Raw genomic sequence first — 115,343 nt, 5'->3', positions numbered from 1 at the left:
TGAGCCTCGTCTACAACCCCTTCAAGTCGTCCACGGCGGTCATCGACGAGCGCGGGCGGACGGAGATCCACGAGTTCAACGCGAGCGGCAACCCCACCGCGATCACGCACGCCGACGGGAGCGTGGATCGCTGGACGTGGGCGAGCAACCTCATGCAGTCGCACACCGACCCGCTCGGGGCGACGGAGACGTTCCAGTACAACGCGGACGGGAACCTGACGCGCGGGGTGGACCCGACGCTCCGGGAGACGACGTACGAGTACGCCCCCACCTACTCGAGCGTGACGAAGGTGACGCGGCCCGTCGGCCGCCAGATGGTCTTCGCCTACGATGCCCACGGCAACGTCCAGCAGGTCACCGACCCCGGGCTCAAGGTCCGGACGCAGATCAACAACGCTCAGGGGCTTCCCTCCTCCGTCACCGATCAGCGCCTCGTGACGACGTCGCTCACCTACAACCTCGACGGCCAGCTCGCAACGCGCTCGAGGCCCCTCTCGTGGAGCGAGACCTTCGCGTACAACCCGCGCGGGACGCTCCAGTCGGCGACCGACCCGAAGGGGGATCCGAGGTCGTTCACGTACGACCTCCTGGATCGCCTCCTCACGACGACCGACAGCGCGACCAGCGTCGAGCGCCGGCTCTACGACGCCGGCGGCCAGCTCGTGCAGCTCACCAACGTGCGGGGGGGCGTCACGACGTACGCCTACGATCTTCTCGGGCGCCTCACGCGCCAGACGAACCCCGACGGGTCGACGCGGCGCTTCGACTACGACGCGGTGGGGAACCTCGTCGCCGACACGGACGAGCTCGGCCGCACGACGCGCTACGTATACGACGCGCGCAACCGGTGCGTCCGCACGACCTTTGCGGACGGCGGCGTCGCCGCGCGGGACTACGACGCGGCGGGCCGCCTGATCGCGGTGACGGACCCGCTCGGGAACACGACCCGATCCGAGCACGACGCGGCGGGGCGCCTCACCCGCTCCGTCGACGCCCTCGGCCACGACATCCTCCGCGCGTACGACGCGGCGGGCAACCTCGACACGGTGACCGATCGGCGGGGGGGGGTGACCCGCTTCAAGTACGACTCGAATCTCAAGATCATCGAGACCGACGGCCCCGCGGGGCAGCTCGAGACCTTCGACTTCGACGCCGCCGGCCACGAGACCGAGCGGACGCGATACGACATCTCCGGCGTGGGGACCGTTCCGCCCGATCCGCGAACCCTCCCCGCCGCGATCAAGCGGCGGCTGATCCGGACGTACGACGCTCTCGGCAGGGTCGACACCGAGACCGATCCGGTCGGCGGCGTCACGCAGTTCACCTACGACGCCGCGGGGAACGCGCTCAGCGTCAAGGACCCCAGGCTCAACACGTCGTCGTACCACTACACGGCGGCGGGGAACCTGGTCGACCGCGTCACGCAGCCCGATCTCGGCCAGTCGCTGATCGCGTACGACGCCGCGGGGAACCGCACGCAGGTCACGACCCCGACGGGCGGCAAGTACAAGTGGACGTACGACAGCCGGAACCGCGTCTCGACGCAGACCGATCCCCTGGGCAGCGTCACGCAGTACAGGTACGACCTCGCGGGGAACGTGACGCAGGTCCTCAACCCCGACGGGGGCTGGGTCAAGCGGTCGTACGACCCCGTGAACCGCCTCCGCCGGACGGATCGATCCGACGGATCGTTCACCGAGCGCATCTACGACCGCGCCGGCAACCTCGTCCGCGCCTCCACGGACAAGACGACGCTCGATCTCACGTACGACGCCCTGAACCGGCTGACGTCGGAGACGCTCGGCCTCAAGGGAACGAGCTTCACGAAGACGGTCCAGTACCAGTACGACTTCGAGGGGAACCTCAAGAACGTCACCGACCCGACGGCGCGCGTCCTGACGTACGGCTACGACCTCGCGGGGCATCTCACGAGCGTCGCCTCCACGACCCTGGGCAGCGTGGCCACGATCACCCCCGACGGGTACGGCCAGCGCGGGACGGTGGCGTACGGGAACGGGAGGACGGGGACTTTCCTCTTCGACAAGAACGGGCGGCCGACGAGCATCGACTGGACCTCCCCGATCGCGCAGTTCGGCTACGTGCGGGACCCCGCCGGGAGCCCGACGAGCCTGACCGAGCGCCTCGGCGGCTCGCTCGAGACGCTGAACATCACGTACGACGCCCTCAACCGCCCGGTCGTCTCGACCGCGAGCGCGTCCCCGGGGACACGCTCGGAGTCGTTCGCCTACGACCTGAACGGAAACCCGACGAACCCCGGCGCGGGGGGGGCGACGACGTTCAACGCCGCCAACCAGGCCGTCGCCCATGCGGGGACCTCCTACGCCTACGACGCGCAGGGGAACCGGAAGTCGGCGATCCCGACCTCGGGGAACACCGTCGTGACGACGCACGATCCAGAGAACCGGATCGTCTCGATCGTCTCCGGGCCGAGCCGCACCGACATCACGTACGACGGGCTCGAGCGCCCCGTGCAGATCTTGCAGGACGGCGTCACCACGCGCCTCGTCTACGCGATCCAGAACCGCCTCGCGGCCTTCGACGGGTCGGGGAGCGCGATCGCGCGATACACGATGTCCCCCCGCGTCGACGACGTCTTCGCCGTCGAGTCGGGGGCGAACGCCTACTACGCCATGACCGACGCCGTCGGCAGCGTGCGCGCCGTCACGAACGGCGCGGGGGCGGTCGTCGGCACGCGCCTCCTGAGCCTCTTCGGCCGGCAGGTGGCGACGACCGGCACACCGGACGTCATTCCCCTGGGGTTCGGCGCCCGCCCCTTCTACCTGGGCGGCGCGCTCATCGATCAGCGGGCGCGCCTGTACGATCCAGCCCTGGCGACCTTCGTCTCGAACGATCCGCTGGGGGTGCTGTCGAAGTTCCCGAACCCGTACGCCTACGCCAACAATCGCCCGGACATGTTCGTCGATCCCCTGGGGCTCTCCCCCGAGGGCCCGTCGCTCTGGAACAGGGTCTTCGGCGGCCTCAAGGCCGTCGGCGGGCTCGCGGAGGACGCGCTCGGCATCCTCGGGCTCCTCGCCCCGGAGCCGACGATGCTGACGAAGGTCGGCGGCGTGCTTCTGATAGGCCACGGCACCGATCAGCTCCAGGCCGGGCTGAGGCAGCTCTGGACGGGGGAGGCGACGCGCACGCTCACGAGCCAGGGGCTGGGGGCCGGGGCCGAGCTTCTCGGCTTCAGCGAGAACCAGTCGTACTACATCGGCGAGTTCGGCGACGCGGGGATAGGGATCGTCCTCTCGCTGGGGACGACCGCAGGATTGCAAGCCGCGACGACCGCTCCGAGAATCGGCGCCACGGGAGTCGTCGGCGAGACGGCGCTCAAGGAGCTCGGCGGAGAGTCGCAGGTCTTCTTCCAGACGAGCCAGGGGGCCCGCTACGTCGACCAGCTCGTGAACGGCGTCGCCAACGAGTCGAAGGTCGGCTACACGTCCCTCACGCAGAGCGTCACCACGCAGATCGCGAAGGACGCCGAGCTGATTCAGTCGGGAAAGGTCGACGGCGCGGTCTGGCACTTCTTCACGAGCCCGGTGACGGGCCAGGTCGGCCCTTCGGGTCCGCTGCTCCAGGCCCTGCAGAACGCCGGCATCACCGTCGTGATCCACTAGGTGCCCTATGAGTCCGACGATGAGCTACTCGACGATCCAGCCGCCGTTCACCCTGAAGTTCCGGGAGATGTCCGCGAAGGAGCTGAAGGACTACAACGCATGGTTCCACGAGGTTTTGCCGGGCCGCCTCGTCGAGCTGCGGGACGAGGTGCGACGGACGCCGGCGCTCGCATCGTGGGAGGCCGACGGCACGGCGGCGTCGATCGACGCTCTCGGCCATTGGCTCGCCACGCAGGTGCAGACCCGGAGCCGGACTCAAGGGGAGAAGGACGCGATCACAGGGGCCGCGCCATGGCTCGACGTCCCCGAGACGGAGCTGACGAATCGCTCCTTTTCGCTCGCCTTCGACGCCGGCATGTGCTTCGGTGCGGCGATTCTCCGCGCGCGCCCGAACGCGCGCTGGGAGCAGGAGCTCGGCAAGAAGAGGGACGCCGAGTACGGGCAGCCGGTGATCGTCGGGCTCGGCGCGACGACGCTCAATCCGATCCGGATCGCGATCACTCTCGCGTACGGAATCGCGAGCGGGCGCCGGGGGGGCGGACGGCTGCGCGAGGTCTACGACTACTGGGTGAAGCAGGGGAGCTGATCCGATGAACGCCTCGAAGATCGTCACCCTCGGTCTCGCGCTCTCTCTCGCCGCGGCGTCCGCGGCGGGCGCCACGACGGCGCCGCGCCTCCCGCGCCGCCTCGTCGACGACCCGCGCGCTGCCTCGCGCGAGGAGAGCGCGATCTCGGGGGACGCGCAGGCCACCTCGTCGGCGACGGGTCAGGCCATTCCCAGAGCTCTCGCGCGCCTCGGCGCGATTCAGAACGCCGGCGGCTCCTGGGGGGCGACCTTTGAGTACCCCGACACGTCGACCGTCGTGGACGCCCTCGGCCGCGCGCAGCTCCCCGGGGATCCCTTCCGCCGCGGCTTCGGCTGGCTGACGGGGCACGCGCCGGCCGACAACGACGAGCTGTCGCGGCAGCTCGTCGCGCTCGAGCGCGTGACGTCGCTCGATCTCGGCGCGCCGCTCGACACCCTCCTCGCCGCGCGCAACGTCGCCTCGACGAACACCTCCGCGCCGAACTATCCCGAAGGAGGCTGGGGTCTCGCCGCAGGGTACGAGACCGACTCGCTCACGACGTCGCTCGCTCTTCTCGCGCTCGAGGGCGGAGGGAGGAAGGCCGGCATCGCCGCGGTGAACGAGGCGCTCGCCGGCGGCACGACGCGGACGCACACGTGGACGATCGCCTCGAGCGCGACGAAGGCCCGCATCCAGATCACCGTGAGCGGCTCGACGGTGCGCCTCCGCATGAAGCAGGGGACGCCTCCCACCGGCGCCGACCCGTACTTCTCGCTTCCCTCTCCCGGCACGTACCTCATCGTCTTCCCGGACTCCGGCCTTCCCTTCACCCCGGGAACGAACTACATCACGATCGAGAGCCCCAACCCCCCCGCCTCGGCGGCGACGTATTCGTTCACCGCCTCCTACCAGACGCCGACGTTCGACACCCGCGCCTTCGCGGAGGCGCTTGAGTACCTGAGGCAGTCGAAGAACGGCGACGGCGGGTGGGGGATCCAGAGGGGATCGCCGACCAGCCTCTACACGACGGCGCACGTCCTTCTCGCCCTCCTGAGGTACCGCGACTACGATCTCGACGCGGAGCTGGCCGCGGGGATCGCGTACCTTCAAGGGCAGCAGCTTCCCGGAGGCGCCTTCGGCACGGGCGGCGTGAGCTATCTGACCGCGATCGCCGCCCTCGATCTCCTCGAATACCAGCCGTGCCCCTTCAGCGCGGCGGCCGAGAGCGCGATCACGGCCCTGCAGTCGATGCAGAACCCCGACGGCTCGTGGGCGGAGGAGCCGTACGACACCGGCCTCGCCCTCCGGGCGCTGTGGGAGTACGACAGGGACGGCGACGGCGTCCTCGCCGACGGCGATTGCTCCGGAGTCGCAGGAGATCACCTCTGCACCGTCGGCATGACCACGGGGTGCGACGACGACTGCGTGGACTACTTCAACCCGACCCAGGGGGCGGTGGTCTTCGGCCAGACCGTCAGCGGCCAGGACAAGGACACCTTCACGTGGCCGAGCCCGGTGGACGTCACCTACGTCAAGGGCGATCTGGCCAGCGTGCGCACGTACGGCGTGATCGCCGGAGGCGCCGTCTCCTACGCCACCTCGCTGAGCACCTTCGGCGACGTGCCGGCGGTGAAGAAGGGGTACTACTACCTCTTCCGCCCGGCCGGGAACTGCGGGAAGACGAGCTGGCAGTCGACCCTGGGCGCCGAGCCCGGCAGGGACACGGCGAGCCTCGGGCAGATCACGATCGCCATCACGAGCCCGACGAATGGCGCGGTGCTCACCGCGTCGCCTGCGGCCGTCACCGGGACGGTGACGGGGGCCGAGCCGATCAACGTGACGGTGAACAGCGTCGCCGCCTCGGAGAGCGCGGGGGCCTTCACCGCGTCGGTGCCGCTGGTCCGAGGCGCCAACACGCTCACGGCCGTCGGCGTCGACGCCGCCGGGTTCATGGGGACGTCGGCCGCGATCGGCCTCACGCTCGTGGACTACTCGATCGCGAAGGGGGGGGTCGTCACCGGCACGCGGATCTTCACGGCCGCCTCCTCGACGCTCGATCAAGTCGCCTTCTACACCGAGAGCCAGATGGGTGTGCCGGCGGGGGTGACGTACTCGACGACGTCGGTGAGTCGCATCTCGGCGACGCAGATGCAGATCGGGTTCCAGATCAATGTCTCCGCGAGCGCGGTGACGGGGATCTACTTCTTCCAGGTGACGTACGGCCTGCTCGACGCGGCGCTCAATCCCCTCGGCCCGCTGACGGGAAACGTCTTCGACTTCGAGATCCGGGTCACGCCTTGAGTCGAGGCGGGCTCGCGACTCCGATCCATCTCCGGACATCCCCGTCGCTGGAGGAGGAGACAATGGGTACGGCCGCGTCCGGCGGAGCCCCCCAATCGACGTCGTCGCCGACGCGAACTCGCGCCTGGATGGGGGCGCTTCTCGTCGCCGCGCTCTCCTGGCCGGCGGCGATCGCCCAGCCGGCGGTTCTCTGGGGATTTTTCGGCTCGGACGTCGACGGGAAGCTCGGGCGGGCCGTGGCGGGTGCGGGGGATCTGAACGACGACGGCCACGACGACGTCATCGTCGGCATCCCCGGAGCTCTCGGATCCAGAGGGCTTGTGATCGTCTTCTCGGGGATCGACGGCCACGTCCTCCACGCCTTCGCCGGCGAGGCGGGGGGCCTCTTCCTTGGTGCGACCGTCGCGAATGCGGGCGACGTCAACGGCGACGGCGTCAACGACATCATCGCGGGAGCTCCGTCGTACTATCCGGGCGCCTCGGCCCCGCCGGGCTACGTCCGGGTCTACTCCGGAGCCGACGGCTCCACCCTCCACACGATCGTCGGTGCGAGCGCCACCAGCCGGTTCGGATCCGTCGTGGCCGGGGTCGGCGATGTTGACGGCGACGGCAGGTCGGATTTCCTCGTCGGCGCGCCCGGCCCGGGAGGCATCTCGGGAGGTTTCGCAAGGCTCTACTCGGGAGCCGACGGCACGGTGCTCTTCACGGGATCCGGGACGGGAACCGCCAACTACGGCCAGTCGCTCTCCGGTACCGGGGACATCGATGGCGACGGCGTGCCCGACTTCATCATCGGCTCGCCAGGGTACGACGCGGGATCCAGGAGCAACGTCGGACAGATCATCGCCTATTCCGGCGCCACCCTGACGCCCTTGAAGACGATCACGGGGAAGAGGCCCGCCGCAAGCTTCGGCTGGTCGGTCGCCGGGGCGGGGGACGTCAACGGGGACGGGAGGCGCGACATCGTCGTCGGAGCGATCGGCGCCACGTTCGGCAAGAGGACGGCAGCCGGACAGGTGACGATCTTCTCCGGAAGGGACTTCAAGAAGATCGGCTCGGTGAAAGGGGCCGTCTCGAACGCGTTCCTGGGATCCTCCGTCGCGGGCGCGGGGGACGTCGACGGAGACGGCAAGGACGAGATCATCATCGGGGCCTTGGGCAGCACTTCCTTTGGTGGGGAGATCTTCGTCGTCTCCGGAGGAGCCCACGGGAAGGTCCACTTCACCTTGACCGGGGCCGCCGGCGAGAACTACGGCGACAGCGTCGCCAACGCCGGAGACGTCGACAACGACGGTCTTCCGGATCTGATCGTCGGTGCTTGGGGCGCGAGCCCGAACGCGGTCCTGCACGCCGGCCAGGCGCTGGTCTTCAAATACTGATCGGCTCGATTCCCGGGAGCGCCCTCCATCAGAGTCCTCTGGATGAGGAGGGTGACCTTCACCGGAGGATTGAGTCGGCACTCGGCAGTCCCCGTCGCGCCGGTGTCGCAAGCGGTCTCTGTGACCCACCCGTCGCTGCCGGCCGGATTCTTGAACTTGTTCAGGACGCCGGAGCACCGGATCCTCTTTCCCTGGCCGTCCTGGAGGATGAATCGGACGCCGAGCGTTCCCGGGTCGATGCTTCCGGCGATCCGGATCGATGGGCCGGCGCTCCGAAACTCGATGAGCGACCCGGAAGGGGAGGTGGCGACCCTCACTTCCCCCAGTCCGAGAGCGTCGGAAGGGAAGGTCACCCCCGTTCGGTTCGCCCTGGAGTCAGCGCAGGCCTCCATCACCGAGGTCGGCGGCGCCACCGTGACGATCCAGGGCCCCGCCAACTCATCGCAGATTGCGCCGCAGGAGTGGGCGGGAGGCGCAACGCCGGGGGCCGGCGAAGAGCGGCGGGTCTGCGCGCTCATCAGCAGAGGAAGGGTGGCGATCAAGAGGATGAGACCGCGCATCGGCTCGAGTATATCCCGAGATTTCCGATCCGGGCCCTATTCGGCCGGAGATCGCATTACTTCCTTGACTGCAAGCTATTTTCAGGGTACTGAGTGGGGCGAAAGTTCGCCATTCTTGGACTTTCTTCACCGATATCGCCTTTGGATCCGTGGGAACGCGGCGTTGAGCCGCGCGGGCCGGGGGGCCCCTCTCACTCACTCGAGCCGAGGAGCACATCGATGCGCAGCCGGAAGCCGACGAATCTCCGAGTCCGCTCTCTCATGCTGACGCTGGGAATCGTGATCCTGACCGGCGGTTTCTACATGCTGGCGGAGGATCCTCTTCCGGAGAAGACGGCCGACGAGGACATCATGTCGGCGATGGGTCGCGTGGCCCAGACGCAGGCCGACGAGCGGGACGCCGCCGCCGCGGGAGGAATTCAGGCCACGGCGCTCGCCACCGGGCAGGACGACGACAACGACGGCCCGCTCGGCGGGCAGGCCGAGACCTCGCTCGCCGTGGACCCCACCGGCATGCACATCGTGATCGGCTTCAACGACACGCGGGGTTTCTCCCTCAATCCCGCGTCGGTGTCCGGGTTCCGGTACTCGGATGACGGCGGCGTGACCTTCGTCGACGGCGGCCAGCTCCCCGTCACGACGGGGACGAGCGCCATCGGCACCACGCTCTTCCCTCAGGTCTTCGGCGATCCCGAGGTCAAGTACGTCCCCGGCGGTGGGGGCTGCCAGTTCGTCTACTTCTCGATCGTCGTCAAGAAGTTCTCCACCACCGGCACGGCGCAGACGATGGGCGTGCACCGCTCGACCGACTGCGGCCACACGTGGACGGGCCCCTTCGAGGTGACGACCGCGACCAACCCCCACGGTCTTCTCTCGGGCGTGAACGCCCGCGATGCAGCCGACAAGGAATTCGCCGACGTCGACCCGGAGACCGGCCGCGCCCTCATGAGCTGGTCCAATTTCACCTCGACGGCCTTCGCCCCCGGCGGCGTGGAGATCTCGGCGACCTTCTCGGACAACATCTTCTCGGCGACGCCGCCGACCTGGTCGGCCCGCAAGATCGTCGCCGCCGCCTCCGGCGACGGCCAGGCCTCGATTCCCCGATTCGTCGGGGGCGGGTCGTCGAACGTCTACGTCGTGTGGCGGCGCACACCGGTTGCGAACGGAAACAACGTCGGCTACGCCCGCTCGACGGACAACGGCGCCAACTGGAGCCCGGCGGTGCAGCTGACCACGAACTTCTTCACCATGGATCAGGTCCCGGGGAACGACCGCGTCAACACCTCTCCCTCCCTCGCCGTGGACAACTCGGGCGGAACTTTCCAGGGAAACGTCTACGTCGTCTACTCCAACAACTCGAACCATGACGGCGCCGACGTCGCTTTCCAGCGCAGCATCGATGGCGGGCTGGGCTTCTCCGCACCGGTGATCCTCGACAGCCGCCCCGGCGCCGACCGGGCGCAGTGGTTCCCCTGGGTCACGGTCGACACGACGACGGGCCGCGTGTACGTTCACTACTACGACCAGGGGATCGCCGCGAGCGGTGATCTCACGGAGACGACCTTCCTGTACTCCGACGACGGCGGCGTCACGTGGAGCAAGCCGATGGCCATGAGCGACCGCCCGTACCACGCGGGGTGGGGGAACGACACGGGCCAGCCGAACCTCGGGGACTACAACCAGAGCGTGGCCCAGGGGGGCCAGGTTTTCGCGACGTGGGCCGGCACCGAGCTGAAGGGGTTCCTCGACCAGCAGCCGGTCGGGAACTTCAGCACCCCCGACGTCTTCTTCAAGCGCGCCCCCGCCACGAAGATCTCGCTGAGCCTCGGCGGCGTCACCTTCACCGAGACCGGCGGGAACGGCTTCATCGACGCGGGGGAGACGGTCAGCCTGAAGATGCCGCTCCTCAACTACGTCACCAACCCGATCAGCGCCGGCAGCCTCACCCGGATCAGCGGCACGCTGTCCACCTCCACCGCGGGGGTGTCGGTCACCCAGGCGAGCTCGGACTACCCCGACCTCGCCGCGGGAGCCAGCGCGCTCGACAACACCGACTACGTCCTCCAGCTCTCCCCCTCGTTCGTGAAGGGGACGCACATCGAGCTGGCGCTGAACGTCTCGAGCGACCAGGGGACGACGACCCTGCTCTTCACGCAGTCCACCGGCACGCCCGAGACGACGACCCTCTTGAATGAAAACTTCGACGCGGCGACCGCGCCGGCGCTGCCGGCGGGATGGAGCGTCGCCCACGGCGGTGGCCTGAACACGGTTCCCTGGGTCACGAACGGCACCTTCTTCGGCACGACCTCCAACGCGGCCTTCCACCAGAACGCCCAGGACGGCAGCACGCCGACCGCCGACCCGACGCGATGGGAGCGGCTGCTCAGCCCCGTCCTGACGGTTCCGGCGGCCGCCGAGTACATGACCGTCGACATGGACGTCGCCTACGACACGGAGGACGACCCCTCCTTCAACATCCAGGCCTTCGACGGCTTCTTCCTGCGTCTCACCGACCAGACCACTGGAAGGGTCATCATCTCCGCTCTGGCCGAGGCCTGGGAGGAGGAGTTCACCACCGACGGCTTCTTGCACTATCCCAAGCACCTCCCGCGCAACAGCAGCACCCGCTACTTCGAGGACATGTCGTGCTGGGCCGGCGATTCGCAGGGCTTCAAGCACGTCCACATGAAGTTCCCCGGCGCCGGCGGCCTGGCCGGAGCCAGGGTGCAGCTCCGGTTCGAGTTCACCCAGGACAGCTCCTTCAACTGCGCGAACGTCCGCCCCGGCCATCAGTGCGGCGTCATGGTGGACAACGTCGTGGTGAAGAGCGTCGTCTCGGGCCAGGCCGACCTGAGCCTGACGAAGACCGTCTCGTCCCCGACGGTGCTGACGGGCGATCCCGTCACCTACGCGATCTCCGTGTCGAACGGAGGGCCGAGCGCGTCGGCCGGCGTCGTCGTGAGCGACAGCCTCTCCTCCTCGCTGACCTTCACCTCATGCTCCTCGACGGGGTCGGGGGTCTGCGGCGGGAGCGGGAACAGCCGCACCGCCGGCTTCGCCTCCCTCGCGTCGAGCGGGACCGAGACCGTCACGCTGGGTGCGACGGTGAACTGCAACGTCCCGGACGGGACGATCGTCTCGAACACGGCCGCCGTGGGCGCGGCGACCCCGGACAACGACCCGGCCAACAACACGGGCGCCGCGTCGTTCACCGTCGTGAACCCGCCGCCGGTGATCGCGTGCCCGTCCGACATCAGCACCGTCAACGCCCCGGGCCTCTGCTCGGCGCCCGTCAGCTTCCCGGCCCCCACGGCCACTGACAACTGCGGCGCCGCGATGGTCACGACCGACATCGCCTCCGGCTCGAGCTTCCCGGTGGGGACCACCACCGTTCACGCCACCGCGACCGACGCGGCCGGAGCGACCGCGACGTGCAGCTTCAAGGTCACGGTCGTGGACACGACGCCCCCGTCGATCACCTGCCCCGCGGACATCAGCGCCGTCAACGATCCCGGTCTCTGCTCCGCCGTCGTCACCTACCCGGCGCCCACGGCCACCGACAACTGCGGCGCCGTGACGGTGGCGACCGACGTCGCCTCCGGCTCGGTCTTCCCGGTGGGCGGCACGACCGTGCACGCGACGGCCACCGATGCCGCCGGCCGCACGTCGTCCTGCTCCTTCAATGTGACGGTCGCGGACAACGAGCCCCCGGCGGTGGCCGTGAGCCTCAGCCCGGAGCGGCTGTGGCCCCCGAACCACCAGATGGTCACCGTCGACGCGACGGTGACATCGTTCGACAACTGCGGCGCGACGACCTGCACGCTGACGTCGGTGAGCAGCAGCGAGCCCGACAACGCGACCGGGAACGGCGACGGGAACACCACGAACGACATCCAGAACGCCGCACCCGGAACGCTCGATCTCTCGTTCGATTTCCGCGCCGAGCGCGCGGGGACGGGCCAGGGCCGCCTCTACACGGCCGGCTACACCTGCGTCGACATCCACGGCAACCCGGCGACCTCCGCGAGGTCGGCCTTCGTGCCGCACGACCAGTCAGGCGTCGAGGACCCGATGAGCATCGAGATGAACCTCGTCGGTGCCGACCCGGTGCTGTCGTGGAACGCCGTGGGAGGCGCCGAGTACTACAGCGTCATCCGCGGAAACGTCGCGCAGCTCTCCGAGCAGACGAACTTCCTGAACCTCGGCGCGGTGGACTGCCTCGAGCCGCGCACGCTCCAGACCAGCCGCCTGGACACCGACACGCCGGCGCCCGGGAAGGTCTTCTTCTACCTCGTGGCGTACCACCACGGGCTGGACAGCACGTACGGGACGCCTTCGGCCTCGAAGCCCCGGGTCCCCGGCAGAAGCTGCCCGTAGAGAGTCATCGGCCTCCGGCCGTTCGGGGGGGCGGGACGAGAGTCCCGCCCCTCTTCTACCCCGCCGATGGGGGGGGCGGATGCAGCGTCCGCTCGATCTCGCCCTCGGACCTGCCGTTGACCCACGGGTACGTGGAGAGGAGCACCGGCGTCCCCTTGAGGGCCACGAGCGTGACGCGATCCTCCGCCTTCCCCGGCTCGAAGGGAACGTGGCCCTCGCAGACCGACGTGAAGCCGGCGTCGTGAAGGGCCGAGAGAAGCGAGCGCCGCGTGAGCCTCAGGCTGAAGGTGTTGTCGATCGACCTGAGCGCGCGCCCCCTGCGCACGTCGTCCGGGTCGCCGTCCTCGTGCTCCCGGACGCGCCGTCCCTGGTACGTCCGATCGCGCCACGCGACCTCGCACTCCGCCGTGAGGCTGACGAGCGTGTCGACGACGAGCACCCCGTCGCACAGGTCGTGCACCTTCTCGAGAACCGCGAAGAGGTCGGGGGCGTCCAGATGGTAGAGGAGCCCGAGCAGGTAGACGACGTCGAAGGATCCGACGCCGTCGCGCGTCACGTTCCTCACGTCCCCCTGAACGAAGCGGACGTTCGCGAGGCCGTGGCGGGCGGCGCACGCCGCCCCCTGCTCCATGCGCCCGGTGCGGGCGTCGACGGCGAGGACCTCGGCGCCGCGCAGCGACGCCTCGATCGCGTAGACCCCCTCGCCGCACCCGAGATCGAGGATGCGCAGATCTTCGAACGGGCGCCGGGCGAAATCGCGCGTGAGCTGAAGGACGCGGCGGACCTTGACCCCGTTGGCCGGGCCCGCCTGGGGGACGTCGGGGCCCCCCTGGGTTCCCTTCCTCGCGAAGATGTCGAGGGCTTCGGGGTCGAGCGAATGGACGGTCTCCTCGGTCACGTCGTTCCTCCTCGAGTGTCCCCTGACGGGCCCCGCGTGTATTCTGCTCCCGTGGACGAGTTCATCTCACGACTCTTCGCCGACCCCGCGATGCTCCGGATGGGGCACGCGCAGCGCGCCGGCGACCTCAACCTCGGCCTGGGTTGGATCTACTACGCCCTCGCGCGCGTGATCCGCCCCCGGACCGCCGTCGTCATCGGCTCCTGGCGGGGGTTCGTCCCTGCCATTCTCGGGAAGGCGCTGGCGGACAACTCCGAGGGGGGCGAGGTGGTCTTCGTCGATCCGTCGTTCGTGGACGACTTCTGGTCCGACTCGGCGCGCGTGACGGGGCACTTCGCGTCGCTCGGCGCGCCGAACGTCCGGCATGTCCGGGCGACGACGCAGGAGTTCGTCGCGACCGAAGAGTACCGGCATCTCGCCGGCGTCGGGATGGCGATGGTGGACGGCTTCCACACGGCGGAGCAGGCGCGCTTCGACTACCTCGCGATGCTCCCCAAGCTCGCACCGGAGGCGGTCACCCTCTTCCACGACAGCGTGCGCCGGTGGGAGAGCCCGATCTACGGGAAGGACCGCCCCTACGAGCACACCGTCTGCCTCCTCATGCATAGGCTGCGCGAGACGCCCGGCCTCGAGGTCCTCTCGTTCCCGTTCGACGGCGGGCTGACCCTCGTGCGCGGGCTCCCTTCGTCTCTCGAGGCGATCGAGGCTCCCTTCGAGCCGGGCGCAGTCACCCGTCCTCCCTTCGGTTCCTGATGTAGGCGAGGAAGTAGCCGTTGAGCTCGGCCGCGCTCCGCGTCCACGACCAGGGCGCGCCGGGCTCGGCGGCGATGTCGCGGTCGATGTCGAGCCCGAAGGGGGCGAGGCCGTCGATGCGCGATCGGTACTGGCGATCCTCGAGGGTCCCATGAAAGAGGTGGGCGAGGGTCTCGTCGCCGCACGCGAGGTTGCCGCGGCACGCGTCCGCCGCTGGAGCCGCCCAGTTCCGATAGCTCGCCCCGCCGCCGTAGAAATCCCATCCGACCGACCGGTGGTTCGCGATCATCTCCTCCGCGCGCCCGACGAGGGCATAGGCCGACATGAGATCGCCGCCCCCCACGACGCAGCGCTCGTAGAAACCGATCCGGCGGAGCGTCTCCGTGCGCGCCGCCCAAGCGTGCCCGTAGGCCGGCCGGGCCATGATGTCGTACCGCCCCGCGCCGCCGGGGACAGGGTCGAACCTCCGCGAGAGATCCACGCGGGCGATGTCGTCGCCGATCCGCTCGAAGAGATCGAGGAAGGAGGGCCTCGAGGGATGGGCGCTGTTCGCGCAGGCCTCCGCGGCGGATTCCCGTCCGAGGGCGATGCGCCGCGTCGCCTCCGGCCTCAGGTACGCCACCCGCCGGAAGGGCTGGACGATCCGGTAATCCCGGAGGAGCCGCCGCGTGCGCTCGTGCCAGAGCGGGTCGGCGAAGATCACGTCGCAGTCGACCCAGGCGACGTACCGGACGTGATCGGGGAGGGCGGAGAGGGCGAGCCCGAGGAGCCTCTCCTTCTGCCACATCAGGTCCCCGCCGGGAATCTGCATGAGGAGGTCGGCGTCGTCGCCGCCGAGGGCGTACGCCCCCGCCGGGCTCCACTCGACCGTCGCCAGGGGAACCTCCAGGGCGCGGCGGAACGAGCGATAGTTCTCGAGACGCGAGGACCACCCCGCCAGGTTGAAGTAGGCTGTGATCACCCAGAGATCGGAGTCGGCGGGGGGGCGCCTCAACGCGCCGTCCGCGCCACGAGGCGTCCCGACACCTCGATCCAGTCGAGGCGGGAGCACTGGCCGCTTCCTTCGCCGCCCATCAAATCGGTGACCCCGACGGCGTCCACGCGCCCCATGTCGATCTCGCCGGCTCCCGCCTCGCCCCCCGGCGTCACGGTCTCGATGTCGAGCCGCCGCCAGGAGGTCGTCGCGATCTCGATCTCGAACTCACGCCAGCCGCCCGACGCGCCATCGCCAAGGTCGCTGACCAGCCACCTGCCGCGCTCGGGCTTGAGGATCAGGCGCAGGCGGCGCGTCCCCGACTGACGCGCGCGCCAGCGCACGGCCCCCGGGGCGGACAGATCGATCACGGCGTCGCGGTGACGCAGGCTGATCGCCCAGGCGCCGGCGCACGCTCCCGACCAGAGATACCAGGGGTCGCCGGGGATCTCGTCGTGGTGGCTCTTCTTGAGCTGCGCCGCGCCGGGGCCGTGCAGGCTCAGGGCGAGATCGGGGTGGGCCAGATGCTCCTGGGTGACGGGTCTTGCGGCGGGGATCTCCCTCCATCCCGCTCGAAAGGCGAGAGGCGGGCTCACGGCGCCGCCGCCGGCCAGGGCTCGTCGATCCTGGACCAGAACTCCTCGAACTTGCCGGTAGGCCCGCGAGGGATCTCGTCGACCCGGACGATTTCGACCCGGAAAGGGTACCCGAGGGCCGCGCGCGCCGCGTCCCCCGCGCGAGCCTCCTCCCCGGCGGTCAGCGTCCGATCCGCGACGACGTTCAGCCGGATCGTGTCGAGCGCGGATTGCACGTACTGCGCCTGTCGTATGGCGTGAACCGATCGGATCTTGCCGAGCTCCACGGGCCAGTATCGACGCCCGTCCGGCGTCCTCACCAGGTTTCGCACGCGCCCGCGCACCTGCCCGATCACCGGAAGCCCGCGCCGGCACTCGCAGCGATCGCCGGCCGTGGCGTAGTCGCCGAGGTCGTACCGGATGAGCGGCGTCGCGAGGTTGTGGAGCGACGTCACCACGACGCGGCCGGTGTCGCCCGGCGCGCAGGGGGCTCCCCGGTCATCGAGGATCTCGACGACGACCGATTCGGACTGGACGTGGAGGCGGCCCCGCTCGCAGGTGAAGGCGATGTGGCCAACCTCGTTCGCCGAGTACATGTCCGAGACGCGAACGCCCCAGCGCTTCCTGAGCGCGCGCTCCGACTCGGGGTCCAGGGGCTCCGAGAGGCACCGGAGCTCCTCGAGGGCGCGCGGCCGCGACGGCGCCTCGTCGAGGCGCTCGAGGAGCGGGCCGGCGAGGCTCGGGTAGACCAGGAGGTAGTGAGGGTCGAACCTCGTGACCCACGCCGCGAGAAGGTCGACGCTGTGCCCCACGTGGATGACCGAGGCGGGGCCGGTGGGCGAGAGGCTCGCGACGGGCGGCCCCCAGCTCGGAAGATCCCGGCCGGCGGGATCGCGGTCGTCCGCGGGGCGGTAGCGGATCGCCCCCAGACGCTTGCCGACGTCGCGCCGCTGCCAGAGGTGCTCGCGGACGGTGAGGGCGTGCCACATCATGCGCGTGGCGCTGGTCGTGCGCACCTCGACCGTGATCCCGGTCGAGCCCGAGGTGATCGTCGATTCGATCGGAGTCTGGTCCGCGGGGATCTGCCGGGCGTGGATGATCCCGGCGTCCTTGCGGAGGTGGGACTTGGGAAGGATCGGGACGCGGCGCCAGATCTCCCAGAAATCGTCGGGGCGCCGATCCGCTTCCGCGAGGAAATCGCCGATCCAGCCGGCGCGCCGGTAGTAGCGCGACTGGCGCTCGGCCCAGGGGAGGAGGTGCCTCAGCTGGAGGCGCTGTCCGAGGAGGACATCCTCGGCCGGGAGCCGCTCGGTCTCGGACATACCGTCGAGGAGGCCGGACCAGCCGGCGTCTCCCGAGACGAAGGGTGGCCACGCGAACCGGGTCGGGTCAACCCGCGCGCGCATGGCCCACGGCGTCCCTCGGGGACCGACGGCTCAGAAGCGGAAGAAGCCGTCGACGAGGTACAGCCTCGTGTCGCTCCCGTCGGCGTAGTACTTGGCCCACTCGAGGCGGCCGCCGAACCGCTTGCCGAACTCGCGCTCGAACCCGAACCCGTAGTGGCCGTTCGTGGAGCTGTTCGACGTCTCCTTCCTCACCCTGGAAGGCTGCAGGTTGGGAATCGAGACGTCCGACGTGCTCTTCGCCGTCCAGTGGAGCCCGCCGAATCTCGCGAAGACGGACCACTTGTCGTGGAGGGGGAGGAATCCGATCACGGCGACGCCGTAGCCGCTCTTCTTCACCTCGTGGCTGCCGGAAACTCCCTCCGGTCCGTCCACGAGCCCGCGCACGTGCGAGGCCCCCTTGCCGAGGTCGGCGTACTCGGCCTCGACGGCGAGCTGCGGGATGAACTTGTACCCGTAGTAGGCCCTCCACCCGAAACCCCGGGTGTCGAAGTTGGTGCCGGAGAGGTGCGAGCTCGGGTTGGTCAGCGTGAGACCGCGCTCCGTCAGCGCGTCGGCGACGTAGTCGTTCCCTGTCTGGCTGTCGCTCCGGAGGAGCGCCTCGCCGATGGCACCGCCGACGTAGGAGCCGGCGTGCGCGTCCACGACGGCGAGAGACCCCGCGCCGAGCGCGGTCATCATCGATGCCGATAGGAGCTTCCTCTGCGACCTCTTTTTCATTGGTTTCTCCGGGGAATGGTGGGCGCTGTGGCGAGCGCGCGGGCGAACAACGGGCGGATCCTTCCCCGCCCTCGTCCCGAAGTCAAGGCGCGAGGGGTGTGGCGCCGCGCTTCCCCAGAGCGAGCAGGTAGAACGGTTTCCTGACGAGATCGTCGGCCGCATCGAGCGGCCTGCACCCCGGGTCGGCCGCGTCGGTCTTCCACTCAGGCGACATCAGGAGAGTGAAGTCGCCGGGCGGGAAGAACTCGACGATTCCCTGGAGCGATCCGCCGAACGATTCGAGCTGGCCGCCGGTGTGCACCTCGATGACGCAGTCGGGCCGGCGTGCAAGGGTCTCGACGGCGCCCCTGAGCGCGAGGTATTCGAACCCCTCGATGTCCATGAAGAGAACGTCCGGAGCGCCGTGCCGCCGGCTCAACTCGTCCACCGTCACGGCCTCCACTTCGAGCCTCCCCCATCCGCGCCCTCCCGCTTCGACGGCGCCGTTGAAGCTGGGATTGAAGTGGAGGATCCCGGGGCGGTCTCCCACCGCCGCCTGCAGGATCGTGATCTGCGGGGCGTCGTTGAGATCGCGATTGACACGCGCCACCGACGCGTTGAACGGCATCGCCTCCACCGCGACGATGCGTCCCGAGCGCCCGGCCCCCCGCGCGAGGATGAGCGCCATCACTCCCTGGTGGGCGCCCAGGTTGAAGACGACGGCCCCCTCCCGCAGCCCGTGTTCGTGGAGGGCCTCGATGACGGGGGGGACGGGCCACTCCATGTCGTACCAGTCGCGGCCCATCTCGTCGGCGATGAGGATTCTCAGCGGGAAGCCGGCGTATCGGTGCTCGACGACGCGCCGCGGATACGTGGCGGCGAGCCATCTCAGTCGGATCCCCCTCAGCCATGTCCAGAGGAAGGAGGGGAGCGCAGCGCGGGCGACGCCTCTGACCGAGAAACCGCCTGCGCCCGGTTCGGTCATGCCTCAGGAGAGGACGTGGATCTCCACGCGCCGGTTCTGGGCGCGCCCCTCGCGGGTGCCGTTGTCGGCGACCGGCTTGGACTTGCCGAAGGAGATCACCGACATCTTGTGGAGCGGGATACCCTGGGTCGAGTTCAGGTACTGGCGCACCGCGTCGGCGCGGCGCTGCCCGAGGAGGAGGTTGTACTCGTCGCTCCCCGTGCCGTCGGTGTGCCCCTGGACCTCGAGGTAGACGTTGGCGTTGTCGGCCTTCAGCTTCGCGGCGAGATCGTCGAGCGTCTTCTTCGCCCCGTCGCTCAGCTCGTACTTGCTGGTCGCGAACTGGCCGGCCACCTCGGAGATGACGACCGTGTAGAGGAGCTTTCCCTTCGCGAGATCGTACGCCTGATCCGCGCGCGCCCCCGCCTTCTCGGCCTTCGAGTCGGCCGTCGCGCCGATACGCTTCGCGTCGCCGGCCTCCTCCTTCACTCCCTCCAGGCGCTGGCCGGTCTCCTCGATGCGCTTCTGGTTGGCCTCGACCTGGGACTCGATGCCGGAGATCTTGGTGTCCTGGGTCCCGAGCCCCTCGCGGAGGGACTTCTTGGTCGCGCAGCCGCCGAGCATCAGGACGGCCGCGGTCGTCACGAGCACGTACGCAAGCTTCTGACCGGACGTCGATCGGTTCATGAGTCTCCCTCGCTCGCCGCGATGCGGGGCCAAGGACGCGCGGGAGTGCTTGTTGGTCCTTTGGCAGGTTCAATTCCCAAGAGCGCCCGAAAGATAGCACGCTCAGGGACTGGTGGTGTACCCCTTCCGCGTCATGACGCGGTGGCGCTTGTCCCGGGTCGTGACGTCGATGCGGTGGAATCCGGGGACGTCCCCCGAAGGGCCCGGGGCGTAGCCGACGACGTATTGGCCCCTGAGCCGCCGGTCGAGGAGGTCCACCGCCGCCTGGATCTCCTTCGGGCTGAAGACCGTCACCATCTCCCCGCCCGTCCCGGAGGTGAACTCCGCCAGCGTCTCGAAGAGCGGTCGGTCCTTCCCTTCGCCGCGCGGATCGGGGCGGAGGTCGAGGGGCTGGTCGGCCAGACCGATGGCGAAGATCGGGACCGGCGCGCGCCGGGCCATCTCGATCGCCTCGGCGTTCGAGATGGTCGAGGCGTTGTCCACGCCGTCGGTCAGGATGATCAGCGCCTTCCTCCCGGCCTCGGTCGCCGACAGAAGAAATGGGGCCTCTGCGAGAGCGTCATGGAGCGCCGTGCGGCCGTAGGCGTCGATGCCGTCGAGCGTGCGCGAGAGGGCCTCGCGGTCGCTGGTGAAGCCGAGCTTCACGACCACCTGGCCGTCGGCGAAGATGAGAAGGGCGATCTCGTCGTGAGGGAGGAGGGAGGCGGCGAAGAGCCGGATCGCCTCCTTGGCCCGCGAGAGCTTCCCCAGGATCTCCATCGATCCGGAGACGTCGAGAAGGAAGGCGACCCTCACCGCCTGGTCGGCCGACGACCCGAAGACCGAGATCTTTCTGAACACGTCGTCCTCGCGGACGTGGAAATCGCGCGGCGAGAGCCCCTGGACCGGCTCCCCCTTCGAGTCGAGGACCGTGACGTGAAGGACGACGAGGCTGACGTCGACCGTCTCGACGTACCCGTTGGGCGGCGGATCCTCCGCGCGGACGCCGGCGACGGCGAAGAGGCTCAGGACAGCGGCGACGATCGGAAGGATCGGGAATCTCGGGCGCAACGGTACTCCGGGGCGGGGCCAACGCGCCCGTTCAATCTTGTCGATGAGGGCGCCGGATGCAAGCGCGGCGTGGCCGACCGGTGCGACCCCGCCGCGCGAGCTTCCGCCGTCCTGCCGTCACGCCGTCCCCCCCGGCGCGACGTTCTGGTTCATCCGGAAGAAGTTCTTCGGGTCGTAGTTCGCCTTGACCCGGGCGAGCCGGTCGTAGTTCGGGCCGTACGCTCCGCCGCGGACGCGGGCGGCCTCGTCCTCGGGCATGAAGTTCACGTAGACCCCGCCCGTCGCGAACGGCGCGGCCGCGTCGTAGAGCTTCCGGGCCCACGCGACGCACGCGGCGTCGTCGGCTGCGGCGCTCCAGCGCGTGTGCACGTTGACCACGAACTCGACATTCCGGTGCGGGTACGCGGTCGCGTCGACGGGAACCCGGTTGATGGCCCCGCCGAGGCTCGCGACGAAGATCTCGCACTCCGGGGAAGGAAGGGTTCGGACGGCCTGGAGCAGCGCCTCGATGAGGCCGTCCGAGAGATCGACGGCGTCGTGCGACTTCCAGTAGTTCCTCGCGCCGGGCGTGAGCATGGGATCGAACGCCGTCTGCCACGCCGCGTACGGGGCGGGGCCGACCACGTCCGCGATCGGTTTCCCGAGCGCCTTGAAGGGGGCCACCGCCTTCTCACCGGCCGCGCGGTCGCCGGCATGACAGAGGGCGAGGACGAGGACCTCGGTCCCGTGAACGCCCGGCGGGAGGAAAGGGAGGGGCGGCGCCTTCCGCATCACGGCCCAGCACGTCAGCTCGTCCGGCGCCTTCGCGACGAGGCGGCGGTACTCGCCGAGGACCGCCTTCGCGCTCGCGAACGGGTGGACGATCAGCCCCGCGATCACCTCCGGGCCCACGGGGTGGAGAGTGAACTCGAAGGACGTCACGACGCCGAAGTTGCCGCCGCCGCCGCGGATCGCCCAGAAGAGATCCGGGTGATCGGTCGCGCTCGCGCGCACGAGCTTCGCCTCGGCCGTCACGACGTCGGCGGAGAGCAGGTTGTCGACCGTCAGCCCGTGCTTCCGGCTGAGCCAGCCAAAGCCGCCGCCGAGGGTCAGCCCGGCGATCCCGGTCGTCGAGTTGATCCCGAGGGGCGTCGCAAGGCCGAAGGCCTGCGTCTCCCTGTCGAAATCGGAGAGCTTCGCGCCGGGCTCGACGCGCGCGGTGCGCGCCTGCGGGTCGACCCTGACCGAGATCATCCGCGAGAGATCGAGCATCACCCCTCCGTCGCACACGGCGTTCCCGGCGATGTTGTGCCCGCCCCCCCGAACCGACAGGAGCAGCCCGGCCCTCGCCGCGAGGCGGACGGTCGAGATGACGTCGGCCGCCCCGGCCGCCCGCACGACGAGCGCGGGGCGGCGGTCGATCATCGCGTTCCAGATCGCCCGCGCGTCGTCGTACCCCGCCTCGCCGGGAAGACACATGGGTCCCCGCAGCTCGCCGCGGAGCGCATCGAGCGTTTCGGATGAGAGAGATGCGCCCTTGCCGTCGATCGTCCTGACTGCGATGCCCGCCATGGTCAGCCTCCTGGTCCATGCGCCCGAGGGCGCCTCGTCGAAGACCGACACTATGGCAGACGGCGGTCATGGACGCATGGCCGGCGGTCCTCGTTCCCATCGGCCCGGCGACCCTACAATATCCCCACCCCCTCGTCCGTCTACACTCCTGGATGACGGACGCGGCGAGCCTGGAGCGGATGCCACTCGAACGGGACCAGCGGACCTCCGATGCGGTCGAGCGGGAGCAATCCCGGCTGCGTCGCTTCATCCGACGGCGCGTGGCCGACCCCCGCGACGTGGAGGACATCCTGCAGGACGTCTTCCACGAGCTGGTCGAGGCGAACCGCCTGCTGATGCCGATCGAGCACCTCACCGGCTGGCTCTTCCGCGTGGCGCGGAACCGCATCACCGACCTCTGGCGCAGGCCGATGCAGGAGAGCCTCGGCGACATCGAGGAGCTGCTTCCTTCTCCCGACGCCGGCCCCGACGCTCTCTACGCGCGCGGCGTGCTCCTCGCCGAGATCGAGGCGGCGCTCGACGAGCTGCCGGACGAGCAGCGCGAGGCGTTCGTCGCGCATGAGCTTCAAGGGCTCAGCTTCAAGGAGATGGCCGCCGAGACCGGCGTGAGCGTGAACACGCTCCTGTCCAGGAAGCGCTACGCGGTCCTGCACCTGCGCCGCCGGTTGCGGCGCATCTACGACGACGTGACGAAAGGGTGAGGGAACGAACATGAGCAAGGTGAAGAAGCTGCTTCTCATCGCGCCGCTCGCGATGGCGGGGATCGCGCTGTTCATCGCCATCGGGGGCGGGATCGTGCTGCTCCTGTGGAACTGGCTGCTGCCGCCGCTCTTCGGCTGGCGCGAGATCAACTTCTGGCAGGCTCTGGGGCTCCTGACGCTGTGCCGCATCCTCTTCGGCGGGCTCGGCAGCCACGGCTCCGGTCACTCCCGCATCCGCGCTCGCGTGCAAGGGCGCATGGCCGAGCATCTGGGCGAGCGCATGGCCGCGCGCTGGGATCGCATGTCCCCCGAGGAGCGGGAGCGATTCCGGCAGGGTCTGGGCGGACGTTGCGGCTTCGGCCCGCCCGACGGCGAGAACAAGCAGCCGTGAACACGATGAAGGCCATCGTCCAGGAAGGGTACGGCTCCGCCGACGTCTTCAAGCTTCGGGAGATCGAACGGCCCGTCGTCGCGGACGACGGCGTCCTCGTGAAGGTCGGCGCCGCCTCCGTCAACGCGCTCGACTGGCACCTCAGGCAGAGGCTGCCGCACCTCATCGGCAGGCTCCTTCGCAGCCCCCGGATCCCGGTCCGTGGGGTCGATCTCGCCGGACGCGTGGAGGCCGTCGGCAGGAACGTGACGCGATTCAAGCCCGGCGACGAGGTCTTCGGCGCGGGGAGGGGGAGCTTCGCGGAGTACGTGACGACCACGGAGGCCCGCCTGGCGCCGAAGCCCCGGAACCTGACGTTCGAGCAGGCTGCCGCCCTCCCCGTCGCGGGCCTCTCGGCCCTGCAGGGTCTGCGCGATGCGGCGCGCCTCCGGCCGGGACAGAGGGTGCTGATCCACGGGGCCGGGGGAGGCCTGGGGACGTTCGCCGTCCTCGTCGCGAAGGCGCTCGGCGCGCACGTCACCGCCGTGACCAGCACGAAGAACCTGGATCTCGTCCGCTCGATCGGCGCCGACGAGGCGATCGATTACACGAAGGAGGACTTCACCCGGAGCGGGAAGAGCTACGACGTCGTCTTCGACATCGGCGCGGACCGTTCCTTCGCCGAGTGCCGGCGCGTCATGACTTCGAACGGGACGCTCGTCCTCGCGGGCGCGTCGAAAGAGGTCTTCAGGGTCCTGTCGCGCCTGGTCGCGGCGCCGGTCCTCTCGCGCCTCGGGAGCCGGCGCTTCGCGGTGCTCATGGCCCGGGTGACGCATGAAGATCTGGTGGTGCTGAAGGATCTCGCCGAGGCCGGCAAGCTCACGCCGGTGATCGATCGGACGTATCCGCTCGGCGAGGCCGCCGACGCCATCCGGTACGTGGGGACGCGCCAGGCGCGGGGAAAGGTCGTGGTCACGGTCGCCGGCTAGTCCTCGAAGCGGAGAGCGCCGTCCCCGGCGACCGGAAAGTCGCCTCCATCCACCTCCGGATTCTGTTCGCGTCGCCCAGGCGCGTGTCGCGGCCCCAGGAGTCGAGGAGGACGATGACGACGTCCCGCGCGGCGATCTTCGCCTTCATCACGAGGCACCGCCCGGCCTCGTTGATGTAGCCGGTCTTCGAGAGATCGATCTCCCAGCTCCGGCTGCCCACCAGCCGGTTCGTGTTGTGGAACTCGAGGGGGCGCCGGCCGGAGGGCCTGACGAAGCGGGAGGATGACGTGGTGGCCTCGCGGATTCTCGGATATCCGTCGGCGGCCACCACCAGCCGCGCGAGGTCTTCGGGGCTCGAGACGTTGTCGTCGGACAGCCCGGTCGGATCCTTGAAGTGGGTCGAGAGCATCCCCAGCTCCATCGCCTTGCGGTTCATCGCTTCCACGCACGAAGGGACGCCGCCCGGGTAAGCCCGCGCCAGGGCCGCCGCCGCCCGATTTTCCGAGGCCATCAGCGCGACCTGGAGCAGGTCGGCGCGCTCGAGCCGGGCACCCACCGGGAGCCGGGAGCTCGAGTGCCTGAGCGTGTCCACGTCGGCGCGATCGATCGTGATCGCTTCGTCCGGAGGAGATCCCGCATCCAGCACGACCATGGCGGTCATGAGCTTGGTGATCGACGCGATCGGCGCCACCTGATCGGAGTGCTTCGCGAAAAGAGTCTCCCCCTGCTCCGCGTCGATCACGAGGGCAAGGTTCGACCTCAGGGCGGGGCCGCCAGGCTTGCCCGGAGCGGCGGAGGCCGCGATGACCGTCATGCCGATCGCGGCGGCGACGGCCGCCGTGCGCCCGATTCGATTCAGGGGATCCTCCTCCCGCCGCGCGGGGCCTCATCGCCCGCGTCGCGCGGAAAATAGCAGGAACTCCCGCCGGCGCGCTACTCCGCGAACCGGAGAGCGCTCCCGAGCTTCCGCGCCACGCGGTCCTTGATCCAGTGGCCGTCCCACCACTCCTGCGGGTTCACCGGCTGGCCGGCGATCAGGATCGAGAAGTGGAGGTGGTCGCCGCCGGCGAGCCCGGTGTCGCCAGTGCGGCCGAGCGTCTCCCCCCGCCTCACCGCCTGCCCCTCCTTCACGTCGATGGACGAAAGGTGCGCGTATAGGCTCTCGAGGCCGTATCCGTGGTCCACCACGACGGCGTTCCCGTAGATCCCGAAGAAGCGCGCCAGCGCGACCACGCCGTCGTTCGAGGCCTGGACCGGAACAGCCTTCGTCGCCGCGAGGTCGAAGCCGAGGTGGACCTGGTGATCGACGGTGCGTCCCTGGAAGACGTAGGTGCGGGCTTCCGCGAAGGGCGCCATCACCTTCGCGTTCGACATGGGCAGGAAGGGCCGGCTCCAGAGGAACTGCGGCTTCGACTTCGACGAGATCGACACGAGCTCCGCCGCGTTCGCCTTCCGGAGGCCCTGGTTGATCGACAGGAAGTTCTCGATCAGACCTCCGGCGTCCGCCAGCTCCGGGGTCTGCGACATGATCGCCGGGACGACCTTGTTCAGGAAGGCGTCCGACAGGTTGATCGTCGCCTCGATGGGCGCGTGCGGCGTGAACTTGTCGATGAACGTGACCTGGGACTCGTTGTCCGCGTCGTCGGCGGCGAGGAGCGTCACGCTCGCCGGGTCCGAGACGTCGTCGGGAACCGCGAAGAGCGCGAAGCGGTCCCCCCCGGCGCCGCCGGGGAAGGGGTAGCCCGGGAACCACCTGTCTCCGACCCTCACGCCGTCGCGCACGCTGGACTCGCCGACGCGGTAGACCACCGCCTCGGCGCCCCCCTGCTTCACGTAGTGGAACGTGGAGGTGACGCCGAGGCTCGGCGGCGTCAGGCGGACCTGGAAAGTCAGCTCCTTCACCGCCGGCGCGGGGCGGCTCAGCCACGCGGACGTCCCCCCGGCGGTCACCCGGATCGTCAGCGTTCCGGCCTTGAGCCCCTGGATCGCGTCGCGGCCGATTTCGAGCGCCAGCGACTCGCGATCGGTGCCGCGGCCCCAGAACTTCCAGGACGGGGGCGGGGGATAGGTCCTGTCCGCGAGCTTCTCGACCCGATCCCCCTGGACCAGCTCGGCCCGGACGGCCGTGAGGCCGCGAACTCCCTCCGTCACCGTGACGGTGACGGTCGTCTTCCGTCCGATCGAGCCGCCCTCGGGCGTCGCCGAGATCGCGGGCTGGGGTCCCGCGCGGAAGGCGGCGAGGGCGAGGAGGGCGAACAGGCCCGCGAGCACGAGAAGGATCAGAGCCACGGCCAGGACGCGGCCGGATTCGCTGCGACGCATCGAGATGTTCTCCCGGGGGTGCCGGCGGAGGCGGGGAATCCACGATCGGCCGCCGGCGAGTCGCGCGAGTGTAGCGTCTCCCGGACGATCCGGTTGCGCCGCCTCGGCGTGGAACCGGGCTTCGTGCCGATCCGGCGGGGGCGGCGGGGCGGGCTCATCGGGCTGAACAGTGGTGCCTGATGAAGAAACGTCTGATCGTCCCCTTCGTGGCCCTCGCGCTGCTGACGGCGCCGCCCTCCCCGGCGTCGGACAAGGCCGATCCGGCCCCGAAGCCCGAAGAGTTCCCCGCCATGGTCTACGGGAGCATCGCCGGCGTCCACGGGATGCGGCACGTCTACATCCGGAAGCTCGAAAAGGTCTACCTGGGGAGAATCCGAATCCTATGAACGCCCGCATGAACCGACTCTCGTGATCCCCTCCCGGGTGAGCATCTGTGCAAGACTATGGCGGTGGCACGGCCGAGCGGGGCTCGCCGAAGCCTCACGTGTCGGGAAGAGGGCTTCCGGGACGCGAGCTTTTCATCGTTGGAGGATATGGTGCTGCGGATCAAAGGACTCAGGAAGACCTACACGGGTGGCGTGGAAGCGCTGAAAGGGGTCGACCTGCAAGTTCCTGCGGGAATGTTCGGACTGCTCGGACCGAATGGTGCGGGCAAGACCACGCTCATGAAGATACTGGCCACCCTCCTCGAACCCGACTCGGGCGAAGTCGAGTTCGGTGGCGTGGATTTCATCGGCCAGAGAATGGCGGCACGAAGGATGCTCGGCTACCTGCCGCAGGAATTCGGACTGTACCCGACGCTGACAACCGAGCAGACGCTCGCGTATTTCGCCAGGCTGAAGGGCGTGGTGAACGCGCGCGAACGCTCTCGGTCGATCGACGCGCTCCTTGATATGGTCAATCTTCATGAAGTGCGCGGGCAGCCGGTTGGAAAACTCTCCGGCGGCATGCGGCAGCGCCTGGGGATCGCGCAGGCGCTTCTCGGACGGCCCAGAGTGCTCATCGTCGATGAGCCGACGGCCGGCCTGGACCCCGAAGAACGAAACCGATTTCACGACATGCTGACCGAGGTCGCGAGCAAGGAAACGGTCGTCGTGCTCTCGACCCACATCGTCTCCGATGTCTCCCGGCTCTGCAGCCTGATGGCAATCATGCGGCACGGCGAGATTGTCGCACTATCCACTCCGCAGGCGGCTCTGGCGCAGATCGCGAATGATGTGTGGGAAGCCGATGTGAGGTCAGAGAAGGTCGCGAATCTCAGGTCGCGACTCCAGGTCGTCTCCACGTCGTTTCTCGACGGTCAGGCGCGCATCAGGGTATTGTCGCCGAGTCGTCCACCGAGCAGAGAATTCAGGCCCGTCACCCCCACGCTCGAAGATTACTATTTTCGTCTTGTCGCCCCGCTGGATGACCTGAATTGACTCGCATTCTCCCAAACGCTTTCGTCGCGGTGTTTCGGACCGAGATACTATTCAATCTCAAGCGCGTCGCACCCTACGCCCTGATGGTCCTGTTCAGCGCGAATGCCGTCCTGTGGTGGGGCTGGGGACCCGCCGGGGCCAGAGGATGGGCGGTCAACAGCGATTTCTTCATTGTCTGGCTCCTGGGTGGTTTCTCTTTCCTGACCATGCCCCTCTTCGTGGCCATGATGATGGGAGATCCGGTCATCCGGGACTATCGCATCGGGGTCGATCCGCTCATTTTCTCGAGACCGGTCCGTCCCGTCGAGTATCTTCTCGGAAAATTCGCCGGCAACTTCGTCGTCCTGGTGTGTGCTCAGGCCTTTTTCGTCCTTGCACCGTTGCTGCTTCAGTCATTGAGTCTGAAGGGCATGATCGTCCTGCCGCCCCGTGTGCTGCCGTACTTCCAGCACTTCTTCTTTTTCGTCGTCGTTTCCAGCCTCGCGATGGCCACCGTATTCTTCACCGTCGGGACGCTCACGCGCAACGTCAAGATCGTCTATGCCCTGGCCACGTCTTTCTACCCCCTGTACGCCGCGTCGCAGATCGCCATGAAGAATCAGCCGGGGCGGTGGCGTGTCTTCCTGGACCCCGTGCTGTTCAATGTCGGCGGCAACATGTGGCAAGGGCGCAGCAGCGACTGGCTGAATCATCTCACTGTTGGCTACGACGAATACATGGTCGTCAATCGAGTTCTGATGCTCGGCATTTCCGTTTCCTGCTTGGCGATACTCATCTCGCGGTTTTCGGCATGTGAGCGCGGCACAGAGAACGGCGCGTACAATGCGCACTCGATCCTCGGGCTTGGTGCCTGGCCAATCCCGCGTCACGAGGAACGGCGAAGCCCCGGCGCCCGGGACTGCAGGCAGGCGGAGGAGCTCGAGGTTGGGAGACCGCCCGCACTCGCGAGGGTCATGTGCGTCACTCCGGGTTGGCGCGCAACCGCCGGGCAATTCATGGCGTCCCTGGGAGTGGAGTGTCGGCTCCTTCGCTCTGAGCGCACTCTCGTCGTGATCGCCCCACTCATCGTGTTGTCGTGTGTCCTGGATTTGTTGGCCTTCGGAGTCGTGCCGGAGATCTCGTACGCGGCGTCCTATGCGGCCAGGACAGCGGACTCGGCGCTGTTGGTTCTATTCGGCGTCGCGGTGTTCTTCACCGGCGAGTCGATGCACCGCGATCGTGAGCTGGGGGTCGAACCGGTGCTGTGGAGCGTGCCGGCGCCCAACAGCGTGTTGTTGCTTTCGAAGCTGGCAGCCACGCTGCTGCTTTCCGCCGGTCTGATCGTGCTGGTCGCCCTCGCTGCTTTGTGTGTGCAGGTTTGCAAAGGCAACGCGCCGCTCGAACCGCTCGTTCATGTGAAGACTTACGCGGTGATTCTGCTGCCGAGCGCGGTCTTCATGTGCGGGGCGTCTCTCGCATTGAATGTTCTGTTGCGCGACAAGTACTTGACCTACGCGGTCAGCCTTGCAGCCGGTGGAGCAGTCTATTACCTGAGCAGTCAGGGACATGACACCTGGTTGTATAACCCCACCCTCTACGGTTTGTGGACCCCTTCCGACCTCTCAGGGAGCCATCTGTCACGAATCTTCGTCCACAGGATCTATTGTTTGGCGCTCTCGGTCTTCCTCCTGGCATTGGCATTCATCCGTTTCGAGCGCAAGCCTACGAGAGAGGTGGGAGCACTGGGCCTGCTGAATGCCAGGGGTTGGTCCCTCGTGATCGCAGCGCTTGCCGGGGTGATCGCCATCATCACCGGGCTCACGATAGCCGGCAGCGGCTGATCCGGCGGCGTGGCGGCGAAGCGCATGACCTGTTCGATCGAAAGTCTCGACACCGGTCCGGTCGACGACCTTGAGGAGTGTGATCGTCGTGAAGGGAACGCCACGACGTTGCGCGGCAGTGAGACCTGTCCCTTCGCTGAGACGCTCCGCCGCGTGGCTGAAGTCCACGATCCCACCCCTCTTCCCGGTCGCGCCAGGGGCGTCGTCTTCATGGGCTCGTACCAGGTGAAGCACGTCTCGAAGAGGGGGCTCCTTTCGGGGAAAGGCAGCTTCGACATCGAGCGCGTCGGCGCACCGGCCGAGGCGGAGATCATGGCGCGGATCGCCCCCGAACTGAAGGGGACGAAGTGGGCCGGTGCGGCCGACGACCGGCTGCACACACGTCGCGAAGGCGTGGGTGGAGTAGGGACGGCGGCCGGACTCCGGGTGAGGCCGCATCCCACGGACGCCCGGACGACACGAGCGTTCTGAGCCCCACGGGGCGAAACCTGTGCGAGACTGTGGCCGCACGATGGAGGGATCTTCATGGGGAAGGCAGTGCGCAGCATCCCCGCGGTCATCGCGGGCTTCGTCGCCGCAAGCCTGGTGATGGTGGTCTTCGAGTCGGTGAACGGACGCGTCCTCTATCCCGAGATGGGGAAGGCGGCGGAGGGAATGACGGACAGGGAGGCGATCCGAGCGTTGATGGCGAGCGCGCCCGTCGGCGCGTTCCTGGTGGTTCTCCTCGGCTGGGGGGTGGGGAGTCTCGTGGGCGGATTCGTTGCGGCATCGATCGGCCGGAGCGCTCCGGTGCCCCACGCTCTGGTCGTCGGCGGGCTGCTCACGCTGGCCGGGATCGCCAATAATCTCATGCTTCCGCCGCCCGCGTGGTTCTGGATCGTCAGCCTCGTGGTTCTGCTTCCGGCTGCCTGCGCCGGCGCAAGGCTCGCGCCCGGAAAGAGCCCGGCGAAGAGCTGAGCGCCGCGTGCCCTTTTCCGTCTCCGAGGATTAATGGAAGGACTCACCGCCGTCTTCTCGACGACGAACGCGGGCGTGCTTCCACGCCCAGGTGGCTCAGGAACGCGCATGTGAGCTCGCGTTTGAGAGCCTGATCGTCCCTGGGCAGCAGTCCCTTCCAGGGTCGCAGGTCCTGCGGCAGCACGACCAGCTCGTGCAACGTGCTGACGACCATCATCAACCCCAGTGCGACCGCCCTCTTCGGATCGGGGTGCCTGATCTCGCTCCGGTGCGCGAGGAAGAGGTTCACCACGCGCTCGAATGAGCTGGCTTCGAGCTTGTTTGCCTTCGTCCAGAACGGGGTGTCGGTCCGGCCGTGGACGAACTGCCTCATCGCGCGCAGCAGCGGCGCATTCATCCGGTAGGCCGTGACCATGCCGCCGATGGCTTGTTCCGCGAGGACGGCCAGCGGGATCCGGGCCGCTGTCGCGGGCGTCGTGCCCGTCCTGACCTTCTCCTTCTGGCGCTCGAGAAGCCCGAGGATCGCCGTTTCCAGCAGCGCGTCCTTGTCGCGGAAGCGGCGATAGACCGCTCCCGGCGACAGCCCCGCATGATCGGCGATCCTTGGGATCGTCGTTCCATCGAGGCCGTGCTGTCCGAGCACCTCGGCGGCCGCCTTGAGCAGCTTGCGCAGGGACTCGCGGCTTCGCTCCTGCCGGGGCTCCAGCGTCTTTCGTAGGGTGCGCACGGCTCTTCATACTAGCAGAGCGCCGCCGGAGGGGACTTCCTCGATGGAGGGTCGAGGCCCTTGACAAGGCCGAAGACAGGTGTAAAAGTAAATGAGAATTCACATTTACTTTAAGGAGGAGCTCATGTCGATCGCAGCGCGTTCGGTAGAGTTTGAAAGCGCGGCCGCGGGGCCTGAAGCCGTGGCGTCCGCGCCGGCCCATCCCCTGCGCGAATCTCGATTTCTCCTCTGGTGGGGCGGGGCGACCATCTCTCTGCTGGGGGACCAGTTCTACCTGGTGGCTCTCCCCTGGGTCGTCCTCCAGCTCACGGGCTCCGGGGTCGCCATGGGGACCGTGGCCATGGCCGCCGGGATCCCGCGTGCCGTGCTGATGCTGCTGGGCGGGGCCGTCACGGATCGGACTTCGCCGCGGCGGCTGCTCATGGCGACGGCTTGTGCGAGGACGATTTTCGTCGCGGCCATCGGCGCGCTGCTCTGGACGCAGCAGCTCCAGCTCTGGCATCTGTACGTGCTGGCGATCGCGTTCGGCGTGGCGGATGCTTTCGCTCTTCCTTCCGCGGGCGCCATGCTGCGGTCGCTCGTCCAGCCCGAGCAATTGCCTGCCGCGACTTCGATCTGGCAGAGCAGCGCGCTGCTGACCGGCGTCGTCGGTCCCGCCCCGGCCGGATGGATCGTGAAGGCGCTCGGAGCGGCCTGGGCGTTTTTCCTGGATGCCATCAGCTTCCTGTTCATCATCGGCGCGCTGTGGAAGCTGCCGGATCCTCCCGCGCCCCGAGCTGCCGGACGCAAGCCGGGAGTGTGGATTTCCATCACCGAAGGTCTCGCCCATGTCGGGCGGGACGTCGCGCTGCGATCTCTCATGCTCCTGGCCGCCGTCCTGAACTTCTGCCTGAGCGGCCCGCTCAGCATTGGTCTGGCGTTCCTGGCCCGGCACCGATTCTCCTCGCCGACCGCCTTCGGCATCTGGATCTCGAGCGTTGCGGCGGGAACGCTGGTGGGAATGCTGCTCGCCGGCGTTTTCAAGTCCGGGCGACGCGGCCTGCTGCTCCTCGGAACGAGCGCGATTCTCGGCGTCGCGACCGCGTGCCTCGGTCTGCTCCCCGGTCTCTGGCCGGTCGCCGCCCTCTTGCTGGTCATGGGGGTCTTGAGCGGGTTCATCAACGTCCAGATTCAGGCCTGGTTTCAGCAGCGCGTGGACCGCGCCTTCCTGGGCCGCGTGATCAGCGTCTCGATGCTCTCGGCGTTCGGGCTGATGCCGCTCTCCATGGCTGCCGCGGGCGCAGCCGTCGAGTGGAGCGTGGCGGGAGTCTTCATGATTTCCGGCGCCGCCGTCGTCCTCGTCTCGGCGTTTGGACTGCTGCAGAAGCCGGTCCGCGAGATCCGGTAGCCTTGGGATCGCTCCAGAAGTTCAGGCCAGATCCCGCACGGCCTCAGGAGTACCGCGGTTCGCAACCTGCCCGCTGAAGGAGCCTCGGGGTCGAAGTTGATTGCAGTGAGCGAACGCGACAGGGGTCCCGACAAGTCCAGTACAAGCCGTACGATCCACGAACACAGGCCAACGTGCATTCCCGTCATGCGGGAAGCGAGCCGGAAGAAAGAGGTCACTTGGTGCCGGGGGAGGGGGTCGAACCCTCATGCCTCGTGAGAGGCCGGGGATTTTAAGTCCCCTGCGTCTGCCAGTTCCGCCACCCCGGCACTCCGCAAGGATAACGCCTCGAGGAGGTGATAGGAGAGTCTCAACAGGACGTCTCTGGTGGTATTATCGCGCCAGGAGAATCAACCATGCCGAGGCGTCCGGTTGCTACGGCCCTCCTGCTGGCTGCGATGATTGTGAGTGCTCCACGTGCCGGCGCGGGCGTCCAGCATCGGCTGACGTTTCAGGATCGCCTCCAGGCCCAACTCGCCATCGAGCGCGTCTACTACTCTCACATCATCGGCGCCACCAAACCCTTCGAGCAGGCCGTTCCTCCTCAGGTGATCGAGAGGAAGGTCCGCACCTACCTGAAAGAGTCCCTCGCGCTGGAGCGGTTCTGGGCCGCGCCCGTGACGGACCAGGCGCTTCAAGCCGAGATGTCGAGGATCGCCCTTCACACCCGTTTCCCTGACAGGCTAAGAGAGATCTACGCCGCACTCGACGACGATCCCGTCCTCGTGGCGGAGTGCCTGGCGCGACCCGTGCTGGTGGATCGCCTCGCGCGAGGCTACTTCGAGCGGGACGAGCGCATCCACGGTCGGGCGAAACACTCGCCGGATGAGGCCCGGACTTCCTCGGATGAGGACCCGACGTGGGATGGCTGGTGGGACGGGGTGGCGGGCGATCTTGGTGAGAGCGAGGTGGAGACGGTCGCCTCGGGCGAAACGCTTCTCTCCGATCCGGCGTCCACCGGCGAGGCTCTGACGACCAGCGCCACGTCGACGTGCGTCCCCGACGACACATGGGGCGTGGCGGGCAACCCGGGGAGCGTCGCCAGCGCGCGAAGGGATCACGCCGTCGTCTGGACGGGGAACGAGATGATCGCGTTTGGAGGGTGGGGCTTCGAGGTCGTCGCCGGATCGGGATCTCGCTACAACCCTCTCACCGACAGCTGGACCCCGACCTCGCTCCAGAACGCTCCCCTCAATGCAGGGGCGATCGCCTGGACGGGAAGCGAGATGCTCGAGTGGGACAGCGCGGCCGTGGCGGGAGCCCGGTACGACCCGGCCGGCGACATCTGGCGGCCGATGGCTTCGGCCAACGCCCCCTCTTCTCGCTTCGGTAGCTCCGCGGTCTGGGCGGGAACCGAATGGATCATCTGGGGCGGCGCGCCGTCTGCGGGGGGAGTGACGAACACCGGCGCACGCTACGACCCGGTGGCCGACATGTGGACTTCGCTGCCCCCGGGACCGACCGCAACCTACTACCACACCGCCGTCTGGACCGGAACACAGATGATCGTCTGGGGCGGAGAGGACGCTCAGGGCGGGTTGCCGAGCGGCGGGGCCCGTTACACCCGGGCGACCGATAAGTGGTCCAAGATCGCCTCTTCGGGGGCTCCCGAGGGCCGCCTCTCCCATACGGCCGTATGGACGGGCACGAGAATGATCGTCTGGGGAGGTAGCGGCGCCAGCGCCGTGCTCGCCAGCGGCGGGCGGTACGATCCGGCGACGAACAGGTGGGACCCCACGTCGACGTCCGGCGCAGCGGACTCTCGCGCTCTGCATACGGCGGTCTGGACGGGGAGCGAGATGGTCATCTGGGGTGGCGACGGCGGTTCCTCCGCTGGGGTTCTCTCGTCCGGAGGCCGGTACAACCCCGGTACGGATGCTTGGATGCCGACACCGTCGGTTAACGCGCCGCCGGCGAGACAGCGCCACAGCGCAGTATGGACGGGATCGCTCATGATCGTTTGGGGAGGCGAAGATGGTTCTTCCACCTTCCCCTTCTGGGACGGCGGAAGGCTCGATCCCATCTCCAACTCCTGGACACCCATCAACGCCACGCTTCCCGCGAGGCGGAGCTTCCATTCTGCGGTCTGGACCGGAGCCGAGATGCTGGTGTGGGGAGGAGAGGGCCAGAGCGTTGCGGTCTGCTGTCAGGGTCTCGTCAACGTCGGCGAACGCTACGATCCTCTGGTCGATTCCTGGACGCCGATGTCCACGACCGGCGCCCCCGGCGCGCGATACCTGAACACGGCCGTCTGGACGGGAAGCGAGATGATCGTCTGGGGAGGAAGCACCGGTTCCCTGGATCTGGCCACAGGCGGACGATACAACCCCGTGAGCGATTCGTGGGCCCTCACCTCCACGCTCAACGCGCCATCCGCGAGATCCTTTGCAACGGGAGTGTGGACCGGCAGCCGCATGATCGTCTGGGGAGGCCAGAGCGGATCCACGTACCTCGACACCGGCGGTCGATACGACCCCGTCGCAGACACCTGGCTGCCCACGTCCACGTACTTCACCCTCAGCCCTCGCTCGGGGCACAAGGCGATCTGGACAGGGTCGGTCATGGTCGTCGTCGGCGGCTCGAACGGCGTCCTGTTCCCCAACTACACCCTGGGCGCCCTTTACGATCCCGGCACGGACACATGGTCCAGGATGACCGGAGTCCCCCTGACGAGGGGCTTGACCGGCCACACGGCGGTCTGGAGCGGGCAGTACGTGTACATCTGGGGAGGCGGATACGACGGCGGCGCCACCAACGGCGGCAGTCGCTACGATCCAATCTCGGACTCCCTGACATCCATCTCCTCGGCGAACGCGCCCAGCGCTCGCAGAGATCCCCTCGGCGTTTGGACCGGCCGGGAGATGCTGGTCTGGGGAGGGCTCGTCAGCGGTCAGCCCGTCAACAGCGGCGGACGGTACGATCCTTCGACGAGCTCGTGGACGGCGACCTCGCTGGTTGGAGCTCCGGCCGTCAGGTCCGTTGCCTCCATGGTGTGGGCGGGAGGCTCGGCGATCGTGTGGGGCGGTGAGTTGGACAGCCAGCAAGTCCACGCGGTCGGAGGAACGTACGCTCTCGGCCAGGGGACCGACGATGACGGCGACGGCTTCAGCGAGTGCGCGGGGGACTGCAACGACGCCGACCCCACCGTCCATCCGGGCGCGGTCGAGCTCTGCAACGGACGGGACGACAACTGCGACGGGCTCGCGGACAACGGGGATGCCGACGGCGACGGCGCCGCCAACTGCATGGACTGCGCGCCCCAGGACGCCTCCGCCATCCGGACCCCGGGCCCGGTCACCGGAGTCTCCGCCGGCGCGATTCCGAACGGCCTCCGCCTGACCTGGGCCGATCAATCAGGGACGGCGGGATCGGGAACGCGCTACGACATCTTCTCGGGATCCCTTGCCGCCGTGAGGGCGGTTCCCTGGAGCTTCTCCTCCGGAACGTGCGCGATGGACGATCACGCCGGCGCAACCGCCGACGTGATCGTGCCGGACCCACCGCCGGGCCAGGCGATCTATGTCCTGATCCGCGCCCAGAACGGCTGCGCCGCCGGAACGGGCACCTACGGCGACGCCAACCGCGACGCGACCGCTTCGGCGAGCGCGGGGGCGTGCCACTGACCGATCCGTCGGCGCAGGGTCCTCAGCCCCTGAGGACCCGCGGGCCCACGTGCACCAGACCGAGGCGTAACACCCCGTTCCTCACACCCACCTCCTCACCCTCGACCTGTACGCGAGGTACGTTTCCCCGAACTTCCCCTCGAGGTAGTGCTCCTCGCGGAGCACGACGCCGCGATGGAGGATGATCGCGATCGGGACGACGAGCAGGAGGGGCACGAGCCCGTCGATGAAGAGCGCCACCGCCAGGTACACCCCGAGGCCTGCGAGATAGAGAGGGTTCCGCGTGAAGCGGAACGGCCCGTCGGTCGCGATGGCGAGGGTCGGACGATCGGGACGGATGTTCGTCCCCGCGCGCCGCATCGCCGCGTGCGCCCACAAACCGAGGGCGAGACAGAGCGCGAAGAGCGCCAATCCGAGCAGGCGGGCCGCGAGCGGCGCGAGGAGGGGGAAGGGGAAAGCCCGGTCGAGGATCGCCGCGAGGATCATCCCTCCGCCGAGGAGCACGGGAGGGAAGACGACGATGTCGGCCGAGTCAGAGGGGCCGCGGCTCACGTGCCGGGAGCCGGGGTCGCCCGCCCATGGTCGGGAACCCCCTTTCGCATCGCCACTCCCCTCCGGGCCGCCAGGTCGAGGAGCTCCGGGTACCAACCGGATCGCCTGAAGTGCTCGGGCTCCCGGGTGATCCAGTCGAGGTACAGGTCGAGATGTTCTCCGGGGAGGGCGAAGGACCACAGGACGCAGATTCGATCCCTCTCCTCGGGCATCGTCAGCAATCGCGGCAGGGCGCTCTCGACCCTGGGGTGCAGGCACAGGTCGGGCGAGGCCTTCAACCTGACGTTGTGCCCCGAGTGCGCGGATCGAAGGTCGAATACGACCAGGTCCCCCTCCGTGGTCGGGACGTTCAGCATCTCGCCCACGTGCCGGGACATCGTCCTGTGGGACTTGAGGCGGATCTTCAGCCCTCCGCTGTGCGCGCTGTGATCCTGGAGATACAGGGCGAAGCGGACCATCACCACGCGCGGTCCGGTCTCGAGCTGGAAATCCTTGTGGAAACCGCGACCGCCGAAGCCGATCCGGATCTGGCTGTCCCCGAAGTAGACGATCTCGTCGCCCAGAATCCGCTTCGCGTAGCCGACGATGCGGGGATCGAACAGCACGAAGTCGAGATCCCGGAGCTCTTCCATCGACGGAAGGTCGCCCAGGATGGTCCGACCCGGGTGCTTCGGGTGCGTTGCGGCATGAGCGCCGTCGCGGAGCGCGCGGCGGACGACTTGCTCGAATCGCGCCCGAAGGTGCGAGATCGTGTCGCGGGAGAAGACGCCCCTGAGCAGCACGATTCCCTGCTCGTGGATCGTTCGCATGTCGGGACGAGCCGGATCTGCCTCGATCACGGATGCCGCGGGGTTTTCTCTGGCCGGCCAGAGCATGGGCTTGGTGTCCGTCCGGAATGTCGAGTTGCGCGACGAGCCCCTGCGGGGGCGTTCCCCCCTCCAGGTCTACGTCGAACCCTCGGGCTGGAGCGGAGAGCGTAATCGACATCCCGGCTCATTTCCAGGAACGGAGCCGCCATCCGCCGGCGTCCGGGCGTCGCGGTCCATCAGGTCGCCGTCCCGGCCGCCCAGTGCCAGGGCTCGTAGGCCATGCCGAAGACGTTCCCCCGGGGGTAGGTCATCGTGACGTCGAATCGACGCGCGTTCCTGGAGAGCCACGCGAAGGCCGCGGTTGACTCGAACTCCTCGGCGAGCGGCTCGCAGTCGGGGGCCGTGAGGTCGATCGCCCGGCCCGTGTGGTGCTCGCTGTACCCCGGTGGCGCGTTCACCGCGAGGATGCTCTCGAGAGTCTGCCCCGAAGCGAGCTTGCGCTCGAAGATCCCCTGCTGGTGCTCGAGGCTCCTGAAGGCGGAGACGAGAAGGAGCGTGATGCCGTCGAGCGCCGCCGCGTCCCTGAGCGCCGCCCACCTCTCGGCGGCGTACGGCGTGAGCTGCCGCACCCGGCCGTGGATGTCAGGGCCGACTTCGACGAGTTCGGTCGCTTCCACTCGGAGCGGCAGCCCGGTGGTCGTGCCGTTCGCGGCGGGGATCCCCAGATGCGCCAGGATCTTCGCGACGCGCGTCTCGTAGGGGTCCGTGAGCCGCTACCTCTCCATCTCCGGCTTCTTTGCCTCGGGCCTGTGCTGCACGAGCTGTTTCTGGGTCTCGGCGTCGAGGGCCATGAAGTTGGCTTCGATGCGCACGACGTCGATGCGGTCCTTTCGGTTCGAATCGGCGAACCGGCGGGCGTCCTTGAGCTGGGCCTTGCACGGCTCGCACCATTCGGCCTCGTACGTCACGACGAAGAAGTCGGCATCGCCGAGCCCCGACGCCCGAACGCGCTCTCCCGCGTCCGTTCGGACGCGGGCCATCTCCTCGACGAGCGTCCGCCCACCTTCAACCGGCGCGGGCGACCCGGTCGCCGTCCTCAGGGCCTTCACGAGATCCTTCGCGTAACCGATTCGATCGAAGACCTGGACGCCGGTCCGGTCGAAGACCTTCGCGAGGGTGAAGCTGTGCTCGCACCGGTGGGATCTCGGCTGCGCCTCACCGCAGTCGTGGACCTGGGGTCCGTCCGCGAGGGGAGGAGGTGCCGAGAAGGCGACGACGAGCACCCCGATGGCAACGCCCGGCCATCTCATCCCGAGCCCTGCTCCCGGCGACTCTCCGCGCTACATCAGCTCCTTCGAGTTGATGTCGAGCGTGATCATGAAGCCGTTGGTGTTGTTGTACTCGAACTTCTTGTCCCCGCGCCGGTAGGCCTCGACCTTGTTCGGCATCAGGATGAACCCCTCGTTGTGGGGGGCGTGGAAGTACTTGAGGTTCGTGATCACCGTCGGCTCGCCGCTTTCGGCGGTGGGGTTGTGCGCGAGCTGGATCTCGCCGGCCTTCCCTCCGTCGAGCTTCGCGATCGCGTGCGTCTTGTCGCCGCTCCACTCGATCGGGGCGTCCGCTCCGACGGTGAACGACTTCCACTTCCATGGGTAGACGGGGCCGACGAGGATCGCGGCGATGCCGTCGCGCTGCGCCTTCGTGACGCTCGGATCGAAGGTCACCTCGGCCCACTCGGTCTCGTTGTCGCCGAAATCGTCGCCGAGATCGCCGGCGATCCAGACCTTCGCGCCGGCGAGGTCCGTCGTGCCGTACATCCCCTTGTTGATCCTGTAGGCGATGTTGAAGCGGCAGTAGTGCTCGCCGCCGGCGCCGTGGCCTGCGTGATCGGGGGCGGGCTTGGTCGTGAAGTAGCAAGGGCAGAACATCGAGCAGCTGCACGCCTCGATGAGGGTGGCGTTCAGCGTCCAGTCGGGCTTCGGTGCCGGCGTCTGGGCTTTCACGGCGCCGCTGACGGCGAAGATCACCGCGAGGATGGCGATGGATATCGCCGCAAGGGCGCGAGTCCTGGGCTGGCTCATCGGACTCCTCCTTTCGGAAACGAGTGTCGTGACGAGGCGGGACCAACGGCCATGCTAACAGAATTCCCGCCGCCGCGAGCCGTGCTCCCTTCAACGCCTCCGTTCCCCCGGTGGCAGATCCTCGGGGAGCGGCGTCTCCTGGGGCGTCCTTCCCTCCTTCGCCTCCCACGACACGTACGCGGTCGCGTCGCGCCCCACGTGCTCGCCGGCGCCTCCGAGGGCGAGGATCGCGGCGCGTCCTGGCCCGCGGTTGACGAGCTGGCGCCGGACCTCCGGCGCGACGCGCGCGATCTCGCCGGGGCCGAGATCCCGCTCGACCCCTTCGACGCCGAGGGAAAGCGTCCCCTCGAGCACGACGTAGACCTCCTCCTGCTTCGCGTGGACGTGAATCCGGCCGCGGTTCCCCGGCTTCAGAAGGATCAGGTTCATCCCGAAGCTCGCGATGCCGAGCTTCTCCCTGAGGGAGAAGAAGCGATCGCTTCCGCCGGTGTCGATCTTCGCGTACGAGACGCCTTTTTCCATGAGCCCCTCCTTCATCGGAGTTTGCACGAACTCCCGACTCTCGTCACCTTCCGCCCTTTCCGTAGGGCGTCGAGTGTGCCATTCTTCGCGATCACGAAGGGTCCACCATCGCATTCCAGGGGATGGGTGTTCTCATGGACAGCAAGGACGAAGCCGCCATCCTGAGCGCCTCGCGGCTCGCGGCTCTCGAGCGAACCTCGTTGCTGGATTCGCCTCCCGAGGAAGCCTTCGATCGCCTGACGCGCCTCGCGACCACGATCCTGCACGTCCCCGTCGCGATCGTGTCGCTGGTGGACGGGACGCGCTCGTTCCTCAAGAGCGCCGCCGGGGTGGGCGAGCCGCTCGCGACGCTGCGGCAGACCCCCCTGACGCACTCGTTCTGCAAGCACGCCGTCGCGTCGGGGGAGCCCCTCCTCGTCTCGGACGCCCGGCTGGACCCGCTCGTCCGGGACAACCCGTCGGTCACAGAGTTCGGCGTGATCGCCTACGCCGGGATCCCGCTGACCACGACCGAAGGATTCACGCTCGGCACCTTCTGCGTCGTGGACTCCATCCCCCACGCGTGGACCGCGGAGGAGGTCGAGATCCTCCGCGCCCTCGCGGCGTCCGTGATGACCGAGATCGGGTCGCGGAGCCTGGCGGCGGACCTCCGGGCCCTGAGCACGGATCTCCAGCGCCTCGTGGAGGCTCGCACCTCCCAGCTGGGCCGCGCCGAGGAGCGGTGGCGCGTGCTGCTTCAGGTGAACAACGGGGTCGTGACCTGTCTCGATCGCGAGACGCTCTTCGACGCGATCGCGGGCTCGCTTCGCGAGGTGATGCCCTTCGATCGCGCGGCGCTCGTCCTGGACGACCCCGAGGCGGACGTCTTCAGGGTCCAGGGGCTCGCCGGCCCCGTTCCGACGCCTTCGGCCATCCCCCTCGCCACGGAGTGGCCGCGGCGCGGAAGCCGCTGCGGCTGGGTCACCGACAACGCGCGCCCTCTCCTGACGGAGGATCTCCGGGAGGGGCCGCAGTTCCTCGAGCACGTCTGGCTGCTTCAGGACGGGATCCTCTCCGCCCTCTCCGTCCCCCTGCGAGCGAAGGGAAAGGTCATCGGCACCCTGAACGTGGGGAGCCGGGAGGTGGGGCGGTACCGGGAGCGGGACGCCGAGCTCCTGCTGGCGATCGCCGACCAGCTGGTCCTCGCCATCCAGAACATGCTCGCGTACGAGGAGATCGCGTCGCTCAAGCGCCAGCTCGAGCAGGAGAACCAGTACCTCCAGGAGGAGTGGCGGGCCGAGACGTCGTTCGAGGACGTGGTCGGCGAGTCTCCGGCGATCCGGAAGGTCCTTGGAAGTGTCCGGATGGTCGCGGGGACGGACTCCACGGTGCTCGTGACGGGGGAGACGGGGACGGGGAAGGAGCTCGTCGTCCGCGCGATCCACCGCCTGAGCGGGCGGAAGGACAAGATCCTCGTCAAGGTGAACTGCGCGGCCCTCCCGAGCGGGGTGATCGAGAGCGAGCTGTTCGGCCACGAGAAGGGGGCCTTCACCGGCGCCATGACCCGCAGGGCCGGCCGCTTCGAGATGGCGAGCGGCGGCACGCTCTTCCTCGACGAGATCGGAGACCTTCCGCTGGAGCTCCAGGCGAAGCTTCTCCGGGTCCTCCAGGACGGCGAGTTCGAGCGGATCGGGGGAAGTCAAACCCTCAAGGTGAACGTCCGCATGGTCGCCGCGACCAACCGCGATCTGAAGAGCGCCGTCGAGGAGGGACGGTTCCGCGCCGACCTCTTCTACCGTCTCAACGTCTTTCCGATCGCGATCCCTCCGCTGCGCGAGCGCCTCGAGGACGTCCCCCGCCTGACCCGGCACTTCGCCATGATCTACGCGTCGAAGATGGGCAAGCCCATCGGCTCCATCAGCGAGCAGGTGCTCGGCGAGCTGATGAAGTACGCCTGGCCCGGAAACGTGAGGGAGCTGCAGAACGTCATCGAGCGGGCGGTCATCCTCTCGCGGAACAACCGGCTCGAGCTGGACGACTCGCTGGCAGCCCCCGTTGCCCGATCGCGGAAGACGACGGGGGACTCCCTCGAGGAGATCGAGCGCGAGCACATCCTGTCGGTCCTCGAGAGCGTGGGCTGGCGCGTGAGCGGCGAGAAGGGGGCCGCGAAGATTCTCGGCCTCAAGCGGACCACCCTCGAAGCCCGGATGAGCAAGCTCGGCATCTCCCGTCCCACCTGATCCCCCCGCATTGGCATTCCGCCAACCTGGTGGCTCGCGGCCCGCGAGCCGATCGCTGCGCTTCCCGAACCCCGCGCCCGCCAACTCTCCGTCCCTGAACCGATTGCGGTCGAATCGCCGCGCCGGAACGGCGCTGGCACGGGCATTGATATGTCCAGGGTCCCGGCGTCACGACGAAGGGAGAGCGAGCGTGCTTCGCATCCTGCGCAACCGAACGGAATCTCGATTGGAGGTCCTGATTCTCCAGGGCCGGATCGAGGGAGAGTGGGCTGAGCTGCTCGAGCGAGAGGGCCTGGAGTCGATCCGGCGCGGCCGGCGCGTCGTGCTCGACTTCTCGGGCGTGGTCTTCATCGGTCGCTCCGGCATCCAGGCGCTCGTCTGCCTCGTCTGGGCCGGAGCCGGCATCGTCGGCTGCACGCCGCTCATCGCCGACGTGCTCGCGCAGGAGGGGATCGAAGTGACCCGAGCCCTCGGAGAGTCGGACGACCGGAAGGCTTCGAAGTCGAACTGAAACGCATTCACGAAAGGAGAGAGTCGCATGAATTCCAGGATTTCACTCGCGGTGGCCGTCGCCGCCGCTCTGACACTCGCCGGGGCCGGGAGCTACGGCCTCGCGGACGGCAAGTCTCAGCACCGTGACGACAAGGACAGGGAGGGGGAGCGCCCGATCTTCCAGACGGACACGATCCCGCCGCCATGCCATCCGAACCCGCGCGCGCAGGCCGACATGGCGAACCTCGCCGAGCGCGGCGACGTCCGCTTCACGCCGCGCCCCCTCAAGGAGAGGCTGCTCCGGATGGCGGGGCGCCCGCACACGTTTCTCCCGATGCAGACGTTCGCCGAGGCGGACGGCCCCAGCCAGCTCTTCCAGTACTACCTTCTCGACACCCGTGGGTTCGAGCCGAACGTCTTCAGCGCGCTCTTCCCCGGCATCAACGACGCCGTCATGCTCACCGTGACCGGCGCCGACTGCGGCATCCCCACGATCGGATCGGTCCGCCTCGCCCTCGAGCCGAAGCCCGGCCTGCCGACGGATCCGAACGACGTCCGCGCCTTCATCGACATCTTCACCGACATCGACCCGATGTTCGTCATCAACAACGAGAGCGGCTGGTACGAGGGGTGGATGATCCACGACCTCAAGGTCGCGCCCGTCGGCTCGCCGCGCGGCGACGGCCACGCGCAGTTCGGAGTGCTCCTCCAGGCGGACGCCGACGCGCTCAAGGCGATGGGGACGGGAAACAACGTCGCGGGGGAGCTCTTCACCTCGGACGGCAAGCCCGTGCGATTCCCGAGCGAGTCGGACCACTTCCCCGACATCCAGGGGAACACGGTCCCGATCCAGCTCAGCATGGGGGCCTACAACGCCATGCAGCAGAGCGACGTGCACAGCTACTGGGAGTTCAACTACACGACCGACTGGGTCTTCCCGCTCTACGAGCTCCCCTTCACCGGCGGAATCCCCGGGACATTCGAGGCGGGGCTGATCGGCACCCTGTCGAGCTTGGTGCCCGGGTCGGGACCATCGGGCGTCACGAACGACCCGACGAAGTACGGTGACAGTCCCTTCCTTCCCCGCGATCCCGACAAGTTCGACGGCGACGAGGACTCGCAGCGCGAGTTCCGGAACCGGTTCGTTCCGAGCGGCCTCGCCCGCGAAATCTACCTCGACGTCTACGAGAGGATCGCCTCGTTCGAGCGGGGAGTCGGCTTCCCGCAGCGCCTCTTCGACGCCTACGCTTTCGAGGTGGCCCGAGTCGACCAGGACCGGGACGGCGTGATCTCTGCCGTCGAGGGGGACGTCGACAGCGCGTCCGACGGCTTCGCCGACAACGCCCGCCTTTTCCTGCCGGCGACCGCCTTCAACCGCTTCGCCGTGACGCGCGAGATCAACGACGGCTACCTCGCCCCGCGCTTCGCACCCAGCCAGAAGGCCTGGATCCTCACGGGATCCGCGACCATAGTCAACCCCGCCGTGCCGGCCTCCGCCGGCCGCGACGGCGACGACCGTTAGCACCCGACACCGTCCACCGTCCACAAGAACACCTTGAACCATCAACGCCATAAGGAGAATTGCACATGAAACCGACTCGCATGGGAACCGCGCTGCTCGTCGCGGCAGCGACGCTTACGCTCACCGGCTCGACCCCCTTCGCCTCCGGGAAAGAGGCCTCGCTCACGTTCGACCTGGTCGCCCCCGCGACGGTCGCGACGTGCATGCCGAACGCCCGGGGCGAGGTGAGGCTCACGCCGCACGGCGTGAGCCAGCAGATGGACGTGAGGGTGTCGGGGCTGGCCCCCAACGACATCTTCACCGTCTTCGTCCTCCAGATTCCCCACGGCCCCTTCGGCATGGCCTGGTACCAGGGGGACGTGAGGACCGATGACCAGGGGAACGGCCACGCGCGGTTCATCGGGATCTTCAGCGACGAGACCTTCATCGTGGCGCCGGCCGTGAACCCGGCTCCGGTCGTCCACCCGGCCGACGCGACCTCGAACCCGGTGACGGCGCCGGTCCACATGTTCCACGTCGGGATGTGGTTCGACTCGACGGCCGAGGCGACGGCCCAGGGTTGCCCCGGCGGGCAGACCCCGTTCAACGGCGACCACACCGCCGGGATCCAGGTGCTCAACACCACGAACTTCGCGGACGGCGACGGGCCGCTCGGGCAGTTCGGCAACTAGGCGGCTGAACGAGTCGACGTCCCATGGTCCCGCCCGGAGAGAGGCTGCTCCGGGCGGGATTCAAGGGCGACGGCATGGTTTCGGAGGAGGTTCGCATGGGACGTGTCGGAAGTTCTTCCCGGTCTCGATCGCGGTCGAGGCCACCGGCTTCGGAAACGGAGCACCGACGTGCGAGATCACCTCGGTGACGGCGAACGAGCCGATCGCGGCTTCCGATTTCGCTCTCCTCGATCCCGGCCCCCTGGCGAGCCCGGCGAGGCTGGTCGCCCTTCTCCGCGCCGGCGGTGCGGGCGCGGTGATGGAACGGGTCTACGCGGTCGGCGTTTCGTGCGCCGACGCGGCGGGGAATGCAAGCTGGGGCGTCGCGACGGTGACGGTCCCCCGCGACGCCGGCAGGGGAGGCCGTGGCGTGGAGCCCGGCCTTGGAGACTGGCGTGGGTTTCCATCGATCACCACGTCGCCCCATTCTCAACGCGCTCTCGCAACAGCGTGCGCGATAGGTTCGGATCGAGCGCCTCATGCAGCAGCGTCGCCTCCAGGTGGACCGCGAGCACGCGCGCGAGCGCGACCGGGGCAAGAACCAGCTTCAGTACGTCCGCTGCGATCTCGGCGAACACCGCCCCCCACCGCCCCTGTGGAACCATCCGTCCGGTCGAGCGGAGTTTCTCTCTGACCGCTCGCATCAGCTTGCGGCTCACGAGCAGCGTCAGCACCGTGGCGTACAGCAGAGCTTCGACGATGTGCCGCTTGCTCGTGTGCACCTCGTCGAGCCGGTACTCGGACTTCATCTCCTTGAAGAGCAGCTCGATCTCCCAGCGGCACGCGTACACCGTCGCCACCTGCCGCGCCGACAGTTTCTCCGCGGGGATGTTCGTGAAGTAGAGGTGCCACGCCCCCGTCGCCTTGTCGCGCGTGCCGACGAGTCTCAGCGTGCACTTTGCCCCCGAACGTCGTCCGAGGTAAGCGCGCCGCCGGAACGGCACTTCCACGATCAGGTCCAGCTCCTCTCTTCGGACTCTCTTCAACACGTCGAGAAGCCGGCGCCCGACGAGACCACCTCGGCCGCCCTCTTGCGGGTCTTCCACGACGACCGGGTTCGCGCTCTGCTTCAAGCGCGAGACGAAGTAACCGCCAAACCTGTCGATCTGGTCGAACAGCGCGTAGCGGAAGTACCCGAGGTCGAAGAGCATCAGGTGATCCTTCACCCACCGGCCAACCTGCAGGACCGGCCCGTCGTGCTGCCGCCCCGACGTCATCTTCATCGAGTGCGCCCCGCCTCCCTTCACGCTCATCACGACGTGCAGCTTCACCGCCGCCTTCGTGTGGTTCGTCCGGCTCGCCGGGAAGCTCTTTTCCAGGAGATCGTGCACTCTCACGAGCGTCGAGTCCGTCAGCAACACGTCCTTGAACCCCGCGAGAACTCCTCCGAGCTTCCCGTCCGTCTCGCCGAGCCGCTCCATCATCACCGCGGCCACGGTGCGGAAGAACTCCGCCATCGCCTGACTGAACCGGTCGTAGAAGGCCGACGGCACCAGCGTTGCGCCGGTGCATCGCTCGTACGCGCGCCTCAAAGCCGTGAGGGAGCGTTCCTTGCCGGCGGCGAAGCCCAGAACGATCGTCCAAAACAGCGCCATCGGCTCGATCTTGCGACGGCGCTTCACGAGTCCCGTCCACTCCAACTCACGACGGATTCCGATAGACTTGTGTCGGGCCACGGTTTTTCCTCCATCTCCTGGAGCTTCGACAACCCCATGAGAACAGAGGACGTGGCCCTTCGTCTACCCTCTTCCTTCCAAACCGCTAACCGAACACGGATGCACCCACCTGACACCCATCACCAAGATGATGGCTCACCTGCCCCTGGCGTTCCTTCAGAGGCGCCCAGAGAAGGGGCTGGTGCTCTGCTTCGGGATGGGCACGTCCTTCCGCTCGATGCTCTCCTGGGGAATTTCCAGCACGGCGGTGGAACTCGTGCCGAGCGTTCCCTCGCTCTTCGGGTACTACCACCAGGACGCCGAAAAACTCATTCACTTGCCGACCGCGCGAATCGTCGTCGACGATGCCCGCCGCTTCCTCGAGCGCTCGCGCGAGAGCTTCGATGTCATCACCGTGGACCCGCCGCCTCCCGTGGAAGCGGCTGGATCGAGCCTGCTCTACTCGAAACAATTCTAGGAGGCGGCGAAGAAGAGACTGCGCCCGGGCGGGATCCTGGCCCAGTGGCTGCCCCCATGTGATCCCACTGTGGTGGTCGCCGTGGCGAGGGCGTTGAACGAGAGCTTCCCTCACCTGCGGACCTTTACTTCCATGGAGGGGTGGGGTGGTCATTTCCTGGCGAGTACCGAACCCATCGCGCAGGGGAGCGCATCCGATCTGGCCGCGCGTGTGCCGGCGGAGGCGGCCCGGGACCTCCTGGAGTGGGGTCCGGCGACGACGGTAGAGGATCAGTTCGAGCGCGTGCTGAAGCGGGAGTTCTCGCCCCGCATCCTCGTCGACGCCCCGGTACCGGCCGAGGCACTCTCGGACGACCGCCCCGTCAACGAGTACTACTTCCTCCGCAGCATTTTCACCCGGCCCGGCGACGCCGCTTCGAGGTGAGGCCGTGGAGATCCAGCCCTGCCCCGGCTTGGGTGAACGCCTCATGGGAATGGACGTGGAAAACAGATGGACGGGCGGCGCCGGTCCTGCCATGATCCCTGGCCCGATCGAAGTCTTGTAGGCACCCCCGCCCGCTCGCGATCACCGCGCGGACGGAGGTCCGTGGCAGCTTGCGGAGGATCTCATCCGAGCGCACCCGCCCAGGAATGCCGACGTGATCTTCGCTGTCCTGCTCGCAGGCCTCGCGCTCACGAGTGCGTGGAAGGCCGCCTCGCGCGACTCGGGCATGGACGCCTACCAGTTCTGGGCGGTCGGACGCGAGCTGAAGACGCCCGGTCCGGCAAGCGTTTACTCGGAGGGCGATCGCGTCCGCATCGGCGCCAGGTTTCTCGATCAGGCGAATCGCTCGGGCCAAGCGTCGATGATCGCCGCGGCCGAGAAGCGCAAGGTGTTGGAAACGTACTCGTCGCCCTTCCTTTACACGTTCTTCCGGTTCTTTTCGACGGACGACTACGGTAGAAGCCTCAGGAACTACCAGCTGCTCCTTCTCGCGTGCATGGCCGCGGGTGTGATCGCGTTTGGCCGGCTCGCGCAGCTCGCGTGGCCCGTGACGCTCGGCGCCGTCGCAGTCTTCACGGCCTGGTTCATGCCGTTCGCATCCGACCTGCGCGTCGGTAACGTGAACGCGATACAGCTCGCGGCACTCGCCGCATACCTCGGCACGGTGACGCGCCTGCCCTGGCGCGGTCGCGACTTCCTCGGTGGACTGATCCTCGCCCTGGCCGTCGCGTTCAAACCGAATCTTCTCTTCGTTCCGGGAGCTCTCACGCTCCACTGGATCATGAGCAGGCGCCTGCGCAAGATGGCGGAGCACGCCGCCGGCGCCGCAGTCGGCGTCGCTCTTGCGGTCGCCGTCTCGGCCGCCGCGTTCGGATCGCTCCGGTGCTGGACGGATTGGCTCTCTGCGCTCGGGTCGCTGCCGGGCGACATCATCTCGGTGGAGATCGGGAACTTCGCGCCGTCGCGTCTGGCCGCCGAGAACCTCGGCCTCGATGCCCCGCTCACCTTCACGATCGTGGCGATCTCCGCACTCGCCGCCGCGATCTGGATGCGGAGTCGGACCGCCTCCCGGCGCGGCGGGGGGTCGGCGGCCGCCGATCTCGGCGACGAGCTTGTCGTGGCCCTGGGCTGCCTCCTCGTGGTCCTCGCCCCGCGCCTCGCATGGCTCCATTACTTCGTTCTGACGATCCCGATCCTCATCTTTCTCGCGCGGCCCCGCGAGGGAGCGACGCCGCGCGCCTCGATGCTGCGACGCGTTTTCCTGGCCCTGGCGGTGCTCGGTCTCGCGATCGAACCGGCCATGAACGTCGGCATCCCCGTCTCGGCTCGGGTAGCGGGGACGCTCGTCGTCGCCACGAGCGTGGCGCTCTTCGCGGTGGGCCTGAGGGAGCTCGCGTTCCCGGCGCGCCTCCCGGAGTAGCGGCTCGGCGCGGTCGAAGATCGCGGAGCTCGCGATTCCGCCTTATCAGCGTGAGCCCGCCCCTTCTATTTCGTGACGAGCTTCTCGATCCGCTCCATGCGACTGAGCGCTTCCGAGTGGAGGCGATCCACCTTCTCGTGAAGTTCCGCGACCTCGAGCTCGGCCTTGAGGTTCACGTCGTACTCGATGTCGCCTCGGATCTTGTCCTTGGCCACCTGGCGGCTTTGACTCAGCAGAACGAAGACCGACAGGACGATGGCCTCGAGGGAGACCGCCATCGTGAGAAGGCCGTAGGGGAACGGATCGAATCCGGTCAGAGGCCGGATCCACGGGGCCTCGAAGCTCTGAGCCCAATGCGTGTTGAGCAGTATCCAGAAGAAGAAGAACAGCAGGTGAAGGACCAGAAAGGTCAGACTCCCCGAGAACTCCGCGATCCAGTCGGCCACGCGCTGGACCGCGGTACGAGTGTCCGCGACCTCCTGGTTCACGTTGCGAGACGCGGTGTGCCGCAGGAGTCCGACGGTCTGTCGTAACCTGCGGCCCGTGGCCGCGAGCAGATCCATGGCGGCGTCCGGGTGGCGTCGAATCAGGGCATCGAGGTCGTGCCGGTCAACCCGGATGGCCTCCATGTCCTCCTTGATCACGACCGAGGCGTTCCGAGGCCCCGCATCGAGCAGCGAAAGCTCGCCGAAGAACTCACCCGCCCCCAGCGTCTCGAGAACGATGCGACGGCCGGTGTTGTCCTTGAAATAGATCTCGACGACGCCTCCGGTCAGGACGTAGAGAGAGTCCCCCGGGTCGCCGACCGCGAACAGCTCGTGGCCCTGCGGGTAACGGACGGTCTCGACGTGGGCGGCCAGCGTCCGTCTTTCTTCCTCGTCGAGGTTCTCGAAGAAGGGGACATCGAGCAGCAGCCTCTCGTTATCGGGCGACATTCAACCCAGTCTCTCAGACCGGACACTCCGCGGCAAGGGGCACGCGCGCGATCCTGGTCCGCACTCAGGCGATCGCGCGGCGGACGACCCGGCCCGTGAGCGTGTCGGCGCCGATCGAGACGAACAGCTCGCGGCCTGCGATGGACAGCGCGAAGGCCATCCGCCGATCGAGTCGTGACGTGAGCGCGCTGATGAGGGCGGGATCGATCGAGTAGAGCTCGAGAGCCTCGGCGCGATGGATGCGCTCGCCCGACAGGCGTCCGGCCAGGCGCTGGGCGTCCTTGTGGGTGTAGACCACGACGCGCGGCGAGGCCTTCGAGGCCCTGTGCAGGCGGGCGGCATCCGGGCTGCCGACCTCGATCCACACACGGAGGGCGCCGGAGAGATCGCGAACGGTCATCGCCGGTTCGTCCGGGTCGGCGAGGCCGCCGGTGGAGAACGCGATCCCCTCCGCGTGCTCCATGGCGTAGGCGAGCACCCGCGTCACCAGGTACTCCTCGGATTCCGACGGGTGACGAGCCAGGCGAAGCGCGAGCGACTCGTAGACGCTCCGGTCGGCGTCCGCCAGATCGATGTCGAAATTGTAGATGGTCGCGCCGGTGGCCACGCGTCAGGAGACCATGATCTCAGGCTGCCGGGCCGCCGAGGTGGCGTGACACCTTCAGCTCCAGCTCGGCGAAGAGGGCCTTGCGCAGCTCGATCTCCAGGAGCTCCAGCTCCTGCCGCGTGTGGGGCTGACGGGGGATGACCCCTTCCACGCGCTGGCCCGTCGGCGGGTGCTCGAGCCAGATGACGTACTCGCGCACGTCTGCGCCGGGAGGAAGGTGCGCCACGCGCCTCGTGGGCTGCGACGTCGATTCGTACCCCGAGGTGACCTCCCGCGGGTCCAGGCGCCATCTGTCCTTGTCGATCCGATCCTCCTCGACCCTGGTCTTCTCGTGCGGCTCGCTGAGTTCCGCGATTGGGTGGCGGAAGCGTGTGGGAATCGAACCCACCGCGGCACGCTCTCGCGTACCGCCAACGGATTTGAAGTCCGTGCGAGACACCAGCCCCGATTCGCTTCCCCGGAACTCAGGTGACGAGAGGGCGCATCGTACCAGCGCCCCGCGGGAGCGTCAAAGCGCGGGGGTCAGATCCCGACGCGCGCCGACACCATCACCCCGCCCGGGATGGGCACCGGCGGCGAGAGCGTGAAGCGGCGCGACGTGATCGGATCCCACGACAAACGGTGATCCAGCCCATCGGCGTGGTTGAAGGAGTAGAAGGAGCGGCCGACGAGCGTCCCCGCGACGGATCCTATCGCCACGTCGCTCAGGTAGTGCGCATCCTGGAGGACGCGCGACCAGGCGATGTACGCCCCGAGGGTGTAGAGCCCGACGTGAGCCCACCGCCGCGCGATCGGTTGAAGCTCCAGGCGGCGCGAGAGGACGAAGTCGGCGTAGCTCAGCGTCGTGAACGCCGACGACGCGTGGTGGGAGTAGAAGGACCGGTGGTTGTCGTCCTCGCCCCGGAGGCGCCGGATCTGCCGCGGGCTCGCCCCGTCCGCCGCCGCGAACTCCAGCTCCGGCCTCTGGCGGCCGAGAACGTTCTTCACGATCCCGGTCATGGCGATGTTGAACCGGCGCGCCTCCCAGAGCCCCAGGAAATCGGTGACGTCGTCGCGCCACCTCGGGCCGGCCGAGGCGAGGATCGCCCCAGCCGCGATCGTCCCCGTCACCTCCGACGCGTGGCTCTCGATGAATCCGTGCGGCCGCGTGTCGCTCGCACCGCGGCGGAAGTGGTCGCGGACCTCCTCGTCGAAGATCGGCGGGTTGCCGAAGAGGAGGGGATGCTGCCGCGGTCCGATCCGCTGGTCGATCCCCTCGTCGGCCGCCCACGTGAGGACGACGAGCGTGACGTGCCGCCAGTGGTCCTCGACGAGGGGCTTCCAGAAGGGGCGCGCGGCCTGATCGTCGGTGGCGCGGCACGGCACGGCGCAGGCGAGGAGCAGAAGGACCGTGCACGGAACGAGACGCATCAAGGGGGATCTGACGACAGGCGGATGCCAATCGTCAAGGCGGCTCCTCCCTGGAGGATCTGCGGGGTGAGCAGCCTGACGCGCGGCGCCTGCGATCGGGGCGAATGCTCCGATCGATAGGCCCAGCGGCTGAGGCCGATCCCGAGAGCCGACCCCGCCACGACGTCGGTCAGGTAGTGCTCCCCCTCGCGGATCCGCGTGTACCCGATGTAGGCGGCGGCGCCGTAGAGGCCGGCGAAGGCGATCTTGCGGGAGAGGCTCCGGGGCCCGTACTTGCGCGCGACGACGCGATCGAGGTACGAGGCCCAGGTGAAGGATCCGCTCGAGTGCCCGGACGGGAACGAGCGGCGCTCGTCGGGTGCCGCCTGAAGCGCGGCGAAGGCGGCGGGGCCGAGCGCCTTGCGATCGGCGAACTCGAGCGTCGGGCGGCGCCTTCCGATCACCGCTTTCGTGAGCCCCGTGAGGCCGCGGTTCAGGAAGAAGGCGTCGGCCGCTCCGAAGAGATCGCCGCTCAGCTCGTGCCAGCTCCCGAAGTCGAGACCCAGGAGGACGAGCGGGGTGCCGTACCGGAACGTCTCGAGGCCATGGACGGCAAAGTAGTCGTGCCCTTCGGCCCCCGTGGTGAAGGTGTCGTGGACGGCGCGATCGATCCCCGGCACGCCGCGGAAGAGAAGGGGCTCCCTCGACTCGCCGATCTGGTGCCCGTACACATCCGCGGCCTTGTCGACGCCGGCGCAGAAGAGGAGCCGCCAGCCGTGGTCGCGCATGAAGCGCGAGACCGCCCCCTGGCTGTCTCCGTTCGGGTCCGCCGTCTGCGGCGGGGGGAGGACGAGGGCCGCGACCATCAGGATCGGGAGCATCGTCCCCAGACTAGACGCCGGTGGACGAAATGTCGCGCCCGATGACCGGTGGACCGGCGCGGGCGGCTGCGGGTAGTCTGCATGCCTTGCATGCGGCGCCCGGCCGGTTCCGGGCACTTCGGGAGATCCGTCGTGATCGAGAGATTCGTCAGGGGAAGCACGGCGCTCGGCTCGGTGTGCTTCATCGCGGCCGCGCTCTGGCAGAGCGCCGCGGGCGCCACGACGAAGGTGGCGGTCAGCGAGGAGCACGTCCGAGAGGTCCACCGGCGTGCGATCGTCGTCGACACGCACGCCGACACGCTCTGGCGCGTGCTCGACAAGGGGGACGACATCGTCTCGAGCGACGGGAAGGGGCAGGTCGATCTCCCGCGCCTCCTCGCGGGAGGGGTCGACGGGCAGTTCTTCTCGATCTGGCCGCAGCCCCTGTACGGCCCCTCGGGGTGGGTGAAGCGCAGCCTGAGGCTCATCGACGCGCTGCACGGCGTCGTCGCGAGGAGCGGCGGGAGGATGTTCCTCGCGACGAGCGCCGCGGACATCCGGCGCGCCGACCGGGAGGGGAGGGTCGCGGCGCTGGTCGGCATCGAGGGGGGGCAGGCGATCGAGGACGACCTCGGCGTGCTCCGCATGTTCTATCGCGCGGGGGTCCGCTACATGACGCTCACGTGGTCCATCAACACCTCGTGGGCCGACTCCTCGGGGGACAAGCGGGTCAGCCATGGCCTGACCGGCTTCGGCGAGCAGGTCGTGAGGGAGATGAACCGGCTCGGCATGCTCGTCGACGTCTCGCACGTCTCCGACGAGACGTTCGCCGACGTGCTGCGCGTGACGAGCGCCCCGGTGATCGCGTCGCACTCGTCGTGCCGCGCGATCTGCGACGCGAAGCGCAACATGACCGACGACATGCTGCGCGCCCTCGCGAAGAACGGGGGCGTCGTGATGATCAACTACTTCTCGGCCTTCATCGATCAGGACTTCGCGAAGGCCGCGGACAAGGCCGAGGACGGCGCGAAGGAGACGATCTCGAGGATCGCCACCGAGACGCTCGGCGATCCGGTCGCGCGCGAGAACCGGATGTGGGAGATGTACACGCAGCTCGACGGCGCGATCCCTCCGCCGTCGATCGAGCGCGTGCTCGATCACATCGAGCACGTGATGCGGGTGGCCGGCCCCGATCACGTCGGCCTCGGCTCCGACTTCGACGGCATCACGAGCGCGCCGAAGGGGCTCGAGGACGTCTCGAAGCTGCCGGCGATCACGCGAGGGCTCCTCGAGCGCGGCCACTCCGACGAGGAGGTGATCCAGGTTCTCGGCGGAAATTTCCTGCGCGTGTTCGAGAGCGCCGAAAAGATCGCCGCGACCGCGCCGGCACGTTGACAGTTTTTCGAGGGCTGCACTATATTGCGCGCCGTGGTCATTGAGTGTCTCATCGGACCCCGCGTGGCGACGGACGAACGGCCACGGGGGGTCTTTTGTTGTTCACGGTCTCATAGGTCGGCGGGGTGCGGCCGCGCCCCGTCATCGTTGGTCGGGCCGGATCGTGGAACAGGAGACGGACGGCCCGTCGTTTCCATGGAGGTGAACCCAGCGTGCCGATGAAGAAGAAGACCACCAAGAAGAAGGCCGCGAAGAAGACCGCGAAGAAGCGCCGCTAGCAGAGCGCAGGCAAGTGTAAGGAGTCCTTCTCCGGAGAAGGTTCCAGCAGCAAACTTGAAGACAACCTTCCTGCCGTGGGGCTGTAGCGCAGCTGGGAGCGCGCATGACTGGCAGTCATGAGGTCGCGGGTTCGATCCCCGCCAGCTCCACCAGGAGTTGTCTTCTTTTATTTTCGGCCGGAGCTCCTGCGCTTCGCCGACATCCTGCCGGCCGCCCGGTTCAGCGGGTGCGCTCGCTCCAGGAACGGGATCGCCGGCCTCTTGCGAATCCCCATGTCCCTCAGCGCGGCGCGCAGCCCGCCATGATCGGCATCGACGCTGAGCCCCTTCATCAGGGTGTCCCAGGCCTCCCGGCGCTGTCCCGCGAGGAGGTGCACCTTCGCCAGGTTCAGGAGGATCTCGGGAGAGAAGAACTCGCTCGATGCCGCCTTCCTGCATATCGTCAGTCCCTCGCGGGTGCGGCCGAGGGCGGCGGCGAGGCAATAGCCGTAGTAAGAGGTGATGCGGGCCCGCCGCGCGACGTTGGGAGCCGACTCGTCCAGCTTGAGGCTCGACTCGAAGAAGGCGAGGGCCTCGAGTGCGTTGCCGGCCTCGAGCGCATGGAGCCCGCGGGCGAACGAACGATCGGATGGTGTGAGCTTGGTGGACAAGGCCGCCTCCGGTCCGGGGAATGTGCGGAGCGGCGAAAATATGGTGCCTCTCCGGATCACGGGCAACCCGGGGCGGGGGGCGCGAGCCCTCGAACGCGTCAGCCCTGCGTGCGCTTGCGGAGCAGTCCCTCGTTGACGTCGATCGTCGACGTTTTCTCGAGTCGGGCCAGGAGCGCCTGGTAGAGCGACGCGCGATCCTCGTCGAGCATCCGCCGCTTGAGCGTGGCGCGATCCGCGGCGGCCTGGTCCGGCGTCGCCGGCGTCTTCGCCTTGACCGCGAGGATTAGCAGGCCGTCGTCCGAGTCGTACGGACCGAGGACCGAGCCCACGGTCGCCGCGAAGGCGGCCGCCTTCGCCGCCTCGGTGATGGGCGGGGCGGGCTGGGATCGGTTGATCTGCGGGAGGCTCTTCACCTCGAGCTTCTTCTTCTCGACGCGCGCCGAGAGGGTTCCCGAAGCGCCCACGATCTCGGCGGCGGTGGTCCTCGCCTTCGCGCGGGATCGCGATTTCCTGAGATCGGCCTCCACGCGCCCCTTCACCGTCTCGAAGGGCGAGGGCTGCGGAGCGCGGACATCGGCGAGACTGAGGACGGCGAGACCCTGCGGCACGGTCACGGGGGCCGAGAACCCTCCCGGCTTGAGGGCGAAGAGGGCATCGTCCACCCGAGCGGTCCGGCGGGCTCGCCCTTCGCGAAGAATCCCGTGTCGCCCACCTTGTATCCCATCGCGGCCGCGCTCTTGTCGAACGACGCCTCCTGCGCCGCCAGCTTGCCCTGGAACGCCTGGGCTTCCACGCGGAGGGCCTCCTGCGATTTCGCCACGGCCAGCCCGCGGCGGATCTCGTCCTTCACCTCGCTGAGCGGATCGACCCCGGCCGTCCGGGCCTCCGTGACCTTCATGATGTGGTAGCCGAACGGAGTCTTCACGAGATCGCTGACGGCGCCGACGCTGAGCGAAAAAGCCGCGTCCTCGAACTCCTTCACCATCCGGTTGCGCCCGAAGAACCCGAGGTCGCCGCCCGACGCCGCGGAGCCCGAATCCTCCGAGCTCTGGCGCGCGAGCGCCGCGAAATCCTCGCCGCCGCGCGCGCGGGCGAGGACGGCGGCCGCCTTCGCGCGGATCTCGGCGTCCTGCGCGGGGGTCGCGTTCTGCGGGACCTTGAAGAGGATGTGCGAGGCGCGGCGCTGATCGGGGTGCGTGTAGGTCGTCGCCTTCCCCTTCTCGTAGGCGTCGTTGATCTCGGCGTCGCTCACCTGCGCCGACGCGGCCTTCGCCTCGCGGTCGAAGAGCACGTAGCCGGCCCGGCGGGCCTCCGCCGTCATGTAGTCCGCGCGGTGGGACTCGTAGTAGCTCTTCGTGTCGGCGGCGGCCGGCTCCTTCGCGTCGGTGAAGGACGCATCGGCGAGGAGCACGTAGTCGAGGTCGACCCTCTCGACCTCGGAGCGGAAGCGCCGATCCACCTCGGCGTCGTCGATTCTCGCGAGGCTGAAGACGGCGGCGCGCAGCTTCTCGGCGGCGATCTCCTTCTCTCGCTCACCCTCGAACTCGGCGATGTTGATGCGGGCCGACTCGAGGATCTTCCGGTACTGATCGGCCCCGATGAACCTGCCGTCGCGCTGCCACTGGGGCATGCTGACGATGTCGTCCTTGAGCTCGGCGGGGGTGACCCGCAGGCCGGCGCGCGTCGCCTCCCGCTCGGTCAGGTACTGCCCGAGCACCGTCCCGAGCGCCTGCTGGTCGACGAACGCGCTGAGCGCGTCGTCGCTGGCCTGGCCCGCGAACCGCTGGCGCAGATCGTTCTCGACGATTCCCCTCGTCTTGATGAAGGCCTTCGTGGGAATCGGCTCGCCGTCGACGTTGGCGATCCAGTCGGGCGCGCCCTGCTCCTTGCCCGCGAGACCGCCGCCCCACAGCCCGTACATCGCGAGCGCGAGGCTGCCCACCGTCGCGATGACGACCAGTCCGAGAATGATCTTCGTGACTCCCTTGCTCTTGCGCGCCCATCCCAGCATTCGCGATGTCCCCCGAGGAAGGGGTGCATTCTACGGTTCCGCGCGCGGTCGAGCAAGACCGCATTCTGTGGCCCTTTTCGGATGAGTGTGTTAGATTGAGGCGCCCCGCTGCCGATCTATCTCAACTAATTGAAAATAAGCTACTTATCAGCCAAGAACGGCCGGGGCTTCGAGCGGCCGGCACTCCGACTCTCAACGTTTCGGGATCCTCCCGGAATCGTGGGGCGGATCCGGGTGGCGGGACCATCATGGCGGTGAGAAGGGGAGGGGATCGGCCCGCGGTCCTCCTCGACTGGTTCACGGTCAGCTACCGGTCCATCGTGGGCGGATCCATCGCCCTCATCCTGCTGCTGTCGGCGGTCGGCGGCGCCCTCTACTACCAGTTCGTCTACCGCAACAGCCCGCGCGCGCGGGCGTCGACGTCGATCACGCAGGCGGAGGGGCTCCTCGAGAAGGCGTCGGCCGGCGAGGCCACGAAGGAGAGCGAGCCGCTCAAGCAGAACGCGGAGCGGCTTCTCGGCGAGGCCAGGCGCCAGTTCGACGCGACCAACTTCGAGGACGCCGCGAAGTCGGCCGAGCAGTCGCAGATGAGCAGCCAGCGCGTGATCGCGCTCGCCCACGGGGAGACGTCGCGCGCGGCGCAGTTCTACAAGATCGAAGGGGACGTCAAGGTGAAGCGCTCGCGCGAGCTGATCTGGGCTCCCGCCGCCAAGGGGATGACCCTCTCCGTCGGCGACCAGATCAAGACGGACTCGCGTTCCGCGGCCCAAATCATCTACTTCAACGGGACGATCACCACCGTCACGCCCGGCTCGCTCCTCGAGATCAAGGAGCTCTACGAGAACCCGACGACCCGCGTGCAGCAGGTGAGGGAGCGGCTCCACGAGGGGCGCGTCTCGTCGTCGACGCAGGATCCCCCGACCAAGGGATCGTTCCACGAGATCGCCACCCAGAACACGGTCGCCACCACCGAGGAACGCACCGAGATGGACGTTGCGTTCGACGACCGGCAGGCGACGACGCGCCTCGAAGTCCACACCGGGAAGGCCAGCGTCTCCACCCCCGAGGAGGGGGCCCGGAAGATCGCCGTCGAGGCGCAGGAGCGCGTCGAGGTCGATCAGAAGGAGCGGCTCTCGACGAAGGTCAAGCTGCCGGCCGCGCCGCTCCTGAACTCCCCCGTGGATCAGAGGATCCTCCCGCTCGAAGGAGGCGAGGGGGGGTCGGTCCAGCTCGAGTGGCAGGAGGTCGCGGAGGCGAAGAGCTACCATCTCCAGATCTCGGCGCACCCGCTCTTCTCGGACTCGCTCGTGGACAGGACGCTCGACACCACGTCCGCCACGCTGCCGCGCGCCGGCGAGGGGAACTACTACTGGCGGGTCGCGGCCATCTTCGACGACGGGACCGAGGGGCCAATGAGCGAGGCGAGAAAGTTCAAGATAGTCCCCGGGACGCTGGCGCCGTCGGGAGACGTGCAGCCTCCGCCCCTCGAAATCGACGACTTCCTCACCTTTGCGACGCAGGTCATCGTGAGGGGGAAGACCGAGCCGGGCGCCCAGCTCTCCGTGGACGGGGCGAAGATCGACGTCTACGACGACGGCACCTTCACCTCGGTCATCCCCCTGCGCAAGGCGGGACACCACACGCTGGTCTTCGTCGCGCAGGACGTCGCGGGGAACGCCACCCGCCTCGAGCGGGTCGTCGACGTCGACACCTATTGATGGTCCGGATCCGGATGCCCGCTCCCACTCTCATCCTCGTCGACGCGACCGTCCCCCCGCGGGGCGCGCGCGCCGGCTCGTCGAAGGGGCGCCTTCCACTCGAACGCGCGGAGCGCCGCCTCGAGGATCTCTCCCGCGGCGCGCTGGCCGTCTGGCTCGGCGAAAGCCGCGCGTCGGACCGGCGCGTCCGGGCGCTCGTGCGGGCGGCGGCGGGCCCCTGCCTCTCGGTCGGGCCGGAGCGGGGCCGCGGCACGGCCCGACGCTCCGCGTCGCTCGGCTTCGCGGTGCACCTCGACAGGTCGTCCGCCGCCGACGCGCGCGCGACGCTGCGCCGCCTGGCGCGCCTGAAGCCCGCGGGGCGGATCCCGTCCCGGGACGTCGCGGGTACGAGGAGCGCGCGGCGGTTCAAGATTCTCTCGGACATCACCCGGACCGCGAACTCGGTGCTCGAGCCGCGGCGCGTGATGGAAATCGTCATGGGAAAGGCCCAGTCCCTCATCCGGTCCGAGGCCTGGTCGCTCCTCCTCGTCGACGAGAACGAGCAGAGCCTGACGTTCGAGATGTCGCGCGGGGAGCGGTCGGCCGACATCAAGGAGCAGAAGGTCCGCATCGGGCAGGGCATTGCCGGCTGGGTCGTGCAGTACCGCAGGCCCGTCATCATCAACAACGTCTACCGCGACAGGCGATTCGACCCCCGTTTCGACATGATGACCGGGTTCAAGACGCGCTCCATCCTCTGCGCGCCCCTCATCAGCCGGGGCCGGATCATCGGCGTGGTGGAGCTCATCAACAAGCGCCGGGGGGGGTTCTCGCGGGAGGATCTCGAGACGCTGAAGGTCCTCGTCGAGCCCGGCGCCATCGCCATCGAAAACGCCATCCTGTACAAGCGTTCCACGGAGCTTTCCTTTACGGACGATTTGACGCATCTTTTCAACGGCCGCTACCTCGACCTCGCCCTCCGGAGGGAGGTCAAGCGCGGCAGGCGCTACCAGACCCCGGTGTCGGTGATCTTCCTGGACCTCGACGGCTTCAAGAAGATCAACGACTCCCACGGGCATCTCGCGGGATCGCGGGCGCTCGTGGAGGTCGGCGACGTTCTCCAGGCTTCGGTCCGGGAGATCGACATCGTCTGCAGGTACGGGGGAGACGAGTTCACCATCGTGCTCCCGCAGACCAATGCGGCGGGAGCCGCCGTCATCGCCGAGAGGATCCGGCAGAACATCGAGGCCCAGACGTTCCTCTCCGAGATGGGGCACGAGGTCAGGTTGACCGCCTCCTTCGGGGTGTCGTCGTACCCGGAGCACGGGCAGTCGAGGGAAGAGCTGATTCAGAAGGCCGATCGAGCGATGTACGAGATCAAAGAGAAGGAGAAGAACGGCGTCGCCCTCGCCACGTGAAGGGCCGCGCCGTCTTCCTTGACGGGAAAGGACGAGAGGTCACCGGATGGGCTTGAGGTCGCTCCTCAGTTTGTTCTCCAACGATCTGGCCATCGATCTCGGCACCGCGAACACCCTCGTCTTCGCGAAGGGCAAGGGGATCGTCGTCTGCGAGCCGTCGATCGTCGCGGTGAACCAGAAGACGGGAAAGGTCGAGGCGGTCGGCAAGGAGGCCAAGGAGATGCTGGGGCGCACCCCCGGCAACATCGTGGCCATCAAGCCGATGAAGGACGGGGTCATCGCCGACTTCGAGCACACCGAGAAGATGCTGGACTACTTCATCAAGAAGGCGCACAACCGCTCGCTCGGCGTGCACCCGCGCATCGTGATCGGCGTCCCGTCCGAGATCACCCAGGTCGAGAAGCGCGCGGTGAAGGACTCCGCCTTCCGCGCGAAGGCGACCGAGGTGTACCTCGTCGAGGAGGCCATGGCCGCGGCGATCGGCGCGGGGCTCCCCATCACGGAGCCCACCGGCAACATGATCATCGACATCGGCGGCGGGACGACGGACGTCGCGGTCATCTCGATGGCGGGCATCGTCTACTCGCGGACGGTGCGCGTCGCGGGGAACGAGATGGACGACGCGATCATCCAGTACATCAAGCGCAAGCACAACCTGCTGATCGGCGAGCGCACCGCCGAGGAGATCAAGATCAAGATCGGGTCCGCGTATCCGCTCGACGAGGAGCTGAGCCTCGAGATCAAGGGGCGCGATCTCGTCGACGGGATCCCGAAGACGATTCTCATCACCGACTCGGAGATCCGCGAATCGCTCGCCGAGACGGTGAACGCGATCGTCGACGCCGCGCGCGTGGCCCTCGAGCAGACGCCGCCGGAGCTGTCGGCCGACATCGTGGACCGCGGCATCGTCCTCACCGGGGGCGGCGCGCTGCTGAAGAACCTCGACAAGAAGCTCCGGGAGGAGACGGGCCTGCCGGTGTCGATGGCGGACGACCCGCTCTCGTCGGTCGTGCTCGGCACGGGGCGCATGCTCACGGACTTCACGCTGCTGAGAAAGGTCTCGATCGACTAGATGAGTCGCCGGCCCGCCGTCGTCCTCGTCATCGTCCTGGTCGCTCTCTTCGGGCTCATGGCCGGACAGGTGCGGGGAGGACCTCTCTCGAGGGTCGAAGGGCTGCTCCTGCGCACGGCCTCGCCCTTCCTCAGGGGGGCGCACCTGGCCGTCGCGGGGACCGCCGAGGCGGTCAGCGCCGTGACGGGCGCCGAGAGCCCGAGCCGCGTGCGCGATCTCGAGGAGCGGATCGCCGCGCTCGAGCTGCAGCGGCAGCGCTTCGAGGAGGAGGGGCTCGAGAACGCGAGGCTTCGGGCCCTCCTCGATCTGAAGCAGAGCCTGCCGGTCCCCACGGTCGCGGCCACCGTCGTCGCCAACTCCTTCCGCTCGGTCACGAAGACGTGCCTCATCGACCGCGGCACCGGCTCGGGCGTCGTCGCCGACATGCCGGTCATCAACTCGCAGGGGGTGGTCGGCCGCGTGTGGTCCGCCGGGTCGAGCCTGTCGAAGGTGCAGCTGCTGACCGACGCTTCGGCGGGCATCGCCGTGCTCGTGCAGCGCACCCGCGTGCAGGGGGTGCTGATGGGCAGGGGGGATCCCCTCCTCGAGCTCCGCTACGTCTCCACGATCGACGACGTGCGCACGGGCGATCTCCTCCTCACGTCGGGACTCGACCGGATCTACCCCCGCGGTCTCCCGGTCGGCGTCGTCGGCGAGGTCCGGGCGGGGGGAGGGCTCATGCGGATCGTGACGGTCGTCCCCAGGGTCGATTTCGACAGGCTCGAGGAACTCCTCGTGCTCACGCGCGTCAACCCCGACCAGGGCCAGGGAGAAATCCAGCCGTGACGTGGGTTTGGGGAGGTCTGGCGCTGCTGGGGACGCTCTTCGGGCAACTCTTCGTCTCGTCGCTCTGGCCCTCGAGCGCCATCTTCTTTGATCTTCCACTGCTCGTGGTCCTATACTATGGCCTCGACCGCGGGCCCGTCGCGGCGCTGCTGATTGGCGCCGGAGTGGGAATCGTGCAGGACAGCCTGACGGGGAGCCTCCTCGGAGCCGCTTCGGTGGCGAGAGGGCTCACGGGCTACGTGGTCGGAGCCGCCGGAAATCGATTCGTCCTCACCAGACCGCTCTCCCAGCTCCTGGTGATCGCCGGCGGGACACTCGCCGTGAGGCTTCTGGACCTTCTGACCCTCGTCGTGATGGGAAGGCAACTCGTCCTTCCGCCCCTCCCTGAACTGTTCGCCGGCATCCTTGGCAACACGGCCGTCGGCTGGACCGCATTCCAACTTCTTCGCAGAGAGAAAGCCGTTTGACCCAGAACTTCCGCCACACGAAAGGCTTCCAGGAGCACGTCGAGGAGCAGACCCTCTCGGCCCGGATCGCCGTCCTGTGGTGGGTCTTCGCGGCCGTCCTCGTCGGCTTCCTCTTCGCGTTCTGGTACCTCCAGGTCGTCGAGAGCGACAAGTACCGGACGATGGCCGAGGAGAACCGGGTCCGGCATCTCGACGTGCCCGCGCCGCGGGGGGCGCTCCTCGACAGGAACGGGCAGGTCATCGTCAGGAACCGCCTCTCGTTCAGCGTCGTGCTCGATCGCGAGAAGGGGCGCGATCTCACCCGGGCCTTCTCGATCCTCTCGCCGGTGATGCGCCGGACCCCCCAGGAGATCGCGGGCATCTACTACCGCGCGGCCGCGCGCCGGTTCAAGTACGAGCCGATCGTCCTCGCCGAGGACGTCGATCTGGGCACCGTGTCCTACGTCGAAGCCCGGCGCTCGGAGCTCTCCGGTGTCTCGATCGGCATCGACGATCGGCGCTACTACGAGGGTGGCGCGAGCGGCGCGCACCTCGTGGGCTACGTGAGCGAGGTGTCCGCGAGCGATCTGTCGACGGGCAGGGTCCCCGACGCGCGGCGCGGCGACTTCGTGGGCAAGGCGGGGCTCGAGCGGTACTTCGACTCGAGCCTCAGGGGCCGGCGCGGGTACCGCGACGTCATCGTGAACAGCGTGGGCCGCGAGGTGGGGGAGCTTCCCTCGGGGAACCTCCCGCAGCCCGGTGAGAACATTCGGACCTCCATCGATCTCGACATGCAGCGCCGCCTCGACCTTTCGTTCGGCGACAGGGCCGGCGCGGCCGTCTTCCTCAACACGCGCACCGGCGAGATCCTCGCCCTCACGTCGCGCCCCGGGTACGACTCCAACCTCTTCGTCACGGGGCTGAACCGGACGGTGTGGCGGGCCCTCATCGGGGATCCGGGGCACCCGCTGCAGAACCGCGCGTCGCAGTCGTCGTACTCACCCGGCTCGACGTTCAAGATGATCGTCGCCGCGGCGGCGCTCGAGGCGGGGGTCATCGACCCCTCGACGACCTTCTTCTGCCCCGGGCAGGCGGAGTTCTACGGGCGCATCTTCCACTGCCACGAGAAGAAGGGGCACGGCGCGGTCGACCTGAACGAGGCGATCATCAAGTCGTGCGACGTCTTCTTCTACAACGTCGGCAAGCGGCTCGGCATCGAGAAGATCTCCGCGATGGCCCGCCGGTTCGGGCTCGGCAGCCCGACGGGACTGGGCCTCGGGACCGAGGAGCCCGGCCTCGTCCCGGACGAGACCTGGAAGCAGCGCGTCTACCACGATCGCTGGTACCCGTCCGAGACGATCTCCGTCTCGATCGGCCAGGGGCCGATCCTCGTGACTCCGATCCAGCAGGCGATCGCCGAGGCGGCGCTGGCCACCGACGGCCGGCTCGTGTCGCCGACCTTCCGGCTCGGCGGCGAGATGGGGACGGGCTCCCTTCCCGAGCCGCACGGGGAGGCGCTCTCGGAGTCGACCCTGGCCGTCATCCGGCGCGCGATGTGGGGCGTCGTCCACGAGGCGGGCACCGGGACGAGGGCTCTCATCAAGGGCTTCGACATCTGCGGCAAGACGGGGACCGTGCAGGTGGTCGCGGCCTCCGTCGGCGTGAAGAACGAGCTGGAGCTCCCGCCCGAGCAGCGCGATCACGCGTGGTTCGTCGGCTTCGCGCCCTACTCATCACCCGAGGTCGCCTTCGCGATCCTCGTGGAGCACGGCGGCCACGGCGGGGACGCCGCGGCGCCGATCGCGAAGGACGTGCTCCAGATCTACTACGACAAGACGCGGAAGGCCCCCGGCCATCCCGCGACGACGGAGGTTGCGGTTGGTCCTGCAGGCACCGCCACGCGGGCGCTTTGACTGGGCGCTCCTGGGCGCGATGGCGGCCCTCATCACCCTCGGTCTGCTCATGGTCTACACCGCCACCGTCTACGAGGACCACGAGCCCTTCCGCAAGCAGGCGTACTCATGCGCGGCGGCGCTCGCGGTGCTGGCCCTCGTCGTCGCGGTCCCTTACCAGATCTGGTCGAACCTCTCGCTGCCGCTCTGGCTCGGCAGCCTCGTTCTCCTCGCCATCGTGCTCGTCGCGGGGACCGAGGTGAGGGGATCGAACTCGTGGCTCGCCTTCGGGCCGGTGCGTTTCCAGCCGGCCGAGGCGGCGAAGTTCACGACGGCCCTGTTGCTCTCGACCTACGCCGCGTCCCGGCAGGGTTTCGGCCTGACGCCGAGAATCCTCGCCGGGATGGGGCTGATCGTCGCGGCCCCGGTCGGGCTCATCCTGATGCAGCCCGATCTGGGAAGCACGCTGCCGTTCTTCCCTCTCCTGGGGGTGGCGGTCTTCCTGTCGGGGGTGCGCTGGAAGACGATCATCGCGGTGATGCTCCTGGGCGTTCTCTGCGTCCCCGCGTTCTGGCTTCTCCTCAAGCCCTATCAGAAGGAGCGTGTGATGATTTTCCTGGAGCCCGGGCTCGATCCGAAAGGGGTCGGCTGGCAGGTGCTCCAATCGCGGATCGCTGTGGGATCGGGCGGTCTGCTCGGGAAGGGACTGGGCGAGGGCAGCCAGGCCCAGCTCAACTTCCTTCCCGACAGGCACACAGATTTCATCTTCTCGGTCCTTGCCGAGGAGATAGGCTTCGCGGGCACGGCCTCCGCGCTGCTGCTCTACGGTATTCTGCTCTACGGCTGCGTGGCGAGCGCCAGGGCCGCCCGGGACAGACTCGGGCTCTTCCTGTGCATGACCGTCGCCGCGCTGCTGGGGTCGCAGATAATTATCAATATCGGGGTGATACTCGGGTTGATGCCGACGGCCGGCATCCCGCTGCCCCTCATGTCCTATGGAGGATCGTCCCTCGTCACGTCTGTCGGGGCGCTCGGGCTGGTCCTGAATGTGAGAATGCGATGTCTGGTGAATTGAAGAGAAGAAGAAGACGCGGCCGCCGCGGTGGGCGCGGTCGTGGTGGAAAGAGCCCGGCGGGAACCTCGCAGAAGGCTCCCGGCAACGGGGAGAACGGAACCGAAGAGCAGCCCATTCCGATCGAGGCGCTCGAGCCCGACGATTCGACGCCGGTGCTGGAGCTGCTCCCCGAGCCGGCCGAGGGGGACGAGGGGATCGAGCCCCGGCCCGTGGTCGAGGTGGAGGCCGAGCTCGACGAGCCCGAGCCGAGCCGCTCGCAGAAGCGCCGGCTGAAGAGCGCCGGGCCGGAGCGCACGATCGTCGTCAACGACACGTCGCGCGAGACCCGGATCGCCATCCTCGAGAAGGGGGCGCTCGCCGAGATCTTCATCGAGCGCGAGAACGCGCCCGGGGTCGTCGGCAACGTCTACAAGGGGAAGGTCTCCAAGGTCCTCCCCGGCATGCAGTCGGCGTTCGTCGACATCGGCCTGGAGCGCGACGCGTTCCTGTACGTGAGCGACATCTCGCCGGGGTTCGACGACTACGAGGGGCCGCTGAACCTCGACGACGTCGAGGGAGGGGACGAGATCCGCAAGGACGTCCCGAAGCCCGACCGCCGCGCGCCGATCCAGGCGCTCCTCAAGGAAGGGCAGGAGCTCCTCGTGCAGGTCACGAAGGAGGGGATCGGCACGAAGGGCGCGCGCATCACGAGCTACGTGACGATCGCGGGCCGCTTTCTCGTTCTGATGCCGCAGGTCGATCACGTCGGCGTGAGCCGCAAGATCGGCGACGCCCGCGAGAGGGCGCGCCTCCGGAAGGCGGTCGAGAAGGCGCGCAAGCACGGCCTGGGCTTCGTCATCCGCACCGTCGCCGACAGCGCCGGCAAGGAGGAGCTCGAGGGGGACGTCAAGTTCCTCACGGGCATCTGGGAGGAGATCCGCAAGAACGCGGAGAAGGTCGTCGCTCCGGCGCTCGTGCGCGCCGAGATGGACCCGCTCCTCAGGATCCTGAGAGACCACTTCAACGCCGGGGTCAACAAGGTCGTCGTGGACAGCCCGAAGGCCCGCAAGCAGGCCGTCGACTTCCTGAGCCTCTTCGATCCGGCCGACGTGAAGAAGGTCCACTACTACGACGAGGAGCTGCCGGTCTTCGACAAGTACGGCGTCCAGGCCGAGCTCGACAAGGCGCTCAAGAGCAAGGTGTGGCTGAAGTCCGGCGGCTACATCGTCATCAACCAGACCGAGGCGCTCGTCGCGGTCGACGTCAACACCGGGAAGTTCGTCGGCCGGCGCAACCTCGAGGAGACGGTCCTCAAGACCAACCTCGAGGCGGTCGGCGAGATCGTGCGGCAGCTGAGGCTCCGCGATCTCGGCGGCATCATCGTCGTCGACTTCATCGACATGGAGGACCGGAAGAACCGGCGCAAGCTCAACGAGGCCTTCGAGAAGGAGCTGATGAAGGACCGCGCCCGCACGAAGGTCCTCCAGATCAGCGACTTCGGCCTCGTGGAGATCACGCGGCAGCGCACGAAGAAGTCTCTCGAGAGGCTCCTCACGCGCTCGTGCCCGTACTGCACGGGCACCGGGAAGGTGAAGTCGAACCCGACCGTGCTCTTCGAGGTCCAGCGGGAGATCCGCCGCCTCGCGCCGAGCATGGACGGCAAGAAGCTCGTCATCCGGGCGAACCCCGAGGTGGCGGCCGAGATGGAGCTCGAGAGGGGGGTGCTCCTCGAGGGGCTCGGCTCGCGGAACGGCACGGAGCTGGTCATCAAGCCCGATCCGTCGCTGCACCACGAACACTACGACATCGTGAGCGTCTAGCTCCCGAACCGTCGCCCGCCCGGTCGAAGCTCGATCGGGCGGGCGGCCTCCCTCGTGCCCGCCAGGCTTGCTGCTACGGCAGCAGGTCGGTGGCAATTATTCCCCTTGACGCGTATCGTGGCTCACGGTAAGTGTCGCACGCTAGGCGCTCGCTCCGGAGCTTTCCGCATCCGTTCGATTTCTCGAGTCACAATTCGGCCGGTTCGCCCGCCGCTCTCCCGACCGGCGAGGCGAGTGGGGGTGAGGCCATGAGACGAACGCTCGCGATCCTGGCGATGGCACTGATCGGGTTCGCCGCCCCGGCAGCGGCGCAGAGTTCGAAGAGGGTGATTTTCCACTCGCGCCTCGCCCCGCACGCCGAGTACGCGGGAATCTGGGGATACGCGGCCGCGGGACGCGAGTACGCCCTGCTCGGCGAATACACGGGGACGATGGTCGTTGACGTGACCGACCCGGACAATCCCGTGGAGCGCGCGTACGTTTCGGGGACCGCGGTCGGCCTCGATCTCCGGGACGTGAGGACCGCGGGCCATTACGCCTACAGCTCAGGGAGGGTGTACAGCGACCCTGGCGGGCTCCAGATCATCGATCTCGCGGGGCTCCCCGGGACGGTGAGCCTCGTCGGCACGTACACGCAGTCCTTCAACTCCGGGGACACCCTGTTCGTCGACTCGCAGGATCGGATCTTCGTGAGCGGGCTCGGGGCCGGCGGCACGGGAGGGGTCAAGGAGATCTCCCTCGCCGACCCGATCCATCCCGTGGACCTCGGCCTGTTTGCCGGGATCCCGCTCCCGATCCCGACCTACGCGAGCCACGTGCGCGGCAACCTCCTATTCTCGTCGAACGTCTACGACGGGAACGTGCAGATCCTGGACATCACGAACCGCTCGCGGCCCACCGTGCTCAGCACCCTTCCGGAGCCCCTTCGATATTCCTGGAACGTGACCGTGACCGACGACGGCCGCCATCTCCTCGCGGCCGACTTTCGCAAGGACGGCGGCGGATACCTCTCGATCTACGACGTGTCGAACCCCAACGCGCCGTCGAGGGTGTCGAGCTTCGTCGGCCCCAACTCCGATCATCGCTTCCACACGTCGATCCGCGACGTCCGCGTGAAGGGGGATCTCGCCTACTGCGCGTGGACCGAGGACGGGCTGCGCATCGTGGACATCGCAGACCCGACGATGCCCGTCGAGGTCGGCTTCTACGACCAGATGCCGCCGGAGGAGGTCGGCGACGACCAGAACGTCCCCCCCGGCACCCGCGGCGTGTACCCGTACCTCCCCTCGGGGAACATCCTGATGAGCGACTACGAGGATGGCCTCTTCGTCCTTTCGTTCACGGGGCAGTACGGCATCCTCACCGGAACGGTGCGGGATGCCGTCAGCGGGCTGCCGATCCCGGGGGCCTCGGTGCGCCGGATCGGCGAGAACCGGCCCGTGTCGACGAATGAAGGGGGCCGTTACGCCCTCGACGCCGATCCGGGGCCGGTCACGCTCGGCGCCATCGCGCAGGGTTACAGGGGGCGGTTCGTCTCGACGACGGCCGCGGTCGGGCCGCGGAAGACGGTCGATATCGAGCTGACGCCGCTTCCGGCGGGCTCGATCTCGGGGGTCGTGACGACGGCGTCGGGAGACGCGCTCGAAGGGGCGCAAGTCACCGTCGCCGGCACCGCTCTTTCGGCGACCTCCGACGCCGCCGGGATCTTCTCCCTGCCGCGGGTGCCGCGAGGGGTCTACACCCTGCGCGCCGCGAAGCTCGGGTTCACCCCCGTCTCGGAGGAAGTCGAAGCAACGCCGCAGCGGCCGGCCAGCGTGAGCCTGAGCCTGGCTCCCGCGTACCTTGCCTTCGACATGGAGAGCGATCCCGGGTGGCTCGTCAACCCTCTCAACGACGATTCGGCGATGCACGGCGCCTGGGAGCGCGTGGATCCCATCGGCACGCACCTGTACTGGGGCGACCCCTCGCAGCCGGAGGACGATCACACTCCGGGGAGCGGCAGCACGGCATTCGTCACCGGCCAGGGCGAGCCCGGCGGGGGCGCGGTGAGCGCCGACGTGAAGCACGGGAGGACGACGCTCCGCACCCAGCTCTACGACATCTCGAACCTCGACCATCCCGTGATCTCGTACTTCTCGTGGTACTCAGCCTACCCGTCCAGGCAGCGCTGGCACGTGGACGCTTCGACGGACTACTTCGCGACCTGGTTTCCGCTCGAGGACGGGATCCCCGAGCAGGATTACATGCTTCCCCCGCCGACACCCCGGTGGCGCGAGGTCAATCGATCGGTGCAGACCGTCCTCGCGCGCCCATCCTCGGTCGGCGTCCGGTTCCTGGCGAGCGATTCCGACAACAACACGGGGAACGAGGACAACGTGACCGAGGCCGGCGTCGACGACTTCCAGGTCCTCGATTCCTGCGACGCCCGCGCCCTCCCGGGGCTCGCCGACGCCGACGGGGACGGCATCAGCGACGCGTGCGATTTCTGCCCGGCCGACGCGATGAACGACGCCGACCAGGACGGCTGGTGCTCCCCCGATGACAACGCCCCGGCGGCGTTCAACCCGCTCCAGGCCGACGCGGATGGGGACGGCATCGGGGATGCCGGCGATGACTGCCCGGCGACGCCCAACGTCGACCAGGCCGACAACGATCGGGACGGGCTCGGAGACGTCTGCGATCCGGACGACGACAACGACGGCATCGCCGACGTTTCCGATCCGGACCTTGATGGGGACGGTGTCCCCAACGCCCTCGACAACTGCCCCACCGCCGCGAACCCCAACCAGCACGACCGGGACGCGGACGGCGCAGGGGACGCCTGCGACGGGGACGACGGCCTCATTGCCGGCGTCGAGGTGTACGACGGGAGCGCGCAGGGGACACCGGGGATCGATCTTCGATGGAAGGCCGAGGCGGGGCAGGGTGCCTATCACGTCTATCGCGCCACGCTGGACGGCTCGACGTCGCTCGCCGACGCGGACTGCTTCGAGCGGGTGGCTACGCCGCACGCGGTGGACACCGCGACGCCGCTTCCCGGAACGGCGTTCGTGTACGTCATGACGAAAGTTTCCACGCTGACCGTGAACCCCGCGGTCACCCCCGAAGAGGGGAACGAGGGCAGTCCCGGGTACGCCTCCTCCGGGGCCGAGCGCGTCGTGATCCGTCGCTGCCCCGCGCCGTTCCCCTTCTTTTCGGGGCAGACCCAGAACTGATGGGCGGCCCCTCGCAACGCGGCTGGTCTTTGCCGGCCGCGTTGCGATAGGATCGCCGCCTCCGGGACGGCCCCTCGGGGCGAGTCCTCCGGATCACCACATCGCCAAAGGGGGCTTCCGTGTCATCAGGCGGCGCGCGCGCGCTCATCGACTCGTTCAAGGACATCGTCTCCGTCTCGGCGGCGTGGGACGTCTCGCTCACCGATCCGAAGGCCCTCACCGGCGAGGTGATCGATCGCCTCGTCGAGAAGGCGGTCTTCGGCTCGGACGACGAGCAGGAGACCGCGCGCTGGCTCATCCACGAGCTCGCGAGGCTACGGGGTCTCGTCCCCGCGTCGATCCAGCCTCTCTACGACGCGATGGGGCGGGGCGAGGCCTCGGGCTTCACGACCCCGGCGTTGAACCTCCGCGGCCTCGCCTACGACAGCGCGCGCGCCGTCGTCCGCACGATGAAGAAGCTCTCGGCCGGGCCGGTCGTCTTCGAGCTGGCGCGCTCGGAGATGGGGTACACCTTCCAGAAGCCCGCCGAGTACGCGACGGTCGTCATCGCGGCGGCGCTTCGGGAGGGGCTCACCGGCCCCCTCTTCATCCAGGGGGATCACTTCCAGGTTTCGCCCAAGAAGTACCAGGCCGGCGGGGCGTCGCGGGAAGGGGAGCTCACGGCCCTTCGCGCGCTGGTGGTCGATGCGGTAGCGGCCGGCTTCTACAACATCGACATTGATTCGTCGACGCTCGTCATCCTCGATCGCCCGTCCCTCGTCGAGCAGCAGCGGGAAAACTTCACGGAGGCGGCGGGCCTGGGGGCTCTCGTGAGGAAGAGGCAGCCGGCGGGGGTCGTCATCTCCATCGGCGCCGAGATCGGAGAGGTCGGCGGAAAGAACTCGACGCCGGAGGAGTTCCGTACCTTCATGTCCGGGTTTTCGGCCGAGTTCGCGCGGCTCGGGGGCGTTCGGGGGCCCAGCAAGATCTCGGTTCAAACGGGGACATCACACGGCGGGGTGCCTCTGGCGGACGGCACCGTCGCGAAGGTCGCTCTGGATTTTGGCGTGCTTCGCTCGATCACCGACATCGCGCGCCGAGAGTACGGGATGGCGGGGTCGGTGCAGCACGGGGCTTCGACTCTGCCTGCCGAGGCGTTCGGGAAGTTTCCGGAGGCCGGGGCCGCGGAGGTCCATCTCGCGACGGAGTTCCAGAACATCCTCTTCGATCATCCGGCGTTGCCTAAGGAGCTTCGGGCGGAGATGTACGCGTGGTGCGGGGTGCACTGCGCCGACGAGCGGAAGGCCGGGATGACCGACGAGCAGTTCAACTACAAGGCGCGGAAGAGGACCTGGGGTCCGTTCAAGGCTCAGCTCTGGGGGCTGCCTTCGTCCATCCGGGAGGCGATGCGGGCGACGCTCGAGGCGAAGTTCGAGTTCCTCTTCAAGCAGCTCCGCGTGGACGGCGGGGCGGCCACTGTCGCGAAGTGGGTGAAGCCGATCGAGGTGAGGATGCCGCCGCCGGGGTCGGGGAGGGCGGGGGCGAAGTCGGCCGCGCCGATCGAAACCGGGCCTTCAGGGGCGATCTCGGAGGATTGATCGCCGGATTCAGCCGAGCCACTCCGGCGCCAGTTCTACGAGTGTGCGCAGGAACCGGATCGCATGATGCGATTCCCCATCGTCGGTCGAAGCCAGGTCCAACTTGAATCGGCCCCCCTCCTCCGTGAAGTACCGGTAGTACGTCGACTGAAACTCGTGCCTCAGCCGCCTCGCGCCGCTCGGCGAGCTGAGCGCCTGCCGGATCGACTGCTTCATCTCCTCTGGCGGCAACGCGAGCAGCCCGTCCAGAATCGGCGTGAGCCGCCGTGCGGCGGCGTCCGCCGAGGCGAATCCGAATGACAGCCGGAAAATCGAAGCCTCCCCAGAAGCGCCCACGATCAGCACCGAGGCCTCCGCGAAGTTCGACCCCCACACCGCCGCGTCGAGAAGAGGAATGTGCGCGTTGTCTGTGATCGCCGACGCCACGAAGAGACCGTCTGCGGAATCGATCCCCGGCACGAGATCCTCGATCCGGTAGACCACCGACTCGTCGAAACCCGCGGCGCGAATCGTCTCGACATCCGAAGACGAGAACGCGTACCGATCCTCCCACCGCGAGATCGACGAGGCCGCGAACCGGACCGACGATCGGACACCGAGGTAATGCGCCGCCGCCGACGAGGCGATCACCTCCGCCGCGCCGCCGATGTTCCCGACGACGCCATCGAGACACCGCCCGTCGTCCGGGAAGACGCCCCAGCGAAGTCCCGTGGCGACCACGGGAAAGGCGTCGCCGTCCGCATCGGTCCGCACGTTCGCCCCGAGCGACGCCATCAGCGCGTGCGGATGCCGCGGCCGATCGAGCGAGAAGACGTCGATCCCCCCGCGAGACCGACAGATCGCCGCCAGGATCTCCCCCAGATCCGAATCGACGTGCACTCCCGGGACCTCGAACAGGTGACACCGGTTGAAGTAGAGGTCGGGCACCCTCCGGATCGCCGCCGGCGTGATGTAGAAAAGGCACCCGGACGAGCCCTCCGCCACCGTGCTCTTGGATGTTCCCTCGACCGCATCGACGGCCACCGAGTACGTGACCGAACCAGATGAGCCAAACCTCTGTCCCGCGTAGAGCGTCGGGTTCGACCCGCGCTCGTCGGGCTTCTTTCGCACCCCCTCGCCGATCGCGATCTCGCAGACGGAATCCGATGCCGAGGCGAGCGAGAAGAGCCCCTCCGCCAGCGCGCAAGCCGCCGCGCGATCGTTCCGCTCCTTGATCGACTCCTTCGCCGCGGCGCGTTGATCAGAAGGTAGATCGAGCAGCGCCCCTCGGCCCCGCACCGTCACCGCCAGCGCCGCCACCGCGGCCGCCACCGCGAGCCGGGGACGATGCACGGTCTCCAACTCCCCGCGCACCGGACGCACCGCCTCCCGCAGCGGGATCACTCGACACTCGAGAAGAGTCAGCCCGTACAGCTCGAGGAGATCCCCCGCTCCAGCGGACCACGCATGGATTTCGTCCGGCCCAAGGAGCCGGGCCTCCCGCGAGAAGGAATTCCCCGGCGACAACCGCGAAGGAGGTATTTCGGTCCGAGACCCGGTGATGCTCACGCGCCGCGGCGGGCGAGGCGCAGGGCTCGTCGCTTGTCGGCGGCCGCCGCCTCGGCGCGCTCGGCGTCGGACTCGAGGACGAGAGGCGGCACGGGCTGGGGCTTCCCGTCAGGGCCGAGGCTCACCATCGTGGCGAAGGCGGAGGTCGCCAACAGCCGCCGCCCCGAGCGCGGATCCTCGCAGTGGACGTCCACGCGCACTTCCAAAGACGTCCGGAAAGCCTGCGTGATGCGCGCGTGGAAGCTCATGATGTCGGCGAGCTTGATCGGCGCGATGAAGTCGATGCTGTCGACCGACGCCGTGACCACGATCGAGCGGCAGTGGCGGATGCCGACCATCGCCGCCGCCTTGTCGATGAGGGCCATCACGCGGCCGCCGAAGACGTTTCCGAGGACGTTCGCGTCGCCGGGCATCACCAGCTCGGTCATGTCCACGCGCGAGTCGTCAACTCGGCGAGGAGCTGGAACGGGCGGCTGAGCTTCGCTCACCTCCGGCCGGTGACCTCTTTGAAGTACGCGACGATCTTCGGCGGGAAGTAGCGGGGGTCGAGCGAGAAGCTGCGATCCACCGACACCGCCGAGCGGAAGGCCTCCTCGGCCTGCTGCTTCGAGAGGGTGTCGGCGCCGTTCGAGAGGAGGTACTTCTTGTAATAGGTGGACCCGAGCATCCCCTTGAGCGTCGCGTCCTTCGGGAGGCCGCCGCTCGCCTGGAGAAGAGCGGGGAGCGCGTCGTCGTAGTGGCCGTTGAAGTAGGCCTCGACGGCGCGCCCGTACTGGGCCTGGGCCTCTCGCGCCGTGGCGGCGCGCCGATCGTCGAGGGAGCGGCGCGCGGCGCTGACCGCCCCCTTCAGCTCGGCGGCGCTCTTCGTGACGGCGTCGGGGGTCGCGCCGCGGCGCGCCCCTTCCAGGAGCCCCTGGATCTTCTGGGCGTCGGCGGGGGCGAGGTTCGTGCGGTTGTCGGCGAGAAATCCTTCGGCCTCGGTGAAGACGGGGTTGGCCTTCGCCACGGCGTCGGCGAGGGCCTTGTTCTGCGCCGCGCGCGCCTGGAGGGCCTCCTGATCTTTCCTCTGCTGCGCGAGGCGATCGTCCTCGGCCTTCTTCCGCTCGGCGCTCTTGCCGCGGAGTTCGGCGATCGCGCGGTCGAGCTCCTGGCGTTTCGCGCCGACGGCGGCCGGCGTTTGCCCGCCGCGGATGTCGGTGGCGAGGGTGTCGAGATGGCGCTTCTCGCCGTCGTCGAGGTACTTCGCGTTGTCGACGGCGAACTTCTGCGCCGCCGCGATGTCGGCCGCCGCGGCGTTGAGGGCGGAGGTCAGGGCGGGGTCGGGGCCCATCGGGACGGGTTGAATGGGGGCGGGCTTCGGCGCCTCCTTCACGGGAGGGGGCGTCTCTTTCGGCGTCTCCTTCACCGTCTCGGGGGGAGTCTCCTTCGGCGGTGTCGCCGCCGGGGGGGGAGGGGTGTTCTGCGCGACCTGGGGGGGCGCCCCGCCCGCCGCGGCGGCGGCCTCGGCGGCGGTGCGCGTCTGCCTCAGCTGGGCGAAGAGGTCCTTCGACTTCTGGATGACCTTCGCCTCCTCGCTGGCGTTGAGCTCGTCGATGGCGCCCTTGAAGTCCTTCTTCTGGAAGAGCGCCATGCCGAGGTAGTAGTGCGGGAGGTAGGACTCGAAGAACATGCCGCTGGACTTGAGGGCGTTGGCCTTCTCGTCCCCCTTGGCGTCGATCGCCTCCTTCAGGAGCTTGATCGCCTTCGCGTACTCGCCCGCGTCGTACGCCGCCTTGCCGTCCTTGTAGCTCGACTCCCATCCCGCGAACGCGGGCGAGGGGAGGGCGAGCGCGAGCAGGAAAAGCACGGCGGCGGCGACGCGAACGGCCTTCATTTCTTCTTCTGCGCCTCGTTGAACAGCACGACCATCTCCTCCGAGAAGACCCCAGAGGCGAGCGTGTACGCGGAGTCGAGCGCGTGCACGCGCTGGAACTCGAGGATGGCGAGGTTCCGCCAGATCTCCTTCTGCCCCGGCTGCTCCGACGCCTTGCCGGCGTAGGCCATGCCGAGGTAGAGGTGGAGCGTCAGATCGTCGGTGGTCGTGCGCTTCATCTCTTCCTGGAAGAGGGAGATCGACCTGTCGTAGTTACCCTGGAAGAAGGCCTGCAGGCCGCCCACGAGGGCGTCGGCCTTCGTCGAGGCGGCGGTGGCCGGCTTCGAGGCGGCGGGTGGAGCCGCCGTCGAGGTCGCGGCGGCGGACGGCGGGGCCTTGGGCCCCGCCTCGATCGCGTCCGAGATCTTCCGGAGCTTCAGGTACGCGACAGGGTCGTGCTGCACGACGCCGGCCGCCTCCTCCCTCTGCAGGCTCTTGAGGGCCTCGTTCCCCTTCCCCATGTGGTACTGGGCCATGCCGAGGTAGTAGTACGGGATGTACGACGCGTGCCACATCCCGTACGTGCGCACGTTTCTCTCCGACTTCGCGTTGAGCTTGAGGGCCTGATCGATCTTCGCCTCGACCCCCTCCCAGTTCTCGAGCTCGGCGTCGGCCACCGCCCTCTGGTACGCCTCGTACCAGGGAGGCGAGCCCGGCGTCGTCGGCGAGGCCTGGGGGAGAGGGGCCGCGACGGCGGGCAGGACGGACGCCCAGATCGCGGCCCCGAGGAGCCAGATCGTCACCGCGGCGTGACGCCGCGGGTCAGAACCGGAAGATCGTCGAGACGACATAGGCATTCGCCAGTTTCGAGAAGTCGGCCGCCGCGTCGATCTGGAACCGGTCCTTGACGACGACGCCCGTGCCGACGGTGTAGTGCGTGACGACGTCGCGCGGGGGGAACGAGTCGTTGCTCGAGAAGCTCGACTGCCCGTTCTTGAAGTCCGCGAAGACGCGGGCGTTGTGCTCGCTGTACGCGCCGCCGCGGACGGCCCACGGGACCGATCCCGCGGTGAAGACCCACTCGCCGCCGAGATGGAACTCGTCGGTGTCGTGGATCGTGAACTTCGCCTGCTGGTCGAAGATCGTCAGCACGTTCAGCCCGGACTGGAAGCCGTCGAGGAGCTGCGAGTACTTGATGTGCACCCAGTCGAGCGAGACGGTGAGCGCCGCGAGCGGCCGCCACGCCGCGCCCGCGCCCCAGCTGTCGGGGGTGTTGAAGGTCGTGCTCAGCGGGCTCCCGAGCGACGCCGCGAAGCCGCCCCCGAAGAATCCGTCGTTGGCGACGGTCTCCGCCACCTTGAACTTCATGCCGCCGCGGTAGACGGCGCCGAAGGAGAGCTTCGACCACGGGCGCCAGTGGACTCCGGCGTTGAAGGCGAAGTCGGTGTCGGTGGAGTTGATGTCGGTGGTGTAGAGCGTCTGCGGGATGTTGAAGGTCGGGCTGTTCGGGTCGCTGCTGTCGGTCAGGGTGTTGGTGACGCTCGAGCGCAGGCTGAGGACGCCGATGGCCACGGTCGCGCCGACGGAGATCTTGTCGGTGATCTTGGCCGCGCCGGAGACGTTCCAGACCGAGAGGTCGGACTGGATCGATCCGCGCCCGCCCAGGACGAAGAGGTTCGACGGGTTGTTCGGGTCGAACGACAGCGCGAACGCGTTCGAGGTGTTGTTGTTGGTGGTGTTGAGCTCGAGGCGCGAGATGCCGGCCGCGAAGCGCTTCCACGGGTAGACGTAGGAGATGAACGACGGGCCGAAGGTCGCCCGCGGATCGGTCGTGGAGACGATTCCCTGGCCGCCGCCGAACGCCTGCTGGATCGACGACGAGTCGGCCTTCGAGTCGCGGATCTCGGTGAAGAACTCGGGGCGCGCGAGGAGCATCAGGCCGGCCGGGTTCGCGAGCGAGGCGGTCGCGTCGTCGGCGACGGCGATGAACGCGCCGCCGAGCGCGATCGACCGCGCTCCCGGGTTGCTGAGGTTGAACCGGAAGTCGCGGAAGACCTCTTCGTCGGTGATCGCGAAGAGCGCGGCCGATCCAGCGAGGAGCACGGCGAGCGTCAGGGCGGCCGCCCGGGCGATGAATCGCGTTTCACTTCTCATGCATCTGCCTCCATGGTTTCCTGGGCCCCTCTGGACTCCGTCGTCCAACCGATGGGATGGGCCGTGTGAACTCGAATCGTCGGCGCCGGCTCAAGGAACTCCCGCCGGCATCTTCGACTTGTAGGAGAATCCGGGCATCATCTGGTGCTTTCGGGTCCACTCCCCCGGCGCGATCTGCACGTCGCGCAGGGTCACTTCCTGGAACTCGGGATTCCTGAGGACGACCTCGTAGCGGCCCGGTGGGAGAGGGACGACGAGGGGGGTCGTCGGTCCCGCGTGCCCCGCCTCCGCCGGCAGCGCCGTCGCCTTCCCCCCGCCTGCCTCGCGGATCGCCGTGACCTCGGCCCACGGCTCGGCGTCGATCGCGAGGAACCCCGCGGTCGTCGCCGCGGCCGGGGCGCCCGTGGACGCCGGCGGCGCCCCGGAGGGGGCCCCCGACGGGGCGCTCTGAGGGATCGTCGTGACGGAGGGTTGGGCGGGCTTCGAGCTCCTCATGTAGAGCACCACCCCCACGATGAGCGCGAGGACGGCGGCGCCGCCCAGGATCATCGGCAGGGGCGAGCGCGCCGCGGCCGGCGAAGCGGCGGGCTGCCTCATGGCGGCAGGTTTCGGCGTGGCGGTCGGGGAGGGCTTCGCCTCCGTCTTCCTCTCCCCCTTCGGGAGGGGCTCCGGCCTGCTGACGGCGCGGGAGGGAGGGGTGAACTGCTCGGTGGGACGATCCGGGCTCACCGGCGGAGGGGGCGCGGGGCGCGAGGGTGTCTGCGTCTGCGGCTTCGCCGCCACCGGGGGCGCGGGCTGCGGCCCCGAATCGTCGAGCCTCAGCGTCAGGTTGGGATTGCCGGCGTCGCTCCGGGCCGGGTCGTGCCCGGTCTTCCGCTCCTCTTCAATCTCGGCGAGGATCTGCTCGATGCTCCCCGAGCGCGCCCCGGACCCCGAGGACCCGGACGCCTTCTGCGCCCCCTCGCCGTCGAGCATCACCGTCTTGTCGCTGCCGCCGAGGCGGCGCTCGACGACGGTGAAGAGCGCCGTCGCCTCCCGGTTCTCCGGATCCTTCTTCAGCACCTCGCGGAGCATCGCGGCCGACTCGATGAAGGAGCCTCCTTCGAAGAGCCGCCGCGCGTTCGAGATGCCGGCTCGCGGGTCGAGGCTCGCGGGCGCCATCTGGCGGACCGTCGTCAGCTCGGCGTCGATGTCGCGAATCACCGCCTCGAGATCGTTCGCGAAGTCCTCGCCGGTCTGGAAACGGACGGCGGGGTCCTTCTCGAGCGCCCGGCGGGAGATGGCGACGAGCCTCGGCGGGAGCTCCCGCTCCGTGGGCATCTCGCCGGGCGAATCGTGGACGATCTTGAACATGACCTGCGTGATCGTCTCGCCGGGGAACGGCTTGCACCCCGCCATCATCTCGAAGAGGATGACCCCCGCCGAGAAGAGATCGGAGCGCCCGTCCACCATCTTGTCGGCGCGGATCTGCTCGGGCGACATGTAGTCGACCGTCCCCAGGACCATCCCCGTGCGCGTCATCTCGGAGCTGGCGAGCTTGGCGATGCCGAAGTCGAGGATCTTCGCGGTCCCGTTCTTCAGGATGTAGACGTTGGCGGGCTTGATGTCGCGGTGCACGATCTGGAACTGGTGCGCGTAGTTCAGGCCGTGCAGGATCTGGCTGGTGATCTTGAGCCCCTCCTTGAGGGGCATCGGGCCGTCGCGCTTCATCTTCTTGTGCAGGTCGACCCCGTCGAGGAACTCCATCGCGATGAAGGGGATTCCCTCTTCCTCGCCCATGTCGTAGATGGTGACGATGTTCCGGTGGGTGAGCTTGGCCGCCGAGCGGGCCTCGCGGTAGAAGCGGGCCTTGCTCTCCGCGTCCATGCCGCTCATGGACGCCATCATCGTCTTGAGAGCGACCTCGCGCTCGAGGACCGGATCGAAGGCCTTGTAGACGACGCCCATGGCGCCGCGACCCAGTTCTCCGACGATCTCGTACTTGCCGAGCTTCTGAAGCGCCATGGGCTCCTATCCCGGCAGGGCGGGGAGCGAGTGAGGCAGGGACATCGAGAGCGGAGCGAGTGGCTTACTTCAGGCCATGTTCCTCACCAGGGTCGGAACATTACAACCAGAAGCGAAGTCGTGTCAACGATTGGGGTTCGTCCCTTGCCGCCGGCCTCGTCACCCGAATATACTGCCTGCTGGAGTCCGCGCTCCTCCGCGCCCTCAAAGGAGCCCATGAAAAATCCAACCCGATCGACAGCCGCCGCGTCCCTCGTTCTCGCCGTCTCGTCCTTTTTCGCCGTCCCGGCCTTCTGCCAGGTCGTCGCGCGCATCGAAGGGATCGCCGCAGACGAAGCGGGGAATCCGCTCGAGGCCGTGGAGATCAGCCTCAGGAGAGTTGACACCAACGCCCTGCTCAAGCCGGCGAAGACGAGCAAGAAGGGCTCCTACCTCTATATCGTCGAGCCCGGCGAGTACATCCTGATCGCGAAGAAGGAAGGCTACCTGGTGGTCCGCCAGCTCTCCGAGATCACCAACGGGGACGGCGTCAAGAACTCCATCACATACTTCTTCAACGAGAAGCAGGAGTTCGAGAAGAAGGTCCACGTCTTCGCCACGGGCGACCTGACCAGCAAGTCGAGGAACAAGATCGACTGGGTCCTCACCACTCCCGACAAGCACATGGCGACCGTCAACAAGCTCTACGCCGAGTACAAGGGGGTGCCCGCGACCGATCCGGGCAAGCCGGCCGAGCCGGGGCAGGCGCTCCCGCCGCCGACGGCGGGCACCGGCGACAAGAAGACGTCGTTCGAGCTGGCGATGGACAAGCTCGATCAGAAGGACTACGCCGGCGCGATCCCGCTCCTGAAGGAGTCGGTGGAGAAGGCCCCCGACGATCCGAACAACGCGGAAGGCTACTACCGGCTCGGCCGCTCGCAGTTCGAGACCGACGCGCTTGCCGACGCGGAAACGTCGCTGAAGAAGGCGAAGGCTCTCGATCCGACGAAGACCGGCGTCAGCTTCTATCTCGCGCGCGTGTACGACAAGAAGGGACGAAAGATCCAGGCGGTGCAGGCGCTCGAGGACGAGAAGACGCTGAGCCCGGACAGCGAGGCGGTCGTCGACGCGCTCGCGGGCCTGTACTCCGACACGGGACAGCCCGACAAGGCGATCGAGCTGTACCAGGGGATGATCGCGCACAACCCCGACGACCTCGACGCGTACACCTCCCTCGCCGCGCTGTACAAAGAGACGGGGAACAAGGCGAAGGAAGAGGAGATGTACACGAAGCTCGGGGATCGCGATCCCACGGGAAAGTCTCTCTACAACCTGGGGAATCTCGCCTTCAACCGCGACGAGCCGCAGAAGGCGGACGTCTACTACAAGAAGGTGCTCGAGAAGGACCCGAACCACGCCATGGCCCACTTCCAGCTCGCCTACACGCTGGTGAAGCTCGGCGATTTCCCCGGAGCGGTCGGCCACTTCGAGACGTTTCTGAAGCTGAGCCCGAAGGACGCGAAGGCCGCGGAGGCGAAGCAGATGGTGCAGGAGCTCAAGAAGCTCGCGCCTCCGGGCAAGGCCGCCTCGAAGGGCTAGCCGGGGCGACCGGCGAGAGTCCACATCCGGCCGGCGCCCGCGCCGGCCTTCCGATACGACCAGCAGAGATCCGTGCGGCACGACGTGCACAGATCCGAGGCGTGGATCCCGAGGGGATCGAGGCCGCACTGTTCGGCCAGGGCCCGGTTCGCGGCCACGAGGTCGACCGTCTCACGCCCTCCGCGCTCACCGAAGATCCCGCGCCTGTCCGCGTCGGGAAAGGAGCGGCGGAACGGCGCGAGGACCTCCTCGCCGACCTCGTAACAGCACCCCCGGATCGACGGCCCCATCGCCATCACCATCCGCCCTGGGCGCGCGCCGCCGCGGATCGTGAGCGTCTCGATCGCGGCGGGCACGACCCTCGCGAGCGTTCCGCGCCACCCCGCGTGCACGACGGCGAAGGCCCCCGACCCGGGGTCGAGGAGAATCGCGCCGACGCAGTCGGCGGTCGCGATGGCGGCCGCCCCGCCCCCGGTCGTGACGGCCACGGCGTCCGCCTCCGGGGGGGAGGTCCCGCCGCTCGCGCCGGCGGGGGTCGCGACGATCGAGCCGTGAACCTGCCTCGGCCTCGAGATCGGAATCCCGTCGAGGGCGATCCGCGCGAGCAGGCCGGCGGGGATGGCGGTGCCGGACGCGATCGTCCCGGCCGGGCGGAGCGTGAACATGTGAGCGAGCCCGGCGCCGGCCAGCGGGCCGCAGACGAGGGCGCGGTCCCCGGAATCGGTCTGAAGCGTCGTCCAGTCGGCCATGGCCGCGAGGCTAGCCGCGCGCATTCTCCGTGTCCATCGGCCGTGCCTTGACATTCACGGGGTGCTGCCTCAGACTACCCGGCCTCTCGATCCACAGGACTCGTCGTTGTCGCGCGATCTGCATGACGTCGCGATAGGGAGTTTTCTTCAAACAGTGATGCACTTCCTGCAGCAGCCCGCCGCCCCCGCCGCCGAGGCGCCCAATCTCTTCTTCCAGTTCATCGTCCCGATGGGGCTGGTCTTCGTCATCTTCTATTTCCTCATGTTCCGCCCGGCGAGCAAGAAGCAGAAGGCGGTGGAGGCCATGCTCAAGTCGCTGAAGAACGGCGACCGGGTCATCACGAGCGGCGGCATCTACGGGACCGTCGCGGGGATCACCGACGACATCATCCAGCTCCGCGTCTCCAACGGCGTGAAGATCGACGTCGCGCGCAACGCAATCGCCGGGCTCCAGAAGGAAGAGTAATCCCTCGGAGAATCGAATCGTGTCCAAAGACCTGAGATGGAAGCTGCTGCTCATCCTCGCCGTCGTGGCGATCACGTCGTTCATGGTCTTCCCGGTGCAGGAAAAGGTGCACCTCGGGCTCGACCTGAAGGGCGGAATCCACCTCGTCCTCCAGGTGAGAACCGATGACGCGGTGAAGGCCTCGCTCGATCTCCGCTCGACGTCGCTGACCGAGCAGTTCAACCGGCGGGGGCTCAAGGTCGCGCACATCAACCCGGATGTCGCGGGGGGCGGGCTGGTCATCGTCGGCGCCGACCCCGTCGCGCAGGACGAGTTCCGCAAGGTGTTCTCGGAGCAGCTCCCCTCGTGGCGCGTCTCGAAGGAGGGGAACGACTTCAGGGTCACGATGGGGTCGCAGGAGCTCTCGTTCGCCCGCGAGACCGCCGTCACCGACACCCTCGAGCGGATCCGCCGCCGCGTCGACGCCTTCGGCGTCGCCGAGCCCAACGTCCAGCGGCAGGGGCTCAGCAGCGACCGCATCCTCATCCAGCTCCCCGGCATCGAGAATCCGGAGCGCGTGCGAGATCTGCTCTCGACCCCCGCCTTCCTGGAGTACAAGCTGGTGAGCCTGCCGGCGAACTTCCAGGGGCAGACCTTCGGCGGCCTTCCCGACGAGCCGAGCGTCCTCCAGATGTTCGGCGGCACGCTCCCCCAGGACACCGCGGTCTTCCCCCAGGAGAAGATCGGGGCGGACGGGGCGCGGCAGACGCTCTACTGGCCTCTGACCGTGTCGTCGCCGATCAGCGGCAACGATCTCGTGCTCGCCCGCCGCGGCCAGAACAATCTCGGGATGCCGGCCGTCGACTTCCAGCTCACCTCCGATGCGGGCGTCCGGTTCGAGAAGCTGACGCGCGAGAACCTCCACAAGCAGCTCGCGATCCTTCTCGACAAGAAGGTGATCTCCGCCCCCAGCATCAACGGCGTGATCAACACGAACGGCATCATCGAGGGGAGCTTCTCCATCGAGGAGGCGGACGACCTCGCGCTCAAGCTGAGGTCGGGCGCGCTCCCGGCCGGGACCAACGTGATCGAGGAGCGGACCGTCGGCGCATCGCTGGGTCTCGACTCGATCCGCAAGGGCGTCACGGCGTCGGTCGTCGGCCTCGGCCTCTCGGTCATTTTCATGCTCGTCTACTACAGGGGCGCGGGCATCAACGCCGTGGTCGCGCTCGTCATCAACATCCTGATCATCCTCTCGATGATGTCGTACCTCGGCGCCACGCTCAGCCTCCCCGGCATCGCCGGCATCATCCTGACCTTCGGCATCGCGTTCGACGCGAACATCCTCGTGTTCGAGAGAATCCGCGAGGAGCTGCGCCTGGGGAAGACCGTGAGGGCTTCCCTCGACGCCGGCTTCAAGCGCGCCTTCAGCGCCGTCTTCGACTCGCACGTCACCGCCGTCATCTCGTCGCTCGTGCTGATCCAGTTCGGCAGCGGCCCCGTCAAGGGGTTCGCCGTCTCGCTGTGCATCGGCCTGATCGCGAGCATGTTCACGGCATTCTTCGTCTCCAAGGCGCTCTTCGACTGGAGGGTCGGCCAGGGCCGACGCGTCGAGCGGCTGAGCATCTGAGGAACCGATGCAGATCCTGACAAACCCGAAGTTCGACTTCCTCGGCAAGAAGAAGTATTTCGTCACCGCCTCGCTGCTCGTCGTGGCGCTGAGCATCACCTCGCTCGCGATCCGCGGCATCCCGCTCGGCATCGACTTCCGCGGCGGCGCGGACGTCCAGCTGAAGTTCCGTGAGACGCCGCCGACGCAGCAGATCCGCTCGGGCCTCGAGGCCGCCGGGTTCCACGGCGTGAGCCTCCAGGCGTTCGGCGCGGCCGCGGACAACGAGGTCCTCATCCAGATCGACGCGCACGCGCGGGGCAGCGCCACGGAGGAGCCGAAGGAGCAGGAGGATCTCGCGGCCGACGTCCTCCGCGCCATCCGGACACCCGAGGACACCGCCGCCGCGCAGGGGAAGGTCGATCTCAACGCCGCAGGGGCGAGCGAGATCAAGCGCAACCTCGTCTCGGCCCTGGGGCCCGGACGGGAGGACGAGGCGGAGCGCGCCGCGCTGGCGATCAAGCGCTACCGCAAGGAGCACGGAGAGCTGATCGCCGACGTCGCGATGGTGAAGGCGCTGCCCGAGATCACGCCGGCCGTCGCCGGATGGCTCGGCGCGAGCGCGATCGCCGGGCGCTTCTCGATCGTCTCGATCGACTACGTCGGGCCCGCCGTCGGCGCCGATCTCCGGAGCAAGGCGCGATGGGCGGTCGTCATGTCGCTCGTCGTGATGCTCATGTACATCGCCTTCAGGTTCAAGGCCTGGTCGTACGGCGTCTCGGCGATCGTCACCCTCGCGTACGACGTGATGGTGACCCTCGGGTTCATCTCGTTCTTCCAGAAGGAATTCGATCTCACCGTGCTCGCGGCCGTCCTGACGATCGTCGGGTACTCGCTCAATGACACGATCGTCATCTTCGACCGCGTCCGCGAGAACCTGAGGCTCCGCCGGAGCACGAACATCGAGAAGACGTTCAACGACAGCATCAACGAGACGCTCAGCCGCACCATCCTGACGAGCTTCCTCGTCTGGATCGTGCTGGTCAGCATCTGGGTCTTCGGCGGCAGCCGTCTCGAGCCGTTCTCGTTCGCCCTGCTCGTCGGCTCCATCTCGGGAACCTACTCGACGATCTACATCTCGTCCCCCGTGGTCGTCTGGTGGATGCGCTGGATCGCGGAGCGCAAGAAGGCCGCGGTCCGGGCCTAGCGCCCCGCCGCGCGGGCGCTCCGGCGCCCCGCCTCCTCCGGGAGCCGGTGTATATTCCCGGCTCGGAGAGCCCTCCCATGAAGGTCCGTTTCGAGGACATCCAGGAGAAGATCGCGGCCTACCATCCGGAGGCCGACTTCGATCTGCTCCGCAGGGCCTACGTCTTCTCCGCGATGGCGCACCGCGGCCAGGTGCGCCGGTCCGGCGAGCCGTACCTGACCCACCCCCTCGAGGTCGCGTACATCCTGGCCGATCTGAAGCTCGACGTGGTCAGCGTCATCGGCGGCCTCCTCCACGACGTCATCGAGGACACCCTCGCGACGCGCGAGGTCATCGAGGAGTACTTCGGGGCGGAGGTCGCCAGCCTCGTCGAGGCGCTGAGCAAGATCTCCCGCATCACGTTCACGAGCGAGGAGGAGAAGCAGGCGGAGAACTTCCGCAAGATGATGCTGGCGATGTTCGACGACATCCGGGTGATCCTCGTCAAGCTCGCCGATCGGCTCCACAACATGCGCACCCTCGAGTTCCTCTCCGCGGAGAAGCAGGAGCGGATCGCGCGCGAGACCATCGAGATCTACGCGCCGCTCGCCAACCGCCTCGGGATGGGGCGCATCAAGGCCGAGCTCGAGGACCTGTCGCTCCAGCACCTCGACGCTCCGGGATTCGAGATGCTCTCCCGCAAGCTCGACGAGCAGCGGCGCGTCAGCGAGGAGTACATCTCGGAGATCCGCCGCACGATCGAGGAGAAGCTGCGGGAGGCCGGCGTGCCCGCCGAGATCAAGGGGCGCGTCAAGCACCTGTACTCGATCTACAAGAAGATGCGGGTCCAGCACATCGACGTCGATCGCGTCTACGACTACGTGGCGTTCCGGATCATCACCGACACGGTGAAGAGCTGCTACGCCGCCCTCGGGGTCATTCACGGGCAGGAGGGGTGGCGCCCCGTGCCGGGCCGGTTCAAGGACTTCATCGCGATGCCGAAGCCCAACCTCTACCAGAGCCTTCACACGTCGGTGATGACCGATCGCGGCTACCCGTTCGAGGTGCAGATCCGGACCCGCGAGATGCACGCCGTCGCCGAGCAGGGGATCGCCGCGCACTGGAAATACAAGGAGGGGCGCTCGTTCGACAGGCGGGAAGAGCAGGGCTTCCAGTGGATTCAGCGCCTCCTCGATCTCCAGAAGGAGACCAAGGACTCGACCGAGTTCCTCCACGCGGTCAAGCTCGATCTCTACGCGGAGGAGGTCTACACGTTCACCCCCCGTGGAGAGGTCCGGGCCTTCCCCCGGGGCGCGACCGCCATCGACTTCGCGTACTCGATCCACAGCGAGGTCGGCAACCACTGCACGGGCGCCCGCATCAACGGCCGGCTGGTTCCCATCAAGAGCGAGCTGAAGAACGGCGACGTGATCGAGATCCTGACGTCACCCGCGCAGAGGCCCAGCCGGGACTGGCTCGCGTCGGTCAAGACGTCGCACGCGCGGCACAAGATCCGCCATTGGCTGAACGCCCACGAGCGGGGGCGGAGCCTCGACGTCGGGCGCGCGATGTTCGAGCGCGAGCTCAAGCGGTACAAGCTGAGCCTGAGGACGCTCGCCGCGGACGGGACGCTCGATCGGGCGCTGAGGAAGCTCGGGTGCGAGACCCTCGACGACTTCCACGTCCACGTCGGGTACGGGAAGCTGACGATCCACCAGCTCTTCGAGGAGCTGGTGCCCAGGGACGTGCTGCACCCGAGGGAGGAGCCCGCGCACCCCAGGCCGGCGGTGCGCGCGGGCGACAGCCGCGTGCGCGTGTCGGGGTCCGACGACGTCATGGTCACTCTGGCGCGCTGCTGCAAGCCGATCCGCGGCGACGCGATCGTGGGTTACATCACGTTCGGGAAGGGGGTCTCCGTCCACAACGCCCGGTGCCCGAACGTGGAGAACCTCCTCTTCGATCCCCACCGGAGGATCGAGGTGGCCTGGGAGGGGGACGAGCACCAACCGGCGTCGGGGCTGTACGACGTCCCGATCGTCGTCCACACGGAGGACCGCCCGGGGATGCTCGCGAGGCTGACCTCCGTCATCGCCGACGAGCGGACCAACATCCGCGACGTGGAGGCGCGCACGACCGCGGACGGGAAGGGGCGGATATCCCTCGTCATCGACGTGCAGGATCGGCCGCATCTCGAGCGGGTGATCGAGAAGCTTCGGAGCGTCGATGGAGTGCATCACGTCGAGCGCCAGATGGGCGCGTGAGGAGAGAGGATGATGGAGCGCAGGAGAATCGTCACGGACAGGGGGCCGGCGGCCATCGGGCCGTACTCGCAGGCCATCGAGGCCGGCGATTTCGTGTTCGTGAGCGGCCAGATCCCGCTCGACCCGGCCACCATGACGTTCGTGAGCGGGGACGCGGCGGCACAGACGGAGAGGGTGATGAAGAACCTCGCCGCGATTCTCGACGCCGCCGGCACCTCCATCGATCGGGCGGTGAAGGCGACGATCTTCCTCAAGAGCCTCCAGGATTTCGAGGCGGTGAACCGGGTCTATGGCGCGGCGTTCAGGGGGGACCCCCCCGCGCGGGCCACCGTCGAGGTGTCAGGGCTCCCGAAGGGGGCCCTCGTCGAGATAGAGATGATCGCGCTGAAGGGGAGATAGATCTAGGAGACGGCCTTCTGGACGCGGCCGGTCCGGAGGCAGCGGGTGCAGATCTTGACGCGCCGAACCGCCTTGCCGAACCGGGCTCGCACCCGCTGGAGGTTCGGATACCAGACGGCCCTGGTCAGGTTGTGCGCGTGACTGATGTTGTGACCGAACTGCGGACCCTTGCCGCAGAACTCGCAGCGTCTCGCCATGCTTTCGTCACTCCGGAACTCGTCGGGCCGTCAGCGGCCGTTCGTGAAGGGGAGCCTCACGGTAACACGACACCCCCGGCGGATCAAATGAAAATGATGGGGCGGGGAGGCTTCAGAGGTTCCGATTCGGGGCCGCCGCTCGGAAGTGCTTGCTTGTGACGGAGAGCGGCATAATATTGCCGCTGCGCCGAAACGGAAGAACCGGAACATAGCTCACGCGCGAACCAGTCGCCCCGCGGAGGTCTTGACGAACCGACCGGATCGTTTCGGGCACGGCGGGAGGCGACGACTGTTGATTGCAGCCCAAGCGCCTATGCCCACGCTCTTTTGTTTTGTCTCGCATTCTTTTGTCTTGACAAGGCGAAAAGCGTCACGGTAACTTGACACGCCGTTTTGGGTGCTGGTTTAAGTCGTTGACATCTGACGGATAGGAGAGACGGGGTGCTCTTCGGGCGAACCAAGAACCTGGTCGGTCTCGACATTGGGTCCAGTTCCGTCAAGGCCGTCGAGCTCAAAGATCTCGGCAAGGGGCGCGGGTACCAGCTTCTGAACATCGGGATCGAGCCCCTGTCGCCGGAAGCCATCGTGGATGGCGCGATCATGGACTCCGGGCTCGTCGCGGAGACGATCCAACGTCTCTTCACGACGAGCCGGATCAAGTCCCAGGAGGTCGCCATCTCGCTTTCGGGCCACTCGGTGATCATCAAGAAGATCAGCCTTCCCCAGATGACGCAGGAGGAGCTGGGAGAGTCGATCCAGTGGGAGGCGGAGCAGTACATCCCCTTCGACGTCGACGACGTGAACATCGACTACCAGGTCCTCGAGGGGCCCAGCCTCTCCGGCGAAGGGAACATGGACGTCCTCCTCGTCGCCGTGAAGAAAGACAAGATCAACGACTACACGACGGTTCTCGCCAACGCCGGAAAGTCGGCGCAGGTCGTGGACGTCGACGTCTTCGCGCTCCAGAACGCCTACGAGGTGAACTACGACGTTCCCTCGGACAAGGTCGTCGGGCTCATCAACATCGGGGCGGCGGTGACGAACATCGCCATCCTCCAGTCCGGTTCCTCGATCTTCTGGCGCGACATCTCGATCGGCGGAAACCTCTTCACCGAGGCGATTCAGAAAGACCTCAACGTGCCGTTCGATCAGGCCGAGCTCCTCAAGAAGGGGCAGGAGGTCGAGGGGGCGAACCCGGAGCGGGTGGCCTCGGTCCTCCAGGCGGTCGGTGAGCAGGTCGGCACCGAGATCCAGAAAACGCTCGACTTCTTCAAGGCGACCTCCTCGTCGGACCCGGTCTCTCTCATGGTCCTCTCGGGCGGGGGCTCCCGCACGCCGAACCTCGCGGCCTACCTCGGCCAGCGGTTCGAAACGCACGTCGAGATGCTGGATCCCTTCAAGAAAGTGGCGGTCAACGACCGACAGTTCCCCGCCGACCGTCTCGAGCCGCTCGCCTCGTGCGCGAGCGTCGCGGTGGGCCTGGCGCTGAGGAAGGTGGGCGACCGATGATCAAAGTCAATCTTCTGGCCGTCGCCCGCAAGGAGACCGCAGGAAGAAAGGCGCCGACCGTCAACCTCGAGGGGGCGGGGACCCTTCAGAACGTGCTCTTCGCCGTCCTCATCATCGGGACCTTGAGCTTTCTTGTCTGGAAGCAGCTCGACCTCAAGGGGCAGATCGACGATCTCGACCGCAAGCTCGAGGACGATCACGTCGCGATGAAGAAGGTCGAGGAAGATCGCCGCGTCGCCGACGAGCTCGAGAAGAAGAAGCAGAGGGTCGAGCACCAGATCGACCTGATCACCAAGCTGAAGAACGAGCAGCAGGTTCCGGTCAGGCTTCTCGACGAGATCAGCCGCAATCTCCCCGACTTCCTCTGGCTGACCGCGATGAACGAGAATGGCGGCGCCCTGACCTTCAGCGGCAAGGCGACGACGCCCACGGCCTACGCGAACTTCTACAACAATCTGGACGCTTCGCCCTATTTCTCGGACGTCGGCCGCATCAGCTACCGCGACGACGGCGCCGAGGGCGTCGCTTTCTCCCTGGCGGCGAGGTTCGTGCCGAATCCCAAGCCCGCCGCGGCGCCCGCGGCCCCGGCGCCTGCCGAGGGCGCGCACTAACGCGCCCCGGGGCTGGAGGACTTTACGATGGACAAGATGCCGGTATGGGCGCGGGTCGCGATCGTGGTCGGGGTCTGCGGCCTGCTCGCGTTCGGCGCGTGGAAGTCGTACCCGAACTTCTCGCAGGAGCAGTCCGACATCGACGGCAAGCAGCAGGAGCACGATCGGCTCCAGGCCGAGATCGCCAAGGGGCGCGAGGCCGCGAGGCGGCGCGCGGAGCTCGAGAAGCTCATCGCCCAGAAGGACATCGAGCTCGCCAGCCTGCGACGGATTCTCCCGACGGAGCCCGAGGCCGGCATCATCATCAAGTGGCTCGAGAGCCAGGCCAGCCGGTTTAACCTGGGCATCAAGTCGCTTTCCGAGGCCAGCATCAAGCAGGGCGAGTTCTACAAGGAATACACGTACTCGATGAACGTCGTGGGCAACTACCACGACCTCGGCCGTTTCTACGACGTGATCGGCAAGCACGATCGCATCATCAACGTGCGCAACGTCAGCATCACGAAGAACTCCGGGGCCGACGCCCGATCGCGGTCTATCGTCAGCTCGTTCTCGGCACTGACGTTCGTCTACACCGAAAAGGAAGGATGACCATGCGCGTGACGAAGCTCATCAGCGCGTCGGCCCTCCTGGTGGCGGCCTGCGCCGCAAGCGCTCTGTGGGCCAGGGTGCCCGACGAGAACAATACGCCGCAGGGGCGCGGACCGGCCAGGGCGCGGCAGGCGGCCGCCGCATCGGCCGCCGCATCGGCTCCCCCGGCATCGGGCGGGGCCGCGTCATCGGCGCCGGCACCGGCCGCCGGGGAGAACAAGGTTCTCGAGGACGTCCACAAGCAGGAGGAGGCTTCGGCCAGCGGCAAGGGGTTGACGTACGACCCGGGAGATCGGCGCGATCCGTTCATCTCCCCCGCGGAGGCCAACAAGCTCGAGGATGTCGGCAAGTGCGAGGGCGAGGGGATGGAGTGCTGGCTGATCACCGAGGTCAATCTCGTGGGCGTGCTCTCGAGACGATCCGGCGGCGTGGCTCTCGTCGTCGGACCGGAAGGTTACGGCGCCAGCCTCAAAGCGGGTGACAAGCTGTACGACGGGGAGGTCCTGAGAGTGGATGCGCCCACGGGAACTGTGGTGTTTCGACAGAAAATCAACGACCCGACGCGGATCAAACCCTACCGCGACATAGAGAAGAAGTTGAATCTGACGAGGGAGGGCGGCGTATGACCTGGCCTAAGAGCCTCGGGCTTTGCCTGCTCGTCGCGACGGCCGCAGGATGCGGCGCGTCCGGAAGGGCGAGCGTTCCGGTGGAGTCGGGGCCCGATCAGGCCTCAGTCCGCGGGGAACAGACCCCCGGAGCGGAGGCCGCGCGCGGAGCGTCCGACTCGGCCGCCACGCTGCCGGTCTCCGACGTGACCGCGCTCACGGGAATCCGCGTCGTCCCGGCGACGGAGCCCGCGGGCAGCGTCAAGGTCGAGATCGCGGCGTCAGCGCCGGTCAATTACACGTCATACCAGCCCGAGCCGAACGCCTTCATCCTCGAGATCCCGAACGTCGATCTCTCGAAGCTGCCGGCGGACGTCTCGATGGCCGGCGAAGGGTTCAACCCGATCAGGATCTCGGGTCTTCCCTCGCATCACGGATCCTCGCACGCGCGCATCGAGTTCAGCGGGCCATCGGCGATGGAGGCGAAGGTGGTCCCGGAGGGCTCCGGGCTGGCGGTCTACCTGACGCCGGTCGAGGGGCAGGCCAGCGTCGTTCCGGACGCGGCCGCGGCGATGGCTTCCGGGCCCTCGCCGGCACTCGCGGCGATGCCCGCGCCAGCCCTCGCGGCGACGCCCGCGCCGGCCACCGTGGCGGCTCCGGCCGATGCGGCGATCCAGGTGCCCGTGGCGGTGAGCGCGCCCGCGGAAATCCCCGCCCCGCCCGCCCCGCGCCGCGACGACGCGAGCGTCGTGACCGGGCTCGTCGTGGACGGCTCCCGAACCAAGGGAAGCGTCACGATCGTGGGCGACGGCTCCTTCCGTCACAACGAGTTCATCCTGAAGAACCCGGATCGCCTCGTCGTCGACCTCCTCGGCGTCACGAACAGGGTCCCCGAGAAGAGCTACCCCGTCTCGGCAGAGCCCCTGCAGCGGGTGAGGGTCGCCCAGTTCAAGACGCACCCCGAGAAGGTCGTCCGCATCGTCTTCGACCTCACGCATCCGATCGAGCACCAGGTGGTCACCGATCCCGACGGCATCAGGGTTCTCCTCGGCGCCGAGGCGATGCAGCAGAGCGCCGCGACCACCGTCCCGACGGTGGCGGCGATCGTGCCGAAGGCGATCCCCACGCCGCCGGCCGCCGCGCCCGTGACCGCCGCGCGTCGCGCCGACGGGAGGGTGACCCCGACGGTCTCCTTCGCGGAGCCCGCGGGAGCCTCAGCCCCTGCGGCCGTCGAGCCAAAGCCGGCTCAGACCGTCGCGGCGGCGCCCGCGGCCGACCCGACGGAGCTCCAGCCCCGCCTCGTGCCGACGAGCGCGAAGGATGTGGCCAAGGACATCGTTCTCTTCGACCGCTCCGACCCCGCGGCGTCCTCCAAAGAGGAATCGACCTCCTCGCTTCCCGCGGGGGTCAGCTTCCAGAGCCAGACGATCGCCGGCGACAAGCGCCACTACCGGGGCGAGAAGATCTCGGTCACGTTCCGCGACGCCGATCTGCGCGAGGTGTTCTTCTTCTTCTCCGACGTGATGAAGATGAACGTCGTCCTCGACCCGGACGTCTCCGGCAAGATCGACATCCGGCTGACGCAGGTCCCGTGGGACCAGGCCTTCCAGGTGATCCTGAAGAACCAGGGTCTCGACGCGGTCGAGGAGGACAGCGTCGTCCGCATCGCGCGCACGCAGAAGCTGCGCGCCGAGGCCGGAGAGCGCCGCGCCCTCAAGCAGGCGCAGGAGCAGGAAGTCGACCCCGTCACCTTCACCCGCAAGCTCAGCTATGCCAAGGTGCAGGAGGCGATGGCCGTCATGCAGCAGGTCCGGTCCGAGCGAGGCAAGATCATCGCGGACGCCCGGACGAACACGATCATCATCAGCGACATCCCGGACAAGCGCCCTGCGTACGACAACCTGCTCAACGCCCTCGACACCCAGACGCCGCAGGTCCAGATCGAGGCGCGCATCGTCGAGGCGATCCGGTCGTTCGAGCGCAGCCTCGGCATCGACTGGGGCTTCAAGGCCCTGGCCGACCCGGCGCACGGGACGCAGACCAATCTGCAGTTCCCGCACCGGGCGGACTTCAACGCCGACGTCAACCTGGCATCGTCGAAGAACGCCGGAACGGTCGGCCTGGCCCTCGGCAACGTCCTCGACAGCGTGACCCTCGACGTCACGCTGGACGCGTTCGAGTCCGACGGCAAGGTCCGGATCCTGTCCGCCCCGAAGGTCGTCACCCAGAACAACCAGCCGGCGACGATCGAGCAGGGCGTGCAGATCCCGGTCGTCACCACGACGGCCACCCAGATCGAGGTCCAGTACGTGCCGGCCTCGTTGCGGCTCATCGTCACGCCGCAGATCACGGCCGAGCAGACGGTCATCATGAAGGTCCTCGTCGAGAACAACCAGCCGAGCTCGACCGTCAGCGTCGGCGGCACGCCGGGCATCGTGACCGAGCGCGTCGACACGCAGATTCTCGTCCGCACCGGGACGACGGCCGTCATCGGCGGGGTCTATAAACTCCAGGAGACCGACACCGAGACCGGCATCCCGGGGCTCCATCGAATCCCCTTCTTCGGCTGGCTGTTCAAGAACAAGGACTTCAAGAAGGATTCCTCGGAGCTGATCGTCTTCCTGACGCCCAAGATCGTGACGAATGTTTGAGGAGGGCTCGATGCGAAGCGAAGTGAAAGTCCTTCTCCTGGTCCTCGTGGCGGTCTCGGGGCTCCTGCTCCCGGGCTGCAACAAGAACCTGGACGACCCGACGCAGGGTCAAGGCCTGCTCACCATCGAGAAGGTGAACCCGGCGCTCGTCCTGTCGGACATCACGCCGACGGACCCGAACACGGGCCTCCCGACGCCCCTCCACGACGACTCGACGTCGGTCACGGTGAAGAATCTGGCCCGCACGACGACCACCGGCAATTTCAGCGACATCGCCGTCACGTCGTCCGAGCGCGTCTGCACCTTCGCCGGCAACACCGTGGCCCGCGCGACGGGCCCCGGGGGATTCACCATCCCGGTCAACGGCTCGGCCGACATCACGACGACCGCGGTCACGGTCGCCGAGAAGATCGCCACCGGCGCGGCGGTCGGCGATTCGTGGCAGTGCTTCGTCCGGTTCAAGGGACAGGATCTCGCCGGAAATCCGGCGGAAACCCCGTTCGCGGGCTTCTCGGTCAACTTCGTCGATCAATAGCGCCGGCACGGCGCCGCGGCATCCGGGCGGCTGGACGGGCCCCGACGAGGGCTCTCCAGCCGCCTTTTGTCTTTTCGGGGCGCATGCACGCCGTCTCTTGATGGCGGGCGCCGCTCTCGGATAACATGGGCCGCCGATCCGCGCCCGATCGATCCGGGCGCACCGGCCCGACACTCATGCCAGAAAAAACCATCACGCCATCGCCGAAAGCCCTGCACCTCGCCCGGCGCCTGAAGCTCGATCCGACCTCGCGGGTCTTCTACGAGCTGGCGCGGGAACACCATGCGCTGAAGAACCTCGACGAGGCGGCGCGCCTCTGCCGCGAGGGGCTGCAGAGGCACCCGGCGTACCACTCCGCCCGCGTCCTGCTCGGGAAGGTGCTCTTCGACATGGGCCTCTTCGCGGAGGCCCGGCCGGAGCTCGAGCGCGTCGTCAAGCAGGCCCCCGACAACCTCCTCGCGCGGCGCCTCCTGGCCGACGCCCTCGCCGGAGTTGGCGATCGTCCCGGCGCGGTGGCCGCCCTGAGGCAGTTTCTCGCGATCCAGCCGGGGGACGCGGAGGCCCTGAAGCAGATCGAGGAGCTCGAGAGCGGACCCCCGGCGGAATCGACGGCTGGGCTGGAGACGCTTCCGAGGCCGGAGCCCGAGGCGGCCGAGGTCGGTGACGCGGATGAGGTCGTCACCCCCGCTCCGCCCGAACCCGTGGCGTCCACCGTCATGATGACACTCCCCGAAATCGCCTCCACGGTGATCATGACACCCTCCGAGGCCGTCGCCTCCACCGTCATGATGATCCCGGGCGAGGCCGTCGCCGCCACGGTCATGATGACGGCGCCGGATGTGGAGAAGGGAGCACGCGAGGAAGATGTCGTGGGGCCGCCCATCGAGATGGCGCCCCCCGTCGGAATCCGGGCCCCCCGCGACGTCCGAACCACGATCATGTCGCCCGCCGACGTCGTCGCCGGGATGGAGGCGCACGCCCCCTCGACGCCGTCGCCGGCGCACGATGCCTCCGCCGCGACGGTCATGATGCGCGCGCCCGTCTTCGGCGCTGATGAAGTTCCCGCGGCCTCCCACCCGGCAGAAACCTTGGAGAGCGCCCTCGACGGCTTGACGGTGCCCGTGGCAGCCCCCGCGGCCGCCGGCGGGCCCGCCGCAGAGCCCGGTCCTCTCGCCGCGCGCGACGGAGAGCCGGTGGCCCACGACGACGAGCCCACGGTGGGGGCGCTTCCGACGCCGACTCTCGCCGAGATTTACCTCGCGCAGGGGATGCCCGAGCGCGCGCTGGAGGTCTACGAGGCGGTGCTCGCCGGCGATCCGCACAACCACGAGGCCGCGGTGCGCATTCGCGAGCTGCGCGAGAGGCTGGCACCTCAGGGAAGCGTCACGCAGCGGAAGATCCAGACACTCGAGGGATGGCTCGGCAGGATTCGGAGGCTGAAAGATGTTCAGGACGACGCTGGAAGAAGCGGCCCGACGTCTGCCGGGGTGTGAGGCCGCCGCGCTCGTCGGGCGCGACGGCATGGTCGTCGAGCACTGGGCCTCGCCGGGCGGACCGTCGCCGGAGGTCATCGCCGCCGAGCTCACCCCGGTGGTGCGATCGGTGGAGGCCCTCGGGCGCAACGCCGGGGGCGGCGGCGTGAGGGATCTGACTCTCCGGCTGGAGGCGTGGTCCTGCGTCGTGCAGCCTGTGAGCGCCGATCTCTTTCTCATCCTCGTGGCCGGACGCAACGCGGTGCCGGGGAGGGTGAGGTTTGAGGCTTCCCGAGCCGCCGCTCGCCTGGAGTCGGATCTCCGCTAACCCTTTCGCGTCGGAGACGTCCCGAGTGCCGTCCAGGCTGGAGCGGATCCGTGAGAAGATCGACGAGGCCGGCGCCGTCGCGCTGCTGGTCGGATCGCGCGCGAACGTGCGTTACCTCTCGGGATTCAGCGGATCGTCGGGGGCGATCCTCGTGACGAAGGGGGCGGCGACGCTCTTCACCGACTCGCGGTACACGATTCAGGCCGGCGAGGAGTGGACCGGCGGGACGGTCGAGACCGTGACCGGGGCCCCCCTGCGCGCGGCGCTCCGGGCGGCGGGGGCGGTCCGCGTCGCGTTCGAGGCGGCGCACGTGACGGTCGCGGAGAGGGAGGACCTCGAGGCCGCCGCCACGGGCGCCCGGCTCGTCGCGACCCGGGGGCTGGTCGAGGGGCATCGATCGGTGAAGGAGCCGGAGGAGATTCGAAGGATCGAGAGCGCGGTCCGCGTGAACGCGGAGGCATTCGACGCCGGAGTCGCGGAGATCGCCGGCGGCGTCACGGAGGCGCGCGTCGCGGCGGTGATCGAGGGAACGATGCGGGAGCGCGGGGCCGAGTCCCCCGCCTTCGACTCGATCGTCGCGTCGGGTCCGCGCGGAGCGCTGCCGCACGCGCGCGCCTCGATGCGGCGTCTCGTCGCGGGAGAGCCCGTGGTGGTCGACATCGGCGCGAAGGTGGACGGGTACACGAGCGACATGACGAGGACGGTCTTTCTCGGCGAACCCGGCGACCTCGGGCGGCGCGTCCACGCGGCCGTCCTCGAGGGAGTGCGCCGCGCGGAAGGGCTGGTGCGGCACGGCGCTTCCATCGCGGCCGTCGACGGCGCCGCGCGGGACGCCGTGGCCGAGGCCGGCTTTGCCGACGCGGCGTTCCGCCACGGGACGGGACACGGGGTGGGGATCGAGGTCCACGAAGCACCCCACGTGGGCCGCGCCGCGGACGGGGCTCTCCTCGCCGCCGGCATGGTCGTGACGATCGAGCCGGGGATCTACATCGAAGGCTGGGGCGGCGTGCGGATCGAGGACATCGTCGTGGTGGAGCGGGACGGTTGCCGCGTCCTGACCACGACGCCGAAGGAGATGCTCATCGTCTGAGCCGGGCGCGGGCGGCCCGAAGCGAGGGACCAGGTGGACAGCAAGGAACTCAGGGAGCTCATGGAGTATCTCTCGCGAAGCAATTTCGCGGAGTTCGAGATCGAGCGGGACGGCCTGAAGCTGCGGCTGGTGAAGGAATCGGCGAAGGCGCCGGCGGCCCCCCCGCAGCAGGTGTTCATGCCCTTTCCCGCGCCGACCCCGTCGCCGTCCCCCGCCGCTCCCGCGACCGGTGCCGCGAACCCGGCGGCCGCCGCGACCACCGCGACGGCGAAGGCCGGGGACAGCGGGGAGATCTACCAGGTCACGTCGCCGATGGTCGGCACGTTCTACCGCTCCCCGAATCCGGCGGCTCCCGCCTACGTGGAGGTGGGCGCGGTGGTGAAGAAGGGGCAGGCGATCTGCATCGTCGAGGCGATGAAGCTGATGAACGAGATCGAGTCGGAGGTCGCAGGCGAGATCCTCGAGATCCCCGTGGCCAACGGGCAGCCGGTCGAGTACGGCGAGGTCCTCTTCCGCGTCCGCCTGACCTCGTGATGTTCAAGAAGATTCTGATCGCGAACCGCGGCGAGATCGCCCTGCGGATCGTCTACGCCTGCCGGGAGCTCGGCGTGAAGACGGTCGCGGTGCACTCGGAGCCCGACAAGGACTCGCTGCACGTCCGGTTCGCCGACGAGGACGTGTGCATCGGCCCGGCGAAGAGCAGCGAGAGCTACCTCAACATCAGCGGAGTCATCGCGGCGGCCGAGATCACCGACGCCGAGGCGATTCACCCCGGATACGGGTTCCTGGCCGAATCGCCGGCCTTCGCCGAGGTGTGCAAGGCCTGCAAGATCAAGTTCATCGGTCCCCGGCCGAACGTCATCGCGATGATGGGCGAGAAGTCGCGGGCGCGGGAGATCGTGAGGAAGGCGGGAGTCCCGGTCCTCCCGGGCAGCGACGGCGTCGTCGAGGACGTCGAGCGCGCCACCGCCATCGCCTCCGAGATCGGCTACCCGGTCATCGTGAAGGCCGCGGCGGGAGGGGGCGGGCGCGGCATGCGCATCGCGACGGACGCCCGGGAGCTCGGCCGCGTCTTTCCCGTCGCGCGGGAGGAGGCGAGGGCCGCGTTCACGGTCCCCGACGTCTACATCGAGAAGTACCTCCCGAATCCCCGTCACATCGAGTTCCAGATCATGGCCGACGAGAAGGGGAACATCATCCATCTCGGCGAGCGCGAGTGCTCGATCCAGCGGCGGCACCAGAAGGTGCTCGAGGAGTCCCCATCCACGGCGCTGACAGCCGATCTGAGGCGCCGGATGGCGGAGGCCGCGCTCAAGGCGGCGCGCTCCGTGAAGTACGAGAACGCGGGGACGATCGAGTTTCTCCTCCAGGACGGCAGGTTCTACTTCATCGAGATGAACACCCGAGTCCAGGTCGAGCACCCGGTGACCGAGATGGTGACGGGGGTCGACATCGTGAAGGAGCAGATCCTCGTCGCCGCGGGCCACCGGCTGTCGAAGAAGCAGGAGGAGATCATCGTCCGCGGCCACAGCATCGAGTGCCGGATCAACGCCGAGGACCCCGACACGTTCATGCCCAGCCCCGGCCTCATCACGAGCTACCACCAGCCGGGAGGCCCCGGCGTCCGCGTCGACTCCGCGGTGCACTCCGACTGCCGCATCTCGCCTTACTACGACTCGATGGTGGCCAAGGTGATCACTCACGGGAGCACGCGCGAGGAGGCGATCTCGCGGATGAGGCGCTCTCTCGACGTCATGGTCGTCGAGGGGATCAAGACGAACATCCCGCTGCACAAGAAGATCCTCGCCGACACGGATTTCCAGAAGGGGAACGTCTCGACGAAGTTCCTCGAGCGCTACGTGCCGTGACCGGCGCGGGCGAATCCCCCTGACGCTTCCCGCGCTCTATCCGATCACCGACCGCGCCCTCGCGGGCGGACTCTCCCACGCTGAGATCGCCAGGCGTCTCGCGGACGGCGGCGCGACGATCGTCCAGGTGCGGGAGAAATCGATGCCCGACCGCCTTCTCGCCGAGGCGGTCCGGGAGTGCCTTCTCGTGCGGGGTCTCTCGGTCATCGTGAACGATCGGGCCGACGTCGCGAGCGTGACCGGCGCGGCCGGAGCGCACCTCGGCGAGGACGATCTTCCGGCCGGCGCCGCCCGCGAGCTCCTCGGCCCCGCCGCCATCCTCGGCGTCTCGACCCACTCGGTCGAGGTCGCGATCGCGGCGTGCGATCTCCCGGTCGACTACGTGGCCCTCGGGCCCGTCTTCGAGACCCCCAACGCCTCCGTCCGCCGGCCGCCCCTCGGCCTGGCCGCGGTCGCCGCGGCGGCCGCGAGGGCGCGCCTTCCGCTCGTCGCCATCGGAGGGATCACCCTCCGAAACGCGCCCGGGGTCCTCGCGGCGGGAGCCGCGTCCGTCGCCGTCATCTCCGACCTCATGCGGGCGGAGGACATCGCGGCCCGGACGCGCGCGTACCTCGCGCTCGCCCCGAAACCTCGTTGATATACTCGCCTCCGGGGAGCGGCCTCCCGCACCGGGAGTGGGACTGACGTGGCCATCATCGATCGCGACAGGCGCCGGCGGATCTACCTCGTGGGATTCATGGGGGCCGGGAAGACGTCGGTCGGCGAGTGCCTCGCGCGCGAGCTCCGCTTCCGGTTCGTCGATCTCGATCGCGAGATAGAGCGCGAGGCCGGGCGCACGATCGCCGAGCTCTTTCGGGACGACGGCGAGGAGGTCTTCCGCCGCCTCGAGGCGCGGGCGCTGCGCCTCGTCGACGCGCCGGGCGTCGTCGTCGGGACGGGGGGCGGGACGCTCACCCTCTGGGAGAACCGGGACTTCATCCACCGGACCGGCATCTCGATCTGGCTGGACGCGCCGCTCGACGTGATGCTCGAGCGGTGCCGCGCCTCCGAGCACCGGCCGCTCCTCTCGGACCGCCCGCGCATGGAGGCCCTTCTCGCCGATCGGCTTCCCGCCTACCGGGCCGCGGACCTGAGGGTCGACGCCTCGGCGGACCTGCCCGACGCCCTGGCGGCGCGGATCGTCTCGACCCTCGCGGGTCTCAGATGAAGGACGGGCGCCACGGCTGAACACTTTGCCGCGCGCGAGGCCGGTGCTAGATTGCGGTTTCCTGAGCCGGCCCCCCGTCGATCCCTTCGAGGCCCCGCGACCGCCGATGCGATACCTGATCCTGAGCGATCTCCACGCCAACCTCGAGGCCTTCACGGCCGTGCTCGCCGATGCCGCGGTGCGCCGGTACGACCGCGTCCTCTGCCTGGGCGACATCGTCGGGTACGGCGGGAATCCCAACGAGGTCATCGACCTGCTCAGGGCCCAGGAGCCGGCCGCCGTGATCCGGGGGAACCACGACAAGGTCGCCTGCGGCATCGAGGACGGTGAGCACTTCAACGACATCGCCCGCGCCGCCGCCGTGTGGACGCGCGACGCGCTGTCGGAGGAGAACCGCGCCTACCTCAGGGATCTCCCGTGCGGGCCCGTCGACGCCGGAGGCTTCGTCATCTCGCACGGGAATCCGGCGGACGAGGACGGCTATCTCCTGAGCGAGGTCGACGCCCTCATGACGTTCGAGTCGGTCGCGTTCTCCCTCGCGTTCTTCGGGCACACGCACTTCGCCTGCTGCTTCGCGACGTCGGGAGAGAGGTCGCGCCTCGAGATGCTCGGGGAGGACCACGAGCTGCGCCTCGACCCGGACTGGCGGTACCTGATCAATCCCGGGTCGATCGGGCAGCCCCGCGATCACAACCCGCGCGCCGCCTACGCCATCTACGACCGCGAGCTCGGCCTCGTGACCGCGCATCGCGTCCGGTACGACGTCGCCATGGCCCAGAAGAAGATCACCGACGCCGGCTTGCCGTACCCCCTCGCCTACCGCCTCGAGTTCGGAGTGTAGCGGCCGTCGGGACGCCGCCTCAACCCGCCCAGTACCCGGCCGCGAAGTAGGCCATCAGCACGGCCGATCCGGCCCCTCCGATCGCCACGTACGCGGCCGCCAGCTTCGGCCGTCGCGCGAGCGCCTCCCCGAGCGTGATGAAGATCGGGAACGCCTGGAGCGAGAGCCGGCCGTAGGACCAGAGCGTCGCGCAGAGCGGCGGCACCGCGACCAGCGCGGCGAGAATCCCTTCGGCCGCGGGCCGGCGCCAGAGCGAGATCAGGAGGAGCGTCAGGACGAAGATCGCGAACACCAGCTCGACGGTGGAGCCGTGGGAGCCGTGGAGGCGCGGGGACTCCGCCCATCGCGTGAAGGCGCGCCAGGGCCCGGAGAGGGGGCCGCGCCAGCGGTCCTGCCTGTTGAGCCACGAGAGGGGATCGCCAAAAGCCGTGCCGCAGTAGAGGGAGAAGCCGGCCGCGCCGGCGCCGTAGAGCGGAAGCGTGACCCAGGGCGCGAGCCACGATTCGCGCGACCCCTGAGGGTGATCCACGCGGGCGCGCGCCATCGTCAGGACGGCGGGGACGATCAGCAGCAGCCCCGTCGGCTTGGTGGCGGAGGCGAGGGCGCCAGCCACCGCGGCGGCGAGCCACCGCCTGTCGCTCAGAAGGCGGAAGCAGAGAATCGTCAGGAAGAGCAGCAGCGACTCCGCGTAGACGGCGGAGAGGAAGAGCGACGGGGGGAAGAAGAGCAGCGCGACGCACGCGAACATCGCCGCGCGGTCGGGGCCCCCGGCCCCCGATGGCTCCGCGCCCCGGCGCGAGCCCGAGGAGCCGGCGCCACGGGCCCGATGGAGCAGGACGAGGAGCGAGCCGAGCAGCGCGGCGTTCGAGACGAGAATCCCCGCGAGGAGGAGCGACGCTCCGCGCGGCGTCGTGTCCGTCGGATCGCGGGGCGAGAAGGGGGTCGTGGCGATCGCGCGCACGGCCGGAATCCACTCGAGCCCACGAGCCACTTCGCGCGTCAGGATCGGGTAGAGGGGGAAGAACCCGGTCGCGTCGGCCGGCTCGTACGCCACCCGACGGCCCGACATCCGGTCCTCGAGGTGGTATCCGCGCTCGGCGATCAGGAGGTACCACTCGGAGTCCCATCGGGCCCACATCTCGAGCGGGCGCGGCCCGGCCCACGGACGCTGCACATTGCCGGCGGAGAACTCGCGTCCGGAGGGGAGCAGCACGAATCCCGACATCCCCGCGGCGACGAGGAGAACGCGGGAGGCGACATATATAAGGATGAGGGCGGCGACGCCCTTGTATTCACCGCGTCCCGTCAAGGGGCCGACGCCTCTGAGGTGGGCCGCGCCCCGAATACGTGAGAAGCCCCGTCACGCCTTGACAAAAGTGTCACTCCTACATAGTATTTGCCCCGTGCCGACGGCGAATCCTCATCGTAAATCATTAAACCGTAAACAGTTATCTTCGCCGGTCCAACCCAGCCGGCGCTCCTCGATCCAGGTCGGACGACACCTTGGGGCTTTGCGCTGATGGCCATCAAGATCGGTGAAATGCTCCTGAAGGCTCGCCTGATCACCCAGGAGCAACTGAACAAGTCCCTCGAAGCGCAGAAAGTCAACGGGGGCAAGCTCGGATATAACCTCGTCAAGATGGGGTTCGTCAAGGAAGACGACATCACCCAGCTCCTCTCGCAGCAGTACGGCGTTCCGGCGATCAACCTCCGCGAAATCCAGATCGAGGAAACCGTCGTCAAGCTCATCCCCTCCGAGGTCGCGCAGAAGTACCTGATCATGCCCGTGCAGCGCACGGGGGCGACGCTGACGATCTCGATGGTCGATCCGACGAACGTCTTCGCGATGGACGACATCAAGTTCATGACCGGCTACAACGTCGAGCCCGTGGTCGCCAGCGAGATCGCGATCAAGGACGCCATCGACAAGTACTACGGCTCGTCCCACCAGCTCGAGCTCAAGAAAGTCATGGACCAGATGAACGAGTCCGACACGGACAGCCTCGAGCTCCTCGAAGAGGAAGAGGAGCTCGACCTCCAGCGCCTCGAGGCGGCGACCGAGGAAGCTCCGGTCGTGAAGCTGGTCAACCTCATCCTCTCGGATTCCATCAAGCGCGGGGCGTCGGACATCCACATCGAGCCGTACGAGAAGGACTTCCGCGTGCGGTTCAGGATCGACGGCGTGCTCTACGAGATCATGAACCCGCCCCTGAAGCTGAAGGACGCGATCACGTCGCGCCTGAAGATCATGGCGAAGCTCGACATCGCGGAGAAGCGGCTTCCGCAGGACGGCCGCATCAAGATCAAGATGAAGCTCCAGAACAAGACCAAGGAGATGGACTACCGCGTCTCGGTCCTGCCGTGCCTCTTCGGAGAGAAGATCGTCCTGCGTCTCCTCGACAAGGACAACCTCATGCTCGACATGACGCGGCTCGGGTTCGAGATCGAGTCGCTGGCGAGGTTCGAGAAGGCGATCTTCAGGCCGTACGGCATGGTGCTGGTCACGGGGCCGACCGGGTCCGGGAAGACGAACACTCTCTACTCCTCGATAAGCCGCGTGAACACTCCCGAGACGAACATCATGACGGCCGAGGACCCGGTCGAGTTCAACCTGCACGGCATCAACCAGGTGCAGGTGAAGGAGCAGATCGGGCTCAACTTCGCCGCCGCGCTGCGCTCGTTCCTCCGCCAGGATCCCAACATCATCCTCGTCGGAGAGATCCGCGACTTCGAGACGGCGGAGATCGCGGTCAAGGCCGCCCTCACCGGCCACCTCGTCCTCTCGACGCTGCACACCAACGACGCCCCCTCGACCATCAACCGGCTCATGAACATGGGGATCGAGCCGTTCCTCGTCTCGACCTCCGTCAACCTCATCTGCGCCCAGCGCCTCGTGAGGCGGCTGTGCGCGGGCTGCAAGGAAGAGATCCACATGCCCCCGAGCGCCCTGGTCGAGATCGGGTTCGCCGCGGAGGACGCGGCCAAGATCAAGCTGTTCAAGGGGAAGGGGTGCACGATCTGCAACAACACCGGCTACAAGGGGCGCGTCGGGCTCTACGAGGTCCTCGAGATCACCGAGGGGATCCGCGAGATGATCCTGACCGGCGCCTCCGCCATCGAGCTGAGGCGGAAGGCGGTGGAGGATGGCATGATTACCCTCCGGGGCAGCGGCCTCCGCAAGATCAAGGACTCGCTGACGACGGTGGAGGAAGTGCTCAGGGAGACGGTACTCTAATCGAGCCGCGCCGCGGGGCCTGGACGCCCGGGGGGAAGTCATGAACATCACGCTTCACCAGTTGCTCAAGACCCTCGTCGAGCAGGGGGGGACCGACCTCCATGTGACGACCAACTCGCCGCCTCAGATCCGCATCGACGGCAAGCTCATTCCGCTCCAGCTCCCCCCCCTCAACGCTCCCGAGACCAAGCAGCTCTGCTACTCGGTGCTGACCGACAACCAGAAGCACCGGTTCGAGGAGACGCTGGAGCTCGACTTCTCCTTCGGCATCAAGGGGCTCGCGAGGTTCCGCGCGAACGTCTTCTCGCAGCGCGGCGCCGTCGCCGCGGCCTTCCGCCTGATCCCGTGGGAGATCAAGGGGTTCAAGGATCTCGGCCTCCCCGAGGTCGTGGCGACCCTCTGCGACAAGCCGCGCGGCCTCGTGCTGGTCACCGGGCCGACGGGCTCCGGCAAGTCGACGACGCTCGCGGCCATGCTCGACAAGGTCAACGCCGAGCGGCACGAGCACATCGTCACGATCGAGGACCCCGTCGAGTACCTGCACTCCCACAAGAAGTGCATCGTCAACCAGCGCGAGCTGCACGCCGACACGCACACGTTCGCGAACGCGCTCCGCTCGGCGCTCAGACAGGATCCCGACGTCGTGCTCATCGGCGAGATGCGCGACCTCGAGACCGTCGAGTCGGCGCTGCGCATCGCCGAGACGGGTCACCTCACCTTCGCCACGCTCCACACCAACTCCGCGACGCAGACGATCAACCGCATCATCGACGTCTTTCCGGCGCACCAGCAGTCGCAGGTGCGCGCGCAGCTGTCGTTCGTGCTCGAGGGGATCCTCTGCCAGTCGCTGCTCCCCAGGGCCAACAACCAGGGCCGCGCGCTCGTGATGGAGATCCTCGTCCCGAACGCGGCGGTGAGGAACCTCATCCGCGAGGACAAGATCCACCAGGTGTACGCGATGATGCAGGCGGGCCAGTCCAAGCACGGGATGCAGACGTTCAACCAGGCCCTCGCCTCGTCCTACTTCAAGAAGCAGATTTCCCTTCAGACCGCCCTGACGACCTCCTCGAATCCCGAGGAGCTTCAGGACATGATCAACAGGGGCGCCGGCCTGATCTACCAGCCCTCGGCGGGCGGCGGGCCGGCCGCGGGACGCAAGGCGTGACGAGCTAGCGTCGCCGACGGGAGGAATCGATGCCGAGCTACGCATGGAAGGGGAAGAGTCGAGCGGGAGCCGCCCAGGAGGGCGTGCTCGTCGCCGACAACAAGGACGCCGTGATCGCCATGCTCCGCAAGCAGCAGATTCTCGTCACCGCCGTGACCGAGAAGGGGAAGGAGATCGCGCTGCCGAAATTCGGCGGAGGCATCTCGCAGAAGGAGATCGCGATCTTCACCCGGCAGTTCTCGGTCATGATCGACGCGGGACTCCCGCTCGTTCAGTGTCTCGAGATCCTGGGCGGCCAGCAGGAGAACCGCGTCTTCCAGAAGACCCTCTTCGAGGTCCGGCAGGACGTCGAGAGCGGCGCGACGCTCGCCGACTCGCTCAAGAAGCACCCCAAGGCGTTCACCGACCTGTACGTGAACATGGTCGCCGCCGGAGAGGCCGGCGGTATTCTCGACACGATCCTGAGGCGCCTCTCCGAGTACATCGAGAAGGCGGTCAAGCTGACGGCCCAGGTCAAGAAGGCCCTCGTCTACCCGACCGCCGTCATCGGCATCGCGATCGGAGTCGTGTGGGTCATTCTCACCTTCGTCATCCCGGTCTTCGCGGCCCTCTTCCAGAACCTGGGAGGCGGCGCCCAGCTCCCGCTCCCGACGCGCATCGTCATGAGCATCAGCGCGCAGATGAAGTGGTTCACGCCCCTCGTCGTCATCGGCGGGTTCGTGGCCTACGTTTTCGGCTTCAAGCCCTATTACGCGACCGAGCAGGGGCGCCGCACGATCGACGGCCTGAAGCTGCGCATTCCCATCGTGGGGATGCTCCTCCGCAAGATCGCGGTCGCGCGGTTCTGCCGCACGCTCGGCACGCTGATCTCGTCGGGCGTCCCGATCCTCGACGCGCTCGACATCACGTCGCGGACGGCCGGCAACCAGGTCGTGGCCGACGCCATCTCGGCCACGCGCAGGAGCATCGAGCAGGGCAAGACGATCTCCGAGCCGCTGGCCCAGACCGAGGTCTTCCCGACGATGGTCACGCAGATGATCGCCGTCGGCGAGCAGACCGGCGCCCTCGACACGATGCTCGCCAAGATCGCCGACTTCTACGACGACGAGGTCGACAACGCGGTCGCGACGCTCCTCACGCTGCTCGAGCCGATCATGATCTCGTTCCTCGGCGTGATGATCGGAGGCATCGTCATCGCGATGTACATGCCGATCTTCAACCTCATCAGCATCATGCCGTGACGGGGGCGGATCGCCGCGCCCAGCGACGCTAGGGCGGTGATGAGCGAACCGGATTCGCCGAAGAGCCCCGCGGGCGTTCCCTCGGCCGGAGGCGAGCTGAGGCGTCAGCTCATGCGGCTGATGGTCGGCCGGGCCGCCGTGCTCACGCTGCTCCTCGGCGGAGGCATCCTCGTCGAGCGGCTCCTCCCGCGCAGCGCGGTCCGCGTCCCGTACTTCTACGCGCTCACGGGCGCCGGCTACTGCCTCACGATCCTGTACGCGGTCTTCCACAGGTGGTGGGCGGAGCGCCCCGCGGCGGCGTACGCCCAGCTGGTGGGCGACCTGGTCCTCGTGACGGGCCTGGTCTACGCCACCGGCGGCATCGACAGCCCCTTCTCGGTCCTGTACTTCACGGTCATCATCGCGTCGAGCATCCTGCTGAGGCGGCGCGGCGCCTTCGTGACCGCGGCGGCGTCGTGGCTCCTCTACACCTTCCTCGTGCTGCTGATCGTGTACCGGTTCGTGCCCCTCGGCCCGGGCGGCCGGGCCAACGACCTCACGCAGGACGTGTCCGCCCTTCAGCAGATCGTCTACTCGCTCTTCGCGCACGCGCTGGCGTTCCTCGCGGTGGCCTTCCTCTCGTCGGCCCTGGCGGAGAAGGTCTACACGACGGGCCGCGAGCTGAGGGAGCGCGAGGAGGATCTCGCCCGGCTCCAGGCGCTGAGCAAGAACATCGTCGACAGCATCACGAGCGGCGTGCTCACCACCGATCTGACCGGCACGATCACGTTCGTGAACCGGGGGGGCGAGGAGATCTTCGGGAAGGCGGGCGCCTGGTTCATCGGGCGCGGCGTCTGGGAGGTTCTCGGGCAGGCGCCGGACTTCCTCACGCAGGTGAGCGACGGGCTCGGGCGCGACCGACGTCGCCGCATCGAGGCGCGCGTGGCGGGCCCCCGCGGCCAGCCGATCGCGCTCGGCATCACGACCTCCCTCCTGAAGGATCAACGCGGCACGCCGAACGGATTCATCTTCGCGTTCATGGATCTCACCGACATCAAGGCGCTCGAGGAGGAGATCCGCGTCAAGGACCGGATGGCGGCGCTCGGCGGCATGGCCGCCGGCATGGCGCACGAGATCCGGAACCCGCTGGCGTCGATGTCCGGCTCGGTCCAGCTCCTCAAGCGCTCCATTCGCCCGGCGCCCCAGGAGGCGGAGCTCTTCGACATCGTCGTGCGCGAGGGGAAACGGCTCGACCGGATCATCAGCGACTTCCTCCTCTTCGCGCGCCCCGGCCGCTTCGACGCGGTGGACGCCGACATCGTTCCGATCCTGCGCGAATCGCTCCTCCTGATCCGGCACGGCGACGAGTTCGGCGGATCGCACGAGATCGTCGCCGACCTCCCGGAGGAGGGGGTCGTCGCCCGGGTCGACGTCAACCTCATCCGCCAGGTCTTCTGGAACCTCGCGAAGAACGCGCTCCGCGCGATGCCGCAGGGGGGGAAGCTCACGGTCGCGGCGGCTCCCACCGGAGAAGGCGCCGCGAGCGTCACGTTCACTGACGAAGGGGTCGGGATGACCGAGGAGGAGATCGACACGGCCTTCCAGCCCTTCCGCGGATCGTTCCGCGGCGGCATCGGCCTGGGTCTCGCGGTGGTCTTCAGGGTCGTCCAGGAGCACGGCGGGAAGATCAGGGTCCAGAGCCGCCCCGGCACGGGATCCACGTTCACGATCGAGCTTCCCGGCGCGCGGCAGCCGCTCGCGGTCCCCGCCGTCCGGAACGAAGTCGCCGCCGGCCGGACCGGCGAGGAGCGATAGGTTGCAGCGCATACTCGTGGTCGAGGACGAGCCGGACCTCCGGAAGGTCCTCGCGTCGCTGCTCAAGCGCGAGGGGTACCACGTCGATCTCGCCGAGAGCGGCCCGCGCGCCTTCGAGATGCTGGGCAAGGAGATCTACGATCTCGTGATCACCGACGTGCGGCTCCCGGGGGCGTCGGGGATCGAGGTGCTGCGCGTGACGCGCGAGACGTACCCGGACGCCCCCGTGATCGTCATCACCGCCTTCGCGTCGGACGAGGCCGCCGAGGAGGCGCGCCGGCTCGGCGCCTTCAACTACATCACGAAGCCGTTCGACAACGACAAGATCGTCGCCGACGTCGGCATCGCGCTCGGGTGGAAGCGCCTCGGCTCGCTGATGGCGTCGGTCGCCGGCAAGTACCGGTTCGACCAGCTCGTCGCCCGCAGCGAGAAGATGAAGACCATCATGGAGACCGTGGCGCAAGTGGCGCCGACGGCCAGCACCGTCCTCATCACCGGCGAGTCCGGGACGGGCAAGGAGCTGATCGCGCGCGCGATCCACCACAACTCGCAGCGCCGCGACGGCGCCTTCGTCTCGATCAACTGCGGGGCCCTCCCCGACGAGCTGCTCGAGAGCGAGCTGTTCGGCCACACGAAGGGCTCGTTCACCGGGGCCGTCGCCTCGAAGAAGGGGTACTTCGAGGTCGCCGACGGGGGCACGATTTTCCTGGACGAGATCGGCGACACCTCGCCGGCGATGCAGATCAAGCTGCTGCGATCGCTGCAGGAGAAGACGATCCGCCGCGTCGGCGGAACGGAGGAAATCGCGGTCGACGTCCGCGTGATCACCGCGACGAACCAGGATCTCGAGACGATGGTCCGCGAGAAGAGATTCCGCGAGGATCTCTTCTACCGCATCAACGTCATCCCCATCAAGCTCCCCCCGCTGCGCGAACGCAAGGAGGACATCCCGCACCTCGCCTTCCATTTTTTCGATCGCTATAAGAAGGAGATGGGCAAGAAGCTCACGACCATCTCCGACGACGCCATGGCGGCGCTCAACGCGTACGACTGGCCCGGCAACATCCGCGAGCTGCAGAACGTGCTGGAGCGGGCGGTCGCCCTCGAGTCGAGCGACGCGGTGCGCGCCGAGGGGCTCCCCCTCGAGCTCCGGGCGAACCGGACGGCCGCGCGCGAGAACCTGCTGGGCCTCCTCGGGCTCGAGGAGGGGGGCATCGACCTCGAGACGGTACTGGAGCAGGTGCGCGAGCACTACATGCGGGAGGCCCTCTCGAAGAGGGGAGGGGTCCAGATCCAGGCGGCGCGCCTCCTCGGCATGTCGTTGGCCCCGGGACGAACGCTCTACTACCGCGACATCGGCCAGTACTACCTCCCCAACCGCACCCTCACGGTGGCCGCCGTCCACGACGGGCGCCTTCCCCGGTGGAACCCGCACCGCAACAGCGGGCAGCCCTTCCTCGCGAACCCGAACTGCTTCGTCCTCCGGCCGACGACGCTGCTGTTCCTGCCGTTCCCGCCGCGCCTCGTGCACATCCCGATGACGCTGTCGATCATGTTCCTCCTCGCGTGCGCCGCCGCGGGGACCTGGCTCCTGCTCCGCGACAGCGGTCTCTCGCGGCCGGCGTGCCTCCTCGGCGCGAGCGCGTTCGCGCTGTCGGGAGGGGTGCAGTCCATGGGGCAGGTGCTCAACCACCTCGAGGGGGTCGCGTTCATCCCCGCGACGCTCTGGGCGGTGCGGCGGAGCCTCGTCCGTGGATGGAGGCCGTGGGGCGTCGTCGCGGGAGCCCTCTTCGGCCTCGTCGTCTCGGCGGGAGAGCCGGTCTGGATCGTGGTCACGTGCCTCGCCGCGTGCGCGCTGCCGGCGCTGCCGAAGCTCGACCTCCGCGGCGCGGTGCGGACCGGGGCGGTCGTTCTCCTCCTGGCCCTGGCCGTCTCCGCCGCGCAGCTCTTCCCGCTCCTCGAGAACGCCCTGGAGAGCGAGAGGGGGGCGGGGCTCTCGACGGAGGACGCGATGAAGTGGTCGCTCGCGCCCCAGGCCATCCTCCAGTCGGCGATCCCGGGGTTCTGGGGGGACACCTCCCGCATCGCCCCGGAGGCGTACTGGGGGACGTGGATCTTCGAGAGCACGCTGCCGTGGCTCCTCTCCATCCATCTCGGCGCGCCGATCCTCGTTCTCGCCGCGGCCGGCGCCTGCACCCGCCGCGACGCCGGCGCGTGGCGGGCGGCCGCTCTCGCCGTAGCCGGGGTCCTCCTCGCCTTCGGGAGGTTCACCCCCGTCTACCCCTTTCTCGTCGACCACGTGCCCGGATTCTCGAACGTCCGTTTCCCCGTGAAGTGGTTCGGCATGACGACGTGGTGCGTCGCCATCCTCGCCGCCGCCGGCTTCGATCGCCTCGCCTCTCGGAGGCCGGGGCCGCTCCCGCGGCCGGCGCTCGCGGCGGGGGCGATCGCCCTCGTCGCGCTCCTCGCCGGCGTCGCGCTCGCGACGGGCGGGGTCCCTTCCGCATCCGGCCTCGTCCGATCGCTCTTCGACGTCCCCGGCTCCGTCGGCGACGACGTCCTCGCGGCGGGAGCGGTGCGCGCGATCGGCACCGGAATGATCCTCGCGGCCTCAGGATCGCTCCTCGTCCTCCTCTTCCTTTCTCCAGGGAGCGCGGCGCCGGCCGGACGCGTCTGGCTCGCGGCCGCCACGTGCGCCGCCCTCCTCCTCGCAGCCGACGCCGGAGTGAACCCCTCAGCCCCCTTCGACGCGGTCTTCGAGCCGTCGCCACTCCTCCGCGCGATGCCCGAGGCGGTCGCCGGGGATCTCCGCTTCTTCGGCCTGCCGCGCCCGGCGGGGTTCGCGTTCCGGACGCCGTCCCGCGGGTACGTCGAGGCGACCGGAATTCCCGCCGACTCGCTCGCGTGGGGTATGAGGTGGGACGTGCGGACGCTCCGCTACGCGACGATGTTCCCGTCGGGAGTGTACGGCGCGTACGATCGCACGGGCGACTCGAGGCTCGACCTCCTTCCGGGCTCGACCCTTTCGCAGGAGTTGAAGGACGGGATGCCCGCCGACGAGATGGTGAGAGTCCTCGGCGCCTCGTCGGTCGGGTTCGTCCTCTCGCACGCGGTGATCGATCACCCCGATCTCCGGGAGGTCGCCTCCCTCGACGGGGAGGCGAACGTCCCGGTGAAGCTCTACCGGGTGCGCGCGCCGGTTCCGCGCGCCGGCCTCGTCGAGCGCGCCATGGCGGCCGGCACGCCCGTCGAGGCGCTTCAGAAGATTCGGAGGGGCGAGGTCGACCCCCGCACGGAGGTGCTCCTCGACGCCGGCGCGATCGCCCGCGGCGGGGAGGGGCGGGAGGGGGCGCGTCCCCTCGAAGCGGAGCGCCCCGGGACGGCGGCTGTCTCGCGCGATGAAGGGGACGCCCTCGAGGTCCACGTCGCCGCGCGCCGTCCGGCCTGGCTCGTCGTCACCGACACCTTCGACTCCTCGTGGCATGCGACGGTCGACGGCTCTCCCGTCGCGATCGAGAGGGCCAACGGGATGTTCCGGGCCGTCCGGGTCGCCGCGGGAGAGCACGACGTCCGGTTCGAGTACCGACCCTGGTCGATCCGCGCGGGCCTCGCGGTCAGCGCGCTCGCCCTCCTCCTCGGCACGGCGATCGTCGTCACGTCGCGGCGGGCCCCCGCGGCGTGAGACCCGGCCGGCTGGACGCCGCCTGCGGAGCCCTCCTCGCCGTCGCCGCGGCCTCCGCCGCCGCCACACGGATCGCCGCGAACGATCTCTGGTGGCATCTCAAGGCGGGGGAGTGGATCGTCTCGCACGGCGCCGTGCCTCGCGCCGACGACTTCTCGTTCACCTCCGCCGGGACCCCGTGGGTCGATCACGCGTGGCTCTGGCAGGTCATCGCGTGGGAGCTGCACGATCGCCTGGGGATCCCCGGCCTCGCGATCCTCAAGCTCTCCTGCGCGGGAATCGTCGCGGCGCTCGGGTTCGCGGCCCTGCGGCGCCGGGAGGTCGCAGCGCTCCCGTCGGCGCTCGTCGTCCTGGTCGCCCTGGCGGGCGCGCGGTTCCGGCTCACCGATCGCCCCGAGGTCGCGTCGCTCGCCCTCCTCTCGATCTTCGCCTTCGTCGTGCTGATCTCCGGGCTGACCCCCGCCCGGCGCGCGATCGCGGCGGCGGCGGTGTGCTGCCTCTGGGCCAACGTCCACGCCGGGGTTCTGCTCGGCCCCGCGCTCGCCGGCGCGACGGCCCTCGGAAGCCTGATGGAGGGGACGCGGGCGATGCGCGATCGTCGCCCCGGCGCTGCGACCGTGCTGGCGCGCGCCCGGGGCGAAGCGCTCGCGGCGGCGGCCTCGGCGGCGGGGATGCTGCTGAATCCTTACGGCTTCCGGATCCTGCTCGTCCCGCTGAAGCTCGGGGCCGCCCTCGCCGACCCCCGCCTCGTCAATCCCGAATGGCTGTCGCCGGCGGCGGCCACCTTCCCGCTCTTCTTCGCGATCCTGGCCGCCGTCATCGGCTGGCTCGCGTTCCGAATCCTCAGGCGCCACGACGCGGCCGCATGGCGATCGATGCTCCTCGTCGGGGGGATGGGGACGCTCGCGATCTCGGGGTCGCGGCACATCGGCTTCTTCTTCGCCGCGCTTCCGTTCGCGGTGGCCCTCGCCAGGGATCCGGCCGATCGGGCGCCGTCCGGCGCGCGCGCCGCCCTCCTCTCGCCCCTTCTCGCGGTCGCCGCGGCCGTCGCGTTTCCGCTCATCCCCTCCGCGATCACCGCGTCTCCGGGGTTTGGCGTGGACGGCGCGCAGTTCCCGGCCGCCGAGACCGACTTCGTCGCGGCTCGACTCCCGGCGCCCCGGCGCATGTACAACGACGTCGGGCACGGGGGGTACCTCATCTGGCGCCTGTACCCCGCGGACCGCGTCTTCATCGACGGGCGGAACGAGGTTCACGCGGCGCTGCTGGGAGAGATCGCGCGCGCTCTCGACGACGGGCGCGCCTGGTCGGATCTCCTCGATCGGCACGATGTCCGCGCGGCGCTGGTGCGGTATCGCGACGAGCGCATCGCCGTCGCGGGTCAGCCCGCGGAGATGGCGAGGTCCTTCGCGGCGCTGCACTTCCCGCGATCGAGGTGGGCGCTCGTCTTCTGGGGCGACAGCGCGATGGTCTTCGTGAAGCGGGGGGCCGGCGCCGACGCCCTGATCGCATCGGAGGAGTACCAATTCGCCCACCCCGAGGACACCGCGTATCAGATCGAGCGGTGCCGCGGCGGCGATCGGGCGCTCCTCGACGGCATCCTGGCCGATTTGCGCCGCCGAGTGGCCGCGCCCCCCCGGTCGGAGCGAGCCGAGCGCCTCCTGGCGGAGTTCGGAGCCCTCGGAGGCCACTGACACTTGTTGTCAGATCGCATGACAACGGCGGCCCGAAAAGGCTTGCCAGGACCATGAGAATCAGCCCGATAACGCGACCCCGGGCCGGCGGCCTCATCAGACAAGATGCTTGGTATCAAGCCTTTAAGCGGTGCACCACGCGTCACCGCGGAGCGTGGCACCCGCCTTGCTGTCTTAGCGTCGAACAATGGAGGGTTTACCAGATGGTCGGCAGAAAGAAGACGCAGGGATTCACGCTGATTGAGCTCCTCATCGTCGTCGCGATCATCGGGATCATCGCGGCGATCGCGATCCCGAACCTGCTGAACGCGATCGACCGCGGCAAGCAGAAGAGGACGATGTCGGACATGAGGTCGGTTGGCACCGCGGTCGAGTCGTACGCGGTGGACAACAACTTCTACCCGATCCAGAAGAGCATGGCGGCC

General features: G+C 68.3%; 97 protein-coding genes and 3 tRNA genes (1 of these 100 running past the window's edge). 62 read left to right on the top strand and 38 right to left on the bottom strand.

All coding sequences use genetic code 11. From position 1 onward, the window contains the following. The 5 genes from HY049_03100 to HY049_03080 all read left to right on the top strand — a co-directional run. A protein-coding gene (locus tag HY049_03100) for a hypothetical protein (protein MBI3447898.1) crosses the window boundary here: on the top strand, positions 1-3,641 show its 3' portion. It extends 3,256 nt beyond the left edge of the window; 3,641 of the gene's 6,897 nt are visible here — the last part of the coding sequence; its start codon lies beyond the left edge, outside the window; its stop codon occupies positions 3,639-3,641. Positions 3,642-3,660: 19 nt separating this feature from the next. Then, a complete protein-coding gene (locus tag HY049_03095; GenBank protein ID MBI3447897.1) occupies positions 3,661-4,227 on the top strand; it encodes a hypothetical protein in 567 nt (188 codons plus the stop codon). Between the two features lie 4 nt (positions 4,228-4,231). Beyond that, positions 4,232-6,508, top strand: a complete 2,277-nt coding sequence (locus tag HY049_03090) for a terpene cyclase/mutase family protein (GenBank protein MBI3447896.1) — start codon at positions 4,232-4,234, stop codon at positions 6,506-6,508. A 62-nt stretch (positions 6,509-6,570) separates the two neighbouring features. Next, complete coding sequence (locus tag HY049_03085) at positions 6,571-7,887, top strand: FG-GAP repeat protein (GenBank protein MBI3447895.1); 1,317 nt, start codon at positions 6,571-6,573, stop codon at positions 7,885-7,887. A gap of 779 nt (positions 7,888-8,666) precedes the next feature. Beyond that, positions 8,667-12,824 carry an HYR domain-containing protein gene (locus tag HY049_03080; protein ID MBI3447894.1) on the top strand — a complete coding sequence of 1,386 codons (4,158 nt, stop codon included), beginning with the start codon at positions 8,667-8,669 and terminating at the stop codon, positions 12,822-12,824. A 55-nt stretch (positions 12,825-12,879) separates the two neighbouring features. On the opposite strand, the gene HY049_03075 is transcribed toward HY049_03080, so the two are convergent. Further along, positions 12,880-13,722: a class I SAM-dependent methyltransferase gene (locus tag HY049_03075; protein MBI3447893.1), complete on the bottom strand. Its 843-nt coding sequence runs from the start codon at positions 13,720-13,722 to the stop codon at positions 12,880-12,882. On the opposite strand from HY049_03075, the gene HY049_03070 reads away from it, so the two are divergent. After that, positions 13,702-14,475, top strand: a complete 774-nt coding sequence (locus HY049_03070) for a class I SAM-dependent methyltransferase (protein ID MBI3447892.1) — start codon at positions 13,702-13,704, stop codon at positions 14,473-14,475. The two genes, HY049_03075 and HY049_03070, sit on opposite strands and share 21 nt — an antisense overlap. Here HY049_03070 and HY049_03065 read toward each other — a convergent pair. The 8 genes from HY049_03065 to HY049_03030 all read right to left on the bottom strand — a co-directional run bounded on the left by HY049_03065 (position 14,450) and on the right by HY049_03030 (position 22,377). Beyond that, positions 14,450-15,469 (bottom strand): hypothetical protein, encoded by a 1,020-nt coding sequence (locus HY049_03065; GenBank protein MBI3447891.1) that lies wholly within the window; start codon positions 15,467-15,469, stop codon positions 14,450-14,452. The genes HY049_03070 and HY049_03065 overlap by 26 nt on opposite strands. Further along, entirely contained in the window at positions 15,466-16,044 is a 579-nt protein-coding gene (locus HY049_03060) for a hypothetical protein (GenBank protein MBI3447890.1), read from the bottom strand. The genes HY049_03065 and HY049_03060 overlap by 4 nt, the downstream gene beginning before the upstream one ends. Continuing rightward, positions 16,041-17,429: a phenylacetate--CoA ligase family protein gene (locus tag HY049_03055; protein MBI3447889.1), complete on the bottom strand. Its 1,389-nt coding sequence runs from the start codon at positions 17,427-17,429 to the stop codon at positions 16,041-16,043. The genes HY049_03060 and HY049_03055 overlap by 4 nt, the downstream gene beginning before the upstream one ends. A gap of 30 nt (positions 17,430-17,459) precedes the next feature. Further along, on the bottom strand, positions 17,460-18,146 hold the full coding sequence (locus tag HY049_03050; protein MBI3447888.1) for an outer membrane beta-barrel protein: 687 nt from the start codon (positions 18,144-18,146) through the stop codon (positions 17,460-17,462). Positions 18,147-18,228: 82 nt separating this feature from the next. Continuing rightward, positions 18,229-19,110: an FkbM family methyltransferase gene (locus tag HY049_03045; GenBank protein MBI3447887.1), complete on the bottom strand. Its 882-nt coding sequence runs from the start codon at positions 19,108-19,110 to the stop codon at positions 18,229-18,231. A gap of 3 nt (positions 19,111-19,113) precedes the next feature. Continuing rightward, on the bottom strand, positions 19,114-19,776 hold the full coding sequence (locus HY049_03040; GenBank protein MBI3447886.1) for an OmpA family protein: 663 nt from the start codon (positions 19,774-19,776) through the stop codon (positions 19,114-19,116). A gap of 102 nt (positions 19,777-19,878) precedes the next feature. Next, entirely contained in the window at positions 19,879-20,826 is a 948-nt protein-coding gene (locus tag HY049_03035; protein ID MBI3447885.1) for a VWA domain-containing protein, read from the bottom strand. Between the two features lie 117 nt (positions 20,827-20,943). After that, the gene (locus HY049_03030) at positions 20,944-22,377 is read right to left on the bottom strand and encodes an FAD-binding oxidoreductase (GenBank protein MBI3447884.1); all 1,434 of its coding nucleotides are present in this window, start codon (positions 22,375-22,377) and stop codon (positions 20,944-20,946) included. A 179-nt stretch (positions 22,378-22,556) separates the two neighbouring features. Here HY049_03030 and HY049_03025 point away from each other — a divergent pair, with 179 nt between their 5' ends. From HY049_03025 to HY049_03015, 3 genes are read left to right on the top strand one after another with little or no spacing between them, the layout of a single operon-like run. After that, on the top strand, positions 22,557-23,078 hold the full coding sequence (locus tag HY049_03025) for a sigma-70 family RNA polymerase sigma factor (GenBank protein MBI3447883.1): 522 nt from the start codon (positions 22,557-22,559) through the stop codon (positions 23,076-23,078). A gap of 52 nt (positions 23,079-23,130) precedes the next feature. Continuing rightward, a complete protein-coding gene (locus HY049_03020; protein ID MBI3447882.1) occupies positions 23,131-23,469 on the top strand; it encodes a hypothetical protein in 339 nt (112 codons plus the stop codon). 5 nt (positions 23,470-23,474) lie between these two features. Next, positions 23,475-24,437, top strand: a complete 963-nt coding sequence (locus HY049_03015; protein ID MBI3447881.1) for an NAD(P)-dependent alcohol dehydrogenase — start codon at positions 23,475-23,477, stop codon at positions 24,435-24,437. On the opposite strand, the gene HY049_03010 is transcribed toward HY049_03015, so the two are convergent. Both HY049_03010 and HY049_03005 read right to left on the bottom strand, forming a co-directional pair. Further along, positions 24,421-25,251 carry a serine hydrolase gene (locus HY049_03010; GenBank protein MBI3447880.1) on the bottom strand — a complete coding sequence of 277 codons (831 nt, stop codon included), beginning with the start codon at positions 25,249-25,251 and terminating at the stop codon, positions 24,421-24,423. The two genes, HY049_03015 and HY049_03010, sit on opposite strands and share 17 nt — an antisense overlap. Positions 25,252-25,370: 119 nt before the next feature. Further along, entirely contained in the window at positions 25,371-26,759 is a 1,389-nt protein-coding gene (locus HY049_03005; protein MBI3447879.1) for a M23 family metallopeptidase, read from the bottom strand. A gap of 179 nt (positions 26,760-26,938) precedes the next feature. Between HY049_03005 and HY049_03000 the strand changes: the two genes are divergently transcribed. From HY049_03000 to HY049_02980, 5 genes are all read left to right on the top strand, one after another. After that, the gene (locus HY049_03000; protein MBI3447878.1) at positions 26,939-27,145 is read left to right on the top strand and encodes a hypothetical protein; all 207 of its coding nucleotides are present in this window, start codon (positions 26,939-26,941) and stop codon (positions 27,143-27,145) included. Positions 27,146-27,292: 147 nt separating this feature from the next. After that, a complete protein-coding gene (locus HY049_02995; protein MBI3447877.1) occupies positions 27,293-28,180 on the top strand; it encodes an ABC transporter ATP-binding protein in 888 nt (295 codons plus the stop codon). Further along, positions 28,177-30,000 carry a hypothetical protein gene (locus HY049_02990; protein MBI3447876.1) on the top strand — a complete coding sequence of 608 codons (1,824 nt, stop codon included), beginning with the start codon at positions 28,177-28,179 and terminating at the stop codon, positions 29,998-30,000. Before HY049_02995 ends, HY049_02990 begins: the two co-directional genes overlap by 4 nt. A gap of 24 nt (positions 30,001-30,024) precedes the next feature. Then, positions 30,025-30,471, top strand: coding sequence for a hypothetical protein (locus HY049_02985; GenBank protein ID MBI3447875.1), 447 nt, complete (start codon positions 30,025-30,027; stop codon positions 30,469-30,471). Between the two features lie 54 nt (positions 30,472-30,525). Continuing rightward, the gene (locus HY049_02980) at positions 30,526-30,957 is read left to right on the top strand and encodes a hypothetical protein (protein ID MBI3447874.1); all 432 of its coding nucleotides are present in this window, start codon (positions 30,526-30,528) and stop codon (positions 30,955-30,957) included. A 43-nt stretch (positions 30,958-31,000) separates the two neighbouring features. Here HY049_02980 and HY049_02975 read toward each other — a convergent pair whose 3' ends face one another. Continuing rightward, a complete protein-coding gene (locus HY049_02975; GenBank protein MBI3447873.1) occupies positions 31,001-31,600 on the bottom strand; it encodes a helix-turn-helix transcriptional regulator in 600 nt (199 codons plus the stop codon). Positions 31,601-31,865: 265 nt separating this feature from the next. On the opposite strand from HY049_02975, the gene HY049_02970 reads away from it, so the two are divergent. Beyond that, positions 31,866-33,071 (top strand): MFS transporter, encoded by a 1,206-nt coding sequence (locus HY049_02970; protein ID MBI3447872.1) that lies wholly within the window; start codon positions 31,866-31,868, stop codon positions 33,069-33,071. Positions 33,072-33,290: 219 nt separating this feature from the next. Here the strand turns inward: HY049_02970 and HY049_02965 are convergent. Then, positions 33,291-33,379 (bottom strand) — tRNA-Leu (locus tag HY049_02965). An 87-nt stretch (positions 33,380-33,466) separates the two neighbouring features. On the opposite strand from HY049_02965, the gene HY049_02960 reads away from it, so the two are divergent. Further along, positions 33,467-36,733, top strand: coding sequence for a hypothetical protein (locus HY049_02960; GenBank protein MBI3447871.1), 3,267 nt, complete (start codon positions 33,467-33,469; stop codon positions 36,731-36,733). 81 nt (positions 36,734-36,814) lie between these two features. Here the strand turns inward: HY049_02960 and HY049_02955 are convergent, their stop codons facing one another. The 6 genes from HY049_02955 to HY049_02930 all read right to left on the bottom strand — a co-directional run bounded on the left by HY049_02955 (position 36,815) and on the right by HY049_02930 (position 40,697). Beyond that, positions 36,815-37,285: an isoprenylcysteine carboxylmethyltransferase family protein gene (locus tag HY049_02955; GenBank protein MBI3447870.1), complete on the bottom strand. Its 471-nt coding sequence runs from the start codon at positions 37,283-37,285 to the stop codon at positions 36,815-36,817. Then, positions 37,282-38,094: a phytanoyl-CoA dioxygenase family protein gene (locus HY049_02950; protein MBI3447869.1), complete on the bottom strand. Its 813-nt coding sequence runs from the start codon at positions 38,092-38,094 to the stop codon at positions 37,282-37,284. Before HY049_02950 ends, HY049_02955 begins: the two co-directional genes overlap by 4 nt. Positions 38,095-38,330: 236 nt before the next feature. Next, on the bottom strand, positions 38,331-38,831 hold the full coding sequence (locus HY049_02945; GenBank protein ID MBI3447868.1) for a D-alanyl-D-alanine carboxypeptidase family protein: 501 nt from the start codon (positions 38,829-38,831) through the stop codon (positions 38,331-38,333). Positions 38,832-38,867: 36 nt separating this feature from the next. Beyond that, positions 38,868-39,404, bottom strand: a complete 537-nt coding sequence (locus tag HY049_02940) for a hypothetical protein (GenBank protein MBI3447867.1) — start codon at positions 39,402-39,404, stop codon at positions 38,868-38,870. Positions 39,405-39,434: 30 nt separating this feature from the next. After that, the gene (locus HY049_02935; protein ID MBI3447866.1) at positions 39,435-40,175 is read right to left on the bottom strand and encodes a DUF1326 domain-containing protein; all 741 of its coding nucleotides are present in this window, start codon (positions 40,173-40,175) and stop codon (positions 39,435-39,437) included. 90 nt (positions 40,176-40,265) lie between these two features. Next, positions 40,266-40,697, bottom strand: a complete 432-nt coding sequence (locus HY049_02930; GenBank protein MBI3447865.1) for a cupin domain-containing protein — start codon at positions 40,695-40,697, stop codon at positions 40,266-40,268. 134 nt (positions 40,698-40,831) lie between these two features. On the opposite strand from HY049_02930, the gene HY049_02925 reads away from it, so the two are divergent. The 4 genes from HY049_02925 (at position 40,832) to HY049_02910 (ending at position 45,601) form a co-directional block, all read left to right on the top strand. Further along, a complete protein-coding gene (locus HY049_02925; protein ID MBI3447864.1) occupies positions 40,832-42,916 on the top strand; it encodes a sigma 54-interacting transcriptional regulator in 2,085 nt (694 codons plus the stop codon). 226 nt (positions 42,917-43,142) lie between these two features. Further along, positions 43,143-43,427 (top strand): hypothetical protein, encoded by a 285-nt coding sequence (locus tag HY049_02920; GenBank protein ID MBI3447863.1) that lies wholly within the window; start codon positions 43,143-43,145, stop codon positions 43,425-43,427. Between the two features lie 27 nt (positions 43,428-43,454). After that, complete coding sequence (locus HY049_02915) at positions 43,455-44,930, top strand: hypothetical protein (protein ID MBI3447862.1); 1,476 nt, start codon at positions 43,455-43,457, stop codon at positions 44,928-44,930. 65 nt (positions 44,931-44,995) lie between these two features. After that, positions 44,996-45,601 (top strand): hypothetical protein, encoded by a 606-nt coding sequence (locus tag HY049_02910; protein ID MBI3447861.1) that lies wholly within the window; start codon positions 44,996-44,998, stop codon positions 45,599-45,601. Positions 45,602-46,050: 449 nt separating this feature from the next. On the opposite strand, the gene HY049_02905 is transcribed toward HY049_02910, so the two are convergent. Further along, positions 46,051-47,262, bottom strand: a complete 1,212-nt coding sequence (locus HY049_02905) for an IS4 family transposase (protein MBI3447860.1) — start codon at positions 47,260-47,262, stop codon at positions 46,051-46,053. Positions 47,263-47,497: 235 nt separating this feature from the next. Here HY049_02905 and HY049_02900 point away from each other — a divergent pair, with 235 nt between their 5' ends. The 3 genes from HY049_02900 (at position 47,498) to HY049_02890 (ending at position 49,676) form a co-directional block, all read left to right on the top strand. Next, the gene (locus HY049_02900; GenBank protein MBI3447859.1) at positions 47,498-47,773 is read left to right on the top strand and encodes a hypothetical protein; all 276 of its coding nucleotides are present in this window, start codon (positions 47,498-47,500) and stop codon (positions 47,771-47,773) included. 72 nt (positions 47,774-47,845) lie between these two features. After that, positions 47,846-48,196: a hypothetical protein gene (locus tag HY049_02895; GenBank protein ID MBI3447858.1), complete on the top strand. Its 351-nt coding sequence runs from the start codon at positions 47,846-47,848 to the stop codon at positions 48,194-48,196. Positions 48,197-48,410: 214 nt separating this feature from the next. Further along, complete coding sequence (locus tag HY049_02890; protein ID MBI3447857.1) at positions 48,411-49,676, top strand: DUF2029 domain-containing protein; 1,266 nt, start codon at positions 48,411-48,413, stop codon at positions 49,674-49,676. A 65-nt stretch (positions 49,677-49,741) separates the two neighbouring features. Here the strand turns inward: HY049_02890 and HY049_02885 are convergent, their stop codons facing one another. From HY049_02885 to HY049_02860, 6 genes are all read right to left on the bottom strand, one after another. After that, on the bottom strand, positions 49,742-50,611 hold the full coding sequence (locus tag HY049_02885) for a DUF1003 domain-containing protein (GenBank protein ID MBI3447856.1): 870 nt from the start codon (positions 50,609-50,611) through the stop codon (positions 49,742-49,744). Positions 50,612-50,675: 64 nt separating this feature from the next. Continuing rightward, positions 50,676-51,218 (bottom strand): YaeQ family protein, encoded by a 543-nt coding sequence (locus HY049_02880; GenBank protein MBI3447855.1) that lies wholly within the window; start codon positions 51,216-51,218, stop codon positions 50,676-50,678. Positions 51,219-51,237: 19 nt separating this feature from the next. Next, positions 51,238-51,606: a hypothetical protein gene (locus tag HY049_02875; protein ID MBI3447854.1), complete on the bottom strand. Its 369-nt coding sequence runs from the start codon at positions 51,604-51,606 to the stop codon at positions 51,238-51,240. After that, positions 51,578-51,675, bottom strand: a tRNA-Sec gene (locus tag HY049_02870). Before HY049_02870 ends, HY049_02875 begins: the two co-directional genes overlap by 29 nt. Positions 51,676-51,740: 65 nt before the next feature. After that, positions 51,741-52,628, bottom strand: a complete 888-nt coding sequence (locus HY049_02865) for a phosphatase PAP2 family protein (protein ID MBI3447853.1) — start codon at positions 52,626-52,628, stop codon at positions 51,741-51,743. Next, positions 52,628-53,488 carry a phosphatase PAP2 family protein gene (locus tag HY049_02860; GenBank protein MBI3447852.1) on the bottom strand — a complete coding sequence of 287 codons (861 nt, stop codon included), beginning with the start codon at positions 53,486-53,488 and terminating at the stop codon, positions 52,628-52,630. Before HY049_02860 ends, HY049_02865 begins: the two co-directional genes overlap by 1 nt. Positions 53,489-53,620: 132 nt before the next feature. Between HY049_02860 and HY049_02855 the strand changes: the two genes are divergently transcribed. Continuing rightward, complete coding sequence (locus HY049_02855) at positions 53,621-54,862, top strand: membrane dipeptidase (protein MBI3447851.1); 1,242 nt, start codon at positions 53,621-53,623, stop codon at positions 54,860-54,862. Positions 54,863-55,217: 355 nt separating this feature from the next. Then, a tRNA-Ala gene (locus tag HY049_02850) sits at positions 55,218-55,293 on the top strand. A gap of 14 nt (positions 55,294-55,307) precedes the next feature. Here HY049_02850 and HY049_02845 read toward each other — a convergent pair. From HY049_02845 to HY049_02835, 3 genes are all read right to left on the bottom strand, one after another. After that, on the bottom strand, positions 55,308-55,790 hold the full coding sequence (locus HY049_02845; GenBank protein ID MBI3447850.1) for a hypothetical protein: 483 nt from the start codon (positions 55,788-55,790) through the stop codon (positions 55,308-55,310). A 98-nt stretch (positions 55,791-55,888) separates the two neighbouring features. Further along, positions 55,889-56,452, bottom strand: coding sequence for a peptidyl-prolyl cis-trans isomerase (locus HY049_02840; GenBank protein ID MBI3447849.1), 564 nt, complete (start codon positions 56,450-56,452; stop codon positions 55,889-55,891). After that, the gene (locus tag HY049_02835) at positions 56,401-57,801 is read right to left on the bottom strand and encodes a peptidylprolyl isomerase (protein MBI3447848.1); all 1,401 of its coding nucleotides are present in this window, start codon (positions 57,799-57,801) and stop codon (positions 56,401-56,403) included. The genes HY049_02840 and HY049_02835 overlap by 52 nt, the downstream gene beginning before the upstream one ends. 248 nt (positions 57,802-58,049) lie before the next feature. Here HY049_02835 and HY049_02830 point away from each other — a divergent pair, with 248 nt between their 5' ends. The 10 genes from HY049_02830 (at position 58,050) to HY049_02785 (ending at position 72,817) form a co-directional block, all read left to right on the top strand. Then, the gene (locus tag HY049_02830) at positions 58,050-59,519 is read left to right on the top strand and encodes a FecR domain-containing protein (GenBank protein ID MBI3447847.1); all 1,470 of its coding nucleotides are present in this window, start codon (positions 58,050-58,052) and stop codon (positions 59,517-59,519) included. Positions 59,520-59,533: 14 nt separating this feature from the next. Continuing rightward, the gene (locus HY049_02825) at positions 59,534-60,916 is read left to right on the top strand and encodes a sensor domain-containing diguanylate cyclase (GenBank protein ID MBI3447846.1); all 1,383 of its coding nucleotides are present in this window, start codon (positions 59,534-59,536) and stop codon (positions 60,914-60,916) included. 46 nt (positions 60,917-60,962) lie between these two features. Next, positions 60,963-61,988 carry a rod shape-determining protein gene (locus HY049_02820; GenBank protein MBI3447845.1) on the top strand — a complete coding sequence of 342 codons (1,026 nt, stop codon included), beginning with the start codon at positions 60,963-60,965 and terminating at the stop codon, positions 61,986-61,988. Then, complete coding sequence (gene mreC, locus HY049_02815) at positions 61,989-62,813, top strand: rod shape-determining protein MreC (protein MBI3447844.1); 825 nt, start codon at positions 61,989-61,991, stop codon at positions 62,811-62,813. Continuing rightward, positions 62,810-63,280, top strand: a complete 471-nt coding sequence (gene mreD / locus HY049_02810) for a rod shape-determining protein MreD (protein ID MBI3447843.1) — start codon at positions 62,810-62,812, stop codon at positions 63,278-63,280. The genes mreC and mreD overlap by 4 nt, the downstream gene beginning before the upstream one ends. Then, positions 63,277-65,172 carry a penicillin-binding protein 2 gene (gene mrdA, locus HY049_02805; protein MBI3447842.1) on the top strand — a complete coding sequence of 632 codons (1,896 nt, stop codon included), beginning with the start codon at positions 63,277-63,279 and terminating at the stop codon, positions 65,170-65,172. Before mreD ends, mrdA begins: the two co-directional genes overlap by 4 nt. Then, entirely contained in the window at positions 65,138-66,226 is a 1,089-nt protein-coding gene (gene rodA, locus HY049_02800; GenBank protein ID MBI3447841.1) for a rod shape-determining protein RodA, read from the top strand. Before mrdA ends, rodA begins: the two co-directional genes overlap by 35 nt. Continuing rightward, positions 66,223-68,025 (top strand): Rne/Rng family ribonuclease, encoded by a 1,803-nt coding sequence (locus HY049_02795; protein ID MBI3447840.1) that lies wholly within the window; start codon positions 66,223-66,225, stop codon positions 68,023-68,025. The genes rodA and HY049_02795 overlap by 4 nt, the downstream gene beginning before the upstream one ends. A gap of 248 nt (positions 68,026-68,273) precedes the next feature. Continuing rightward, the gene (locus HY049_02790; protein ID MBI3447839.1) at positions 68,274-71,240 is read left to right on the top strand and encodes a choice-of-anchor B family protein; all 2,967 of its coding nucleotides are present in this window, start codon (positions 68,274-68,276) and stop codon (positions 71,238-71,240) included. A gap of 119 nt (positions 71,241-71,359) precedes the next feature. Then, entirely contained in the window at positions 71,360-72,817 is a 1,458-nt protein-coding gene (locus tag HY049_02785; GenBank protein MBI3447838.1) for a class II fructose-bisphosphate aldolase, read from the top strand. 9 nt (positions 72,818-72,826) lie between these two features. Here the strand turns inward: HY049_02785 and HY049_02780 are convergent, their stop codons facing one another. The 6 genes from HY049_02780 to HY049_02755 all read right to left on the bottom strand — a co-directional run bounded on the left by HY049_02780 (position 72,827) and on the right by HY049_02755 (position 80,375). Continuing rightward, positions 72,827-74,149, bottom strand: a complete 1,323-nt coding sequence (locus HY049_02780) for a fructose-bisphosphatase class II (protein MBI3447837.1) — start codon at positions 74,147-74,149, stop codon at positions 72,827-72,829. Between the two features lie 212 nt (positions 74,150-74,361). Next, on the bottom strand, positions 74,362-74,793 hold the full coding sequence (locus HY049_02775) for an acyl-CoA thioesterase (protein ID MBI3447836.1): 432 nt from the start codon (positions 74,791-74,793) through the stop codon (positions 74,362-74,364). Positions 74,794-74,849: 56 nt separating this feature from the next. Then, entirely contained in the window at positions 74,850-76,238 is a 1,389-nt protein-coding gene (locus HY049_02770; GenBank protein MBI3447835.1) for a hypothetical protein, read from the bottom strand. Further along, the gene (locus HY049_02765) at positions 76,235-77,020 is read right to left on the bottom strand and encodes a hypothetical protein (GenBank protein MBI3447834.1); all 786 of its coding nucleotides are present in this window, start codon (positions 77,018-77,020) and stop codon (positions 76,235-76,237) included. Before HY049_02765 ends, HY049_02770 begins: the two co-directional genes overlap by 4 nt. Before the next feature lie 19 nt (positions 77,021-77,039). Further along, a complete protein-coding gene (locus HY049_02760; GenBank protein MBI3447833.1) occupies positions 77,040-78,371 on the bottom strand; it encodes an outer membrane protein transport protein in 1,332 nt (443 codons plus the stop codon). A gap of 90 nt (positions 78,372-78,461) precedes the next feature. Next, complete coding sequence (locus tag HY049_02755) at positions 78,462-80,375, bottom strand: protein kinase (GenBank protein MBI3447832.1); 1,914 nt, start codon at positions 80,373-80,375, stop codon at positions 78,462-78,464. A 216-nt stretch (positions 80,376-80,591) separates the two neighbouring features. Here HY049_02755 and HY049_02750 point away from each other — a divergent pair, with 216 nt between their 5' ends. Then, positions 80,592-81,953: a tetratricopeptide repeat protein gene (locus HY049_02750; GenBank protein ID MBI3447831.1), complete on the top strand. Its 1,362-nt coding sequence runs from the start codon at positions 80,592-80,594 to the stop codon at positions 81,951-81,953. Here HY049_02750 and HY049_02745 read toward each other — a convergent pair. Then, entirely contained in the window at positions 81,950-82,726 is a 777-nt protein-coding gene (locus HY049_02745; protein ID MBI3447830.1) for a polyphenol oxidase family protein, read from the bottom strand. The two genes, HY049_02750 and HY049_02745, sit on opposite strands and share 4 nt — an antisense overlap. A gap of 133 nt (positions 82,727-82,859) precedes the next feature. Here HY049_02745 and yajC point away from each other — a divergent pair, with 133 nt between their 5' ends. The 5 genes from yajC (at position 82,860) to HY049_02720 (ending at position 88,602) form a co-directional block, all read left to right on the top strand. After that, positions 82,860-83,168: a preprotein translocase subunit YajC gene (yajC, locus tag HY049_02740; protein ID MBI3447829.1), complete on the top strand. Its 309-nt coding sequence runs from the start codon at positions 82,860-82,862 to the stop codon at positions 83,166-83,168. A 19-nt stretch (positions 83,169-83,187) separates the two neighbouring features. Next, a complete protein-coding gene (gene secD, locus HY049_02735; protein MBI3447828.1) occupies positions 83,188-84,777 on the top strand; it encodes a protein translocase subunit SecD in 1,590 nt (529 codons plus the stop codon). Between the two features lie 7 nt (positions 84,778-84,784). Then, a complete protein-coding gene (gene secF, locus HY049_02730; GenBank protein MBI3447827.1) occupies positions 84,785-85,963 on the top strand; it encodes a protein translocase subunit SecF in 1,179 nt (392 codons plus the stop codon). 77 nt (positions 85,964-86,040) lie between these two features. Beyond that, complete coding sequence (locus HY049_02725) at positions 86,041-88,203, top strand: bifunctional (p)ppGpp synthetase/guanosine-3',5'-bis(diphosphate) 3'-pyrophosphohydrolase (GenBank protein ID MBI3447826.1); 2,163 nt, start codon at positions 86,041-86,043, stop codon at positions 88,201-88,203. A 12-nt stretch (positions 88,204-88,215) separates the two neighbouring features. Then, a complete protein-coding gene (locus HY049_02720; GenBank protein MBI3447825.1) occupies positions 88,216-88,602 on the top strand; it encodes a RidA family protein in 387 nt (128 codons plus the stop codon). 2 nt (positions 88,603-88,604) lie between these two features. Here HY049_02720 and HY049_02715 read toward each other — a convergent pair whose 3' ends face one another. Continuing rightward, the gene (locus tag HY049_02715) at positions 88,605-88,799 is read right to left on the bottom strand and encodes a 50S ribosomal protein L28 (protein MBI3447824.1); all 195 of its coding nucleotides are present in this window, start codon (positions 88,797-88,799) and stop codon (positions 88,605-88,607) included. A gap of 441 nt (positions 88,800-89,240) precedes the next feature. On the opposite strand from HY049_02715, the gene pilM reads away from it, so the two are divergent. The 14 genes from pilM to HY049_02645 all read left to right on the top strand — a co-directional run bounded on the left by pilM (position 89,241) and on the right by HY049_02645 (position 102,107). Then, positions 89,241-90,308 (top strand): type IV pilus assembly protein PilM, encoded by a 1,068-nt coding sequence (pilM, locus tag HY049_02710; GenBank protein ID MBI3447823.1) that lies wholly within the window; start codon positions 89,241-89,243, stop codon positions 90,306-90,308. Continuing rightward, the gene (locus HY049_02705) at positions 90,305-90,919 is read left to right on the top strand and encodes a PilN domain-containing protein (GenBank protein ID MBI3447822.1); all 615 of its coding nucleotides are present in this window, start codon (positions 90,305-90,307) and stop codon (positions 90,917-90,919) included. The genes pilM and HY049_02705 overlap by 4 nt, the downstream gene beginning before the upstream one ends. A 27-nt stretch (positions 90,920-90,946) precedes the next feature. Then, on the top strand, positions 90,947-91,510 hold the full coding sequence (gene pilO / locus HY049_02700) for a type 4a pilus biogenesis protein PilO (GenBank protein MBI3447821.1): 564 nt from the start codon (positions 90,947-90,949) through the stop codon (positions 91,508-91,510). 8 nt (positions 91,511-91,518) lie between these two features. Further along, positions 91,519-92,136, top strand: a complete 618-nt coding sequence (locus tag HY049_02695; protein MBI3447820.1) for a hypothetical protein — start codon at positions 91,519-91,521, stop codon at positions 92,134-92,136. After that, positions 92,133-94,766 carry a type IV pilus secretin PilQ gene (gene pilQ / locus HY049_02690; GenBank protein MBI3447819.1) on the top strand — a complete coding sequence of 878 codons (2,634 nt, stop codon included), beginning with the start codon at positions 92,133-92,135 and terminating at the stop codon, positions 94,764-94,766. The genes HY049_02695 and pilQ overlap by 4 nt, the downstream gene beginning before the upstream one ends. Positions 94,767-94,776: 10 nt before the next feature. Next, on the top strand, positions 94,777-95,301 hold the full coding sequence (locus HY049_02685) for a hypothetical protein (protein MBI3447818.1): 525 nt from the start codon (positions 94,777-94,779) through the stop codon (positions 95,299-95,301). Positions 95,302-95,477: 176 nt separating this feature from the next. Beyond that, complete coding sequence (locus HY049_02680) at positions 95,478-96,794, top strand: tetratricopeptide repeat protein (GenBank protein MBI3447817.1); 1,317 nt, start codon at positions 95,478-95,480, stop codon at positions 96,792-96,794. Continuing rightward, on the top strand, positions 96,745-97,101 hold the full coding sequence (locus tag HY049_02675) for a roadblock/LC7 domain-containing protein (protein ID MBI3447816.1): 357 nt from the start codon (positions 96,745-96,747) through the stop codon (positions 97,099-97,101). The genes HY049_02680 and HY049_02675 overlap by 50 nt, the downstream gene beginning before the upstream one ends. Before the next feature lie 25 nt (positions 97,102-97,126). Next, positions 97,127-98,191 carry an aminopeptidase P family protein gene (locus HY049_02670; protein ID MBI3447815.1) on the top strand — a complete coding sequence of 355 codons (1,065 nt, stop codon included), beginning with the start codon at positions 97,127-97,129 and terminating at the stop codon, positions 98,189-98,191. 33 nt (positions 98,192-98,224) lie between these two features. Further along, complete coding sequence (accB, locus tag HY049_02665; GenBank protein MBI3447814.1) at positions 98,225-98,725, top strand: acetyl-CoA carboxylase biotin carboxyl carrier protein; 501 nt, start codon at positions 98,225-98,227, stop codon at positions 98,723-98,725. Continuing rightward, positions 98,725-100,059 carry an acetyl-CoA carboxylase biotin carboxylase subunit gene (gene accC / locus HY049_02660; GenBank protein ID MBI3447813.1) on the top strand — a complete coding sequence of 445 codons (1,335 nt, stop codon included), beginning with the start codon at positions 98,725-98,727 and terminating at the stop codon, positions 100,057-100,059. Before accB ends, accC begins: the two co-directional genes overlap by 1 nt. Before the next feature lie 13 nt (positions 100,060-100,072). After that, a complete protein-coding gene (gene thiE, locus HY049_02655; GenBank protein ID MBI3447812.1) occupies positions 100,073-100,696 on the top strand; it encodes a thiamine phosphate synthase in 624 nt (207 codons plus the stop codon). Between the two features lie 48 nt (positions 100,697-100,744). Then, positions 100,745-101,266 carry a shikimate kinase gene (locus tag HY049_02650; GenBank protein ID MBI3447811.1) on the top strand — a complete coding sequence of 174 codons (522 nt, stop codon included), beginning with the start codon at positions 100,745-100,747 and terminating at the stop codon, positions 101,264-101,266. Between the two features lie 106 nt (positions 101,267-101,372). After that, complete coding sequence (locus HY049_02645; GenBank protein MBI3447810.1) at positions 101,373-102,107, top strand: metallophosphoesterase family protein; 735 nt, start codon at positions 101,373-101,375, stop codon at positions 102,105-102,107. A 19-nt stretch (positions 102,108-102,126) separates the two neighbouring features. Here the strand turns inward: HY049_02645 and HY049_02640 are convergent, their stop codons facing one another. Continuing rightward, on the bottom strand, positions 102,127-103,416 hold the full coding sequence (locus HY049_02640) for a hypothetical protein (GenBank protein MBI3447809.1): 1,290 nt from the start codon (positions 103,414-103,416) through the stop codon (positions 102,127-102,129). 207 nt (positions 103,417-103,623) lie between these two features. Between HY049_02640 and pilB the strand changes: the two genes are divergently transcribed. The 7 genes from pilB to HY049_02605 all read left to right on the top strand — a co-directional run. Further along, complete coding sequence (gene pilB, locus HY049_02635) at positions 103,624-105,342, top strand: type IV-A pilus assembly ATPase PilB (GenBank protein ID MBI3447808.1); 1,719 nt, start codon at positions 103,624-103,626, stop codon at positions 105,340-105,342. Positions 105,343-105,382: 40 nt separating this feature from the next. Continuing rightward, positions 105,383-106,507, top strand: a complete 1,125-nt coding sequence (locus HY049_02630) for a type IV pilus twitching motility protein PilT (GenBank protein MBI3447807.1) — start codon at positions 105,383-105,385, stop codon at positions 106,505-106,507. Positions 106,508-106,536: 29 nt separating this feature from the next. Then, positions 106,537-107,748, top strand: coding sequence for a type II secretion system F family protein (locus HY049_02625; protein MBI3447806.1), 1,212 nt, complete (start codon positions 106,537-106,539; stop codon positions 107,746-107,748). 39 nt (positions 107,749-107,787) lie between these two features. Next, positions 107,788-109,542 carry a PAS domain S-box protein gene (locus HY049_02620; protein ID MBI3447805.1) on the top strand — a complete coding sequence of 585 codons (1,755 nt, stop codon included), beginning with the start codon at positions 107,788-107,790 and terminating at the stop codon, positions 109,540-109,542. 1 nt (position 109,543) lies between these two features. Next, positions 109,544-113,224, top strand: a complete 3,681-nt coding sequence (locus HY049_02615) for a sigma 54-interacting transcriptional regulator (protein ID MBI3447804.1) — start codon at positions 109,544-109,546, stop codon at positions 113,222-113,224. Further along, positions 113,221-114,918 carry a hypothetical protein gene (locus tag HY049_02610; protein ID MBI3447803.1) on the top strand — a complete coding sequence of 566 codons (1,698 nt, stop codon included), beginning with the start codon at positions 113,221-113,223 and terminating at the stop codon, positions 114,916-114,918. Before HY049_02615 ends, HY049_02610 begins: the two co-directional genes overlap by 4 nt. Before the next feature lie 203 nt (positions 114,919-115,121). Beyond that, positions 115,122-115,343, top strand: a 222-nt coding sequence (locus HY049_02605) for a prepilin-type N-terminal cleavage/methylation domain-containing protein (GenBank protein ID MBI3447802.1), incomplete at its 3' end; no start/stop codon positions are given.

It is taken from the genome of Acidobacteriota bacterium (genome assembly GCA_016195325.1).
In the GTDB taxonomy this organism is placed as follows: Bacteria; Acidobacteriota; Polarisedimenticolia; order JACPZX01; family JACPZX01; genus JACPZX01.
This window is presented reverse-complemented; position numbering and strand designations above follow the sequence as displayed.

Coding starts and splice junctions, on each gene's coding strand:
- HY049_02770 (MBI3447835.1), bottom strand. CDS start 76,238: ATGAAGGCCGTTCGCGTCGCCGCCGCCGTGCTTTTCCTGCTCGCGCTC.
- HY049_02685 (MBI3447818.1), top strand. CDS start 94,777: ATGCGAAGCGAAGTGAAAGTCCTTCTCCTGGTCCTCGTGGCGGTCTCG.
- HY049_02885 (MBI3447856.1), bottom strand. CDS start 50,611: ATGTCGCCCGATAACGAGAGGCTGCTGCTCGATGTCCCCTTCTTCGAG.
- HY049_03055 (MBI3447889.1), bottom strand. CDS start 17,429: ATGCGCGCGCGGGTTGACCCGACCCGGTTCGCGTGGCCACCCTTCGTC.
- HY049_03015 (MBI3447881.1), top strand. CDS start 23,475: ATGAAGGCCATCGTCCAGGAAGGGTACGGCTCCGCCGACGTCTTCAAG.
- HY049_03030 (MBI3447884.1), bottom strand. CDS start 22,377: ATGGCGGGCATCGCAGTCAGGACGATCGACGGCAAGGGCGCATCTCTC.
- HY049_02980 (MBI3447874.1), top strand. CDS start 30,526: ATGGGGAAGGCAGTGCGCAGCATCCCCGCGGTCATCGCGGGCTTCGTC.
- HY049_02620 (MBI3447805.1), top strand. CDS start 107,788: ATGAGCGAACCGGATTCGCCGAAGAGCCCCGCGGGCGTTCCCTCGGCC.
- HY049_02985 (MBI3447875.1), top strand. CDS start 30,025: ATGACCTGTTCGATCGAAAGTCTCGACACCGGTCCGGTCGACGACCTT.
- HY049_02935 (MBI3447866.1), bottom strand. CDS start 40,175: ATGAGCCAGCCCAGGACTCGCGCCCTTGCGGCGATATCCATCGCCATC.
- HY049_03045 (MBI3447887.1), bottom strand. CDS start 19,110: ATGACCGAACCGGGCGCAGGCGGTTTCTCGGTCAGAGGCGTCGCCCGC.
- HY049_02825 (MBI3447846.1), top strand. CDS start 59,534: ATGCCCGCTCCCACTCTCATCCTCGTCGACGCGACCGTCCCCCCGCGG.
- yajC (MBI3447829.1), top strand. CDS start 82,860: ATGCACTTCCTGCAGCAGCCCGCCGCCCCCGCCGCCGAGGCGCCCAAT.
- HY049_02625 (MBI3447806.1), top strand. CDS start 106,537: ATGCCGAGCTACGCATGGAAGGGGAAGAGTCGAGCGGGAGCCGCCCAG.
- HY049_02930 (MBI3447865.1), bottom strand. CDS start 40,697: ATGGAAAAAGGCGTCTCGTACGCGAAGATCGACACCGGCGGAAGCGAT.
- HY049_02755 (MBI3447832.1), bottom strand. CDS start 80,375: ATGGCGCTTCAGAAGCTCGGCAAGTACGAGATCGTCGGAGAACTGGGT.
- HY049_02960 (MBI3447871.1), top strand. CDS start 33,467: ATGCCGAGGCGTCCGGTTGCTACGGCCCTCCTGCTGGCTGCGATGATT.
- HY049_02995 (MBI3447877.1), top strand. CDS start 27,293: ATGGTGCTGCGGATCAAAGGACTCAGGAAGACCTACACGGGTGGCGTG.
- HY049_02630 (MBI3447807.1), top strand. CDS start 105,383: ATGAACATCACGCTTCACCAGTTGCTCAAGACCCTCGTCGAGCAGGGG.
- HY049_02835 (MBI3447848.1), bottom strand. CDS start 57,801: ATGCTGGGATGGGCGCGCAAGAGCAAGGGAGTCACGAAGATCATTCTC.
- HY049_03090 (MBI3447896.1), top strand. CDS start 4,232: ATGAACGCCTCGAAGATCGTCACCCTCGGTCTCGCGCTCTCTCTCGCC.
- HY049_03050 (MBI3447888.1), bottom strand. CDS start 18,146: ATGAAAAAGAGGTCGCAGAGGAAGCTCCTATCGGCATCGATGATGACC.
- HY049_02725 (MBI3447826.1), top strand. CDS start 86,041: ATGAAGGTCCGTTTCGAGGACATCCAGGAGAAGATCGCGGCCTACCAT.
- HY049_02715 (MBI3447824.1), bottom strand. CDS start 88,799: ATGGCGAGACGCTGCGAGTTCTGCGGCAAGGGTCCGCAGTTCGGTCAC.
- HY049_02745 (MBI3447830.1), bottom strand. CDS start 82,726: ATGCGCGCGGCTAGCCTCGCGGCCATGGCCGACTGGACGACGCTTCAG.
- HY049_03070 (MBI3447892.1), top strand. CDS start 13,702: ATGGACGGTCTCCTCGGTCACGTCGTTCCTCCTCGAGTGTCCCCTGAC.
- HY049_03025 (MBI3447883.1), top strand. CDS start 22,557: ATGCCACTCGAACGGGACCAGCGGACCTCCGATGCGGTCGAGCGGGAG.
- HY049_02760 (MBI3447833.1), bottom strand. CDS start 78,371: ATGAGAAGTGAAACGCGATTCATCGCCCGGGCGGCCGCCCTGACGCTC.
- HY049_03095 (MBI3447897.1), top strand. CDS start 3,661: ATGAGCTACTCGACGATCCAGCCGCCGTTCACCCTGAAGTTCCGGGAG.
- HY049_03085 (MBI3447895.1), top strand. CDS start 6,571: ATGGGTACGGCCGCGTCCGGCGGAGCCCCCCAATCGACGTCGTCGCCG.
- HY049_02750 (MBI3447831.1), top strand. CDS start 80,592: ATGAAAAATCCAACCCGATCGACAGCCGCCGCGTCCCTCGTTCTCGCC.
- HY049_02790 (MBI3447839.1), top strand. CDS start 68,274: ATGAGACGAACGCTCGCGATCCTGGCGATGGCACTGATCGGGTTCGCC.
- HY049_02925 (MBI3447864.1), top strand. CDS start 40,832: ATGGACAGCAAGGACGAAGCCGCCATCCTGAGCGCCTCGCGGCTCGCG.
- HY049_02675 (MBI3447816.1), top strand. CDS start 96,745: ATGTTCAGGACGACGCTGGAAGAAGCGGCCCGACGTCTGCCGGGGTGT.
- HY049_03010 (MBI3447880.1), bottom strand. CDS start 25,251: ATGACGGTCATCGCGGCCTCCGCCGCTCCGGGCAAGCCTGGCGGCCCC.
- HY049_02865 (MBI3447853.1), bottom strand. CDS start 52,628: ATGCGTCTCGTTCCGTGCACGGTCCTTCTGCTCCTCGCCTGCGCCGTG.
- accC (MBI3447813.1), top strand. CDS start 98,725: ATGTTCAAGAAGATTCTGATCGCGAACCGCGGCGAGATCGCCCTGCGG.
- HY049_03005 (MBI3447879.1), bottom strand. CDS start 26,759: ATGCGTCGCAGCGAATCCGGCCGCGTCCTGGCCGTGGCTCTGATCCTT.
- HY049_03040 (MBI3447886.1), bottom strand. CDS start 19,776: ATGAACCGATCGACGTCCGGTCAGAAGCTTGCGTACGTGCTCGTGACG.
- HY049_03020 (MBI3447882.1), top strand. CDS start 23,131: ATGGCGGGGATCGCGCTGTTCATCGCCATCGGGGGCGGGATCGTGCTG.
- mreC (MBI3447844.1), top strand. CDS start 61,989: ATGAGTCGCCGGCCCGCCGTCGTCCTCGTCATCGTCCTGGTCGCTCTC.
- HY049_02915 (MBI3447862.1), top strand. CDS start 43,455: ATGAATTCCAGGATTTCACTCGCGGTGGCCGTCGCCGCCGCTCTGACA.
- pilO (MBI3447821.1), top strand. CDS start 90,947: ATGGACAAGATGCCGGTATGGGCGCGGGTCGCGATCGTGGTCGGGGTC.
- HY049_02830 (MBI3447847.1), top strand. CDS start 58,050: ATGGCGGTGAGAAGGGGAGGGGATCGGCCCGCGGTCCTCCTCGACTGG.
- HY049_02820 (MBI3447845.1), top strand. CDS start 60,963: ATGGGCTTGAGGTCGCTCCTCAGTTTGTTCTCCAACGATCTGGCCATC.
- HY049_02705 (MBI3447822.1), top strand. CDS start 90,305: ATGATCAAAGTCAATCTTCTGGCCGTCGCCCGCAAGGAGACCGCAGGA.
- HY049_02860 (MBI3447852.1), bottom strand. CDS start 53,488: ATGCTCCCGATCCTGATGGTCGCGGCCCTCGTCCTCCCCCCGCCGCAG.
- HY049_02680 (MBI3447817.1), top strand. CDS start 95,478: ATGCCAGAAAAAACCATCACGCCATCGCCGAAAGCCCTGCACCTCGCC.
- HY049_03000 (MBI3447878.1), top strand. CDS start 26,939: ATGAAGAAACGTCTGATCGTCCCCTTCGTGGCCCTCGCGCTGCTGACG.
- HY049_02940 (MBI3447867.1), bottom strand. CDS start 39,404: ATGAGATGGCCGGGCGTTGCCATCGGGGTGCTCGTCGTCGCCTTCTCG.
- HY049_03080 (MBI3447894.1), top strand. CDS start 8,667: ATGCGCAGCCGGAAGCCGACGAATCTCCGAGTCCGCTCTCTCATGCTG.
- secF (MBI3447827.1), top strand. CDS start 84,785: ATGCAGATCCTGACAAACCCGAAGTTCGACTTCCTCGGCAAGAAGAAG.
- HY049_02645 (MBI3447810.1), top strand. CDS start 101,373: ATGCGATACCTGATCCTGAGCGATCTCCACGCCAACCTCGAGGCCTTC.
- pilQ (MBI3447819.1), top strand. CDS start 92,133: ATGACCTGGCCTAAGAGCCTCGGGCTTTGCCTGCTCGTCGCGACGGCC.
- HY049_02910 (MBI3447861.1), top strand. CDS start 44,996: ATGAAACCGACTCGCATGGGAACCGCGCTGCTCGTCGCGGCAGCGACG.
- HY049_02775 (MBI3447836.1), bottom strand. CDS start 74,793: ATGACCGAGCTGGTGATGCCCGGCGACGCGAACGTCCTCGGAAACGTC.
- HY049_02720 (MBI3447825.1), top strand. CDS start 88,216: ATGGAGCGCAGGAGAATCGTCACGGACAGGGGGCCGGCGGCCATCGGG.
- HY049_02950 (MBI3447869.1), bottom strand. CDS start 38,094: ATGCGAACGATCCACGAGCAGGGAATCGTGCTGCTCAGGGGCGTCTTC.